Source organism: Erythrobacter sp., from assembly GCF_035194505.1.
Classification (GTDB): domain Bacteria; phylum Pseudomonadota; class Alphaproteobacteria; order Sphingomonadales; family Sphingomonadaceae; genus Erythrobacter.
In genome coordinates this window covers 1,067,704-1,178,930 of sequence record NZ_CP136573.1, presented here as the reverse complement: position 1 = coordinate 1,178,930, position 111,227 = coordinate 1,067,704, and the positions used below count along the sequence as shown (strand labels likewise).

At 65.0% G+C, this 111,227-nt stretch carries 110 protein-coding genes, 2 tRNA genes, 1 other RNA gene and 1 pseudogene (2 of these 114 only partly in view); 68 read left to right on the top strand and 46 right to left on the bottom strand.

The genetic code is table 11. From position 1 onward, the window contains the following. The 6 genes from rseP to rpmE form a co-directional block, all read left to right on the top strand. Positions 1 to 128 carry the 3' portion of an RIP metalloprotease RseP gene (rseP, locus tag RSE14_RS05900; RefSeq protein ID WP_324076839.1) on the top strand. It extends 970 nt beyond the left edge of the window, so only the last 128 of its 1,098 coding nucleotides appear in the window; its start codon lies off the left edge, out of view; the stop codon is at positions 126 to 128. 177 nt (positions 129 to 305) lie between these two features. Then, on the top strand, positions 306 to 3,029 hold the full coding sequence (bamA, locus tag RSE14_RS05895) for an outer membrane protein assembly factor BamA (RefSeq protein WP_324076293.1): 2,724 nt from the start codon (positions 306 to 308) through the stop codon (positions 3,027 to 3,029). Continuing rightward, positions 3,029 to 3,718: an OmpH/Skp family outer membrane protein gene (locus RSE14_RS05890; protein WP_324076292.1), complete on the top strand. Its 690-nt coding sequence runs from the start codon at positions 3,029 to 3,031 to the stop codon at positions 3,716 to 3,718. The genes bamA and RSE14_RS05890 overlap by 1 nt, the downstream gene beginning before the upstream one ends. A 3-nt stretch (positions 3,719 to 3,721) precedes the next feature. Beyond that, positions 3,722 to 4,204 (top strand): 3-hydroxyacyl-ACP dehydratase FabZ, encoded by a 483-nt coding sequence (gene fabZ / locus RSE14_RS05885; protein WP_324076291.1) that lies wholly within the window; start codon positions 3,722 to 3,724, stop codon positions 4,202 to 4,204. Positions 4,205 to 4,218: 14 nt separating this feature from the next. Continuing rightward, positions 4,219 to 4,815 carry a hypothetical protein gene (locus RSE14_RS05880; protein WP_324076290.1) on the top strand — a complete coding sequence of 199 codons (597 nt, stop codon included), beginning with the start codon at positions 4,219 to 4,221 and terminating at the stop codon, positions 4,813 to 4,815. A gap of 105 nt (positions 4,816 to 4,920) precedes the next feature. Next, positions 4,921 to 5,145, top strand: coding sequence for a 50S ribosomal protein L31 (rpmE, locus tag RSE14_RS05875; protein WP_324076289.1), 225 nt, complete (start codon positions 4,921 to 4,923; stop codon positions 5,143 to 5,145). Positions 5,146 to 5,345: 200 nt separating this feature from the next. Here the strand turns inward: rpmE and RSE14_RS05870 are convergent, their stop codons facing one another. Together RSE14_RS05870 and RSE14_RS05865 are read right to left on the bottom strand one after the other, a co-directional pair. Next, a complete protein-coding gene (locus RSE14_RS05870) occupies positions 5,346 to 5,675 on the bottom strand; it encodes a TraR/DksA family transcriptional regulator (protein WP_324076288.1) in 330 nt (109 codons plus the stop codon). Further along, on the bottom strand, positions 5,663 to 6,298 hold the full coding sequence (locus RSE14_RS05865; protein ID WP_324076287.1) for a prolyl hydroxylase family protein: 636 nt from the start codon (positions 6,296 to 6,298) through the stop codon (positions 5,663 to 5,665). The genes RSE14_RS05870 and RSE14_RS05865 overlap by 13 nt, the downstream gene beginning before the upstream one ends. Positions 6,299 to 6,530: 232 nt before the next feature. Here RSE14_RS05865 and RSE14_RS05860 point away from each other — a divergent pair. The 11 genes from RSE14_RS05860 to RSE14_RS05810 all read left to right on the top strand — a co-directional run bounded on the left by RSE14_RS05860 (position 6,531) and on the right by RSE14_RS05810 (position 15,416). Further along, a tRNA-His gene (locus RSE14_RS05860) sits at positions 6,531 to 6,607 on the top strand. A gap of 53 nt (positions 6,608 to 6,660) precedes the next feature. Then, on the top strand, positions 6,661 to 7,728 hold the full coding sequence (locus RSE14_RS05855; RefSeq protein ID WP_324076286.1) for a Glu/Leu/Phe/Val family dehydrogenase: 1,068 nt from the start codon (positions 6,661 to 6,663) through the stop codon (positions 7,726 to 7,728). 126 nt (positions 7,729 to 7,854) lie between these two features. Then, the gene (ccmC, locus tag RSE14_RS05850; RefSeq protein ID WP_324076285.1) at positions 7,855 to 8,613 is read left to right on the top strand and encodes a heme ABC transporter permease CcmC; all 759 of its coding nucleotides are present in this window, start codon (positions 7,855 to 7,857) and stop codon (positions 8,611 to 8,613) included. Then, positions 8,613 to 8,753 (top strand): heme exporter protein CcmD, encoded by a 141-nt coding sequence (ccmD, locus tag RSE14_RS05845; protein WP_324076284.1) that lies wholly within the window; start codon positions 8,613 to 8,615, stop codon positions 8,751 to 8,753. Before ccmC ends, ccmD begins: the two co-directional genes overlap by 1 nt. A gap of 14 nt (positions 8,754 to 8,767) precedes the next feature. After that, on the top strand, positions 8,768 to 9,232 hold the full coding sequence (ccmE, locus tag RSE14_RS05840; RefSeq protein WP_324076283.1) for a cytochrome c maturation protein CcmE: 465 nt from the start codon (positions 8,768 to 8,770) through the stop codon (positions 9,230 to 9,232). Between the two features lie 28 nt (positions 9,233 to 9,260). Beyond that, entirely contained in the window at positions 9,261 to 11,246 is a 1,986-nt protein-coding gene (locus RSE14_RS05835) for a heme lyase CcmF/NrfE family subunit (protein WP_324076282.1), read from the top strand. 5 nt (positions 11,247 to 11,251) lie between these two features. Next, positions 11,252 to 11,782 carry a DsbE family thiol:disulfide interchange protein gene (locus tag RSE14_RS05830; protein ID WP_324076281.1) on the top strand — a complete coding sequence of 177 codons (531 nt, stop codon included), beginning with the start codon at positions 11,252 to 11,254 and terminating at the stop codon, positions 11,780 to 11,782. Next, the gene (locus RSE14_RS05825; protein ID WP_324076280.1) at positions 11,779 to 12,231 is read left to right on the top strand and encodes a cytochrome c-type biogenesis protein; all 453 of its coding nucleotides are present in this window, start codon (positions 11,779 to 11,781) and stop codon (positions 12,229 to 12,231) included. Before RSE14_RS05830 ends, RSE14_RS05825 begins: the two co-directional genes overlap by 4 nt. Beyond that, entirely contained in the window at positions 12,228 to 12,875 is a 648-nt protein-coding gene (locus tag RSE14_RS05820) for a tetratricopeptide repeat protein (RefSeq protein ID WP_324076279.1), read from the top strand. The genes RSE14_RS05825 and RSE14_RS05820 overlap by 4 nt, the downstream gene beginning before the upstream one ends. 127 nt (positions 12,876 to 13,002) lie before the next feature. Further along, positions 13,003 to 14,934: a potassium transporter Kup gene (locus RSE14_RS05815; protein ID WP_324076278.1), complete on the top strand. Its 1,932-nt coding sequence runs from the start codon at positions 13,003 to 13,005 to the stop codon at positions 14,932 to 14,934. After that, positions 14,931 to 15,416 carry a VOC family protein gene (locus RSE14_RS05810; protein ID WP_324076277.1) on the top strand — a complete coding sequence of 162 codons (486 nt, stop codon included), beginning with the start codon at positions 14,931 to 14,933 and terminating at the stop codon, positions 15,414 to 15,416. Before RSE14_RS05815 ends, RSE14_RS05810 begins: the two co-directional genes overlap by 4 nt. Before the next feature lie 7 nt (positions 15,417 to 15,423). Here RSE14_RS05810 and RSE14_RS05805 read toward each other — a convergent pair whose 3' ends face one another. From RSE14_RS05805 to RSE14_RS05785, 5 genes are all read right to left on the bottom strand, one after another. Then, the gene (locus tag RSE14_RS05805) at positions 15,424 to 16,071 is read right to left on the bottom strand and encodes an inner membrane-spanning protein YciB (protein WP_324076276.1); all 648 of its coding nucleotides are present in this window, start codon (positions 16,069 to 16,071) and stop codon (positions 15,424 to 15,426) included. Further along, positions 16,071 to 16,997, bottom strand: coding sequence for a signal recognition particle-docking protein FtsY (ftsY, locus tag RSE14_RS05800; RefSeq protein ID WP_324076275.1), 927 nt, complete (start codon positions 16,995 to 16,997; stop codon positions 16,071 to 16,073). The genes RSE14_RS05805 and ftsY overlap by 1 nt, the downstream gene beginning before the upstream one ends. Then, on the bottom strand, positions 16,994 to 18,169 hold the full coding sequence (locus tag RSE14_RS05795; RefSeq protein WP_324076274.1) for a MiaB/RimO family radical SAM methylthiotransferase: 1,176 nt from the start codon (positions 18,167 to 18,169) through the stop codon (positions 16,994 to 16,996). Before RSE14_RS05795 ends, ftsY begins: the two co-directional genes overlap by 4 nt. Then, positions 18,166 to 18,969, bottom strand: a complete 804-nt coding sequence (dapF, locus tag RSE14_RS05790) for a diaminopimelate epimerase (protein WP_324076838.1) — start codon at positions 18,967 to 18,969, stop codon at positions 18,166 to 18,168. Before dapF ends, RSE14_RS05795 begins: the two co-directional genes overlap by 4 nt. 81 nt (positions 18,970 to 19,050) lie before the next feature. Further along, complete coding sequence (locus tag RSE14_RS05785; RefSeq protein ID WP_324076273.1) at positions 19,051 to 20,706, bottom strand: putative bifunctional diguanylate cyclase/phosphodiesterase; 1,656 nt, start codon at positions 20,704 to 20,706, stop codon at positions 19,051 to 19,053. A 182-nt stretch (positions 20,707 to 20,888) separates the two neighbouring features. Here RSE14_RS05785 and RSE14_RS05780 point away from each other — a divergent pair, with 182 nt between their 5' ends. Further along, complete coding sequence (locus RSE14_RS05780) at positions 20,889 to 21,299, top strand: EVE domain-containing protein (protein WP_324076272.1); 411 nt, start codon at positions 20,889 to 20,891, stop codon at positions 21,297 to 21,299. A 113-nt stretch (positions 21,300 to 21,412) separates the two neighbouring features. Here RSE14_RS05780 and RSE14_RS05775 read toward each other — a convergent pair whose 3' ends face one another. Next, complete coding sequence (locus RSE14_RS05775; RefSeq protein ID WP_324076271.1) at positions 21,413 to 23,086, bottom strand: thiamine pyrophosphate-binding protein; 1,674 nt, start codon at positions 23,084 to 23,086, stop codon at positions 21,413 to 21,415. 187 nt (positions 23,087 to 23,273) lie between these two features. Here RSE14_RS05775 and RSE14_RS05770 point away from each other — a divergent pair, with 187 nt between their 5' ends. After that, positions 23,274 to 23,465, top strand: a complete 192-nt coding sequence (locus RSE14_RS05770) for a hypothetical protein (RefSeq protein ID WP_324076270.1) — start codon at positions 23,274 to 23,276, stop codon at positions 23,463 to 23,465. A gap of 6 nt (positions 23,466 to 23,471) precedes the next feature. On the opposite strand, the gene RSE14_RS05765 is transcribed toward RSE14_RS05770, so the two are convergent. Then, complete coding sequence (locus tag RSE14_RS05765; protein ID WP_324076269.1) at positions 23,472 to 24,779, bottom strand: MFS transporter; 1,308 nt, start codon at positions 24,777 to 24,779, stop codon at positions 23,472 to 23,474. Between the two features lie 151 nt (positions 24,780 to 24,930). On the opposite strand from RSE14_RS05765, the gene pgsA reads away from it, so the two are divergent. After that, a complete protein-coding gene (gene pgsA / locus RSE14_RS05760) occupies positions 24,931 to 25,542 on the top strand; it encodes a CDP-diacylglycerol--glycerol-3-phosphate 3-phosphatidyltransferase (RefSeq protein ID WP_324076268.1) in 612 nt (203 codons plus the stop codon). 40 nt (positions 25,543 to 25,582) lie between these two features. Next, on the top strand, positions 25,583 to 25,930 hold the full coding sequence (locus RSE14_RS05755) for a hypothetical protein (protein WP_324076267.1): 348 nt from the start codon (positions 25,583 to 25,585) through the stop codon (positions 25,928 to 25,930). Between the two features lie 4 nt (positions 25,931 to 25,934). On the opposite strand, the gene RSE14_RS05750 is transcribed toward RSE14_RS05755, so the two are convergent. Then, positions 25,935 to 26,939, bottom strand: a complete 1,005-nt coding sequence (locus RSE14_RS05750; RefSeq protein ID WP_324076266.1) for an SRPBCC family protein — start codon at positions 26,937 to 26,939, stop codon at positions 25,935 to 25,937. A 308-nt stretch (positions 26,940 to 27,247) separates the two neighbouring features. Between RSE14_RS05750 and RSE14_RS05745 the strand changes: the two genes are divergently transcribed. Further along, on the top strand, positions 27,248 to 27,814 hold the full coding sequence (locus RSE14_RS05745; RefSeq protein WP_324076265.1) for a hypothetical protein: 567 nt from the start codon (positions 27,248 to 27,250) through the stop codon (positions 27,812 to 27,814). 161 nt (positions 27,815 to 27,975) lie between these two features. On the opposite strand, the gene RSE14_RS05740 is transcribed toward RSE14_RS05745, so the two are convergent. Together RSE14_RS05740 and rnd are read right to left on the bottom strand one after the other, a co-directional pair. Further along, a complete protein-coding gene (locus RSE14_RS05740; RefSeq protein ID WP_324076264.1) occupies positions 27,976 to 28,872 on the bottom strand; it encodes a hydrogen peroxide-inducible genes activator in 897 nt (298 codons plus the stop codon). Between the two features lie 10 nt (positions 28,873 to 28,882). After that, positions 28,883 to 30,106: a ribonuclease D gene (gene rnd, locus RSE14_RS05735; protein WP_324076263.1), complete on the bottom strand. Its 1,224-nt coding sequence runs from the start codon at positions 30,104 to 30,106 to the stop codon at positions 28,883 to 28,885. A gap of 174 nt (positions 30,107 to 30,280) precedes the next feature. Here rnd and aspS point away from each other — a divergent pair, with 174 nt between their 5' ends. Further along, positions 30,281 to 32,077 (top strand): aspartate--tRNA ligase, encoded by a 1,797-nt coding sequence (aspS, locus tag RSE14_RS05730; protein WP_324076262.1) that lies wholly within the window; start codon positions 30,281 to 30,283, stop codon positions 32,075 to 32,077. Here aspS and RSE14_RS05725 read toward each other — a convergent pair. Continuing rightward, positions 32,074 to 33,090, bottom strand: coding sequence for a histone deacetylase family protein (locus RSE14_RS05725; protein ID WP_324076261.1), 1,017 nt, complete (start codon positions 33,088 to 33,090; stop codon positions 32,074 to 32,076). The two genes, aspS and RSE14_RS05725, sit on opposite strands and share 4 nt — an antisense overlap. A gap of 175 nt (positions 33,091 to 33,265) precedes the next feature. Here RSE14_RS05725 and RSE14_RS05720 point away from each other — a divergent pair, with 175 nt between their 5' ends. From RSE14_RS05720 to RSE14_RS05675, 10 genes are all read left to right on the top strand, one after another. Next, complete coding sequence (locus tag RSE14_RS05720) at positions 33,266 to 33,502, top strand: acyl carrier protein (protein ID WP_017666217.1); 237 nt, start codon at positions 33,266 to 33,268, stop codon at positions 33,500 to 33,502. 158 nt (positions 33,503 to 33,660) lie between these two features. After that, positions 33,661 to 34,920 carry a beta-ketoacyl-ACP synthase II gene (gene fabF / locus RSE14_RS05715; RefSeq protein ID WP_324076260.1) on the top strand — a complete coding sequence of 420 codons (1,260 nt, stop codon included), beginning with the start codon at positions 33,661 to 33,663 and terminating at the stop codon, positions 34,918 to 34,920. 4 nt (positions 34,921 to 34,924) lie between these two features. Continuing rightward, positions 34,925 to 35,902, top strand: a complete 978-nt coding sequence (gene mltG, locus RSE14_RS05710) for an endolytic transglycosylase MltG (RefSeq protein WP_324076259.1) — start codon at positions 34,925 to 34,927, stop codon at positions 35,900 to 35,902. Between the two features lie 65 nt (positions 35,903 to 35,967). Next, positions 35,968 to 36,498 (top strand): 2'-5' RNA ligase family protein, encoded by a 531-nt coding sequence (locus RSE14_RS05705; RefSeq protein WP_324076258.1) that lies wholly within the window; start codon positions 35,968 to 35,970, stop codon positions 36,496 to 36,498. 91 nt (positions 36,499 to 36,589) lie between these two features. Beyond that, positions 36,590 to 36,666 (top strand) — tRNA-Met (locus RSE14_RS05700). Between the two features lie 301 nt (positions 36,667 to 36,967). Next, positions 36,968 to 37,267, top strand: coding sequence for a DUF4156 domain-containing protein (locus tag RSE14_RS05695; protein ID WP_324076257.1), 300 nt, complete (start codon positions 36,968 to 36,970; stop codon positions 37,265 to 37,267). A gap of 374 nt (positions 37,268 to 37,641) precedes the next feature. Beyond that, positions 37,642 to 38,588 (top strand): IS630 family transposase gene (locus RSE14_RS05690; protein ID WP_324072659.1). Its coding sequence is split into 2 segments (ribosomal slippage): positions 37,642 to 37,978 and positions 37,978 to 38,588, totalling 948 coding nucleotides; the frame shifts between segments, so codons are not numbered across the junction. Further along, positions 38,585 to 39,400 carry a heavy metal-binding domain-containing protein gene (locus tag RSE14_RS05685; RefSeq protein ID WP_324076256.1) on the top strand — a complete coding sequence of 272 codons (816 nt, stop codon included), beginning with the start codon at positions 38,585 to 38,587 and terminating at the stop codon, positions 39,398 to 39,400. The genes RSE14_RS05690 and RSE14_RS05685 overlap by 4 nt, the downstream gene beginning before the upstream one ends. A gap of 18 nt (positions 39,401 to 39,418) precedes the next feature. Next, positions 39,419 to 39,697 (top strand): hypothetical protein, encoded by a 279-nt coding sequence (locus tag RSE14_RS05680; protein ID WP_324076255.1) that lies wholly within the window; start codon positions 39,419 to 39,421, stop codon positions 39,695 to 39,697. 794 nt (positions 39,698 to 40,491) lie between these two features. Continuing rightward, positions 40,492 to 41,400: a lysozyme inhibitor LprI family protein gene (locus tag RSE14_RS05675; protein WP_324076254.1), complete on the top strand. Its 909-nt coding sequence runs from the start codon at positions 40,492 to 40,494 to the stop codon at positions 41,398 to 41,400. Between the two features lie 193 nt (positions 41,401 to 41,593). Here RSE14_RS05675 and RSE14_RS05670 read toward each other — a convergent pair whose 3' ends face one another. Then, the gene (locus RSE14_RS05670; protein WP_324074295.1) at positions 41,594 to 42,682 is read right to left on the bottom strand and encodes an IS5 family transposase; all 1,089 of its coding nucleotides are present in this window, start codon (positions 42,680 to 42,682) and stop codon (positions 41,594 to 41,596) included. Between the two features lie 320 nt (positions 42,683 to 43,002). On the opposite strand from RSE14_RS05670, the gene RSE14_RS05665 reads away from it, so the two are divergent. Next, positions 43,003 to 43,551 carry a lipocalin family protein gene (locus tag RSE14_RS05665; protein WP_324076253.1) on the top strand — a complete coding sequence of 183 codons (549 nt, stop codon included), beginning with the start codon at positions 43,003 to 43,005 and terminating at the stop codon, positions 43,549 to 43,551. A 447-nt stretch (positions 43,552 to 43,998) separates the two neighbouring features. On the opposite strand, the gene RSE14_RS05660 is transcribed toward RSE14_RS05665, so the two are convergent. Beyond that, positions 43,999 to 45,365 (bottom strand): IS3 family transposase gene (locus RSE14_RS05660; RefSeq protein ID WP_416379361.1). Its coding sequence is split into 2 segments (ribosomal slippage): positions 43,999 to 45,012 and positions 45,015 to 45,365, totalling 1,365 coding nucleotides; the frame shifts between segments, so codons are not numbered across the junction. 84 nt (positions 45,366 to 45,449) lie between these two features. Here RSE14_RS05660 and RSE14_RS05655 point away from each other — a divergent pair. The 3 genes and pseudogenes from RSE14_RS05655 to RSE14_RS05645 form a co-directional block, all read left to right on the top strand. Continuing rightward, positions 45,450 to 45,557: pseudogene (locus RSE14_RS05655) on the top strand (pyruvate, phosphate dikinase); the annotation flags it as partial. Positions 45,558 to 45,638: 81 nt separating this feature from the next. Next, entirely contained in the window at positions 45,639 to 46,211 is a 573-nt protein-coding gene (locus RSE14_RS05650; protein WP_324076252.1) for a DUF3500 domain-containing protein, read from the top strand. Positions 46,212 to 46,313: 102 nt separating this feature from the next. Further along, positions 46,314 to 47,480: an acyl-CoA dehydrogenase family protein gene (locus tag RSE14_RS05645; protein ID WP_324076251.1), complete on the top strand. Its 1,167-nt coding sequence runs from the start codon at positions 46,314 to 46,316 to the stop codon at positions 47,478 to 47,480. A 7-nt stretch (positions 47,481 to 47,487) separates the two neighbouring features. On the opposite strand, the gene RSE14_RS05640 is transcribed toward RSE14_RS05645, so the two are convergent. Continuing rightward, the gene (locus tag RSE14_RS05640; RefSeq protein ID WP_324076250.1) at positions 47,488 to 49,311 is read right to left on the bottom strand and encodes a DEAD/DEAH box helicase; all 1,824 of its coding nucleotides are present in this window, start codon (positions 49,309 to 49,311) and stop codon (positions 47,488 to 47,490) included. 228 nt (positions 49,312 to 49,539) lie between these two features. Here RSE14_RS05640 and RSE14_RS05635 point away from each other — a divergent pair, with 228 nt between their 5' ends. The 9 genes from RSE14_RS05635 to RSE14_RS05595 all read left to right on the top strand — a co-directional run bounded on the left by RSE14_RS05635 (position 49,540) and on the right by RSE14_RS05595 (position 56,502). After that, positions 49,540 to 50,466: an MBL fold metallo-hydrolase gene (locus tag RSE14_RS05635; RefSeq protein WP_324076837.1), complete on the top strand. Its 927-nt coding sequence runs from the start codon at positions 49,540 to 49,542 to the stop codon at positions 50,464 to 50,466. Positions 50,467 to 50,477: 11 nt separating this feature from the next. Beyond that, entirely contained in the window at positions 50,478 to 50,927 is a 450-nt protein-coding gene (locus RSE14_RS05630; protein WP_324076835.1) for a YeeE/YedE family protein, read from the top strand. Continuing rightward, a complete protein-coding gene (locus RSE14_RS05625) occupies positions 50,924 to 51,337 on the top strand; it encodes a DUF6691 family protein (protein WP_324076249.1) in 414 nt (137 codons plus the stop codon). Before RSE14_RS05630 ends, RSE14_RS05625 begins: the two co-directional genes overlap by 4 nt. 7 nt (positions 51,338 to 51,344) lie before the next feature. Then, complete coding sequence (locus RSE14_RS05620; RefSeq protein WP_324076833.1) at positions 51,345 to 52,124, top strand: sulfite exporter TauE/SafE family protein; 780 nt, start codon at positions 51,345 to 51,347, stop codon at positions 52,122 to 52,124. 85 nt (positions 52,125 to 52,209) lie between these two features. Further along, positions 52,210 to 53,664 carry a cytochrome ubiquinol oxidase subunit I gene (locus RSE14_RS05615; RefSeq protein WP_324076248.1) on the top strand — a complete coding sequence of 485 codons (1,455 nt, stop codon included), beginning with the start codon at positions 52,210 to 52,212 and terminating at the stop codon, positions 53,662 to 53,664. Further along, positions 53,664 to 54,659 (top strand): cytochrome d ubiquinol oxidase subunit II, encoded by a 996-nt coding sequence (cydB, locus tag RSE14_RS05610; RefSeq protein WP_324076247.1) that lies wholly within the window; start codon positions 53,664 to 53,666, stop codon positions 54,657 to 54,659. Before RSE14_RS05615 ends, cydB begins: the two co-directional genes overlap by 1 nt. A 70-nt stretch (positions 54,660 to 54,729) precedes the next feature. Beyond that, on the top strand, positions 54,730 to 54,864 hold the full coding sequence (locus tag RSE14_RS05605) for a DUF2474 domain-containing protein (RefSeq protein WP_324076246.1): 135 nt from the start codon (positions 54,730 to 54,732) through the stop codon (positions 54,862 to 54,864). Further along, entirely contained in the window at positions 54,861 to 55,208 is a 348-nt protein-coding gene (locus RSE14_RS05600; protein ID WP_324076245.1) for a thiol-disulfide oxidoreductase DCC family protein, read from the top strand. The genes RSE14_RS05605 and RSE14_RS05600 overlap by 4 nt, the downstream gene beginning before the upstream one ends. 127 nt (positions 55,209 to 55,335) lie before the next feature. Beyond that, positions 55,336 to 56,502 (top strand): alpha-hydroxy-acid oxidizing protein, encoded by a 1,167-nt coding sequence (locus tag RSE14_RS05595; RefSeq protein WP_324076244.1) that lies wholly within the window; start codon positions 55,336 to 55,338, stop codon positions 56,500 to 56,502. Between the two features lie 264 nt (positions 56,503 to 56,766). Here the strand turns inward: RSE14_RS05595 and RSE14_RS05590 are convergent, their stop codons facing one another. Beyond that, the gene (locus tag RSE14_RS05590; RefSeq protein ID WP_324076243.1) at positions 56,767 to 58,218 is read right to left on the bottom strand and encodes an NAD-dependent succinate-semialdehyde dehydrogenase; all 1,452 of its coding nucleotides are present in this window, start codon (positions 58,216 to 58,218) and stop codon (positions 56,767 to 56,769) included. 95 nt (positions 58,219 to 58,313) lie between these two features. Between RSE14_RS05590 and ald the strand changes: the two genes are divergently transcribed. Beyond that, a complete protein-coding gene (gene ald, locus RSE14_RS05585) occupies positions 58,314 to 59,402 on the top strand; it encodes an alanine dehydrogenase (RefSeq protein ID WP_324076242.1) in 1,089 nt (362 codons plus the stop codon). Positions 59,403 to 59,530: 128 nt separating this feature from the next. Here the strand turns inward: ald and RSE14_RS05580 are convergent, their stop codons facing one another. The 8 genes from RSE14_RS05580 to tsaD all read right to left on the bottom strand — a co-directional run bounded on the left by RSE14_RS05580 (position 59,531) and on the right by tsaD (position 67,757). Further along, on the bottom strand, positions 59,531 to 60,541 hold the full coding sequence (locus tag RSE14_RS05580; protein ID WP_324076241.1) for a fumarylacetoacetate hydrolase family protein: 1,011 nt from the start codon (positions 60,539 to 60,541) through the stop codon (positions 59,531 to 59,533). A 26-nt stretch (positions 60,542 to 60,567) separates the two neighbouring features. After that, positions 60,568 to 61,203, bottom strand: a complete 636-nt coding sequence (maiA, locus tag RSE14_RS05575; RefSeq protein ID WP_324076830.1) for a maleylacetoacetate isomerase — start codon at positions 61,201 to 61,203, stop codon at positions 60,568 to 60,570. 86 nt (positions 61,204 to 61,289) lie between these two features. Continuing rightward, positions 61,290 to 61,646 (bottom strand): response regulator, encoded by a 357-nt coding sequence (locus RSE14_RS05570; protein WP_324076240.1) that lies wholly within the window; start codon positions 61,644 to 61,646, stop codon positions 61,290 to 61,292. Between the two features lie 70 nt (positions 61,647 to 61,716). Beyond that, positions 61,717 to 62,217, bottom strand: coding sequence for a helix-hairpin-helix domain-containing protein (locus RSE14_RS05565; protein WP_324076239.1), 501 nt, complete (start codon positions 62,215 to 62,217; stop codon positions 61,717 to 61,719). A 60-nt stretch (positions 62,218 to 62,277) separates the two neighbouring features. Then, positions 62,278 to 63,966, bottom strand: coding sequence for a vWA domain-containing protein (locus tag RSE14_RS05560; RefSeq protein WP_324076238.1), 1,689 nt, complete (start codon positions 63,964 to 63,966; stop codon positions 62,278 to 62,280). A gap of 199 nt (positions 63,967 to 64,165) precedes the next feature. Then, complete coding sequence (locus RSE14_RS05555) at positions 64,166 to 65,689, bottom strand: lipopolysaccharide biosynthesis protein (protein WP_324076237.1); 1,524 nt, start codon at positions 65,687 to 65,689, stop codon at positions 64,166 to 64,168. Continuing rightward, positions 65,686 to 66,687 (bottom strand): NAD(P)H-dependent glycerol-3-phosphate dehydrogenase, encoded by a 1,002-nt coding sequence (locus RSE14_RS05550; RefSeq protein ID WP_324076236.1) that lies wholly within the window; start codon positions 66,685 to 66,687, stop codon positions 65,686 to 65,688. Before RSE14_RS05550 ends, RSE14_RS05555 begins: the two co-directional genes overlap by 4 nt. After that, positions 66,684 to 67,757, bottom strand: a complete 1,074-nt coding sequence (tsaD, locus tag RSE14_RS05545; protein WP_324076235.1) for a tRNA (adenosine(37)-N6)-threonylcarbamoyltransferase complex transferase subunit TsaD — start codon at positions 67,755 to 67,757, stop codon at positions 66,684 to 66,686. Before tsaD ends, RSE14_RS05550 begins: the two co-directional genes overlap by 4 nt. Before the next feature lie 43 nt (positions 67,758 to 67,800). Here tsaD and hemC point away from each other — a divergent pair, with 43 nt between their 5' ends. The 3 genes from hemC (at position 67,801) to RSE14_RS05530 (ending at position 70,401) form a co-directional block, all read left to right on the top strand. Continuing rightward, complete coding sequence (gene hemC / locus RSE14_RS05540) at positions 67,801 to 68,739, top strand: hydroxymethylbilane synthase (protein ID WP_324076233.1); 939 nt, start codon at positions 67,801 to 67,803, stop codon at positions 68,737 to 68,739. Continuing rightward, positions 68,736 to 69,452, top strand: a complete 717-nt coding sequence (locus tag RSE14_RS05535) for a uroporphyrinogen-III synthase (RefSeq protein WP_324076232.1) — start codon at positions 68,736 to 68,738, stop codon at positions 69,450 to 69,452. Before hemC ends, RSE14_RS05535 begins: the two co-directional genes overlap by 4 nt. Positions 69,453 to 69,549: 97 nt before the next feature. Further along, positions 69,550 to 70,401, top strand: coding sequence for a hypothetical protein (locus RSE14_RS05530; protein ID WP_324076231.1), 852 nt, complete (start codon positions 69,550 to 69,552; stop codon positions 70,399 to 70,401). Between the two features lie 79 nt (positions 70,402 to 70,480). Here RSE14_RS05530 and RSE14_RS05525 read toward each other — a convergent pair whose 3' ends face one another. Beyond that, positions 70,481 to 71,707 carry a UbiH/UbiF/VisC/COQ6 family ubiquinone biosynthesis hydroxylase gene (locus tag RSE14_RS05525; RefSeq protein WP_324076230.1) on the bottom strand — a complete coding sequence of 409 codons (1,227 nt, stop codon included), beginning with the start codon at positions 71,705 to 71,707 and terminating at the stop codon, positions 70,481 to 70,483. Positions 71,708 to 71,757: 50 nt separating this feature from the next. Between RSE14_RS05525 and RSE14_RS05520 the strand changes: the two genes are divergently transcribed. Then, on the top strand, positions 71,758 to 73,866 hold the full coding sequence (locus tag RSE14_RS05520) for a protein-disulfide reductase DsbD family protein (RefSeq protein ID WP_324076229.1): 2,109 nt from the start codon (positions 71,758 to 71,760) through the stop codon (positions 73,864 to 73,866). Here RSE14_RS05520 and RSE14_RS05515 read toward each other — a convergent pair. From RSE14_RS05515 to uvrB, 4 genes are all read right to left on the bottom strand, one after another. After that, positions 73,784 to 74,353 carry a hypothetical protein gene (locus RSE14_RS05515; protein WP_324076228.1) on the bottom strand — a complete coding sequence of 190 codons (570 nt, stop codon included), beginning with the start codon at positions 74,351 to 74,353 and terminating at the stop codon, positions 73,784 to 73,786. The genes RSE14_RS05520 and RSE14_RS05515 overlap by 83 nt on opposite strands. Then, on the bottom strand, positions 74,353 to 75,864 hold the full coding sequence (locus RSE14_RS05510) for a S10 family peptidase (RefSeq protein WP_324076227.1): 1,512 nt from the start codon (positions 75,862 to 75,864) through the stop codon (positions 74,353 to 74,355). The genes RSE14_RS05515 and RSE14_RS05510 overlap by 1 nt, the downstream gene beginning before the upstream one ends. A 260-nt stretch (positions 75,865 to 76,124) precedes the next feature. Next, a complete protein-coding gene (locus RSE14_RS05505; protein ID WP_324076226.1) occupies positions 76,125 to 76,574 on the bottom strand; it encodes a hypothetical protein in 450 nt (149 codons plus the stop codon). Between the two features lie 107 nt (positions 76,575 to 76,681). Then, the gene (uvrB, locus tag RSE14_RS05500; RefSeq protein WP_324076225.1) at positions 76,682 to 78,877 is read right to left on the bottom strand and encodes an excinuclease ABC subunit UvrB; all 2,196 of its coding nucleotides are present in this window, start codon (positions 78,875 to 78,877) and stop codon (positions 76,682 to 76,684) included. Positions 78,878 to 78,978: 101 nt separating this feature from the next. On the opposite strand from uvrB, the gene RSE14_RS05495 reads away from it, so the two are divergent. From RSE14_RS05495 to RSE14_RS05460, 8 genes are all read left to right on the top strand, one after another. Beyond that, complete coding sequence (locus tag RSE14_RS05495; protein WP_324076224.1) at positions 78,979 to 79,656, top strand: hypothetical protein; 678 nt, start codon at positions 78,979 to 78,981, stop codon at positions 79,654 to 79,656. 73 nt (positions 79,657 to 79,729) lie between these two features. Next, a complete protein-coding gene (locus RSE14_RS05490; protein WP_324076223.1) occupies positions 79,730 to 80,260 on the top strand; it encodes a DUF3617 domain-containing protein in 531 nt (176 codons plus the stop codon). An 82-nt stretch (positions 80,261 to 80,342) separates the two neighbouring features. Continuing rightward, the gene (locus tag RSE14_RS05485; protein WP_324076222.1) at positions 80,343 to 81,167 is read left to right on the top strand and encodes an esterase/lipase family protein; all 825 of its coding nucleotides are present in this window, start codon (positions 80,343 to 80,345) and stop codon (positions 81,165 to 81,167) included. 82 nt (positions 81,168 to 81,249) lie between these two features. After that, the gene (locus RSE14_RS05480; protein ID WP_324076221.1) at positions 81,250 to 82,680 is read left to right on the top strand and encodes a circularly permuted type 2 ATP-grasp protein; all 1,431 of its coding nucleotides are present in this window, start codon (positions 81,250 to 81,252) and stop codon (positions 82,678 to 82,680) included. Between the two features lie 2 nt (positions 82,681 to 82,682). After that, positions 82,683 to 83,627 (top strand): alpha-E domain-containing protein, encoded by a 945-nt coding sequence (locus RSE14_RS05475; RefSeq protein ID WP_324076220.1) that lies wholly within the window; start codon positions 82,683 to 82,685, stop codon positions 83,625 to 83,627. Between the two features lie 19 nt (positions 83,628 to 83,646). Continuing rightward, positions 83,647 to 84,492 carry a transglutaminase family protein gene (locus RSE14_RS05470; RefSeq protein WP_324076829.1) on the top strand — a complete coding sequence of 282 codons (846 nt, stop codon included), beginning with the start codon at positions 83,647 to 83,649 and terminating at the stop codon, positions 84,490 to 84,492. A gap of 81 nt (positions 84,493 to 84,573) precedes the next feature. Next, positions 84,574 to 85,320, top strand: a complete 747-nt coding sequence (locus RSE14_RS05465; protein WP_324076219.1) for a proteasome-type protease — start codon at positions 84,574 to 84,576, stop codon at positions 85,318 to 85,320. 142 nt (positions 85,321 to 85,462) lie between these two features. Continuing rightward, a complete protein-coding gene (locus RSE14_RS05460) occupies positions 85,463 to 86,083 on the top strand; it encodes a response regulator transcription factor (protein ID WP_324076218.1) in 621 nt (206 codons plus the stop codon). Between the two features lie 159 nt (positions 86,084 to 86,242). On the opposite strand, the gene RSE14_RS05455 is transcribed toward RSE14_RS05460, so the two are convergent. From RSE14_RS05455 to typA, 4 genes are all read right to left on the bottom strand, one after another. Next, positions 86,243 to 86,977 carry an extensin-like domain-containing protein gene (locus RSE14_RS05455; protein ID WP_324076217.1) on the bottom strand — a complete coding sequence of 245 codons (735 nt, stop codon included), beginning with the start codon at positions 86,975 to 86,977 and terminating at the stop codon, positions 86,243 to 86,245. Positions 86,978 to 87,062: 85 nt separating this feature from the next. After that, positions 87,063 to 87,467: a VOC family protein gene (locus tag RSE14_RS05450; RefSeq protein WP_324076216.1), complete on the bottom strand. Its 405-nt coding sequence runs from the start codon at positions 87,465 to 87,467 to the stop codon at positions 87,063 to 87,065. Between the two features lie 57 nt (positions 87,468 to 87,524). Further along, a complete protein-coding gene (gene putP / locus RSE14_RS05445) occupies positions 87,525 to 88,988 on the bottom strand; it encodes a sodium/proline symporter PutP (RefSeq protein WP_324076215.1) in 1,464 nt (487 codons plus the stop codon). A 70-nt stretch (positions 88,989 to 89,058) separates the two neighbouring features. Continuing rightward, positions 89,059 to 90,891, bottom strand: a complete 1,833-nt coding sequence (gene typA, locus RSE14_RS05440; protein ID WP_324076214.1) for a translational GTPase TypA — start codon at positions 90,889 to 90,891, stop codon at positions 89,059 to 89,061. Positions 90,892 to 91,308: 417 nt separating this feature from the next. On the opposite strand from typA, the gene RSE14_RS05435 reads away from it, so the two are divergent. Both RSE14_RS05435 and RSE14_RS05430 read left to right on the top strand, forming a co-directional pair. Further along, positions 91,309 to 93,933: a TonB-dependent receptor gene (locus RSE14_RS05435; RefSeq protein WP_324076213.1), complete on the top strand. Its 2,625-nt coding sequence runs from the start codon at positions 91,309 to 91,311 to the stop codon at positions 93,931 to 93,933. Positions 93,934 to 94,062: 129 nt separating this feature from the next. Then, positions 94,063 to 94,542, top strand: coding sequence for a DUF805 domain-containing protein (locus RSE14_RS05430; protein WP_324076212.1), 480 nt, complete (start codon positions 94,063 to 94,065; stop codon positions 94,540 to 94,542). Between the two features lie 31 nt (positions 94,543 to 94,573). Here the strand turns inward: RSE14_RS05430 and RSE14_RS05425 are convergent, their stop codons facing one another. Both RSE14_RS05425 and RSE14_RS05420 read right to left on the bottom strand, forming a co-directional pair. After that, positions 94,574 to 97,099, bottom strand: a complete 2,526-nt coding sequence (locus tag RSE14_RS05425; protein ID WP_324076211.1) for an ABC transporter permease — start codon at positions 97,097 to 97,099, stop codon at positions 94,574 to 94,576. Position 97,100: 1 nt separating this feature from the next. Next, positions 97,101 to 97,790 carry an ABC transporter ATP-binding protein gene (locus tag RSE14_RS05420; RefSeq protein ID WP_324076210.1) on the bottom strand — a complete coding sequence of 230 codons (690 nt, stop codon included), beginning with the start codon at positions 97,788 to 97,790 and terminating at the stop codon, positions 97,101 to 97,103. A 59-nt stretch (positions 97,791 to 97,849) separates the two neighbouring features. Here RSE14_RS05420 and RSE14_RS05415 point away from each other — a divergent pair, with 59 nt between their 5' ends. After that, positions 97,850 to 98,566, top strand: coding sequence for an arylesterase (locus tag RSE14_RS05415; RefSeq protein ID WP_324076209.1), 717 nt, complete (start codon positions 97,850 to 97,852; stop codon positions 98,564 to 98,566). Between the two features lie 80 nt (positions 98,567 to 98,646). Here the strand turns inward: RSE14_RS05415 and recF are convergent, their stop codons facing one another. Continuing rightward, positions 98,647 to 99,735: a DNA replication/repair protein RecF gene (gene recF / locus RSE14_RS05410; protein ID WP_324076208.1), complete on the bottom strand. Its 1,089-nt coding sequence runs from the start codon at positions 99,733 to 99,735 to the stop codon at positions 98,647 to 98,649. Positions 99,736 to 99,976: 241 nt separating this feature from the next. Here recF and RSE14_RS05405 point away from each other — a divergent pair, with 241 nt between their 5' ends. From RSE14_RS05405 to RSE14_RS05395, 3 genes are read left to right on the top strand one after another with little or no spacing between them, the layout of a single operon-like run. After that, positions 99,977 to 100,090, top strand: coding sequence for an enoyl-CoA hydratase (locus RSE14_RS05405; protein WP_324076207.1), 114 nt, complete (start codon positions 99,977 to 99,979; stop codon positions 100,088 to 100,090). Between the two features lie 44 nt (positions 100,091 to 100,134). Beyond that, positions 100,135 to 100,248, top strand: coding sequence for an enoyl-CoA hydratase (locus RSE14_RS05400; protein ID WP_324076206.1), 114 nt, complete (start codon positions 100,135 to 100,137; stop codon positions 100,246 to 100,248). Between the two features lie 32 nt (positions 100,249 to 100,280). Beyond that, positions 100,281 to 100,496 (top strand): PspC domain-containing protein, encoded by a 216-nt coding sequence (locus tag RSE14_RS05395; RefSeq protein ID WP_324076205.1) that lies wholly within the window; start codon positions 100,281 to 100,283, stop codon positions 100,494 to 100,496. 48 nt (positions 100,497 to 100,544) lie between these two features. On the opposite strand, the gene RSE14_RS05390 is transcribed toward RSE14_RS05395, so the two are convergent. The 5 genes from RSE14_RS05390 to RSE14_RS05370 form a co-directional block, all read right to left on the bottom strand. Next, complete coding sequence (locus tag RSE14_RS05390; RefSeq protein ID WP_324076204.1) at positions 100,545 to 101,327, bottom strand: SDR family oxidoreductase; 783 nt, start codon at positions 101,325 to 101,327, stop codon at positions 100,545 to 100,547. A 3-nt stretch (positions 101,328 to 101,330) separates the two neighbouring features. After that, positions 101,331 to 101,852: an NUDIX hydrolase gene (locus RSE14_RS05385; protein WP_324076828.1), complete on the bottom strand. Its 522-nt coding sequence runs from the start codon at positions 101,850 to 101,852 to the stop codon at positions 101,331 to 101,333. 157 nt (positions 101,853 to 102,009) lie between these two features. Continuing rightward, positions 102,010 to 102,684: a TPM domain-containing protein gene (locus RSE14_RS05380; RefSeq protein ID WP_324076203.1), complete on the bottom strand. Its 675-nt coding sequence runs from the start codon at positions 102,682 to 102,684 to the stop codon at positions 102,010 to 102,012. A 2-nt stretch (positions 102,685 to 102,686) separates the two neighbouring features. Next, positions 102,687 to 103,583: a TPM domain-containing protein gene (locus RSE14_RS05375; RefSeq protein WP_324076202.1), complete on the bottom strand. Its 897-nt coding sequence runs from the start codon at positions 103,581 to 103,583 to the stop codon at positions 102,687 to 102,689. A 1-nt stretch (position 103,584) separates the two neighbouring features. Continuing rightward, complete coding sequence (locus tag RSE14_RS05370; RefSeq protein ID WP_324076201.1) at positions 103,585 to 104,214, bottom strand: LemA family protein; 630 nt, start codon at positions 104,212 to 104,214, stop codon at positions 103,585 to 103,587. Between the two features lie 174 nt (positions 104,215 to 104,388). Here RSE14_RS05370 and mscL point away from each other — a divergent pair, with 174 nt between their 5' ends. Further along, positions 104,389 to 104,811 carry a large conductance mechanosensitive channel protein MscL gene (mscL, locus tag RSE14_RS05365; RefSeq protein WP_324076200.1) on the top strand — a complete coding sequence of 141 codons (423 nt, stop codon included), beginning with the start codon at positions 104,389 to 104,391 and terminating at the stop codon, positions 104,809 to 104,811. A 147-nt stretch (positions 104,812 to 104,958) separates the two neighbouring features. Beyond that, positions 104,959 to 105,305, top strand: a transfer-messenger RNA (tmRNA) gene (gene ssrA / locus RSE14_RS05360). Positions 105,306 to 105,373: 68 nt separating this feature from the next. On the opposite strand, the gene RSE14_RS05355 is transcribed toward ssrA, so the two are convergent. From RSE14_RS05355 to RSE14_RS05340, 4 genes are all read right to left on the bottom strand, one after another. Beyond that, the gene (locus tag RSE14_RS05355) at positions 105,374 to 105,631 is read right to left on the bottom strand and encodes a hypothetical protein (RefSeq protein WP_324076199.1); all 258 of its coding nucleotides are present in this window, start codon (positions 105,629 to 105,631) and stop codon (positions 105,374 to 105,376) included. A gap of 91 nt (positions 105,632 to 105,722) precedes the next feature. Then, positions 105,723 to 106,973 (bottom strand): N-succinylarginine dihydrolase, encoded by a 1,251-nt coding sequence (locus RSE14_RS05350; protein ID WP_324076198.1) that lies wholly within the window; start codon positions 106,971 to 106,973, stop codon positions 105,723 to 105,725. After that, positions 106,970 to 107,986, bottom strand: a complete 1,017-nt coding sequence (locus tag RSE14_RS05345; protein WP_324076197.1) for an arginine N-succinyltransferase — start codon at positions 107,984 to 107,986, stop codon at positions 106,970 to 106,972. Before RSE14_RS05345 ends, RSE14_RS05350 begins: the two co-directional genes overlap by 4 nt. After that, positions 107,983 to 109,155: a hydrolase gene (locus RSE14_RS05340; protein ID WP_324076196.1), complete on the bottom strand. Its 1,173-nt coding sequence runs from the start codon at positions 109,153 to 109,155 to the stop codon at positions 107,983 to 107,985. The genes RSE14_RS05345 and RSE14_RS05340 overlap by 4 nt, the downstream gene beginning before the upstream one ends. Positions 109,156 to 109,305: 150 nt before the next feature. Here RSE14_RS05340 and RSE14_RS05335 point away from each other — a divergent pair, with 150 nt between their 5' ends. Then, on the top strand, positions 109,306 to 111,227 hold the 5' portion of the coding sequence (locus tag RSE14_RS05335; protein WP_324076195.1) for a malate synthase G. It continues 178 nt past the right edge of the window; the window shows 1,922 of its 2,100 coding nt (coding positions 1-1,922); the start codon lies at positions 109,306 to 109,308; the stop codon falls past the right edge of the window.

The window sequence follows — 111,227 nt, the reverse complement described above, 5'->3', positions numbered from 1 at the left end:
TCCGCCGCAAGCCGGTGGGGCCGCAGGCGACCGAATGGGCCTATCGCACCGGCATTGCGCTGGTGCTGATGCTGATGGTGGTGGTGACGGTGAATGACCTCTTCTCGCTGCCGCTGTTCGGTTCTTGACCGCATATCTGCAAGAAGCTGCGGTTTGCCGTGGAAAGCGGCCCGCACGCCGCACCCCGCTGGCCCTCGCGGCTTGATTGCTAAGGGCACATGGGGCAGAGGCTTTGACCCAGAGCGCCCGGCCGTGCGGGGCCGGATCACACACAGTTTGGACGGGACTTTAGCTGCATGAACCCAATGAGCGAGACGGGCCGCGGTCCGGTCAATGGCCAGACTGGAGACCGCCGCGTCCTTTCCCCGACCGGACAGCTGGCAGTGATGCTGTGCTGCGGTTCGATCCTTGCAGGGATCCCGGGCGTCGCTTTCGCGCAGGCGCAAGGTGCCGCGCAGCCCGCGCCGGCCGCCGCCACGCAGGGCAACATCATCCGCACCATCAGCGTGGTCGGGGCCGAACGGCTCGAGCCGACCACGATCCTCAGCTACATCCGTCTGCGGGTTGGCCAGGAATATACCTCCTCTGCCGCTGACGAGGCGCTGAAGGATCTCGGCGCGACCGAGCTGTTCGCCAGCTTCTCGATCCGCAACGAGAGCGGCAATGTCATCATCACGGTGACCGAAAACCCGGTGATCAACCGCATCGTGCTGGAAGGCAACGAGCGTCTGAAGGAGGACAAGATCCTCCCCGAGATCAAGCTCTCGCCGCGCCAGATCTTCACCCGTTCCAAGGTGCGCGCGGACGTTGCCCGCATCATCGAGCTCTACAAGCGTCAGGGCCGTTTCGCCGCGACGGTCGAGCCGAAGATGGTGCAGCTGCCGCAGAACCGCGTCGATATCGTGTTCGAGATCAACGAGGGCCCCAAGTCCAAGGTTCGCCAGATCAACATTCTGGGCAACGAGAAGTTCTCGGACGGCGATCTGCGCAGCGAGATGGTGACCAAGCAGGCGCGCCTCACCAGCTTCTTCAGCTCCAACACCAGCTATGACCCGGACCGGCTGGCCTTTGACCAGCAGAAGCTGCGCCAGTTCTACCTGACCAACGGTTACGCCGATTTCCGCGTCGTTTCCGCCGTGGCCGAGCTCACGCCGGACCAGCGCGACTTCATCATCACCTACGTGGTCGAGGAAGGCGAGCGCTACAAGTTCGGCGAAGTGAAGGTCGACAGCCAGCTGCGCGACTTCGACAGCGACGTGATGAGCACCCAGCTGCCGATGAAGACCGGCGACTGGTACAACGCCAAGTCGGTCGAGGACACGGTGGAGCAGCTGACCGAGCTGGCCGGCCGCTTCGGCTATGCCTTTGCCGACGTCCAGCCGCGCTTCAAGAGCAACCCCGAAGATCTCACGATGAACATCACCTTCGTTCTGCGTGAGGCGCCGCGCGTCTATGTCGAGCGGGTCGACATCAACGGCAACACGCTCACCCAGGACAAGGTGGTGCGTCGCGAATTCCGTATCGCGGAAGGCGACGCCTTCAACAGCCTCGCGATCCAGCGCACCAATGCGCGCATCAACTCGCTGGCGTTCTTCCAGGAGAACTTCGAGGTCAAGCAGACCGAAGGCAGCGCGCCCGACCGCATCGTGCTCGAAGCCAACGTCGAGGAACGGCCGACCGGCGAATTGCAGTTCTCGGCCGGTTTCTCTTCGATCGAGCAGTTCATTCTCGCCGGTTCGATCCGTCAGCGCAACTTCCGCGGGCGCGGGCAGACGGTCGGGCTCAGCGTCAACTATTCGCAGTTCTCGCGTTCGGCGCAGGTGAGCTTCAGCGATCCCTACATGTTCGATCGCAATATCTCGGCCGGGATCGATATCTACCGCCGCGACTTCAACAGCTTCAACTTCACCAACACCAATCGCAACACCACCTTCAAGCAGGCCACCACCGGCTTCAGCCTGCGTGCGGGCGTGCCGATCACCGAGTATATGTCGCTGATCGGCAGCTACACGCTCAACTACGAACAGGTGACGCTGGACGAAGACCAGTTCTTCTCCGATCTCGACGGCAACGGCACGCGCGAGTGCGATCCGCTGCTGGCCGGCCGCTTCCTGTGCGATGCGCTGGGCAACCGCTTGAGCTCGATCCTCGGGGTCAGCCTCAACTACAACTCCCTGAACTCGCGCATCCGCCCGACCGCTGGTAAGAGCATCTCGCTGAGCGGGGAATTCGCCGGGCTTGGCGGGGATGTGCGCTATGTCCGCTTCCGCGGTCGCGGGCAGCAGTTCTGGAACGTCGGCAATTCGGGCTTCATCTTCTCGATCCTCGCGGAAGGCGGCACGATCATCCCGCTCAAGGAGCGTCCCGGCGCGGGCGTGGACGATGTCCTGCTGACAGACCGCTTCTTCCTTGGCGAACCGCAGTTCCGCGGCTTTGCGATCCGCGGGGTCGGTCCGCGCGTGCTGACCCAGCAGTACCAGCTCGACGCCAACGGCAATCCGGTGCTGATCACCGAGCGCCGCCAGACCCGCGACGACGCGATCGGCGGGCGCAATTACTATCTCGGCCGCGCGGAGCTTGAAATTCCGCTGGGTTCGGGTGCGCGCGAGCTGGGCCTGCGCCCCTCGATCTGGGCCGATATCGGCGCACTGTGGGGCGTGGAAACGCCGATTCTGCAGGATAACCCCACCGGGCTCCAGCAGCGCGATGCGCAGGGTAACCTGATCTATCTGACCCGCCGCCTCGATGCCAATGGCCAGCCGGTGCTGATCGGCGGCCAGCCGGTATTCGACGCGACCACCAATCCGCTCGCGCCCGATGGCACCGCCAACACGCCTTCGATTCGTCCGGGCAGCGCGATCAAGGAAACCTTCCTGGGCAACTCCGCCAGCCCGCGCATCACCGCCGGGATCGGGGTCAACTGGAATTCGCCTTTCGGTCCGTTCCGCATCGATTTCGCGCAGACGATTCGCAAGGTCCCCGGCGACGACGAGCGCCAGTTCACATTCAACGTAGGAACCCAATTCTGATGACTATGACTTCCAAGCTTCTCGCTTCCGCGGGCCTCGCCCTCGGCGCCCTCGCTGCGCTTCCGGCCCAGGCCCAGGTTCAGGGCAACATCGCCACGGTCGATATCTCGCGCGCCGTGCTCGGCACCACCGCGTTCCAGACCGCCTACGAGCAGGTCAACACCACCTATGCCCCGCAGAACGATCTGCGCCGCAACAAGGCGCAGGAGCGCCAGACCCTGCTCGCCAAGTTCGACAAGAACGGCGACAAGCAGGTCGACGATACCGAGCTGGCAGCGATGCAGAAGTCGCCCGATTTCCCGAAGCTCCAGACGCTCGAGCAGGAAATCCAGGCGCTGACCAACCAGATCGATTCCGCGCGCGTCTATGCGGTCGAGCAGGTGATCATGCAGTACGGTCCGGCGCTGCAGGAAGTCGTCACCAAGGGGCAGATCAAGGTCGTGCTCGATCCCGGCAGCCTGCTCTACGCAGTGCCCGAGGCCGATATAACCGCGCAGATCACCACCGCGCTCAACGCCAAGGTGCCCTCGGTCGGCATCATTCCGCCGCAGGGCTGGCAGCCGGCACGTGAAAGCGTGCAGCTGTTCCAGGAAATCCAGCAGCGCCTCGCGATTGCCGCGCAGATGCAGCAGGCGCAGGCCGCTCAGGGCCAGCAGCCGGGCAATCCCCAGGCTCCCGCGGGTCGCTGATCGATGAGCGAGACGGGTAGCGAGCCGGCGGGCGCCGTGCTGGATTACGATATCGTCAAGATCCTCAAGGCCTTGCCGCATCGTTACCCGTTGCTGCTGGTCGACCGCGTGCGGTCGATCGAGCTGGGTGAGCGCATCCACGCGGTCAAGGCCGTGAGCATGAACGAACAGTTCTTCCAGGGCCATTTCCCCGGCGCACCGATCATGCCCGGCGTGCTCCAGATCGAGGCTCTGGCACAGGCCGCCGGCATCCTCGGGATCGAGACGATGGAACTGGCGGGCACCGGCAAGCTGGTGATCTTCATGGGCATCGAGAACGCCAAGTTCCGCGCCCCTGTGACACCCGGCTGCCTGCTCGATCTGCACGTAGAATTCACCCAGAAACGCAGCCGCGTCTACAAGTTCAAGGGTGTGGCCAGCGTCGAGGGCAAGACGACTTGCGAGGTCGAATTCACCGCCATGATGACGGATCCGCCGTCGGCCTGATTGCGGGGGCTCGAATGACGGGGCACATTCTCGCGATGGTCGTCCGGCCGGTACTGGCCGTTCTCGCGTTGGCCCTTGCAGTCCCGGCTGCCGCCGCGCAGGAGCCACCTGCCGACAATGCGGAAATGGCAGCAATGTTCGTCGCCGACCAGGCGCAGCGCAGCGGCGATAGCGAGGATCCCGAGGCCGGCTACAAGGCCGATATCGAGCGCCGGGCGCGCACCCGGGCGCTGTATGATTCGGGCGCGCTGAAGACCGGCACGGACTATTTCGGGGCCGCCTTCGTCTTCCAGCACGGCAGCGAGCCGCGCGACTATCTTTTCGCGCATACGCTGGCGATGCGCGCGATGGCGCTGGGCCGCAAGGATGCCGAATGGATCGCTGCGGCCACGTTTGACCGCTATCTCCAGAGCATCGGTCAGCCCCAGGTCTACGGCACGCAGTTCCGCTTTCCGGAGGAGGGCGGAGTAACGATGGAGCTCTATGATCGCTCGCTGCTGTCCGATGCCCATCGCCGTGCGACCGGTGCGGGTGATCTCGCCGCGCAGAACCGCCGGCTGGAGGAATTCGCCAGGATGGTGGCAGGCACGGCGAGCGAACCGGGCAAGTGAGATTGGATGAATGGTTGCAATGCGTGCCGTTCGCCACTAAGGCGGGCGCTTCCCATTCATAGCTGTGCCGGTCGGAACCGGTGCCAGGCTGCAAAGGAACCCGTCATGAAGACCGAAGGTCACCCCGATTACCACCTGATCACGGTCAAGATGACCGATGGCACCGAATTCCAGACCCGCTCGACCTGGGGCAAGGAAGGCGATGTGCTCGCGCTCGATATCGATCCGCTGAGCCACCCCGCCTGGACCGGCGGTCGTCAGCAGGTGTCCGAAGGTGGCCGCGTGGCCGCGTTCAACAAGCGCTTCGGTGGCCTCAGCCTCAAGAAGTAAGCTTTTCCAAGCTGCGCGGGCTTCTGCCCGCAACGAGGAGGGCGGCCCGACGGGGTCGCCTTTTTCGTTTTCTGGCTTCCTTGATGTTGCAGACCTCCCGCCCCGCCTCCCCGCCCGGCCACCAATAGTACCACTATGTTATGGTGGCCGGGCGGGGAGGCGGGGCGGGAGGTCTGCAGTTCACCGAGTGAACAAGGCAATCACGCCGCGCATTTGATGCAGCGTGTCGCGGCGGGCTCGGCTTCCAGCCGCGCAGGCGCGATGGTCTCGCCGCAGTTCCCGCAGGTGCCATAGGTGCCGTTCTCGATCCGCATGAGCGCTGCGCCAATCTGGCCCGCCTCGGCCTGCAGCACCGCATCGACTTCCTCGAGCGCCTCGTCATCGGCGATCTCGCTTGCCTGTTCGGCATAATCGGCATCGAGCGCGCCGCGCAGATCATCCTCGATCCGCTCCGAACGCCCGGCCAGTTCGGCCAGCCTTGCGCGCAGCCTTTCGGCGAGTGCGGTGTAATCGGTCATCATCCCCTCCATGGGTTTTCGCGATACCACTTGGTGATCACGTATTTGACGCCCTTCCTGACCTTCATCCCGTGGTGGAGCGTTGCCGGATTGACGCCGCCACTGGGCAAGCGGTTGTTCCAGCACAGCAACTTTCCCGCCTCGGGCTGGAAGGTCTTGTCGAGCACCTTGAAACGCGTAGCCCCGCCAGCGGCAACGTCATTGAGATAGATCATGAAGGTCCAGGTGCGGTTGCCCGATTGTGCGCAATAGGTGTCGTAGTCGCGGCCTCCGGGGGTGAAGTAATCGGTGTGCGGCTTGAATTCCTGACCCTCGGCATAGCGCTGGCCCTGCAGGGGCTCGCCGTGGGCTGGATCGATCCCGCACAATTGCGTCAGCAATGCCTCAAAGCGCTGCACCGCAGACAGATCCGCCGCGAGATCGCAGGTTTCGCTGGTGCGGAAATAGAGGTCGCCATTGTCGTCGGCGATGGTCGAAGGGCGGCGGCCCGCATCGATCAGTGCGATCAGGGCCGCGCACAGGTCTGGCGGCACGAAGCCGCGCTGCTGGAACAGCTCGGCCCTGGGGGTGGGCAGGCGCTGCATACCCTCATGCCGGGCAAGGCGGGTGGCGACGGATTCGCTGGTCGGAATCATGCCGGGAAGGATAGGCCGCGCGCGCCGCTTCGCAACGCTTCTCGGCGGCGCGTAACAATCTTGCGTCAGCTCCGCGCAAAAGCAGTTTTCGCTTCCCATCGGCAGGCCTTTGTGCAAGAGGCGCGGGCCCGCCGAAAGCGGACTTGACCGCGCCTGTGCCTTGCGTAAACCGCGCGGCTCTAGCGCGGGCTTGGCGGCAACCGGACCGGTTGTTTTCGGGCAGGGGCGTGTGGCGATCGTAGCTCAGTTGGTTAGAGCGCCGGTTTGTGGTACCGGAGGTCGCGGGTTCGAACCCCGTCGATCGCCCCATCATCCCCCTGTCCTTCGTCGAGGCTTCCCGCGCTGTTAACGGGGACATGCCGATGACCGCCTTCTGGGCCGAGCCCGATTTCGACGCGCACGAATGTGTGCAACTGGTCCACGACCGGGCGAGCGGCCTGACCGCGATCATCGCGATCCATTCCACCCATTGCGGCCCGGCGGCGGGCGGCACCCGGTTCTGGCACTATGCCGATCCGGCAGGCGCCATGCGTGATGCGCTGCGCCTGTCGCGCGGGATGAGCTACAAGAACGCCATGGCCGGCCTGCCGATGGGCGGAGGCAAGGCGGTGATCCTCGCCGACGCCAAGGGCACCAAGACCCCGGCGATGCTCGCCGCTTTCGGTGATGCGGTCGAAGGTCTGGGCGGCCGCTATGTCACGGCCGAAGATGTCGGGATTTCGGAAGCCGATATGGTCGCCGTGGCCCAGCGCACGGCCCATGTCTCGGGCCTGCCGGTGGCAGGCGAGGGTTCTGCGGGCGGCGATCCCGGGCCGTTTACCGCGATGGGCATCTTCCTCGGCATCAAGGCGGCGGTGCGCCACAAGCTCGGCAAGGACAGTCTGGCAGGCGTGCATGTCGCGCTGCAGGGCACCGGCTCGGTCGGCGGCGGGGTGGCCCGGCTGCTGGCCAAGGACGGCGCGAAGCTGACGCTGGCCGATATCGATCATGCCCGCGCCGCAGCACTGGCGGCGGAACTGGGGGCGAGCGCGGTCCAATCGGATGCGATCATGTCGGTCGCCTGCGACGTCTTCAGCCCCAATGCATTGGGTGCGATCCTCGATGACGAGGGCATCGCCCGGCTCGATTGCGCGGTTGTCGCAGGCGGGGCGAACAACCAGCTGGCGCGGGCCGAGCACGGCGCACAGCTGGCGGCACGCGGCATTCTCTATGCCCCCGATTACGTCATCAACGCGGGCGGGATCATCTCGGTGGCGGTGGAATATCTCGCGCGCCGCGCGGGCGAACCTGCCGATATCAACGATGTGCGCAAGCGCATCGCGCAGATCCCCGGGCGGCTCGAATCGATCTGGGCGACAAGCGATGCCACCGGCACCTCCAGCGACGTGGTGGCCGATCGCATGGCCCAGGCCCTGATCGGGCGCGGCTGAACCGGAAGGCGGGCTGCGTGCCCGCCATTGGCGATGGTGCACAAGGGAACAATTGCGCCCTTGCCCGATTTGCTCTCTTGTCCCTGACGGGTGTAAGGCTACAAGCCCCGCCAGACGCAAGAACCTATGCACATTTACGCGAACCCCACCCGTTTTCTCGCTCTGGCGAAGTGGCTGATGCCGCTGTGCTTCTGGAGCGGACTTGTGCTGTCGCTCGGCGCGGTGGGATGGGGGCTGTTCATGGTCCCGCCGGACCGGCTGATGGGCGACACGGTGCGCATCCTCTTCATCCATGTGCCCGCCGCGTGGCTCGGCATGGGCGGCTGGGCCGGGATCGCGATTTCCTCCGCGATGCTGCTGATCTGGAAGCACCCGCTTGCCGCGATTTCCGCACGTGCGATTGCGCTGCCGGGTATGGCCTTTTGCGCGATCTGCCTTGCCACCGGATCGATCTGGGGTCGGCCGACCTGGGGCACCTGGTGGGAATGGGACGGGCGGCTCACTTCGATGCTGGTGCTGCTGTTCCTCTATGCCGGTTACATCGCGCTCACCGAAGCTGCCGCGCGCGAGGGCAGTTCTTCAAAGATCGCAGCGATTTTCGGGATGGTCGGCGCGGTCAATGTGCCGATCATCAACCGCAGCGTCGTGTGGTGGAATTCGCTGCACCAACCGCCCAGCATCACCGCTGGCAAGAGCGCGATCGAGCCGACCTTTCTGGTGCCGCTGCTGATCGCCGTGCTCGGTTTTTCGCTCTTGTTCGGCGGGATCGTGCTGATGCGGATGCGCACGCTGATTGCTGACGCGCAGGTCGAGGCGCGGCTGCGGCGGCAGGCGCTCGATGATGATGCGCCGCCCGTCAGCGCGCCCGTGATGGAGCAGGCCTGATGCGCGAGGAGTTGAACCAGTGGGATTTCGTGTGGCTCGCCTACGGCATCTCGGGCGTGGCGCTCGCGGTGCTGATCATCTGGGCGTGGCGCGCCATGGCCCGCGCCGAAGCGCGCCGTGACGCGACGCGGCGACGCTGACCTGAGGATATGGGATGAAAGCCAAGCATCAACGTCTGATCCTCGTGATCATCGCTCTGCTCGCCATTGTCGGCGCGGGGCTGCTGGCGGCGTGGGGTCTGCGCAATCAGGCCAATTATTTCTACCTGCCCGAGCAGATGGCCAAGGCTCCGCCCGAAGTCGGCCAGGCCGTCCGGCTGGGCGGGATGGTGCAGAAGGGCTCGATCACAACCGAGGCTGACGGCGTCACCGTCAACTTCATGGTCACCGGTAACACCGCCGATGCCATTCCGGTGCGATATAGCGGCATCCTGCCCGATCTGTTTGTCGAGGGTTCGGGCGTGGTGGCCGAGGGCAGTCTTGATGACAATGGCACTTTCGTCGCCACCAATCTGCTCGCCAAGCATGACGAGAATTACGTGCCCAAGGAGCTTGAAGGCATGGGCACGGATGAAGCGGCCAAGATGGCGGCGGATACGACGGTGGGGCTGAGCCAGTAACCATGGATCTGCGGACGGGGACCAGACGATGATTGCCGAAATCGGATTGGCTGCCCTCTGGCTTGCAGCCGCGCTGGCGGTGTTGCAGATGATTTCGGGCGGCTTTGCCCTGCGCGGGGCAGAGGACGCGCCCAATCCGCTGGCGATCTATGTGCGCCCCGCCGCGATCGTGCAGGCCTGCCTTGCGGTGCTGGCCTTCGGCTTGCTGCTCTATGCCTTTGCGATCACCGATCTTTCGATCAAGCTGGTCGCCACCAATTCCCATTCGATGAAGCCGCTGGTCTACAAGCTGACCGGCACCTGGGGGAACCACGAGGGCTCGATGCTGCTGTGGGTGGGGGTGCTGGCGCTTTCGGGCGGGCTGCTTGCCGCCTTTGAAAAGCGCCTGCCCGAACGCACCATGGGCGCGACGCTGGGCGTGCAGGGCTTTGTGGCGCTGGGCTTCTACGCCTTCCTGCTGCTCTCCTCCAATCCCTTCGAGCGGCTGCCGGTGCCGGCGCTGGAGGGCTCGGGCCTCAATCCGCTGCTGCAGGACATCGGCCTCGCGATCCACCCGCCGACGCTTTACGCGGGCTATGTCGGCCTGTCGGTCGCCTTCAGTCTGGCGATGGGCGCGCTGCTGACCCGTCAGGTGAACCCCGACTTTGCCAAGGTGATGCGCCCCTGGGTGCTGGGGGCCTGGGTGCTGCTGACCTTCGGGATCACGGCGGGCTCCTACTGGGCCTATTACGAGCTTGGCTGGGGCGGCTGGTGGTTCTGGGATCCGGTCGAGAACGCGAGCTTCATGCCGTGGCTCGCGGCGACCGCGCTGATGCATTCGGTGAGCGTGCTGGCCGCGCGCGATGCGCTGCGCACATGGACGATCATGCTCGGCGTGCTCGCCTTCTCGATGTCGATGCTCGGCACCTTCCTGGTGCGTTCGGGTGTGCTGACCAGCGTCCATGCCTTCGCGGTCGATCCGGAGCGCGGGGCCTTCATCCTCGGGCTGCTGGGGCTCTATATCGGCGGGGCCTTCACCATCTTTGCCCTGCGCGCAGGCGCAGTGGCCGAGGGCAAGCGCTTTGCCGCGACCAGCCGTGAAGGCGCGCTGGTGTTCAACAATGTGATGCTCTGCGCGATCCTTGCGATTGTGCTGTTGGGCACGCTCTACCCGCTGCTGACCGAGGCCTTCGATGTGCGCGTCAGCGTCGGCCCGCCCTATTTCAATCCGGCCTCTGCGATCTTTGCGGTGCCGATGTTCCTCGTCATGGCGGTCGGCCCGATTCTGCGCTGGAAGGACGACAAGCCGGCGCGCATCCAGTTCGAGGCGATGCTGGTGGCCGCCGTGCTGATCGGGGTGATTGCGCTGGTCAGCTTCTTCGGCAGCTTCCCCTTCCTGCCGCTGCTCGGCCTCGGGCTGGCGGCAGCGCTGGCGGTAGCGGCGCTGCTGCCGCTGCGTGGACGCAAGCTCACCCGCGTGCCGGTGGCGACATGGGGCATGGTGCTCGCGCATTTCGGCGTCGCGGTCTCGCTGTTCGGCATGGCCTGCGAGGGCGCCTTCACCCAGGAACGGCTGGCAGCCGTTGCCGTCGGCGGGACCGAACAGGTCGGCGATTTCGCGGTCACGCTCGGCAGCGTCACGCCGGTGGCCGGCCCCAACTGGACCGCGATCGAGGCGCGCATTTCTGTCAGTCAGGACGGCGGGGAGCCGGTGATCCTTGCCCCGCAAGCGCGCACCTTCTGGTCGCCCCCGCAGGCCACCAGCGAAAGCGCGCTGCTGACCCGCTGGAACGGGCAGCTTTATGCGGTGCTCGGCAATCAGGCCGAGGATGGCCGCTGGCAGATCCGCCTGTGGTGGAAGCCGTTTGTCACCTTCATCTGGTATGGCGGGCTGCTGATTGCGCTGGGCGGCGTGCTGGCGATTGCGGGCCGGGTGCGGGTGGATGTGAAGCGCCGCAAGGCTGCGGCCATGGGCGCGGCGCGGCGGGCCGATATCGAGGCGCTCGGGCAAGCCGCTCCGGTGCCGGCGGAGTAGGGCTGATGCGCAAGGGATTGTGGCTCTGGGTGCCGCTCGCGCTGTTCGCCTTCTTTGCGGGGCTGGCGGGTTACATGCTGACGCAGGAGAAGGACCAGTTCGTCGAGAGCACGATGATCGGCCAACCGCTGCCCGATTTCGCGCTCGATCCGGCCTTCGGCGGCCTGCCGGGCACTGCCCGGGCCAACATGGTGGGCGGTGCGCCGCGCCTGCTCAACATCTGGGCAAGCTGGTGCGTGCCCTGCATCGCCGAGGCCCCGCAGCTCGAAGCCCTGAAGGCACAAGGCGTGGAAATCGTCGGCATCGCCATTCGTGACCGGCCCGAGGATGTTGCCAATTTCCTCGGCCAGTACGGCAATCCCTACAGCCGCATCGGGTCTGACCGCATTTCCGAAGTGCAGCTGGCGATCGGCTCGTCCGGCGTGCCGGAGACCTTCGTGATCGATGCCAAGGGCGTGATCCGTTACCAGCATATCGGCGACATTCGCGCCGATGACGTGCCGGTGCTGCTGGCCGAACTGGAGAAAGCCCGATGATCCGCGCCCTCTTCGCCATCGCGCTGGTGGTGCTCGCGGTGCTGCTGCCCCGGCCGCTGGGCGCGCAGGATACGATGCCGCCCGCGCCCTATGCCTATAACCAGCTCGACGATCCCGCCAAGGAAGCCCAAGCCGCCGCGCTGATGGCGACCTTGCGCTGCCTCAAGTGCCAGTCGCAGTCGATCGCCGACAGCGACGCGCCGATGGCGGGCGACATGCGCCATCAGGTGCGTGCCCGCATCCTTGCCGGCGAGAGCCCCGAGCAGATCCGCGCGTGGCTGATCGCGCGCTACGGCGATTATGTCAGCTACGAACCCGAAGTCAGCGCCACCACCTGGCCGCTGTTTGCGGTGCCGGTGCTGGTGATCCTGATCGTTGCGGGCGTGTTGCTGCGGCGGCTGGGCAAGCGGCGCTCGGATGCCGATACCGATGGGGGAGAGACGGCATGATCGGCGGCTGGCTGGCAGTCCTCGCGCTCGCGCTCGCGGCTTTTGCGCTCGCGGCCTTCCTGCTGCGCTTGCCGCGCGAGGGGCTGTCGCTGTTTGGCGCGGTGCTGGTGTTCGGCCTTGCGGGCTACGCCTGGCAGGGCTCGCCCGGCCTCGCTTCGGCACCCAAGAGCGAAGCGCCTGCCATCGCCAATCAGGGCGAGGCGATGGTCGAGGGGCGCGCCGCGCTGTTCGATCGCACCGCGCCGCCGCCCGATTATCTGCTGACCTCCGATGCCTTTGCCCGGCGCGGCCGCTTTGCCGATGCGGCAGGCCTCCTGCGCAAGGGCCTTGAGGACAATCCGCGCGATCTGGAAAGCTGGCTGGCGCTTGGCATGGCGCTGGTCGGCCATGCGGACGGCTTTGTCACCCCCGCCGCCGTGCAGGCCTTCGGCCGCGCCCGTGCGATCGATCCGGCCCATCCCGGCGCGGACTACTTCCTCGGCTTTGCCTATCTCCAGAGCGGCGAGGTGCGCGCGGCGCGCAATGTCTGGGCCAGCCTGATCGAGCGTTCGCCCCCCGATGCCCCGTGGCGCGACGGGCTGGAGGCGGAAGTCGCGCGGCTTGACGACATGATCGCCCGCGCGCCGATGCTTCAGGGTCAGTGACCCCTGTGAGACGCCCGCGCGTCTTGTGTTGCAGCTGCGAAAAGGCGGTGCTAGGCGCGCCGCCTCATCTGTCGGAGTCGGTCCGGCGGACTGGGCAGTACCGAGGATCACGGGAAATCCACCTGAGATGACCAATAGCGCAGCCACCGCCCAGCCGGGCCATTCCCACGGCCATCGCACCTCGACCGTGACCCTCGCGATCGGCGCGGTGGGCGTTGTCTTCGGCGATATCGGCACCAGCCCGCTTTACGCCTTCCGCGAGACCTTCGCCGCGCACAACGGTGCGGCGCGGATCATGCCCGATGCCGCGCACATCCACGGGGTGCTGAGCCTCGTGTTCTGGTCGATGATGATGGTGGTGACGGTCAAATACGTCCTCACCATCATGCGCGCCGACAACCGCGGCGAGGGCGGGAGCCTGGCGCTGCTGGCGCTGATCCGCCACGCATCGGACAGCGCGAAGTGGACTGCGCCACTGGTGCTGCTCGGCGTGTTCGCCACCGCCCTGTTCTACGGCGACAGCATGATCACGCCGGCGATATCGGTGCTCTCGGCCACCGAAGGCCTGCAATATATCGTGCCGGGTTTCGAGCCGTGGATCGTGCCCACCGCGGTCGCGATCCTTGTGGGCCTGTTCGCCTTCCAGTCACGCGGGACGGAGAAGGTCGGCAAGCTGTTCGGGCCGATCATGCTGACCTATTTCGCGATGCTGGCGACGCTCGGCGTGATGCATCTTTCGGCCAATCCGGCGATCATCCTCGAGACGATCAATCCGCTCAACGCCCTGCATTTCTTCGCCACCGACGGGTTTACCGCCTTTGTCGCGATGGGCAGCGTGGTGCTGGCGGTGACGGGGGCCGAGGCGCTCTATGCCGACATGGGCCATTTCGGGCGCAAGCCGATCGGCCTGTCGTGGGTGACCTTCGTGTTCCCGGCGCTGATGCTGAACTACATGGGGCAGGGCGCGATGGTGCTGTCGCAGACCTCTCCGGAAGCGACGGCGGCGCTGATCAAGGATCCCTTCTTCCTGATGATCCCCGATATGGTGAAGGTGCCGGTGGTGATCATCGCGCTGCTCGCCACGATCATTGCCAGCCAGGCGGTGATCTCGGGCGCCTTCAGCCTTACCCAGCAGGCGATCCAGCTCGGCTTCATCCCGCGCATGGACATCCGCCACACCAGCGCCTCGGCTGCGGGGCAGATCTATATCCCGGCGATCAACTGGGGCCTGATGGTAATGGTGATCCTGCTGGTGCTGTTCTTCCAGTCGTCGAGCAACCTTGCAGCGGCCTATGGCATCGCGGTGACGGGGGCGATGTTCATCGACACACTGCTGCTCGCGGCGGTGCTGTTCAGCCTGTGGCGCTGGCCCTTGTGGAAAGCGGGGCCGCTGGTGCTGGCCTTCCTGATCGTCGACGTTGCCTATTTCGGCGCGAACCTCATCAAGGTGCCGCAGGGGGGCTGGGTGCCGCTCGCCATCGGCTTCGTGATCTTCACCTTCCTCACCACCTGGGCGCGCGGGCGCAAGCTGATGCGCGAACACATGAGCGAGAGCGCGCTGCCGCTCGAGATCTTCGCCAAATCGGCCAAGGGCTCGGCCCTGCGCGTGCCGGGCACCGCGGTGTTCATGGCCTCGACCACGGCTGGTGTGCCCTCGGCGCTGCTCCACAATATCAAGCACAACAAGGTGCTGCACGAGCGTGTGGTGATCCTCACGATCAGCATCGCCGACGTGCCCTATGTCGATCCCGAAGCGCGCTGCGAGATGACCGATCTGGGCGACGGGTTCTACCGCGCGGTGCTGAACTACGGCTTCATGGAAGAGACTGACGTACCGCAGGGCCTCAAGACGATGCAGCGTTGCGGCGGCGAATTCGACATGATGCACACCAGCTTCTTCCTCTCGCGCCAGACTCTGATCCCGAGCGATCACCCCGGCATGCCGATCTGGCGCGAGAAGGTGTTCGCATGGATGCTGCGCAATGCGGCGAGCGCGATGGACTTCTTCAAACTGCCGACCAACCGCGTGGTCGAACTGGGTAGCCAGATCGAGATATGAGCGCGCGCCGGGCGCTGCTGCTTGCCGCCTTGCTGCCGATGCTGGCAGTGGCCGCCTGCAACAGCCCTGCGGCCCCCGATCCGGCTCCGGACAGCACAGGCGAGGCGGCGATGATCAATCCGGTGGTCCATTTCGAAATCCCCGTGACCGACATGGACCGCGCGGCCGCCTTCTACGAGGCCGTGCTCGGCCACCCGCTCACCCGCGAGAATGTCGACGGCTATGAGATGGCCTTCTTCCCCCGCGCCGATGGCCGCTTCGGCGCTTCGGGCGCGCTCGCCAAGGGGGATGTCTATCGCCCCTCGCATGACGGGCCGGTGATCTATTTCGACGTACCTGACATCGACGCCGTGCTTGCGCGGGCGACGGCGCGCGGGGCCAAGGTGCTCTATCCCAGGAAGGATATCGGCGCGGCCGGTTTCGTCGCCGAGTTCGAGGATAGCGAGGGCAACCGCATCGCGCTGAGCCAGCCCAAGGACTGAGCCCGCCTCACCCCGTCGGGGGTTCGTCCTTCAGGACCTCGTCCTTTTCCTCGAAGCTGAGGCCGTGCTTCAACAGCATCGGCAGCTGGCTGAAGGTGAAGAGGAAGGTCAGCGGCAGGAACACCCAGATCTTGGCCCACAGCCAGCCTTCGAAGTCCATCTGCGCGCGCAGGACTTCGTTGAGGATCGCAAGGCCGAGGAAGAACACCCCCCAGTTGCGCGACAGCTTGAGCCAGCCTTCGTCCGAAAGGCCCTCGAAGGCGGCTTCGAGCAGCACCTTGAGCATCGCCTTGCCGAGCGCAAAGCCCGCGAGCAGCACCACCCCGAAGCTCGCATAGATGATGGTCGGCTTCAGCTGCACGAAGGTCGGATCGCCGAAGAAGATCGTGAGGCTGCCGAAGCCGACGATCAGCGCGGTCGAGAACCACAGCATCGGCGAGACCTTGCCCAGCCGCCATTTCGAGATGGCGAGCGCGGCGACCGCGGCAATCATGAAAGCGCCCGTGCCATAGATGATCGCGCCGATCTCGCCCGCGGGGCTGGGATCAGCCGGAGCGTTCATCCGGTAGACGCCGAGGAACACCAGCAGCGGGCCGTAATCGACCGCAACATTGAGCCAGCTGGAGGCGGCTTTCTTCCCTTCGCTCTGGCTCATCACGCAATCCCGGCAATCACCCGTGCCACCAGATCGGGGTCGAACGGACGCAGGTCTTCCATCTTCTCGCCCACGCCGATCGCGTGGATCGGCAGGCCATATTGCTCCGCCGCCGCCACCAGCACACCGCCACGCGCGGTGCCATCAAGCTTGGTCATGATCAGGCCGGTGACGCCCGCGACTTCCTTGAACACGTCGATCTGCGCGAGCGCGTTCTGGCCGTTGGTGGCATCGAGCACCAGCACCACGTCATGCGGGGCTTCGGGATTGAGCCGGCCGAGGACGCGGCGGATCTTGGCCAGCTCCTCCATCAGCTCCTTCTTGTTCTGCAGTCGGCCTGCGGTGTCGACGATCAGGGCGTCGATCCCGGTGTCGGTTGCCTGTTTGACCGCATCGAACACGATCGCCGCCGGATCGCCGCCTTCCGGCCCGCGTACGATATCGACCCCGATGCGTCCCGCCCAGGTGGCGAGCTGGCCGATGGCGGCAGCGCGGAAGGTGTCGCCCGCCGCCAGCAGCACGCCGTAATCATCCTCCATGAAGAGGTGCGCGAGCTTGGCGATGGTGGTGGTCTTGCCGCTGCCGTTGACGCCGATCACGAGGATCACCTGCGGGCGCGGGAAGGCGGTGATCTCCAGCGGCTTGGCCACAGGACGCAGGATCGCGGCGATTTCCTCCGCCACGGCCTCCTTCAACTCGCGCGCGGAAATTTCGAGCCCGAAGCGCTTCTCGGCAAGCTTGGCGCGGATACGTGCCGCGGCCGAGGGGCCGAGGTCCGACATGATCAGCGCATCCTCGACTTCGTCGAGCGTTGCATCGTCAAGCTTTGCCGTGCCGCTGCTCACGCCCGAAAGGTTCGCGGTGAGGCGCTCGGACGTCTTGGCGAAGCCGCCGAACAGGCGCTGCGTCCAGCTGGTTTCACTCATACGAGCAGGCCCTCCCTGACCTCGCGCACGGTCACATTGACGATGCTGCCCGCCGCCGTCCCATCGGGCAAGGCGACGCGGGCGTAATTGGGCGCATAGCCCGTGCCGTCGCGTTCCGCGAGGACGGGGAGCGTTTCGCCCACAAGCGATTGAAGCCACGCGGCGCGGGTATCGGCGGCGCGGGTGCGCAGGTCGGCAGCGCGGGCCTTGATCACCTCGCGCGCCAATTGCGGCATGCGCGCGGCCGGCGTGCCCGGGCGGGGCGAGAAGGGGAAGACATGGGCATGGACGATGCCGAGTTCGTCGATGATCGAAAGGTTCTGCGCGTGGTGCGCCGCGTCCTCGGTCGGGAAGCCGGCGATAATGTCTGCCCCCACGGCGATGCCGGGCCGCAGCGCCTTGAGGCGGCTCACCAGCTCAACCGCATCGGCGCGGGCATGGCGGCGCTTCATGCGCTTGAGGATCAGGTCTGCCCCGTGCTGGAGCGAGAGGTGGAGGTGCGGCATCACCCGCGTCTCGTGCGCCAGCAGATCGAACAGGGCCGGATCGATCTCCACCCCGTCAACCGAGGAGAGGCGCAGGCGCGGGAAGGAAGGGAAGGCGGCAAGGATTGCTTCGACCAGCACGCCCAGTCCGGGGGTGCCGGGCAAATCATGGCCCCAACTGGTCAGATCCACGCCGGTGAGAACGATCTCCTGCGCACCCACCGCCAGATGGGTCTCGATTTCGCGCAGCACGGCGGTGACGGGGAGCGAGCGGCTCTGCCCCCTGCCTTGCGGGATGACGCAGAAGGTGCAGGCGTGATCGCAGCCGTTTTGCACCGCCACGAAAGCACGGGTGCGCGCCGGAGCGAGCGGCGCGGCTTCGCCCGCCACGTTCCAGCTGCGCGGATCGAGCTTGGCGGCATTGGCGATGAGGCCGTCGACCTCTTCCATCGCGCCGATCGTGTCGCGATCGATCTCGGCCGCACAGCCGGTCACCATCAGGCGGGCGGTGGGATGATCGCGGCGTGCGCGGCGGATCGCCTGGCGCGTCTGGCGCAGCGCTTCGCCGGTGACAGCGCAGGAATTGACGACGACGAGGTTGTGCTCGCCCGCCAGCATGGCGCGCATCCGTTCACTCTCGGCGATGTTCATGCGGCAGCCGAGCGAAATGATCTGCGGAGCGTTCAAGCCCCGGCTCCCCCGGCGTAATCGTCCCAATCGAAGGTGCCGGTAAAGCTGGTGGTGGCAGGCCCGGTCATCACGATCGTGCCGCCCGGCTCCCACGCGATGGTGAGATCGCCGCCGGGCAGAGTGACGCGCACCGGGCTCTTAACGAGGCCGCGCCGGATCGCTGCAACTGCTGTGGCGCAGGCGCCCGTGCCGCAGGCCCGCGTCAGGCCTGCGCCGCGCTCCCAGACGCGCAGCTTGAGATGGTCGGGGCCGGCGATGTGCGCGACATTGACGTTGACCCGCTCGGGGAACAGCGGATCATGCTCGATGATCGGGCCCAGCCGGTCGAGTTCCACCGCGTCGGCATCCTCGACGAAGAAGATCGCGTGCGGATTGCCGACATTGACCGCCATCGGCCCTTCCAGCGTCTCCCAACCCACCGGCATGATATGCGTGTCCATCGGATAGGCGAGCGGGATCGCATCCCAGTCGAAGCGTGGGGCGCCCATGTCGACCCTTGCGCCGCCTGCCGTGGGTTCGAGCGCAATCGGCCCGCCGCCCGTATCCACCACCGCAGGCGCGCCATGGAGCAGCGCCACCGCGCGGCTGCCATTGCCGCATGCGCCGACCTCGCTGCCATCGGAGTTGAAGAACCGCACCCTGAAATCGTGGACCTCGCTCGGCTCCAGCAGGATCAGCTGATCGAACCCGATCCCCGTGCGCCTGTCACCCAGCGCGCGCGCGATATCCGCCGTCATCATCGGCAGCGGGCAGGCGCGGGCATCGAGCACGACGAAGTCGTTGCCCAGCCCGTGCATCTTGGTGAAGGCGATGGTCTTTGTCACGGCCCGTGCATCTATGCACGCGGGGGCCTCGCGTCCAGTCCTGCCGCGGCAGGATCAGGAGTTGGCGGCGTGGGGCAAGCTGGTGCTGCCGGTCTGGCCGCAGCCAAGCGTGCGCACACCTTGCGCCTTGCCGAGCTTGCCCGCGCGGGCCAGCCGCTCGCGCACCTGATCGGCGGTTTCGGGCTTGCCATAGACATAGCCCTGCGCCTTCAGTTTGCCCATCGAGCGCAGTGCGTCGAGGATTTCCTCGTCCTCCACGCCCTCTGCCGTGAGCGGCAGATCAAGCCCGCGGCCCAGCGCGATGATCGCATCGACCAGCCGCGAACGGCTCGCCGGCTGGCGCAGTTCGCTGATGAAGCTGCGATCGATCTTGATCCGGTCAAACGGCAGGTTGCGCAGCTGTTCGAGGCTCGAATAGCCGGTGCCGAAATCATCAAGGCTGATGTGCACACCCTGGTTGCGCAGGGACGTGATCATCGAGCGCACCAGCGTGATGTTCTCGTGCAGGCAGCTTTCGGTGATCTCGATCTCCAGCCGCTGGGGCGGGAAATTGGCAGCGACGAGGCGCTTCAAAAGCCGCTGCGCAAACCACGGATCGCGCAGCTGCACCGGCGAGATGTTGATCGACAGCGTCAGGCTGTCGTCCCATTCGCGCGCATCGGCAAAGGCGCGGTCCATCAGCTGTTCGGAGAGCTGGGTGATGAGGCCCATTTCCTCGGCGATGGGGATGAAGATTTCCGGGCTGACGACGCCCAGCTGTTCCGAATGCCAGCGCGCCAGCATCTCGAACCCGACCAGCTCGCCGCTGTCGATATCCACCTGCTGTTCGTAATAGGGCACGAATTCGTTCTGACCGATCCCGCGGCGGATGCCGGTTTCGAGCTGGTTGCGGAAGCGCAGCTCGTTTTCCATGCTGGTCTCGAACCAGAAATGGCGGTTCCGGCCCTGCTTCTTGGCGTGATAGAGCGCCATGTCCGCGCGGTGCATCAGGGTTTCGGCATCGACCACGGGGCCGGGCGAACCATCGGCTTCGTGATCGGTCGAAAGGCCGATCGAGACGCTGAGTTCAACCGTGACCTGGCGCACTTCGAGCGGTTCGGCGATGCTCGCGAACAGGCGGATCACCAGATCGTCGATACGCTCCATGTGGCCCACCGGATAGGCCATGACAAAGCCAAATTCATCGCCGCCCAGACGCGCCAGACGGGCCTCGCGCGGGAGCAGTTGGCGGATCCGTTCGGCCAGCTTGACCAGCGCCGCGTCGCCGCAGGAATGGCCATACATGTCGTTGATCTGCTTGAAATTATCGAGATCGATCATGCAATAGACCACGGCCTCGCCGCGCATTGCGGCACGCTCGCGCAGTTCTTCAGTGGCCTCGATCATCGCGCGCCGGTTGAGGCAGTGGGTCAGCGGGTCGGTGGCTGCCAGCAGGCGGGCCTGATCCTCGGCGCGGCGCCGCTCGGCGATCTCGCGGGTCAATTCCTGATAACGCCGCCAGCCGAAGATGATCAGCGCGATATTGAGCAGCAGCGCGCTCACCAGCAGGCGGTTGGGCTCCTGGCCGCTGCCGAGCAGCGAGAACACCGCATCGGGCACGACCGCGCCGCCGGTTGCCACCAGCAGCAGGATCGCGGCCGCAGCAATGCCCAGCGCCACGACATCGCGTTCGGCGCTCTTCAGCGGGTTGGGTGATTCGTGTTCCGTCAAAACCGTCAGTCCTGCGCAATTGCCAAAGGCGGACCGGTTGTCCCGGAATACGCCCTTGTCCTCGCAGGATATCGCAGGGCTCGCTAAATATCGGGTTAATCGGCTGCGGGACTTGGCGAGGGGCGGCCGGGCGCGCTAACGGCGCGGGGATACACCGTGCCATTCCGAGGAGCCGCCTTGCCATGCCCAATTACTGGCTGATGAAGTCCGAGCCGTTCAAATATAGCTGGGATGATCTGGTGGCCGAGGGCGAGGGCACATGGGACGGGGTGCGCAACTATCTCGCCCGCAACAACCTGATGGCGATGCAGGTGGGTGACGAGGCCTTCTTCTACCACTCGCGCGAGGGGCTTGAGATCGTCGGAATTGCCGAAATCACCGTTACCGGAATCGGCGATCCCACCGATGAGACTGGCAAGTGGGCTGCGGTGAAGCTTCGCGCGAAGGAGAAATTCGCGCACCCTGTCACGCTGGCGGCGATCAAGGCCGAGCCGCGGCTGGCCGAGATGCAGCTCGTGCGCCTGTCGCGCCTGTCGGTCTGCGGGGTGACCCCGGCGGAATGGCAGGTGATCTGCGAGATGGCAAAAGGCTGATTCAAGGGCTCAATGTTTCACGTGAAACATCGCCCCTGGCACCCTTCACCGCTGCCAACTGCGTGCCAACTGCCTGCTAACTCCCACCCAAACAGGGGTTGGATTCGCAGGGTTCAGCCTTTTGCGCGTGCCCGCAGGCCGGAAATCGTCGCGCCGCTTGCGGCAATCCGTTCGAGATCGGTGAGGGCGTGGATCAGGCGGATGCCGGTCCGGCCCCTCGCTTCTTCCAGCGCGGCGATGAATTCCTCGGTCGTCGTCACCTTCGCGCTCAACGCGCCATAGGCCGCGCCCAGCATCGCGAAATCGGGATTGGCGAGCACGGTGGCTGACACGCGCCCGGGATATTCGCGCTCCTGGTGCATGCGGATCGTGCCGTAGGCGCCGTTATCGACCACCACCACGATGAGGTTCGCGCCGTGTTGCGCGGCGGTGGCGAGTTCCTGACCGTTCATCAGGAAGTCGCCGTCCCCCGCCACGGCGACCACGGTGCGCTCCGGATAGCGCAGCGCAGCGGCGACCGCTGCGGGCACGCCGTAACCCATCGCTCCGCAGGTGGGCGCGAGCTGGCCGGGATAGGCCCGGTAGTGCCAGTGGCGGTGCCACCATCCGGCAAAGTTGCCCGCGCCGTTGCAGATCATCGTGTCGTCCGGCAGCACTTCGCGCATCGCCGCAACGCACAGCCCCAGATCCATCGTTGCGCCCGACGCTTGCGGTGTGCTCCATGCGAGCCATTCGGCATGGGCCTCAGCCCCCGCATCGAAGGGGATCACCGCGCTGTCTTCCCACAGGGCGGCGCATTCGGCGAATTCGTCCACCCCACAGCACAGCGCCAGATCGGTGCGATAGACCCGGCCCAGCTCCTCGGGATCGGGGTGGATGTGGACCAGCGTCTGCCCGGGGTGTTCGAGCGTGGGGATGGTGTATCCGTCGGTCGTCGCTTCGCCCAGCCGCGCGCCCACGGCGATGATGAGGTCGGCGTTCCTGATGCGCTCGACCAGCCCGGGGTTCGGGCCATAGCCCAAATTGCCAGCATAGACCGGGCTATCGGGCGCAATCGCGTCCTGACGGCGGAAAGCAGTGGCGACGGGCAATCCGATGCGCTCGGCAAAGGTCTGGAAGTTTTCGCGCGCCTTCGCGTTCCAGCCCGCCCCGCCGATGATCGCGACCGGGCTCGCCGCATCGGCAATCAGATCGAACAGCGCGGCCATGGCATCGGGGCACACAGCCTGCGCGGTGCGGGTGACGAAGGGGCGCGGCGCAAGGCTGGCGGGTACCTCGTCGACCAGCATATCCTCGGGCAGGGCCAGCACCACCGGGCCGGGCCGCCCGTTCATCGCCACGGCATAGGCACGCGCGACATATTCTGGGATGCGCGCCGGATCATCGATCTTGGCTGCCCATTTGCAGACGGGTGCGAAGAAGGCCGGAAAATCGACCTCCTGAAAGCCTTCGCGCCCCTGCATGCCGCGCGCCACATCGCCCACGAAGAGGATCATCGGCTGCGAATCCTGATGCGCCACATGGACGCCGATCGAGGCATTGGTCGCGCCCGGACCGCGGGTGACGAAGGCCACGCCCGGCCGCCCCGATCCTGCGGCGTTCATCGCTCCGTCGGCGCAGGCCATGAAAGCCACTCCACCTTCCTGACGGCAGGTGACCACCTCGATTTCGGGATGATCGGGCAGGGCATCGAGCACGCTGAGGAAGCTTTCGCCTGGCACAGTGAAGATCCGGTCGCACCCTTGGGTTGCAAGGCAATCGACCAGCAGCGCGGCGGCGCTACGCATGGCTTGAGGCACGTGAACTCTCCCGTCGTCTGCGCCAGCCTCTACAGCCGCGCGCGCGCCCGCGCAAACCGCGTGCAGATGGTTAACACCGGTCTAACCTGTGCCACGCTGCGACACCGCCGCCTTCGTCCTGTCCTACGGTTAAAAAAGTTTTAACGTGGGCCCATTGACGAGGGAGACGAGTCCGATGCGCCGCAGCCTGGTTCTCACTGACGAGAGTGCCCGCCACTGGTTCCGCCGGAGCCTGCCGCCGCACGTGAAGCGCGATCTCATTCCGATTCCGGCCGAGGATCTGTGGCGCCTGACGATGGCCGATATGCGCGGCTTTGCCTCGGTCTATCTGGCGGCGACGGCGGCGATCCTCGCCTTCATCATCTGACAGCGATTAACCCGCGGCCGGTTCTTCCAGCGCATGAAGCTTGGTCGCCAGCCGCGCTGACAGCACGCACAGGACGAGGCTGATCAGCACCTGTTCTTCGAGCGGGATGCCGAAGAAGCCCAGCGTTCCGGCCACACCCGCGCCCACCACCATATAGATCGACGAGATGAAGTTGTTCGCCGCGACCGAGCGCGAGGCTTCGGACTTGTCGACCTTGGTGGTGAGGAAGGCATAGAGCGGCACCACGAACATGCCCCCTGCCACCGCGATCAGCAGCAGGTTGAAGGTCAGCAGCAGCGCCAGCGGCTGGGCAAGGAACTCGCTCACTGTGAACAGTTCGCCCGCAGGCTTCAGGTCCCACATCCGGCACAGGGCGTAAAAGCCCACCAGCAGCACGCCCAGCACCAGCACCGAACGGGCCGAATAGCGCGCCGAGATATCGCCCTTGAGCAGCGCGTTGATCGAGACCGATCCGATCGCGATGCCCGCCGAAAACGCCACCAGCAGGACGGCAGCGACCTGCTTGTCGGCCAGCAGCACATTCTTGGCGAGCGGGATGAACTGCACCGAGAGAATGGCGGCGATGGCCCAGAAATAGCTGATCGCCAGCACCGAATACCTGAGCTCGAGATTGCCCATCGAGAAGGCGATCAGGTCCCTCGAGGCGCGGATCGGGTTCCAGTCGACCTTGGTCTCCTCGGTCTGCGCAGGCGCTGGCGGCACCCAGCGGCACACCATGTAGCCGATCAGCGAAATCGCGACGACCGCCGTGATGCTCCACATGATCGGCATCGCCCCGCCCAGCATCATGCCCACGAGGATCGCGACGTAGGTGCCGGCCTCGACCAGACCCGTGCCGGCCAGCACTTCGTCGGGTTCCAGATGCTGGGGCAGGATCGCGTATTTGATCGGGCCGAAGAAGGTCGAATGGACGCCCATCGCGAACAGCGCGACGAACATCAGCGGGATCGCCAGTGTTTCCACCGAGATACCGCGCGCCGCGAGCACCAGTCCCGTCGCGCCGACGGACATGATGATGATCTCGGCAAACTTGATCCAGCGGATGATCTTGGTCTTGTCGCGCATGTCGGCGAGCTGGCCCGAGGTGGCCGAGAACAGCACGAAGGGCAGCACGAAAACGGCGGTGGCGACGCCGCTGATGAGCGTCTCCATCTCGGGCGAATCGTAGACCGAATAGACCACGAACAGCACCATCGCGTTCTTGTAGAGATTGTCGTTGAGCGCGTTCAGCAGCTGCGTCAGGAACAGCGGCAGAAACCGCCGCTGGCGCATGAGATTGGTCGATGTGGTCATGCAGGTGGTGTTCGCTGCCTTGCTGGGGGTTTGCGGGACATAGCGCGCAGGCAGGCTTTCACAAGTCCCGCATCTGCGGGCAAGCATCGTGGACGGGCGGAGCGGCAAGGCTTTCACGCCTGCGCATGGCGCGCTACAGCGGGTGTCAGAGATGCTGAACCTGCCCAACATCCTCACCATGTCGCGCATCTTCGCGGTGCCGCTCCTGGCCTTCTTCCTGTGGTGGCCGGAATGGCGGCTGGGCTATCTGATCGGCTTTGTGCTCTATTGCATCATCGCCATCACCGATTTCTTCGACGGCTATCTGGCGCGCGCGCAGGGGACAGTCTCGAAGCTCGGCATCTTCCTTGATCCGATTGCCGACAAGATCATGGTGGCCGCGGTCATTCTGGTGCTGACGGCGCAGGGCTATCTGCGCGGACCCTATGCGGGCGATGTCCATGTGATTGCCGGCCTCGTCATCCTGATCCGCGAGATCGCGGTCTCGGGCCTGCGCGAATTTCTGGGCGGGATTCAGGTTTCGGTGCCGGTGTCCAAGCTCGCCAAGTGGAAGACGACCTTCCAGCTGGTGTCGCTGGGGGCGCTGATTCTGGGCGGGGCGGTTCACGGCCAGCCGTGTCAGGCCCTGGCAGGCGAGGGCTGCGGCACCATCGCGCAGAACTGGGTGCATCTGGTCGGGCTCGTCAGCCTGTGGACGGCGGCGGTGCTGACCTGCGTGACCGGCTGGGATTATCTGCGCGTCGGCCTCAAACATATGGATTAAGGCTGGCCCAAGGCCTTCAAGATACGCTATAACTTAGATTATGGGACCGGATGCAGCGCCCCCGGCGGGGCTCTATGTCAGACAATTGATGGAACACGCGGGCCAGTTGCGACGCGATGCGCGCGCGGCCTTTGACTTGGGTGATTACGAGCGCGCGGCGATGTTGCTCGACCGGGCGGAGATGCTTGCGGATGATGTTGGCGCGCTGGTCGATGCGATCGAGGAGCGCCAGACCACCGACGTCATGCGCAAGGTGGCCGAACACCACGCCGCCGCCAGCGCCGGTGCCTCGCGCCTGTGGCGCCGCGCCTTCCCCAACCGCGCCCGCAAGATCGGCGCGATGCTGGGGGCAGGGCTGGCCATGAGCCTTGCGCTGACGGAGTGCTGAGGGGCTAGCGCTCGGCCCGCGCCTTAATGATAGCAAGCACATTGGCCTCCACATCGCCCAGCATCCGCTCGCCCCACGCCGCTAGATACCAGTCGAGACGGCTGCGCATCCGGTAGGTGGTGGAGAGCGTCACGCGCACCCTCCCGTCACCCAGCGGCTGGAGCGTGTAACCGCCGCGCGCGATTTTCAGCAGCGGGCCATCGGGCGAGATGTGGCGATCGGTATAGGTCTGCACGGAATTGTCGGGGAAGGCGAAGTCCCACGCGATGCGGTGGCCGGGTTCGAGCGCGGTGACGCGCTCTTCAAAGCGGATGGCATCGCCCCACCGCCCGACGCGCACCAATTGCTCGCCGCGCTGCACCAGCCGCGCTTCGGCAGGGCGGGGGATCCCGGCAATGTCATGGGTGAATGTGACGATCCCTTCGTCCGAGGAGACGGCAGGGATCGAGAGCAGCAGCGGCCACACATCGCGCGCATCGGCGGCGATATCGACATGGCGCACGACCGCGTGCTCTTCCCAAGCGGGCGGGCTGGCTTCCTCGGCATAGAGCAGCGCGAAGGGCAGGGCGGCAAGGCCCAGGGCCTGAAACCGGGTCACGCCCTCTTCGCGCTCAAGGCGGCGTTGGCGACGGTGGATCACATAGGTCGCCAGCGCCCCGCCGATCCCGGCCGCCAGCCAGAAGGGCAGTACCATGATGATGCAGATCAGCCCCTCGGCAAGGCCATAATGGACCAGCGGGAACATGATCGCGAACAGCAGCACCGGGGCGATGATGCAGCCGTAATGCGAATAGACCTGCAAGCCCGCCCCCGTCACCAGCGCGCCGATGACGAAGGGCAGCAGGCCCATGAAGGCGATGCCCGAATAGGAGGCTTCGAGCACGCCGGTGTTGAGCAGCAGGATGGTCAGCAGCAGCAGGCCGAGCATCGTCAGCAGAAAACCGCTCCCCGCGCGCTGCCCGCGCATATTCGTGTGATAGGGCAGGGGTTCCTGATCGGGTTCGGTCACGCAAGGATCTTAGCCTGTGCCTGCGGCAAAACCAACAAGGCCCGCCGATTGCGTTCGGTTTTGGCGAGTCGCGCAAGGCACGTGGCGGCAAACGGGGCCAGCGGCCGACCCGAAACCGGACACGAGTCTGCTGCCGCGACGGCGATCTGTTGATGAATCAGGGCAGTACTGGTTTTGATCTTTCAAATAGAGCGCAAGCTCGTCTTGCCTTAATTTTGACATCTTTATGAACATATAATCGTGCCGCAGAAAGCTCCGCAGGCTTGCTGTTTGGATCGACCTTAATCTCCTCGCCACAATCGGGTCGCATGAATACTGCGGAGGTCTTTTTGGCCGATCATCCAGACGATAATCGAAAGGATGATGGCATGCTTACCACAAACGAATTCACGACAATTATTGCCGGGGCCGTCGGCGCTTGCATGATTTGTCTGCTGCCCGTGACGGCAGCGGCCGCGAAACAGGGCGATGATATCGTCGTCAGTTCATCCAACGCCATGCGGCAATGGCAGAAGCAGACGACAGCCGAGCTCGATCGCGCGCTGATGATCGAGCCGATGGGGGCGACCACGGAAAACGCGATCGTCCAGATAAGCTTCACGCTGGACGAAGACGGCAAGGCGGAGAATCTGCAATTCTACAACCAGGATGGCACGAACCTCGAACGCGGCGTGGCCAAGCGCGCGATCGAAAGACTCACTCATCTCGGGGATGTGCCGGTGGATCATCCGCGTGATGCCCGTTTCCTTGCCAGCATCATCTTTGCCAATGATGCGCTCAGCTACAGCAAGTTGCGGGGCCGGCTCGGCAAGATGGAAGAAGCGCGGCTGGCTTCGGCTGATGGCCGGCGCCAATACCTTGCGCTCGGCTATTGAGGATCATTCCTCTGGCCTGATCCGGCCGCCGGGCCAACCCGTTCCGCCAGCCTGAGGCTGCGGAAAGCTCCAGTGCCGTATCCTTCGCGCTGCGGAGGCGGATGTGATGCGACACTGGAGTCTTGGGGGCATTTGCGGGGCTTGGGTCGCGGGCGAAAGCGTCACCCCGCCCGCAGCTCCTCCGCGAGCAGCTGGAAGTCCGCCTCTCTCGGTGAGTTCTTGCGCCATGCGAGCACGATCTCGCGCTTGGCGGTGGGGCTGTCGACGGGCCGCGCGACCACATTCGTGCCATTGAGGATGCCCGCTTCCAGCGCCATTTCGGGCAGCATGGTGAGGCCGAGGTCGTTGTTGACCAGCTGCACCAGCGTGTGGAGCGAGGTGCCGATCATCGCCGCGCTGGCGCGAAGCTCGCTGCGCGAACAGGCGGCAAGCGCATGATCGCGCAGGCAGTGCCCGTCCTCCAGCAACAACAGCCGGCCCTGATCGATCATCTCGGGCTTCACGCTCGCGGGCGGATCGCGCGGATCGTCCTTGGGGAAGGCGATGAACAGCCGGTCGTCCGCGATATGGGCAAGCGCCGCGTCACCCGTGTCGAAGGGCAGGGCGAGCAGCACGCAATCGACCCGCCCGTGGCTGAGCGATTCCAGCGCGTCATGGCTCGTCTCTTCGCGCAGCAGCAGCTTCAATTCCGGCCGCTCGCGCTTCAGGCGGGGCAGGATGCGCGGCAGCAGGAAGGGGGCGATGGTGGGGATCACGCTCATCCGCAATTCGCCGACCAGCGGCTTGCCCGAGGCCTGCACCAGATCCGCCAGTTCCTCGGCCTCGCGCAGGAGCCGGTTGGCCTTGGCCACCACCTGCTCGCCGAGCGCTGTGAACCGCACCACCCGGCGCGAGCGTTCGACCAGTGTCACGCCCAGCAGCGATTCAAGCTCGCGGATGCCGGCGGACAAGGTCGATTGCGACACGAAGCTCGCATCCGCCGCCCGGCCGAAATGGCCATGCTGGTGAAGCGCCACGAGATATTGCAGCTGCTTGATGGTGGGCAGGTAGGTGGACACCGGGCCGCTGCTACTCCGCCGCCAGCGCGTCGGACGCTTCCGGCGCTTCCGGCGCTTCAGGCACCACCACATCGTCGATATGGGTCATCTTCAAACGCCCCTTCTCGACCGCGAAGGCAAGCTTGCCCTCGACCAGATCGAGCGCGTCCTTGCCGAACACCTCGAAGCGCCAGCCCTTGAGCACCGGCAGATCGCGTACACCGGCGGCGAGCGCTTCCATCTCCTCGGCGCGGGTGAGGAGGCGCGCAGCGACATCGATCTCGCGGGCGCGGATCTTGAGCAGCAGCTTCAGCAGGTCGGCGACCAGCGCGCCTTCCTTGCCCAGCGGCGCACCGGGGCCGGACTTTTCGGGCATCTCGTCCTTGGGCAGCGGCTCGGCATCGGCCAGCACCTTCATCAGCCGCTTGCCGATGTCATTGTCCTTCCAGGCAGCGGAAAGCCCGCGCACCTTGGCGAGATCGGCCTGCACCTTCGGCGGGTGACTGGCGATATCGGCAAGGGTTTCATCGCGCATGATGCGGCCGCGCGGGATGTTCTTGTGCTGGGCTTCGGCCTCGCGCCAGCCGGCCAGCGCCTTCATCCGGCCCAGAACCTGCGGATTGCGCCCCGGCTGGCGGATGCGCTTCCACGCCATGCCGGGATCGGTGATGTAGTTCGACGGATCGGCGAGCTTTTCCATCTCCGCATCCAACCAGATGCCGCGTCCGGTCTTGATCAGCTTCTTGAGGATGCGCGGGAAGATCGTGGCGAGGTGGGTGACATCGCCAATCGCATATTCGATCTGGCGGTCGGTCAGCGGGCGGCGGCTCCAGTCGGTAAAGCGCGCGCCCTTGTCGATGGTGAGGCCCATCCACGTTTCGACGAGGTTGGCATAACCGATCTGTTCGGACTGGCTGATCGCCATCATCGCGATCTGCGTGTCGAAGATCGGGTGCGGGGTCTTGCCCGTCATGTTGACAATGATTTCAACGTCCTGCCCGCCGGCATGGAAGACCTTGAGCACGTCTTCGTTGTTGCACATCAGGTCAAGCAGCGGGGAAAGGTCGATGCCGTCGGCCATCGGATCGATCGCGGCGGCTTCCTCGGTATTGGCGATCTGCACCAGGCAGAGTTCGGGCCAATAGGTGTTCTCGCGCATGAATTCGGTGTCGACCGCGACGAATTCGGATTTGGCCAGACGTTCGCAGAGCTCGGAGAGGGCCTCGCTCGTGGTAATCAAGGGATGGATTTTCATGTCATCTTTTCTTGTTTCGCAGGCGGAGTGCCGCCCTCGGGATTGAACCCAGAATGCGCCCGGACCGCTTGACAAAACGGCGGGCTTGCCCTGTTAGCGCGCCAACATCGGAGCAAAGCTCCATCTGCGCCCGCGCGCCCTAGCGTCATAGCCGCGAACAGGACAAGAGTTTAGATGCACCCCTACCGCACGCATACTTGCGCACAGCTTTCTTCCGCCAATGTCGGCGAGACCGTCCGCCTGTCGGGCTGGATCCATCGCAAGCGCGATCACGGCGGCGTGCTGTTCATCGACCTGCGCGATCACTACGGCATCACCCAGATCGTGGCCGACAGCGACAGCGCGACCCTGCCGGTGCTCGAAGGCCTGCGCGTCGAAAGCGTCATCACCATCGAAGGCGAAGTGAAAGCGCGCGTGGCCGAGACGGTCAATGCCAACCTTGCCACTGGCAGCATCGAGGTGTTTGCGCGCAGCGTCACCGTGCAGAGCGCGGCCGAAGAGCTGCCCATGCCGGTCGCCGACGAGCAGCCCTATCCGGAGGATATCCGCCTCAAGTACCGCTTCCTCGATCTGCGGCGCGAGACGCTGCACAAGAACATCATGACCCGCGTGGCGGTGATTGCCGACATGCGCACGCGCATGGCAGCGGTGGGCTTCAACGAGTTCTCGACCCCGATCCTCACCGCCTCTTCGCCCGAGGGCGCGCGCGACTTCCTCGTGCCGAGCCGCATCCACGCCGGCAAGTTCTACGCGCTGCCGCAGGCGCCGCAGCAGTACAAGCAGCTGCTGATGGTTGCGGGCTTCGATCGCTATTTCCAGATCGCCCCGTGCTTCCGCGATGAAGACCCGCGCGCAGACCGCCTGCCGGGCGAGTTTTACCAGCTCGACCTCGAAATGAGCTTCGTCACCCAGGAAGAGGTGTGGGAGACGATGGAGCCGGTGATCCAGGGCACCTTCGCCGCCTTCGCGGGCGAAAAGAGCGTGACCCCGGCAGGCGAATTCCCGCGCATTCCCTACGATGAGGCGATCCTCAAGTATGGCAGCGACAAGCCCGATCTGCGCAACCCGCTGCTCATCAGCGATGTCTCGCACCACTTCACCCAGTCGGGTTTCGGCCTGTTCGAGAAGATCGTCGGTTCGGGCGGCGTGGTCCGCGCGATCCCCGCGCCTGCGACCCACGAGAAGAGCCGCAAGTTCTTCGACGACATGAACGACTGGGCGCGCAAGGAAGGCTATGCGGGCCTTGGCTATGTTACCCGCAAGGGCGGGGAATTCGGCGGGCCGATTGCCAAGAACCACGGCACCGAAGGCATGGCCGCGCTCTATGCCGAGCTTGGCCTTGGCGAGAATGACGGCCTGTTCTTTGCGGCTGGCAAGGCGGCGGACGCGGCCAAGCTGGCGGGCGCTGCCCGTATCCGCGTGGGCGAAGAGCTGGGCCTCATCGACGAGAGCACCTTTGCCCTGTGCTGGATCGTCGACTTCCCGTTCTACGAGTGGAGCGAAGAGGAAAAGAAGGTCGACTTCAGCCACAACCCCTTCTCGATGCCGCAGGGCGGGATCGACGCGCTGAACGGGCAGGATCCGCTGACGATCAAGGCCTACCAGTACGATCTGGTCTGCAACGGCTATGAAATCGCCAGCGGCTCGATCCGCAACCACAAGCCCGAAACCATGGTCAAGGCGTTCGAGATCACCGGCCTCACGCAGGCTGATGTGGAGGAGCGTTTCGGCGGCATGTACCGCGCGTTCCAGTACGGCGCGCCGCCGCACGGGGGCATGGCTGCGGGCGTGGACCGGATCGTGATGCTGCTGTGCGGGGCCAAGAACCTGCGCGAAATCACGCTGTTCCCGATGAACCAGCGCGCCGAGGATCTGCTGATGGGCGCCCCCAGCCTGCCCGAACCGCGCCAGATGCGCGAACTCAGCTTGCGCGTGGTGGAACCGCCGGTGAAGCCGGTTGGCGGGGCCTAAGCCCTTTCAAGGCCAGCGATGAAGGCAGCAACGTTGCGGCCCAGCTCCGCGACGTTGTAGCCGCCCTCCATCACCGTCAGCGTCGGCAGGCCGAGGCTCGCGATGCTCGTGCCCATGGCATGCATGTCGTCCGTCGTCAGGGCGAATTGCGATATGGGGTCTTCGGCAAAGGTGTCCGCGCCGTAGCTGACGATCAGCGTCTTCGCGCCGAAAGCGGCGATGGCATCGACCGCCCTGCCAAGCGCGCCTTCGTAAGTCCCCCAGCCAGTGCCCCTCGGCAAGGGCTGGTTGAAGGTCGTGCCTTCGCCTGCGCCTTCACCACACTCCTCGGCATGGCCCCAGAAATAGGGGAAATCGGTGCGCGGATCGGCATGGATCGAGGCGAAGAAGACACTCCCGTCGGCGTAGAAGATGTCCTGCGTGCCATTGCCGTGGTGGTAATCGACATCGAGCACCGCGACCGGCCCGAGGCCTTGCGCCGCCGCTGCGCGCGCAGCGATGGCGGCGTTGTTGAGGTAGCAATAGCCGCCGAAATAGTCGGCTCCGGCATGATGCCCCGGCGGGCGGCAAAGGGCGAAGGCATGGCGTGCCTCTCCGCTAGCCATCGCCGCCAGCGCGCTCAAGGCCGATTGCGCCGCGCCATAGGCTGCCTCCCACGTGCCTGCCGCAATCGGGGTGACGGTGTCGAAGCCGAACAGGCCGAGCTTCCCGTCAATCCGCGTCAGATCGAGCGGTCGCCGTCCACGCACCGGAAAGGCATAGGGTATCGCATCGCCCGCGCGCCCGGCCGCCAGCCACTCGCCATGCGCGGCTTGCAGGAAGGCGATGTATTCGGGGCTGTGGACAGCCTGGATCGCCGCAAGCCCGTGGTCATCGGGCGCGCGCACCGTTCCCATCGCTCCCAGCATATTCCCAAGCCGCGCCGGGGTTTCGGCGTGGTCCTCGGCCTTGCCGTTGACGAGTTCGAGGGCCGGCGCATGGGCGGCTTGTGAAGGCGAACAGAAGGTCAGCATGATGGCTGAGGCCGTGGCACGCCGGCCTATCCGCTGGCAAGAGCGCATGGAGGCAGCGCTTGCGCATGATTGCGGAGAGCTTCGGCACGGATTGTCATGCCCACTTGCGCTTGCCCGCAGCGTTCATTAGGGCGGGCACGAGATTTACCTAACCCCATTTCAACGAGGGAATATCATGAGCGATACTGCCGATCGGGTGGCGAAGATTGTCGTCGAGCATCTCGGCGTCGAGGCCGACAAGGTCACCCAGGATGCCAGCTTCATCGACGATCTGGGCGCTGACAGCCTCGACATCGTCGAACTGGTGATGGCTTTCGAAGAGGAATTCGGCGTCGAAATCCCCGACGATGCGGCCGAGAAGATCACCACCGTTGGTGACGCGACCAAGTACATCGAAGAGCACAAGGGCTGATAGCCCGACCCACCCGTTGGCTGCGGATCGCGGGGATGGTGGGAGGATTGCAGGTTCTGCTGTCCTCCTCCTCAGCCCTTCCGGTGAAGCGCCATACGGGGTCTTGGCAGGCTCAGCCCGAACGGGGTTGAGCCTGTCTTGCGTTTTGGAGAACCTGAATGCGCCGTGTGGTTGTAACCGGCCTCGGTCTTGTCACCCCGCTCGGGGGCGATGTCGAGACGACGTGGGCAAACCTGATCGCGGGCGAGAGCGGAGCGGGGCAGATCACCCGCTTCGATACCTCGGACCAGAAGTGCACCATCGCCTGCGAAGTGAAGGGCAAGGATCACCCCTGGGGCTTCGACGCCGACAAGCGCGTCGATCACAAGGTCCAGCGGCAGGTCGATCCCTTCATCGTCTATGGCATTGATGCCGCAGGCCAGGCGCTCGAAGATGCCGGCCTCACCGACATGACCGATGCCGAAAAGGAGCGCACCGGCTGCTCGATCGGTTCGGGCATCGGCGGCCTTCCTGGGATCGAGCTCGAGAGCGTCAATCTCCACGAGCGCGGCCCTTCGCGTGTCTCGCCGCACTTCGTCCACGGGCGCTTGATCAACCTCATCACCGGTCAGGTGCAGATCAAGTACGGCTTCATGGGGCCGAACCACGCCGTCGTCACCGCCTGCTCCACCGGCGCGCACTCGATCGGCGATGCCGCGCGGATGATCGCGATGGACGATGCCGACATCATGCTGGCGGGCGGGGCGGAAAGCACCATCAACCCGCTCGGTATTGCCGGTTTCGCTCAGGCGCGCGCGCTCAACATGAGCATGAATGACCGCCCGACCGAGGCCAGCCGCCCCTATGACCGCAATCGTGACGGCTTCGTCATGGGCGAAGGCGCGGGCGTGGTGGTGCTCGAGGAATATGAGCGGGCCAAGGCGCGCGGCGCGAAGATCTATGCCGAAGTCACCGGCTATGGCCTGTCGGGCGATGCCTATCACGTCACCGCCCCGCATCCCGAGGGCCGCGGCGCGGAACTCGCCATGCGCATGGCGCTGAAGAAGGCCGGCCTCGGCCCGGGCGATATCGACTACATCAACGCCCACGGCACCTCGACCATGGCCGACACCATCGAACTCGCCGCGATCAAGCGCGTGCTGGGTGACGATCTGGGCGGCGCGTCGATGTCCTCGACCAAGTCTGCTATCGGCCACCTGCTGGGCGGCGCGGGCGCGGTGGAAGCGATCTTCTGCATCCTCGCGATGCGCGACGGGATCGTGCCGCCGACGCTGAACCTGCATGATCCGGACGAGGGCACCGAAGGCATCGACCTTGTGCCGCTGGTGGCGAAGAAGCGCGAAGTGCGCGCGGTGCTGAACAATTCCTTCGGCTTCGGCGGCACCAACGCCTCGATCATCATGCAGAAGGTCGACTGATCCGGTGAGCCGAACGCGGCTGATTGGGAAAGGACTGTGGCTGGGGCTGGTGGCGCTGGCGCTCGCCGGCCTTGCTTTCGCATGGGTGCTGACGGGCTCGTCGACCATCGCCAAGGAGACGAGCTTCACCATCCCCGCGGGCGCCTCGGTCTCTTCCGTGGCGGACAAGCTGGAGGCCGAGGGGCTGATTTCCTCGGCCGCGGGCTTCGTGCTGCAGGCGCGCATCTTCGGCTCGGACGCGCCGATCCAGGCGGGCGAGTTCCTGCTCACCCCCGGCATGAGCCAGGGCGAGATCCTCGCCGCCTTCCAGTCGGGCGATGTGATCCGCCGCTTCGTCACCATCCCCGAAGGCATGCCCTCGATCCTCGTGTGGGAACGCCTGATGGCCGAGCCGCTGCTGACCGGCGATGTGCCGGTGCCGCCCGAAGGCTCGATCCTGCCCGATACCTACGCCTTCGAGCGCGGGCAGTCGCGCGCGTCGCTGGTCCAGCAGATGCAGAGCGCGATGGACAATGCCCTGGCCGAGGAATGGGCCAAGCGCAGCCCCCGCATCGCGGTGGATACGATGCGCGATGCGCTGATCCTCGCAGCGATTGTCGAGAAGGAAACCGGCAAGCCCGAGGAGCGCCGCATGGTCGCCGGGCTCTATTCCAACCGCGTGCGCACGGGAATGAAACTGCAGGCCGATCCGACGATCATCTACCCCGTCACCAAGGGCAAGCCTTTGGGCCGCCGCATCCGCCAGTCCGAGATTGCCGCGGTCAACGGCTACAACACCTACACCCGCGTCGGCCTGCCCGAAGGCCCGATCACCAATCCCGGGCGCGACAGCATCGCGGCGGTGATGAACCCCGAGAACACGGGTGCGCTGTTCATGGTGGCGGACGGAACCGGCGGGCATTGGTTTGCCAGCACCCTTGAAGAGCACAACGCCAACGTCGCCAAGTGGTATGCAATCCGCCGCGAGCGGGGGGAAATGTAGGAGGCGGAGCGCGGCCAGCAAAAGTGGGAACCGGTTTTGCGGTTCGGCCGCGCGACCACAAGCAAATGCCTCAGCCCTTCATCCTCACCGCCGCCCTGCCGCCCGATCTGGCGGGCTTTGCCGAAGGGCTGCGGCGCGCGCATTATCCGCCCGAGCGCAATTACCTCCACGCCCATGTCACGCTGTTCCACGCCTTCGCGCCTTCACTGCTGGAAGAATTGAAGGACTTCATCCCGCGCATTGCCGCCGAATTCGCCGCGCCAGAGGGAGCCGTTTCTGGCGTGATGGACCTAGGGCGGGGCACCGCGATTGCGCTTGAAGCGCCCGGTCTGCTCGCCCTTCGCGCCCTGATCGCCGAGCATTTCCACGGGAGCCTCACCGCGCAGGACCTGCACGAGCCGCGCCCCCACATCACTATCCAGAACAAGGTGACCAAGGACGACGCGCGCAGCCTTCAGGCGCGGCTGGTGCCGCTGCTGGCACCATGGGCGGCGAAGGGCCGCTTTCCCTTTCCTGCGCTCGAGCTGTGGCACTATCGCGGCGGGCCGTGGGAGCGGGTCAAGACTTGCGCATTCCGCGGGCGCGAGAGGGCTTGACCCGGCCCCGCCTGCGCCCTAGATGCGCGCCTCGCTTGGGGCGACACCCGCAAGCGAATCCGGCCGCAAATCGCCGCCGGATGCCCCATGGGGCGGAGTAGCTCAGCCGGTTAGAGCAGCGGAATCATAATCCGCGTGTCGGGGGTTCGAGTCCCTCCTCCGCTACCATATTTCCCAATTCTATCTTTGAGTTAACCCCTGCGGTGCTGTGTACAACCATGTGTACGGTTTATCGCACGGTTTTGAATTGTGCGGAGACGGCGCAGATGCGGTGTTCTCGCTGGTCACGAAATGGTCGTGTGGCACGACTGTTTGCCCTGTGCTGCAGGCTTGCTCGAAATTTGCGCTACTGCCCCTTCTACAGCGTAAAGGCACTCGATTGAGCTATCCTTGAAGCTGATAAGCGTTCTGCTAGTTGAACAAAGCTTACCTCAAGCCTAGGGCCTTAATTGAACTGGGAGATTTTTAAATGTTCAGAATTTTTGTTGCTTTTGCGTTTTGCATCGCAGCTCCGGCAAATGCGGAATTTTATCCAGCTCCATCATCAGTAAAAATGGTCAGTGAGCAAAAAGTCTCATCGTGTGAATTTCTTGGGTTAGCTTATGAAGCTGACAGTTTTGTTTCGAAGAGCATGGATAAAGCTGCGCGAAAGGCGTTAGATGAAGCTTTGACTAAGGCCTCGCAAGGAGGTGCAAACACTGTTATTTTTAAAGGTATTTCCTCCGCTAATAAAGAGCTGATTGTTACCCTGATGGCTTACCGCTGCTAGTGCAACACGACCGTTCTGAATGGGGCGCAAATCTGCGTTTTGGCAGTGGTTGCAATGTGAAGGCGCTAGGCTGAACTGCCCTTGAAGCTGGCCAGCGTTCTGGGCGCTATGTGGGCTCGATTTCCGCGCGGCGCGGTTTGGGTTTGTGGCGAAGGGTCGTGTGACGAGAATGATTGCGCCCATTGAATAGTTTTATACCCTGATGCAATTTCGTTCTCCGACACGCAGCTCAATGTGGCGTAGGTGGTTCGTGAATTGTGGAGAAATGCCAAATGCAGGTTAGAGCGGTTTCCACACGATCTGATTCGTCAGGGATTCCCTTCGCGGCGCCGTTGTGATTCAGACTTCCTGCTGGTGGCAGGAGGCCAGCACGGATGGCACGAACGCTTTCACAGGATCTTCGGGACAGGGTCGTTGCAGCGATTGATGGCGGCCTGAGCTGCCACGCGGCGGCGGCGCGCTTTGGGGTCAGCGTGTCGAGCGCGATCCGCTGGCGGCGAAGAGCGCTTGAGCATGGCCGGGCCGTTGCCAAGCCGCGCGGCGGTGACCGGCATTCAGGCAAGATCGAAGCGCACGGCGGCTTCATTCGGGAGCTGATCGCCGAGCAAGGCGACATGACCCTGGTCGAGGTTCAGGCGCGGCTGATCGAGCGTGGGGCCCTGGTCGGTATCGGCACGGTGCATCGCTTCTTCGTGCGTCACGGGATCACGCGCAAAAAAAGACCGGCCACGCGATCGAGCAGGACCGTCCCGACGTCCTGAGGCAACGGCAGCATTGGTTCGACGGCCAGATCGATCTCGAACCCGAACGCCTCGTCTTCATCGACGAGACGTGGACCGCCACCAACATGACCCGCAGCCATGGCCGCTGCCCGAAGGGCGAGCGGCTGCGGATGGGCTTCCCGCACGGCCACCGCAAGACCACCACGCTGGTCGCGGGACTGCGAATGACCGGCATGGTCGCGCCGATGGTGCTGGACGGGCCGATCAACGGCGACTGGTTCGAAGCCTATGTGGCGCAGGTTCTGGTGCCCGAGTTGCAACCCGGTGACGTGGTCATCATGGACAACCTCTCGAGCCACAAACGGGCGGCAGTGAAGGAAAGGATCGAAGCGGCCGGTGCAACGCTGCGCTTCCTCCCGCCATACAGCCCGGACTTCAACCCTATCGAGAAGGCATTCTCCCGGCTCAAAGCCATGCTCCGCAAGGCGGGTGAGCGAACCGTCAGCGGGTTGTGGGACTTGATCGGCCGGCTCGTCGACATCTTCCAGCCTGCCGAATGCGCCAATTACTTCAAATCTTGCGGATATGAGCCGGAATGAATGGAAACCGCTCTAATGCAGAGCAGACCTACAAACATGCCTATGACCTTCATTACAAAAAGAAGGACTTTGAAGGTGCGCTGTCTGCTTACCTCGATGTGATCGAACATAGTCCCGAAACACAAGAGTGCGGATACGCTAAGACGCAGATCGATAACATAATCGGATCGGGAGCTGATTTTTCAGCGATGACCGGTGTCGTTAACCGCTACAACCAGCTGATTGGAAATTTTTCCGAACGCTTGGAAAGCACATTGAACGCGAAAGCGGCGGAAGTGCAGCGGTTCCGAGCCATAGGCGAGGAAGCCGACCAAACGGCCAAGTTTAAGGCCGAGCAGGAAAACTGCATGGGCTACATCAAGGCGAACATCGTCGATTTTCCGATGATGACGATCAGCCAAGTGCCACCCGGTGCGCAGTGCCGTATCAAGGCCATGGTAACCGCCAATGCCACAGTCGGTACCGGCTTGTTTAGCGAGTTGAGCCAAGGGTTCTCCGACATGTTCGGGATGACGAACACTACCTCGGGCATGGCGCTTAAGGTGAACAGCGGCGAGGCCACTGTCAGGGCAATCATTGCGAACAAGGCCGTTGCGATGGGTGCAAACTGCGTGATCGGCGTCGATATCGACTATGGCGTGACCAACAACAATGCTGCGACGGTCAACATGCAGGGAACAGCTGTTTTGATCTCAAATCTCAATGAGATTCTGGACGATGCGGAGTTCGCCAAGGCTCAAAAAATTGAGGCGGCATACGCTAGGATCAAGGAGTTGGACCGCTGGCTCCGCGGCGAATTTTCTGCTGATTGAGCATCAAGGGGTCAGAGAATGATCGTCGCCGATACTATCCCCGCATTCATCGTGACTGCGCCGCTGGAGTTCACCAATTTTTCCAAACTGAATGGTATGCAGCTTACCGTTGGATCGATCTACGTCCGGCAGGACAATGGCGCTTACTGCGGACAAGCATCGATTAATCGCGGATTTTCAATGCAGGTCTGCTTCAACGTGTCATTTTCCGACGACGGTAGCCAATCTTATACTATCAACGGAAAGGATCACTCGGTGGTCATTCCGGGGAATAAAATCCGTCCATTCTCAATGTAGGTCATTGCCCGTTCGCTCGGTTTGGTCGGTAGCGGAATGGTCGTGTGACGCGACTGACGAGGGGCGTTGAGTTAGTTTATCGTATCTTGTAGGCTTCCCGCAAAATTATAGAGCCGATGCCATCTATTACAATATAAAATATAAGCAAAAATTCAAATAAAAATCTGAAAAATTCGAGGTCATAAAATTAATCGCGTAATTTTATTAAGCATAATAGCTTTTAACTGCGTAGCTTGCTCTCCATTAGGTACAAAAGGGGAGGCCGCTGAAAAATAATTTGATAGCATCGCGATAGGATCTGATGATTATTTAAATAAAAAATGCGAACTTTCTCGTCGCACTATTGAAGCTTATGAATCTGAGTACAATTTTATAAACAAATTTATGACTTCGTATAATGAGAAATTAGAATATTTGCGCTCTGCAAGCGCATATTTGTGCGTTCAGGCTGGGGCTGACAATGCTGCAGTGGAAAGGGCTACCTCAAAAGTGCGAGAGGGCTTCAACATCCTCGGAGGAAGCCGGTAGGCATTTCCGATCGACAGCCCCCAGACATGAAAGCACCTGATCGTGCCGACAGACTGTGTGACGATACCAGTCACGATAAGTGGCCTTTTATGTAGCCTTGCCGGTCGCTGCGGTCTCGACCGGTTGCAGAATGGTCGTGTGACACGACTGATTATGATGGCCGAGAAGCTGCGTTTGGCTGTTGACAGCGGTAAGCCTCGTGTCTCTATGTTTCTTGGGTCTTTGCCTTGTTGAGCAGAGACAAATTTTTGACAGGGGCGTGGAAGATGGCTGGGGTGCGAATTAAATCTTTGATTACTCTAGCGTTTGGGGTGATTGCATTGGCGTCGTGCTCAGCTTTTTCTGAGACCAGCTGTTCAGATGAAGCCTCCAAAGGCGCTCTTGAAAATGCTATACGTGAAGGGCTTGAGAAAGTGGCTCTTGAGCGGGCGCAGGACGCCGAAGGCAACTATCTTATCAGTTCTTCTTCTGTTCGGGCGTCAATTGCTAAAGTTAAGTTGATCCTCGAGGATATCCGCACCACCAAAGAAGACCCTGACAGTACCAAGCGTTTCTGCACGGGCACGCTCAAGATCGTGTTTTCGCCCGAAACCTTCAAGGCTGCGGACGCCTCTCGCGAATTGCTTGGGCTGCCCAAGATCGCAAATGCGATTGACGGCGCAGAGTTGGAAAAAGGGGCTGACTACTTGAAGGGATCGCTCGACTATAGCGTTCAGCCCACCGATGATGGCGCAAAGGTGTTCGCCGAGTTCGAGGGTTCGGATGGCAAGCTCGAGATATTCGGCGAGGTGGTTGCCGCTTCTCTCCTGCGTGACCGGATCGAGAACAAAGTAAGGGTTGAAAAGCAAGAAGCTGAATTCGCCCGCAAGCAGGAAGAAGAGGCTGTTCAGGCCATGCTCAATGCTGGACTTGAGGCGGCTGTGGCGCAGCGTAAGGCCTCGCAAGAAGCGATCGGAGTTGTGTGGAACTCGATCGATGCCGATGTGCGAAAGCAGCTTTTGGCGCAACAGAGGGCATGGATTAAGCAGAAAGACGCGGCGTGCCGTGTCGAAGGTTTGCAGTATTCGACCGAACCGACCGAACAGAAGGCTGCAGAGGCGAATTGCCAGGCTCGAGAGAATAACAATCGGGCTAACCAGCTGAGTGGCTATATAGCGTATGAGGAGGGTTACTAATTACGACCGCCTCAAATCGCTCTGCCTCAGTGGAGTAAGCTTAGTAAACTGGACACCTCGAAGAACGTCTATTTTCGGCCTGACGGCGGCGCGAGGGGTCTGATCGCGGTCTTTGGTGCGTGAGGGCTGTGCCTTTCGGCCTCGTTTCCTTGTTTTTCTGAGCTGGAGCGCCGCTTGGCACCTCGTTTTCGCGCTATGCGGGCGCACTTCGCCCCTCGAGCCAGGCGAGGCGCTGGAAGTTGTAGGCCAGGTTCGCCATGCCGATCTTGATCTTTGCGCGGGCGATGCCGATGGTGCGGATAAACAGCCCCATGCGGTGCTTCTGTCCGGCGAACACGTGCTCAACTGCCGAGCGCACAGCGGAGCGCTTCGCATTGGCTCGGGCGATGTGCTCTGGCATCGGCCGACGCGGCATGCGTCGCTGGTGGATGTTGCTCTTGAACATTCCCCGCTCGAGGAACGCCTCGTTCTTCTTTGAGCGATAAGCCGTGTCGGCCCATACGCCCGAGCCGGTGTTTTGCTTGCTGATGAGCTCCGGCAGCCGTGCCCCGTCATGGGCGTTGGCCGCACTGGCATCCCAAGTGCGGATCAGCCCGTGAGCCCGGTCGATGCCGATGTGGTTTTTGTAGCCGAACATCGGGATGGCAAGATCGACCGGCTTGAAGCCCTTGGGGTCGCCGCCCTCCTTCACCTTGGCCTTCGAGTACTTGACCGTCCAGCGCGCATCGCGGTCCTTCTGACGGACCTTGGCAGGCCTCTCCTTCCAGCGCTCCGGGATCTTGCCCTGCTTGATCGCGGCCTTCTCGTCCTCGGTGTTCCGCTGCTTGGGCGCCGGCACCACGGTCGCATCGATGATCTGCCCGCCCATCGCGAGGTAGCCCCGATCGGTCAACGCCGCATCGAAGCGCGCGAAGAGCTTGTCGATCGCCTTGGCCTGTACGAGCCGCTCGCGGAACAGCCACACCGTGGTCGCATCGGGCACCCGGCCATCGAGCCCCAGTCCGAGGAACCGCTGGAACGACAGCCGGTCCTTGATCTGGAACTCGGTCGCCTCGTCTGACAGAGAGTAGAGCGCCTGAAGCACCAGGATTTTGAACATCATCACCGGATCGAACGGCGGCCGGCCGCCTTTGCCCAGATCGCTCCGCCTGAGCGCCACGATCAATGGCCCGCGGAACACCTCGAAATCGACCACCGCCGTCAACCGCTCCAGCGGATCACCCGCCGCACTCAGCGCCGCATACCGGTCCGACAGATCAAAGAAACCAGGCTGGCCAACCATCTTCGCCTCCGCTCATCCGCAAAGGCAGTGAATCAGATCAACGCCTCAAAGGCGAGGGTTTTTCGAGGCGTCCAACTGCGTGGAAGTGCTTCCTCAAAGAAAAACAATAGCTTGCGAGATTGCATTTCCCAGTAAGCTCGTTTTCCGCCCTGAGCCAATGTGAGTAGCGGTGTGAAAAAGGTGTTCGCAACTTGGTAGCGGAGACAGGGGCCTCACGGAGAGGTGAGCGGTGGATGCGGTGTTTCGCCGGTTGCGGAATGGTCGTGTGGCACGACTGATCGTGATAGGGTGTCAAAAGCAACGGAACGGATACGAAGCTGATGATCCCCAGGGCGGTGAAGGTAGCCATTACAACGTGCGCGATTGTTGCTTTGTCGGGATGCGCGATCCTATCCAAGCCTCCCGTTGGCAACCCCAATGTGCCGCAGCCCAGCAAATCGGTTGAGATCGACCGCTATCTGGGGCGTTGGTACGAGCTTTACCGGTATGACGCTTCCTTCCAGAAGGATTGCGAGGCTGTGTCAGCCGATTATTCACGCAACGCCGATGGCACAATACGAGTGCTCAACGCCTGCCGCAAAGGTGCTGTGGATGGGGATGTGAAAACGGCCACGGGCAAGGCGAAGATCGTTGACACCGTAACCGGCGCCAAACTCAAGGTGTCGTTCTTCGGCCCATTCTATGGCGACTACTGGGTGCTGGATCACGCTGACGATTATCAATGGTCCATCGTGGGCGAACCATCCGGGCGCTACCTCTGGATTCTTTCTCGCGATCCAAGGCCTGATGGCCGCCTGAAAACGATGCTGCGCCGCCGCGTCGAAGAAATGGGTTATGATTGGTCGTTGATGCGGGAAACCATGCAATAGCCGATCCTTTACCACGCCGCTTCGGCAGAATTCCGCGGGGACGATGGGGATGCGGTGTTTCGCCGGTTGCGGAATGGTCGTGTGGCACGACTTTTCGCCGGGGGCTGTATGTTGGCTTCAGATTTGGGTTTAGGCGGTGGTTACAGCGTGAAGACGTTGGCTTGAGCTATCCTTGAAGCTTGCTAGCGGAGTGGACGCTGTAGGGGCTAAGTTTCCGCTTGGTTCGGTTTGGGGTAGCCATACGACGGATTGGGTCAGCCTTTGCGTTCTCCCGTTGTCCCCTCTAGGCTGGGTCTGAAATAGAGGGGCATCATGAATATCGTTCGTATGTTTATCATATCTGCTTCACTTGCTGCCTGCGTAATCAGTCAATTGTCCGTCGTCAGAACATTCGGCACAACACGGGGCGTAAATTAGCGGAGTGCGGGCCTCGTCCGGGGGTTGATGTTACGCGGCGAGGTTGCGGTGTTGCAAGCGCCGATGTTCGATGGTCTGTCGCTTGATCCTTTCACGCTGTTTGATGATGGCTGGGGCCCTGCCGAAGTAGGCGTCGGCGGGTGTCACGTTGGACAGCGCTTCGTGATAACGCTGGTGGTTATAGTGCTCGACGAAGGCCTCGATCTGGGCCTCGAGGTCGCCGGGCAGGAAGTAGTTCTCCAGCAGGATGCGGTTTTTCAGGGTCTGGTGCCAGCGCTCGATCTTGCCCTGGGTTTGCGGGTGCATCGGGGCGCCGCGCACGTGGCTCATCTTGTTGGCCTCGATGTATTCCGCCAGTTCTCCCGCGATGTAACTGGGACCATTATCGCTGAGCAGCCTTGGCTTGTGCAGCACCGTGGCGCTGTCGCAGCCGGAAGCTGCCAGGGCGAGGTCCAGCGTGTCGGTCACATCCTCGGCCCGCATGTTGGTGCACAGCTTCCAGGCGATGATATAGCGCGAGAAGTCGTCGAGCACGGTGGAGAGATACATCCAGCCCCACCCGATGATCTTGAAGTAGGTAAAATCGGTCTGCCACATCTCGTTTGGCCGGGTGGTCTTGGTATGGAACGCATCAGCCGCTTTCACCACGACATAGGCCGGGCTGGTGATTAGGTCGTGTGCTTTCAGCAGGCGGTAAACCGTGGCTTCGGACACAAAGTATTGGCGTTCATCGGTAAATCGCACGGCCAGTTCGCGTGGGGACAACTCGCTGTAATCCAGCGCGAGTCCGACGATCTGATCCTGCACCTCAGGCGCGATGCGGTTCCACACCCGGCTCGGCGCGGAGGGTCGATCTTCCAGCGCCTCCGGCCCGCCCTCGAGATAGCGGTCATACCAGCGGTAGAAGGTCCGACGGGCGATGCCCAGCTTGTCGAGCGTCCGCTTGGCGGGCAGGTGGGACTGCTCGACGACCCTGATGATCTCAAGCTTCTCGGATGCGGGATACCTCATTCTTCGCCCTCCCCATCCGCGATCATGCTTTTTTTCAGCAGACGGTTTTCGAGCGTCAGGTCCGCAACGCATTCTTTGAGGGCACGGGCCTCGCGGCGCAGATCCTGCACTTCGCCGGTGGTTGCGGCACGAGCAGTATCACCGGCAAGTCGGCGCTTGCCCGCTTCCATGAACTCCTTCGACCAGGTGTAATACAAGCTCTGGGCGATGCCTTCCTTGCGGCAGAGCTCGGCGATGCTGTCTTCACCGCGTAGCCCATCGAGCACGATCCGGATCTTGTCTTCAGCCGAGAAATGACGACAGGTCTGCCGCCGGATGTCCTTCACAACCCGCTCAGCGGGGGGCTTTTTGGGTGCCGATTTTTTCAAGGAGGATTGGGTCTTCATCTTCGTTCCTTCGTCACTACGACGAAGCCCCAACCCTCCTTAAATCACAACCTCAAATCTGTGCCATTGGTGCTGACGGGGGACACCGACGCCTACTTCGGCAGGGCCCCAGCCATCATCAAACAGCGTGAAAGGATCAAGCGACAGACCATCGAACATCGGCGCTTGCAACACCGCAACCTCGCCGCGTAACATCAACCCCCGGACGAGGCCCGCACTCCGCTAATTTACGCCCCGTGTTGTGCCGAATGTTCTGACGACGGACACTTCACTGTGGCCGATGGCAAGATCGCTTTCACCCCGCTGTTCCTCGGCGCCAATCCGCAGACCGTGCCCGAGGGGCGCTATGCCGGGTGGCGCATCCTCCAGCACGAGGCGGACCGCGCCTTTTCGCTGATGGGCGCGCTCAGCCCGGCGCAGATGAAGGAGGCGGTGATCGCCGATGCGGTCGACAATGCGGTGTTCGCGGGCAAGGGCCGGCAGGACCGCGCGGGCAAGCCCCGGGGCATTGCCGCTTCCGCACTCGATCCGGTGCAGCGCCAGCTGCTGATCGCGGTGATCGACGAATATCTCGGCGATGCGTCTGATGAAGCCGCAGCCCGCCAGCGCGCGGCGATTGCCAAGGACGGGCCGGACACACTCCACTTCGCCTGGTGGGGGCCGACCGGCGATCCTAGGGCGCGCTACATGTTCCGTGTCGAGGGGCCGTCGATCATCATCGACTATGTGCGCGAAGGCTCGCCCGATGGCGGCTTCAATCACGTCCACTCGATCGCGCGCGATCCTGCCAATGATTACGGCGCGGGCTGGCTGGCCCAGCATTACACCGAAGCCCATCAGGACTAGCGAAAAAACCCTGCCCCCCATCAAACCTGCGGGTGACTTGGGCCGTATTGTGTGGTGTCAGGGGCACCACGCAACGGCCCCGCCAGCAAGGATACAGAACCCATGAATTTCGAACTCTCTCACGAACACGCCATGCTGAAAGAGCTGGTCGGCAAATTCGTGAAAGACCAGCTGATGCCCTACGAAGCCGCGGTCATGGCGCGCGAGAATATCGGGAAGGGCACCTATCTGACGCCCGAGGAGACCGCCAAGGTCGATGCGGTCAGCCGCGAGCTGGGGCTGTGGGGCCTTGATGCGCCGGAGGAAGTGGGCGGCATGAACCTGCCGATGGTGGCGATGGTGGGCGTCTCCGAGGAACTGGGCAAGACCGTGGTGCCCTACTACCTGCCGCCTGACAGCCCCAACCTGCGCATGCTGATGGTCGCCGCCGACGAGCGCCAGCGCGTCGCCTATCTCGAACCTTATGTGCGCGGCGAGACGATCAGCGCGATCGGCATTTCCGAACCCGGCGCGGGTGCGGATCCGCAGGGGATGAAGACCACCGCGGTGCAGGACGGTGATGACTGGATCATCAACGGCCGCAAGATCTGGATCACCAAGGGCGCCGAGGCCGATTTCACCATCCTCATGGCGGTGACCGACAAGAACCCCAATGGCAGGAACGGCATGTCTGCCTTCCTCGTCGATCGCGATACGCCGGGCTTCAACGTCACCCGCAAGATCCCGATGATCGACGGCACCGCGACCTATGAAATCGCGCTCGACGATTGCCGGGTGCCGGGCTGGAAGCTGCTGGGAACACGCGGTCAGGGCTTTGCGCCGATGCAGGTGCGGCTGGGTACGCGGCGGATCGAGATGGCCTCGTGGTCGATCGGCATGGCGCAGCGCGCGCTGGAGATGATGATCGACTATGCGCCGCAGCGCACGACTTTCGGCAAGCCCCTGTCAGCGCGCCAGAGCGTGCAGAACTGGATTTCGGACGCCGCGACCAAGATCCATGCCATGCGCCTGATGACCTATGACTGCGCCTGGAAGATCGACGAGGGCCGCGACACCCGCAGGGAGATCTCGATGATCAAGAGCTTCTGCACCGAAAGTGCCTACGAGATCGTCGATCACGCGATGCAGCTGTTCGGCGGCATGGGGATGACGCGCGAACTGCCGCTCTATCTCATGTCGAATAAGCTGCGCACGATGCGCATCTATGACGGGCCGAGCGAGATCCACAACTGGGTGGTCGCGCGCAACCTGCTCGGCACTTACGAATAGGCGAAACCTAGGGCTGGCGCTGCTTGTGCTTGTGGGGGCGACCCCCACCACCGGCGCCGCCGCCCTTCTTGCCGCCCCACGGCTTGGCCGCCCCGCCGCCGGGCGCAGCCGCGCCTGACGGGCCGTTCGGCTTCCGTGCAAAGCTCTTGGCCTTGACGAAGGGCTTGGCATCATTGCTGCGCGAGGGGCGTAGGTGGCGGTTGCTGCGCGCCGCTTCGCGCGGGCCGGTGTCCGACTTTTCGATCACCGGCGAATCCTCCTCGCCCTCGCTCATGCCGGTGCGCGCAGCGGCATCGGCGAACTTCGCTGCGATGGTGCGGGGGATCTGGAAATAGGTCTCGTTCTGGCCGATGCGGATCGCGCCGATTTCCGAACGGGTGACATGGCCGCGGCGGCAGATCAGCGGCAGAATCCAGCGCGGATCGGCATTGTGGCGGCGGCCGATATCCATGCGGAACCACACCGTGTCCTCGAAACCGGGGCGGTGACGTTCGGCCTGGTTTTCGGCGCGGGCCTGCGGGCTGTTTGCGACCAGCTCTTCCGGCTCGGGCAGGCTCGCGCGGTGGGCGTGGACCAGCATTGCAGCGATATCTTCCGCGCTGCGTTCGGCCAGCAGGCGGGCGGCGAGATCGCGGTCAGCCTCGTCGATGACAGCAGGTGCGAGCAGCTTTTCGAGCAGACGCTCGCGGTCGCGCTCGAGGATTGCCTCGCGCTCGGGCACATCGCACCATTCGGCATTGATCTGCGCCTGACGCAGCATGCCTTCAACGCGGCGGCGGCGCGAGAAGGGCACCATCAGCACCGCAATCCCCTTGCGCCCGGCGCGACCCGTGCGGCCCGAACGGTGCTGCAAGGTTTCGGCATCGCGCGGCAGCTCGACATGGACGACGAGGCTGAGCGACGGCAGGTCGATCCCGCGCGCGGCGACATCGGTCGCGACGCAAACGCGCGCGCGGCGATCGCGCAGGGCTTGCAGCGCGTGGTTGCGTTCTGACTGCGAATGCTCGCCCGACAGCGCGACCACGGCAAAGCCGCGCTCCTGCAGGATCGCATGGAGATGGCGCACCTTTTCGCGGGTGGCGCAGAACAGGATCGCGGTTTCCGCCTCGTGGAAGCGCAACAGGTTGACCACCGCGTTCTCGATTTCGGTCGGGGAGACGGTGACCGCCTGATAGGCGATGTCGCCATGCCCGCGCCCTTCGGCGATGGTGGCGATGCGCAGCGCCTCGTGCTGGTAGCGGCGGGCGAGCGCTTCGATCGGGCGCGGCATGGTGGCCGAGAACAGCAGCGTGCGGCGGGTTTCGGGCGTGGCATCGAGGATCGCCTCGAGCTCCTCGCGAAAGCCCATGTCGAGCATTTCGTCGGCCTCGTCGAGCACCACCGCGGCCAGACCCGACAGGTCGAGCGCGCCGCGCTCGAGGTGGTCACGCAGACGGCCCGGGGTGCCCACCACGATGGTCGGGCCAAAGGACAGCGCCTTGCGCTCGGCCGAGGGGTTCATCCCGCCAACACAGGTCGCGATGCGCGCACCGGCTGTGCCATAGAGCCATTCAAGCTCGCGGCTCACTTGCAGCGCCAACTCGCGCGTCGGCGTGATCACCAGCGCGCGCGGGGTGCGCGAGGGGATCACGCGCTCGCCGCCTTCGAGCAGTTCGGCGGCCATCGCGAGACCGAAGGCGACGGTCTTGCCCGAACCGGTCTGGGCCGAGACCAGGAGATCGCGTCCGGCGGCCTCGGGGCGCAGCACCTCGGCCTGAACAGGCGTGGCGGCGGCATAACCGCGCGCGGCAAGGGCAGCTTCGAGCGGGGCGGGAAGAGCGGGGAAAGTCATGGGAGTTTGAACTCGATCAATGCAGCACGCGGTGTGCGGCGCGACGAACGCGGCTGTAGGGGCAGGGCATCCGGCAAAAGGGCGCGGAGCCGCAGGGGCTGCGCGTTAACGAGCCGGGCCCTTACGCGAAAACGCCGCAATGCGCTTGCGAAAAATGCAGCGGCACCATTTGCGCGCGGGCCGGAAGGTGCCAGAACGACGGCCGAGAGAGGGAGATACGCCATGAGTGTGACGGATGCGGTGCTGGCCGCAGCCAAATTACAGGTCGAAGCGGCTGTGGCTGATGCAGGCTTGCGACCTGAAATCGCGGGTTTCTTCGATCCGGCGACCTTCACCGTCACCTATGTTGTGCATGATCCTGCGAGCGGGCAAGCGGCGATCATCGATTCGGTGCTCGATTTCGATCCGAGCTCCGGCCGCACGAAAACCGCCTCGGCCGATGCGGTGATCGCTTACGTCAGGGCGCATGATCTGAAGGTGGCATGGCTGCTCGAAACCCATGCCCACGCCGATCACTTCTCGGCCGCACCCTATCTGCAAGAGAAGCTCGGCGGAAAGATCGCGATTGGCGAGCATATCACCAATGTCCAGCAGGTGTTCGGCAAGCTGTTCAACGCCGGCAGCAGCTTTGCGACCGATGGTTCGCAGTTCGATCAGCTGTTCAGCGATGGCGACACCTTCACCATCGGCACCCTGCCGGTCACCGTGATGCACGTCCCCGGCCATACGCCCGCCTGCATCGCCTATGTCGTGGGCGAGGCGGTGTTCGTGGGCGATACGATGTTCATGCCGGATTACGGATCGGCACGCGCCGACTTCCCCGGCGGGGACGCGCGCACGCTGTTCCGCTCGCTGCGCCGCATCCTTGCGCTGCCGCCGGCCACACGCCTGTTCATGTGCCACGACTATCTGCCTGCGGGCCGCAGCGAATATGTGTGGGAGACCACCGTCGCTGCCGAGCGGGCGGGCAATATCCATGCCCATGACGGCATCACCGAGGACGAATTCGTCGCCATGCGCGAGGCGCGCGATGCGACGCTCGACATGCCGCGCCTGATCCTGCCGTCGGTGCAGGTCAACATGCGCGCAGGCCACCTGCCACCGCCCGACGACAATGGCATCGTCTACCTCAAGCTGCCGGTGAACGCGGTATGAGCCTGCTCGCAATGTCACTCCCGGGCTTTCCCGAGGCCGCGCCGATGGCGGGGCTGGGCGGCGGGCTGTTGATCGGTTTTGCAGCGGCGCTGATGCTGATCGGGGCCGGGCGCATTGCCGGGGTTTCGGGGATTGCCGGACGCGCCTTCGGGCTTGCGGTGAGCGCCATGCCGGTGAGCGGGGCCTGGGCGTTCCTGATCGGCCTGCCCCTGGGTGCGCTGATCGTGACGCGGGCAACCGACATGCCTGCGCCCGTCTTTGCCGGACCGGTGACCTTGGTGGTGGCTGGGCTGATCGTCGGCATCGGCACGCGGCTCGGCAGCGGCTGCACCAGCGGCCACGGGGTGTGCGGGATGAGCCGCCTCTCCCCGCGCTCGCTGGTCGCCACGGCGACCTTCATGGTGACGGGCTTTGCCACTGTTGCGGCGATGAACGCGCTGGGGCTGGAGGTGCTGCCATGATCCGCAAGGTGCTGGTCCCGCTTGCCTCGGGCACGATCTTCGGCGGCGGTCTGGCGCTGGGCGGGATGACCGATCCGGCGCGGGTGCGCGGGTTCCTCGATCTGCTGGGCGCATGGGACCCGACGCTCGCCTTCGTGATGGGCGGAGCGGTGCTGGTGATGGCGCTCGCCTGGGCGCTGCAACGGCGGATGCTGCGTCCGGTCTTTGCCGAGGATTTCGCGCTGCCCGCCACCCGCGACATCACCGCAAGGCTGATCGGTGGATCGGCGCTGTTCGGGATCGGCTGGGGGATTGCCGGCCTGTGCCCGGGGCCGGGGTTCGCCGCCCTCGCAATCGCGCCGGGCTCTGCGGCGATCTTCGTGAGCGCGATGCTGGCGGGAATGCTGCTAGTGCGGCTGACCGAGGGATGAGCCGGTGATCGACACGCTCCACCTTGCGTTGGGCGGATTGTCGGGCGTGCTGGTCGGCTTCACGCTCGGCCTTGTCGGTGGAGGCGGGTCGATCCTTGCGGTGCCGCTGATGGTCTATCTGGTTGGCGTGCAGAACCCCCATGTCGCGATCGGCACCAGCGCACTGGCGGTGGCGGCCAATGCCGCGACCGGCCTGTTCCAACATGCCCGTGCAGGCGATGTGCGGTGGCGCTGCGGGCTGATGTATGCAACCTTCGGCGTGGTCGGCGCGCTTGGCGGTTCGACCCTCGGCAAGAGCTTTGACGGACAGCAATTGCTGTTCCTGTTTGCGCTGCTGATGCTGGTGGTGGGCGGGTTGATGCTGCGTAGCCGCAAGGCGGAAGGCGACCCCGATGTGCGGCTCAACCGCGAGAATGCCCCGCGCCTCATGGTCTTTGGTTTCGGCACCGGCGCATTCAGCGGCTTCTTCGGAATTGGCGGCGGGTTCCTGATCGTCCCGGGACTGATCGCCTCGACCGACATGATGATGATCAATGCAGTGGGCACCAGTCTGGTGGCGGTCACGGCCTTCGGGCTTGCCACGGCGGGCAATTATGCGGTGTCGGGACTGGTCGACTGGCTGCTGGCCGGTGTTTTCATCGCGGGCGGGGTGGCTGGCGGGCTGGCCGGTACGCGGCTATCGCACCGCCTTTCGGCCGGCGGGCAGCTCAAGACCATCTTCGCGCTGCTGATCTTCGTGGTGGCCTTCTACATGCTCTACAAGAGCGGGCAGGCGCTCTGGGGCTGAGGGATGCAACCCTTTCGGCTTCAAACCGTATATCCCATGCAGCCTTTGCATTTGATCGCTGCGGCCACGGGATTACGCCGGAATCATGTTTGACAACCTCGACGCCCTGCTGCTCGCGCGGATCCAGTTTGCTTTCACGGTGAGCTTCCATTTCTTCTTCCCGGCCTTCTCGATCGGGCTGGCGAGCTACCTGATGGTGCTCGAGGGGCTGTGGCTGAAGACGGGGAAGAGCGTTTACCTCGACCTGTTCAAATACTGGCTGAAGATCTTCGCCATCGCCTTTGCGATGGGCGTCGTCTCGGGGATCGTGATGTCCTACCAGTTCGGCACCAACTGGTCGGTGTTCTCGGACAAGGCAGGCCCCGTGATCGGCCCGCTGATGGCCTATGAGGTGCTGACCGCCTTCTTCCTTGAGGCGGGTTTCCTTGGCGTGATGCTGTTCGGGATGGAGAAGGTTGGCAGGAAGCTGCACTTCGCCGCGACGCTGATGGTGGCGCTGGGCACTTTTGTTTCGGCCTTCTGGATCCTCAGCGTCAACAGCTGGATGCAGACGCCGACCGGCTATTTCGTCGGCGCGAACGGCCAGTTTATGCCGGGAGAGAGCTGGGTGGAGATCATCTTCAACCCGAGCTTCCCCTATCGCCTCGTCCACACGGTGATGGCGGCCTACCTTACCACCGCCTTCGTGGTGGGAGCCGTGGGCGCGTGGCACCTCTTGAAGGACCGCGCCAATCCCCATGCGCGAACAATGTTCTCGATGGCGATGTGGATGGCCGCGATCGTCACGCCTGCGCAGATCTTTGCGGGCGACATGCATGGCCTCAACACGCTGGAGCACCAGCCCGCCAAGGTGATGGCGATGGAAGGGCATTACCAGAGCCACCCCGAGGGCGCGCCGCTGATCCTGTTCGGGATCCCTGACAGCGAGGCCAAGACGGTGCGCTATGCGATCGAGATTCCCAAGGCGTCCTCCTTCATTCTGAAGCACGACTGGAACGCGCCGCTCGCCGGGCTCGACACCATTCCCGACGACGAGGAGCCGCCGGTCGGCACCGTGTTCTGGAGCTTCCGCATCATGGTTGGCATCGGCTTTGCGATGCTGGGTATCGGGCTGTGGAGCCTGTGGGGCAGGGTGCGCGGGCGGCTTTACGAGATGCCTTGGCTCCACCGCGCTGCCGTGCTGATGGGGCCTTCGGGGTTCGCCGCCGTGCTCGCCGGATGGATCACCACCGAAGTCGGCCGCCAGCCTTACGTGATCTACGGCGTGCTGCGGACAGCCGATGCCGCCAGCCCGCTCGACGCGCCTGCCGTAGCGGCCTCGCTGCTCGCCTTCATCCTCGTCTACTTCACCGTCTTCGGGATCGGCGTGTGGTATATCCTGAAGCTCATGGGCAAGGCGCCGCACGCGGGCGAATATGGGGTGAAGCGCGGAGACACCGGGCCGATCCGCACTGCCGGGATCACCCCGGGGCCGACCCAGAACCCGGGCGGCGAGGAGACGCTTCCGACCCACGCTCCCGATGAGAAGGAGCCGGTGTGATGGATCTCACCGTCATCTGGGCCTTCATCATTGCCTTTGCCGTCTTCGCCTATGTGGTGATGGACGGGTTCGATCTCGGCATCGGCATCCTCTTCCCTACGTTCGCTGCCGGGCGCGAGCGCGATCGCGCGATGAACTCGATCGCGCCGGTGTGGGACGGCAACGAGACCTGGCTGGTGCTGGGCGGAGGCGGGCTGTTTGCCGCATTTCCGCTCGCCTACGCGGTGATCCTGCCGGCGACCTATCCGCTGATCATCGCGATGCTGCTGGGCCTCGTGTTTCGGGGGGTGGCCTTTGAATATCGCTGGCGCGATCCGGGGCACCAGAAGTTCTGGGACCTCGCCTTCACCGGCGGCTCTTTCGTCGCCGCATTGGCGCAGGGGATGACCTTGGGCGCGCTGCTGCAGGGGATCGACGTCGTGGGCCGCGCCTATGCCGGCAGCTGGTGGGACTGGCTCACACCCTACACCCTCCTCACCGGGCTCGGCACGGTTGCGGGCTATGCGCTGCTGGGCAGCACGTGGCTGATCTGGAAGCTCGACGGGGCCGAGCAGGACCATGCAAGGAAGCTCGCGATCCGCTGGGGCGCGGCGACCATTGTGCTGATGGGCGCTGTGAGCGTCTATAACATCCTGCTCAACGCCGATTACGCCGAACGCTGGCTGTCCGCGCCCGAGATCTACTGGGTCGCACCGGTACCGATCCTCACCGCGATTGTCGCACTATCGATGCTGCGCGCGATCCTGACGGCGCGCAACTCCAAGCCCTTCTGGCTCGGCATTGCGCTGTTCTTCCTCGGCATGAGCGGGCTGGGGGTGACGATCTGGCCCTATGCCGTGCCCGAGGCGCTGACGATCTGGGACGCCGCCGCCCCGCCGCGCAGCCAGGCCTTCATGCTGGTGGGCGTGGCGCTCACCCTGCCGCTGATCATCGCCTACACCGCTTGGGCCTATTGGGTGTTCCGCGGCAAGGTGGCGGACGAGGGGTATCACTGATGCCCTCAAGTAGCGCAGCGATAGGGCAACAAAAGACTCGCTCAAGTAGCGCAGCGGTAGGACGCAAATAATGCTCGCGCCGCCCGAACAGCCGCCTGAAGGCCCCTTGTGGCAGCGCCTCGCATGGATGGCGGGCATCTGGGCGGCGAGTGTCGCGGTGCTGGGCGCGGTGGCCTGGATCATCCGCCTGTGGATCGCGCCATGAGCGGTGTGAAGGTCTGGTATGACGGCGCCTGTCCGCTGTGCCTGCGCGAGATTGCGCTGATGCGGCGGCTCGACAAGCGCGGGAGCATCACCTTCATCGATGTCGCGGCTGGCGCAGACCCGTCCTGCCCCATTGACCGCGCGACGTTGCTGGCGCGCTTCCATGCCGAGGAGGACGGGGTGGTGCATGATGGGGCGGCGGCCTTTGCCGCGATGTGGCGCGCGATCCCGGTGCTGCGGCCGCTGGGCCTTGCAGCGCGCTCGCCGGCGGTGCTGCGGGTGCTGGAGGCAGCCTATCTGCGCTTCCTGCGCCTTCGCCCGCGTCTGCAACGCCTGTTCACCTGAAAAACCGCTTGCCCCGGCCAAGCTGATGGCCCCAATCTCCCGGCCAATAAGTATCGCGCCGAAAAGTGGGAACCGGTTTTCGGCTTCAAGCGATGCGACCAAAAAAAACCGGGAGAGACCACAGGCCATGAGCAATTTCGGCGGCATGCAGAACGAGATCTACAATGCGGGGCTGCGCGGCATCCTGCCGACCTTCCCGGTCGATTTCGCCACCCTCGAAAAGCGCGCACATGAGGCCCTTGGGCCGAGCCTCACCAATTATGTCGCGGGCGGTTGCGGGGACGAGCATACCCAGGACCAGAACGCCGCCGCCTTCCACCACTGGGGCATGGTGCCGCGCATGATGGTGGATTGCGCGACCCGCGACCTGTCGATCGAGCTGTTCGGCCACCGCTATCCCACGCCGCTGTTCATGGCCCCCATCGGCCTCAATGGCGAAGCCTCGCAGGACCGCCACGGCGACATGGCCGCCGCGCGCGCTTCTGCGCTCACCGGCGTTCCCTTCTGCGCCTCGACGCTGGCCAATGATCCGCTGGAGGATGTGAAGGAGGCCTGCGGGGAAACGCCTGCGTGGTTCCAGCTCTACACGCCCAAGAACAAGGAACTCGCCACGAGCCTGATCCGCCGTGCCGAGGAAGCCGGCTACAAGGCTCTGGTGGTGACGCTCGATACCTGGGTGACCGGCTGGCGGCCGCGCGATCTCAACGCGTCGAACTTCCCGCAGCTGCGGGGCAAGGTGCTCCAGAACTACTTCACCGATCCCGTGTTCCGCTCGCTGCTGGCCAAGCCCCCTGAGGAGGATCCGGCCGCCGCGATCTTCACCTGGGCGGCGACTTTCGGTCAGGTGCTGACGTGGGAGGACATGGCGTGGTTCAAGTCCGTCACCAAGCTGCCCATCGTATTGAAGGGCATCTGCCACCCCGATGATGCGCGCCGCGCGGTCGATAGCGGGGCGGACGCGGTCTATTGTTCGAACCACGGCGGGCGGCAGGCCAATGGCGGGATCGCGACCATCGATCTGCTCGAAGATGTGGTGGCGGCGAGCGGCGATACTCCGGTGCTGTTCGACAGCGGGGTGCGTTCGGGCACGGATGCAGTGAAGGCGCTCGCGATGGGCGCGCGCGCGGTCGGCGTGGGGCGGCCCTATACCTACGGGCTGGCGCTGGGCGGGGCCGAGGGAGCCGCGTGGGTGCTGCGCTCGATCCTTGCCGAGGCGGATCTTTTGATGGCCGTTAACGGCTATCCCACGCTCGCCGATGTGCGGGCCGCGGGGGTGCGGCGGACGGATCGCTAGGTTTCCCGATCCGCAAGGGCGTTAACCAAAATCAATATGGGTTTTCCACAGGATTGCTGTTAGCGTGCAAGGCACAACAAAACAGCGATTCGGGGACGTATTCCATGGCAAGACCGACTATCTGGTCCAGCGGGCCAGATCCCATGCGCCGTACTGTCTGCATACAGGACGAGCATTCCCGCCGCGCGCGCTATGGTCGGATCCAGCCGATGGAAAGCCGCTCCTCGCTGCTCGGTCGGATTGTCCGCCTCAAGCCCTGAGCGGCTAGCCCCCGGCCTTCGCCAGCATCACCAGCTTGGTATCGGTGAAGGCGAGATAGCCTTCCTCGCCGCCTTCTGATCCGAAGCCGCTGTCGCCCACCCCGCCGAAGGGGGTTTCGGGCGATGACACGATCAGCTGGTTGATCCCCACCATCCCGGCCCGCAGCGCTTGCCCAAGGTAATGCGCCTCGTCGAGATCGCCGCTGAAGGCATAGGCAGCAAGGCCGTAGCGCAGGCTGTTGGCGATCCGCACCGCATCGGTGATGTCATCGAAGGGGACGATCCCGGCGATGGGGCCGAAGGGCTCCTCGGTCATGAAGCGGCTGTCGGGCGCGGGATTGGCGATGACAGTCGGCTCGAAGAAGAACCCGCTGCCGGCGATGGCCTTGCCGCCGGTGACCACTTCGCCGCGGTTCCCCCCGGCATCGGCCACCACCTGTTCCATCGCCGTAACGCGCCGGGCATGGGCGAGCGGGCCCATGTCGACGCTCTCGTCCGCGCCCGGATCGCCGACCTTGAGGCTCGCCGTGCGGGCAGCGAATTCGGCGACGAACCTGTCGTAGATTTCCCGCGCCACCAGAAAGCGCGTGGGCGAGACGCAGACCTGCCCTGCATTGCGGAACTTGGTGCCCGCGCACATCGCCACAGCGCGATCGAAATCGGCGTGCTTGCTGACGATCACCGGCGCATGACCGCCCAGCTCCGGAGCAAAGCGCTTCATGTGGGAGGCGGCGAGCGCACCCAACTGCTTGCCGATCGCGGTCGATCCGGTGAAGCTGACCTTGCGGGTGACAGGCGAGGCGATGAGATGCTCGGACACCATCCCCGGATCGCCGGTCACAAGATTGAGCACGCCCGCCGGCAGCCCTGCATCGACAAAGCATTCCACCAGCATCTGCGCCGAGGCCGGAGTGTTCTCGGCCGGTTTGAAGATCGCGGTGCAGCCTGCGGCGAGCGCGCCCGCGATCTTCTTGGCGGGGAGGTTCACCGGGAAGTTCCACGGGGTGAGCAGCACCGCAGGGCCGATCGGCTCATGCGTCACCATTTGCGCGATCAACTGGTTGCCGCGAGTCGGGATCAAGCGGCCGCCGCGCCGCTTGGCCTCTTCGCCGAGGAAGTGGATCACATCGACCGAGCCGGTGATCTCGCCCAGCGCCTGTGCGCGCGGCTTGCCCATTTCGGCGGTGATGACGCTGGCGATGGCGGGCGCGCGCTCGCGCAGCAGCGCGGCGGCGCGCACGAGGATCGCGTGACGCTCTGCCCCCGGCGTGCAGCTCCATGCGGGGAAGGCATCGCCCGCCGCCTTGAGCGCGGCGTCGAGCTGTGTGGCCGAGGCCTTGGGACATTGCCCGATCACCGCGCCGGTCGCCGGGTTCACCACGTCCATGGTTCCCGCCTCTCCGGCCTCGATCCATGCACCGTTGATGAGCATTTTGAGAGCGGGATAGGCGGTCATCGGACATTTCCTTGCGTTTGTTCGACCTTGCGCGAACTTGAAATTTTATTGCGCTTCCTTTAGCGATGTTTGTGCAGCATCGCGAGGAGAGAATCATGCTGGTCGGCGTTCCCAAGGAAATCAAGCCGAGCGAGTTTCGCGTCGGCCTCACCCCCGAAGCGGTGCGCGAATATGTCGCCGCCGGTCACCGCGTGATCGTGGAAAGTGGCGCAGGGCTGGGCATCGACAAGTCCGATGATACCTATCGTAAGGCCGGCGCCGAGGTGGTCGATACCGCCGCCGAAGTCTTCGCCCGGGCGGAGATGGTGGTGAAGGTCAAGGAACCGCAGCCCAGCGAATGGGTGCAACTGCGCGAGGGCCAGATCCTCTTCACCTATCTCCACCTCGCCCCCGATCCCGATCAGGCGCGCGGGCTGATGGCCTCGGGCGTCTCGGCGATTGCCTATGAAACCGTGACCGCGCCGGGCGGCGCGCTGCCGCTGCTGGCACCGATGAGCGAAGTGGCAGGACGGCTCGCGATCGAGGCCGGAGCGATTGCCCTGCGCGCCAGCAATGGCGGGCGCGGCACGCTGATGGGCGGCGTGCCCGGCGTGCTGCCGGCCCGCGTGGTGGTGCTTGGCGGCGGCGTGGTCGGCACGCAGGCGGCGCGCATGGCGGTGGGCCTTGGCGCGAGTGTCGAGATCTTCGACCGCTCGCTCCCGCGCCTGCGCCAGCTCGACGAGATGTTCCAGGGCCGCGCGATCACGCGCTTTTCCACCGCCGGCACGATCGAACAGGCGGTCGCCCAGGCCGACGTGGTGATCGGCGCGGTGTTGATCCCCGGCGCGAGCGCTCCGCATCTGGTGACCCGCGCCATGCTGCCCGACATGAAGCGGCGTGCGGTGCTGGTCGATGTCGCGATCGATCAGGGCGGGTGCTTTGAAACTTCGCACCCCACCACGCACGAAAACCCGACCTACGAGGTCGACGGGATCATCCACTATTGCGTCGCCAACATGCCCGGCGCGGTGCCGCTGACGAGCTCCTATGCGCTCAATAACGCGACCCTGCCGTTCGGCCTTGCGCTGGCGAACAAGGGTCTGAAGGCCTGCGAGGAAGACCCGCATCTGGCCCCCGGCCTCAACGTCCACGAAGGCCGGATCGTCAATGCTGCCGTCGCAGAATCACTGGGCTTTTCGGCCTGATGTTTCACGTGAAACATCGAAGATAAGGGCCCAAGTGGCACCTAACTGCCACCCAAGTGCCACCTGACTTGCACCCAAAGGGGGTCAAAAAGAGCCGGTTTTGGCCCGGATGACCCCCTGAAGCCCCCTCAGACGGCGACCACGGTCTGCTCGATCGCGCCGAAAATCGAGTGGTTGTGCGTATCGCGCATTTCGATCCGCACCGTGTCACCCGCTGCCATGAAGGGGGTGACCGGCGCGCCGCCCGCGATGGTTTCGATCATGCGGATTTCGGCGATGCAGGAATAGCCCGCGCCGCCCTCGGCCACCGGCTTGCCCGGGCCGCCATCGGCGCCCTTGTTCGAAATCGTGCCGGTGCCGATCACCGTGCCTGCGCTCAGATTGCGCGTCTTGGCCGCATGCGCCACCAGCTGCGCGAGGTTGAAGGTCGCATCCGCCCCCGCATTGGCGCGCCCGAAGGGCTTGCCGTTCAAGTCCACCATCAGCGGCAGGTGAATGAGGCAGTCCGCCCATGCCTCGCCCAGCTCGTCCGGCGTAACGGCGACGGGCGAGAAGGCGCTCGCGGGCTTGGACTGGAAGAAGCCGAAGCCCTTTTCCAGCTCTGCCGGAATGAGCCCGCGAAGGCTCACATCATTGACCAGCATCAGCAGCTTGATGTGGCCCGCCGCTTCCTCCGGCGAAACGCCCATCGGCACATCATCGGTGATGCAGGCGATCTCGCCCTCCATGTCGCAGCCCCATGCGGGATCGCCCAGCGGGATGTCCCCGCGCGGCGGCAGGAACGCATCCGAGCCGCCCTGATACATGAGCGGATCGTGATAGAAGCTGTCGGGCACCTTGGCCCCGCGGGCCTGCCGCACCAGCTCGACATGGTTGATATAGGCGCTGCCGTCGGCCCATTGGTAGGCGCGCGGCAGGGGCGAATGCGCCTGCCTTTCGTGGAACCGCTCGCACGGCACGGTCTCGTGCTCGACATCGCGGGCAAGCACCTCCAGTTCGGGGGCAATTCGGTTCCAGTCATCGAGCGCGGCCTGCAAGGTGGGCGCAATATAGCCCGCCGCGCAGCAGCGCGTGAGGTCCTTGCTGACCACCACCAGCTTGCCGTCGCGCGTGCCGTTGTTGAGGGTTGCGAGCTTCATGTGCGGTGTCCTCCCAAGACGTTGTTCTATTTTGCGTCGATCTGTTTGTCGGGGTGCGCCGCCGCAAAGGCGGGGAGCGCGAGGCAGGCGGCCTCGATGCGGGTCATGTGCGGGCTGGCGCTGAGATCATAGGCAAAGCGCCGCGCATTCGCGAGCTGCGGGATCAGCACGATCTCGAACAGGCCGGGCGCATCGCCGTGAAGGAAATCAGCCGTGCCGAGTTGCGCGAGCCGCGCCTCGATGGGATCGAGCGTGCGCTTCAGCCAGGTGCGATACCAGATGTCGATCTCGTCCTGCGTGTGGCCGAGCACGTCCTTGAGATACTTCAGCACGGGCAGATTGTTGACCGCGTGGATCTCGGTCGCGATGCCGTAGGCAAGTTCGCGCACCGTGTAGCGCGCCTCGATATCGGCGGGCAGGAAGGCGGGCGTGGGGTAGGCCTCGTCGAGCCATTCGAGCAGCGCCATCGACTGCGCGCGATCACGCCCGTCTGCCTCCAGCATCGGCAGCGAGCCGAAGGGATTGCGCGCCGTGAAGCTCGCGTCCTTGTTCTCGGCGGTGACCAGATTGACGGGGATGTTCTCGAAAGCGAGGCCCTTCAGATTGAGGGCGATGCGCAGGCGATAGGACGTGGACGAGCGGAAGTAGCCGTAGAGTTTCATCGAGCTCATGGCCTAGCCATCGCAGGGTTCATGCGGGCGGGCAAGGGGCAGGGGGAAGGGATGGCCTTCATCTCCTGCCCCCATTCTCACGCGTCGGCCAGCACCTTGCTTACCGCGCACAACAGATCGGCGGGCGGGCAGGGCTTGGCCAGCGCTATGGCCTGCGGAAAGCGTTCGGCGAGCGCATCGCGGTCCGCCCGTTCGGAGTGCAGGATCACCGGCACATGATCATCGATCAGCTTCTGTGCGAGTTCGAAGGTGGTCCCGTCGCACAGCTCGGTATCGAGGATCACGAGATCGGGTTTCGCCTTCTGGCAGGCCAGCATCGCCGAGGAAATCCCGGCGTGCGGACCTTCCACTTCGTAGCCTGCTTCTTCGAATGTGTCGCACAAATCGAAAGCCGTGACGAATTCGTCCTCGGCCACCAAGATTCGCAATGCCATCGGTATTCTCCCGCGTTAACGAATCCCAGATGAAGGTGTAACACGGGTTGGACGTAAACCTTGCCCGATATTATCCGTTTCGGCCGAATTTCTCGGTGAAGCCGGCTTCGTCACCAGCGCTCAGCAATTTGGCCTGTTCAACCCATTGATCGCGGGTGATCCGCCCGGCGAAACGGCCGAGCTGCGCGTCGATGTGGGTCACGTCCTCGTCGCTCCACGCGGCGATCTGGGCAAAGGTGGTGACGCCGAGTTCGCCGAGCAGCACCGCCAGCTTGGGGCCGAGGCCCTTGATGCGCGACAGATCGTCTGCGGCGGCGGGGGCAGGCGCAGGAGCGGGCGCGGGGGCCGGTTCGGGCTTCTCCGCAGCCGGAGCCGCATCGATCAGCGCCTGATTGCGGCGCGCGCGTTCGGCCCCTTCGTCCAGCACATCCTTGGCGCGCAGCTCATCGCCGATCACCGTCGTCTTGCGATTGGCCCGCGCAAACAGCCACCCGGCCAGCGCCAGCACCACAAGGCCGGCAAGGATGAAGGGCAGCAGCGAATTGAGATCGGTGGTGATCACTTGGGGCATCTCCGGAGCCAATGAGTCGCGCGTCCCTTAGCAGGCCCGCGCGCCCCAGCGCAAAGCCCCTCAGCCGCCCTTCATGCTGCCTGCCAGCGCATTCAGGCGCAGGAATTCCTGCCGCCAGAAGTTTTCCTGCGTGCCGGCGAGTGTGCCGATATCGTCAAAGCCGAAGCCCATCATCATCTCGTCCCCGCGCAGCACCTGCCCGAAGGCGGCGACGGCTGCGGCGAAGGCGAAATCGCCCTGCGGCAGGGTGGCGGATTTGAGCGCGGCAGACGGCACGGCCTGCTCGATCAGCTTCGAGGTATCACCGTCCGGCAGCTTGTAGCGCAGCTTGACGTTGGCGGCCTCGGCCAGCCTCGCGGCGGCGGCTGCATCGGGCTTGTCCTCGTAGCGGCCCTCATATCTTCTGGGCGCGATCCAGCCCTTGCCGCCGACGGGCACGACTTCGTAGATCGCGGTCACCTGATGGCCTGCGCCGATATCGCCCGCATCGACCCGGTCATTGTCGAAATCCTCCTCGCGCAGCGCGCGGTTCTCGTAGCCCACGAGGCGGTATTGCGCGATCACGGCGGGGTTGAATTCGACCTGGATCTTCACATCCTTGGCGATGGTGAAGAGGGTCGACTGCATTTCCTCGCCCAGCACCTTCTTCGCCTCCAGCGCGCTATCGATATAGGCGTAGTTGCCGTTCCCCTTGTTGGCGACCTGCTCCATCAGGGCCTCGTTGTAATTGCCCTGGCCAAAGCCAAGCGTGGTCAGCGTGATGCCAGAATCGCGCTTCTTCTCGATCAGTTCGATCAGCGCCTTGGTGTCGGAAATGCCGACATTGAAATCGCCGTCGGTGGCAAGGATCACGCGGTTGACCCCGCCCTTGATGAAATTGTCCTCGGCGATGCGATAGGCGAGTTCGATGCCTGCCCCGCCTGCGGTGGAGCCGCCGGCTTCGAGGCTCTCCAATGCGCGGCGGATTTTCGCGGTGTCATTGGTGGGTTGGAGCACCATGCCCGCCGCGCCCGCATAGACCACGATCGAGACCTTGTCGTTGGGGCTGAGTTCGCCCGCTAGGCCTGCCAGCGCGGTCTTGACCAGCGGAAGCTTGTCGGCAGCGTTCATCGAGCCCGAGACATCGAGCAGGAAAACGAGGTTGGCAGGCGGGCGCTCGGCGGTCTCGATGTCATAGCCGCGCAGGCCGATGCGCATCAGATAGGTGCCCGCGTTCCAAGGCGATTTGGCGACATCGGTGGTCACGGTGAATGGCTGGCTGCGGTCCTTGGGCCGCGCGTAATCATAGCGAAAATAGTTGATCATCTCCTCGGTCCGCACCGCGTCCTGCGGGGGCACCATGCCTTGCGTCAGGAAGCGGCGGGTGTTGGCATAGGCGCCGGTATCGACATCGACCGCGAAGGTGGAGACCGGTTCGGCGCTGGTCAGCTTGACGGGCGAGACCTCCTTGCCGTCATATTTCTCGCGGCCGAGATCGGTGGCGACCATGACGGGCGGGGCGTAGTAGCGGGCGGCGCTGGCCTCGGCGGCGACAGCGCCGGTGCGCACCCGCGATCCGGTGACGACGACGGATTGCGGGGCCGGCATCCGCAACGCCGGCGGGGGTGGAGGCGGCGCAGGCGGGGGAGGGGGAGGCGGAGCGAGCGGCGGAGGGGGCGGAGGGGCCTCGGCCACCTTGGGCGCTTCCTTGGCACATCCCGCGATCACGGCACACAGCGCTGCCGCAGCGATCAGACGAGTTCCACGCATCACAATTCTCCCCGCACCATTGGTGAGCGCGAAAAATCGATTCGGGGCCGTGAATAGCGACTGAACGTGTCAGGTGTCCTGTTTGCGGGGCCGCCTCCGCGGCCCCTTCCTCGGCGCTGTTTCAATCCCTGCGGGATTGAGCGCCTGCGGCTCGCGCGCGTGCGCTCGCGGCCCGTCCGGTGGCGGGCCGAGGATCGTTTCAGGTATCGGGCGAAGCGTCCTCGGCAGCGGGGGCGACATTCTTGCGGAACAGCACCTTGTCCTCCTCGCCAAAGCCGCGCCGCCAGATCACCGCTGCATAGGTGCCGAGCACGGCGGGGATGCCGAAGACGAGCTCGATCCATTCGGGCAGGTAGGTGAAGGCATGGCCCACCACCACCGCCGCCGCTGCCGCATAGACCAGCGCCCAGCGCCAGGTGGTGACGGGCGCGCCCAGCAAGCGCCCGAGCAGCAGCGCCTTCACCAGGCTCGATGCAGCAAGCGCCAGCATCAGCGCGCCCGCTGCCCCTGCCGCCTCGTAGCCCGCGCCGAGGCCAGCATTGCGCGCGGCAAGGATCAGCCCCACCGTCAGCCCGGCCTGCAGCGCAATGATCCCGACCGAGATCGCGAGATTGCGCTTCCTCGCGATGTAGACCAGCACCCCTTCCGAGACGACCGCCAGCGAAGCGACCACTTCGGCCGCCAGCAGGAAGGCGAGCGCGGCGGTGCCTGCAACATAGTCCGGTCCCCACAGGCCCATCACCGCCTCGCCCGGCAAGCCCAGCACCAGCGCGATCCCCAATTGCACCGCGATGATCCAGAAGCCCACCTGCCGTACCTGCGCCGCGATGGCTTCCATATTGCCGATCCGCAGGTTCTTGGTGATCACCGGGGAGAGGATCGGCTCGAAGCTCGTCTTCAGTTTCTGCGGTAGCGAGGCGATCTGTTGCGCGGCGTAATAGATGCCCACCGCTTGCGGCGGCGCGAAGATGCCGAGGATGAAGATATCGAGCAGCCGCGTCCCGCGCTCGATCGCGTCGGCGCCCACGATCGGGAAAGCCCGCGAGGACATCGCCAGCATCGCGCGCGCCGAGGGTACCCAGTCCTTGGGCAGGCCATAGGTGCGCAGGAACGGCCACAAGACTGTCAGCAGTCCGGCATAGATCGAGACAATGAAGGCCAGCGCCAGCCCCGCATCGCGCAGGCCCGGCACATAGAAGAACACGCCTGCCGCAATCGAGATCGTCCACGGCTCGACCACCGCGCGTGTGCGGACAGTGGTGGCGATATCGAAGCGATAGGCTTGCGCGGCGAGCAGGATCTCGGTGACGGCAAAGGCCGGGATGGTGGCGACCAGCCAGATATCCCACGAGGAGTTCATCCCGTTGGGGAACATCGGCTCGGGGAAAACCAGCAGCGCGCCCGCAGCTATGGCAGAATAGATCAGCGCCAGCAGCATCCCGTCATAGACGAGGTTGGTCTCGGCCGAACGATCATCGCCCGCACCCTCCGAAAGCCGCTGCGCCAGCCCGCGCTTTTCGCCCAGCGAGCAGATCAGTGCGACAATCTCGATCAGCACCAGCGCCGAGGCGAACCGCCCCAGCGCCTCGGCCCCGTAGAGGCGGGTGGCGAAGACAAGGAAGGGGATGCGCGCGATCAGGCGCACCACGAAGCCGATCGTGTTGGTGCGCCCGCCCTTGGCCAGCGTGGCGAGATCGTCGTTGGTCTCGCTCTCTGTGCTCACCGCGAACCGTCCTGTTCGGCCTTCAGGGGACGGGCCAGCAGCGCCTGCACCACCTCGCGGGCGGGCGTTCCGGCAAGCAGATCGGCCACCGCCATGGTGATTGGCATGTCGATGCCTTTCTCGCGTGCAAGGCCCGCCAGCACCGGCGCGGTATGCGCGCCTTCGGCCACGGTGCGTTTGTCGGCCAGCGCTTGGCTCGCGCTCATCCCTTCGCCCAGCGCCTTGCCGAGGGCGAAGTTGCGGCTGGAGGTGGAGGAGCAGGTCAGCACCAGATCGCCCAGCCCGCACAGGCCTGCGATCGTATCGAAGGATGCGCCATAGGCCGCGCCGAAGCGCGCCATTTCGGCAAAGCCGCGGGTGATCAGCGCCGCGCGCGCATTCTGGCCAAGCCCGAGCCCGTCCACCACCCCGCAGGCAATCGCGAGGACGTTCTTCACCGCCCCGCCGATTTCCGCGCCGATCACATCGTCCGAATAATAGGGCCGGAAGGCGGGTCGGGCGAGGGCGGGGGCGAGCCGCTCCCACTGTGCTGCGCCGCCATGGCAGGCGAGGGTCACGGCGGTCGGCAGGCCGGCGGCGACTTCATGCGCAAACGTAGGCCCGGAGAGGACCGCGATTTCGCTGCCCGGCGCGGCATCGGCGGCGACATCGAACATCATGCGCCCGGTGCCGGCCTCGATCCCCTTGGAGCACAGCACCAGATCGCGCGGCGGCACGGTGAGGCCCGCCAGCACCTTGCCCAGCACCTGGGCAGGCGTGACCACCAGCACGATGCCCAGTCCCGCCAGATCGGCAAGGTCTGTGGTGGCGCGGATCGTCGGGGCGAGGGTGGCCGAGGGGAGATAGAGCGGATTGCGGTGATCGGCATTGATCGCGGCGGCCACGTCGGCCTCGTAAGCCCACAGCACCACATCGCGCCCGTCACTCGCCAGCATCTGCGCGAGCGCCGTGCCCCATGCGCCTGCGCCAATGACGCCGATGGTTGGGAGCTGGGTCATGCCTTATATCCTGCCCCGCGCACGGCCTCGGCCTCAGGATCGAGCGGCCAGCGCGGGCGGGCCATGAAGTCGAGCGGATCGCCGGTGAAATCCGCGCCTTCCGCCGCCAGCCGCTCGCACCCCGCCCAGGCGATCATTGCGGCATTATCGGTGCACAGGGCGAGCGGCGGGGCGGTGAAGCGCATCGCGTGTTTTGCGGCGAGAGTTTCAAGCGCGGCGCGCACGGTCTTGTTGGCGGCAACCCCACCAGCCACGACCAGCGCGGGGAAGGGGCCAGCGGTGTCGAGCGCGCGTTCGAGCCGGTCGATCAGGCACTCCACGGCGGCCTGCTGGAAGCTCGCGGCGATATCTTGCGGCGTGTGCGCACCGCTTTCCACCGCGCGCAGCACCGCGCTTTTGAGGCCCGCGAAGGAGAAATGCGGTTCCGCCGAACCCTTGAGCGGACGGGGCAGGGGCACGGCCCTGGGATTACCCTCCAGCGCGAGGCGCTCCACCGCAGGCCCGCCGGGGTAGCCGAGGCCGAGCAGCTTGGCGGTCTTGTCGAAAGCCTCGCCCAGCGCATCGTCGATGGTGGTGGCAAGGCGGCGATATTGCCCCACGCCCTCGACCGCGAGGATCTGGCAATGCCCGCCCGAAACGAGCAGCAGGAGGTAGGGGAAGGCGAGTTCCTGATCGGCAAGGCGCGGCGAGAGGGCATGGCCTTCGAGGTGGTTGACCGCCAGCAGCGGCTTATCCGCCGCCATCGCCAGCGCCTTGGCGCTGACGAGGCCGACCATCACGCCCCCGATCAGCCCGGGGCCGGCGGTGGCGGCAATCGCGTCGACATCATCAAGGCCCATTCCCGCATCGCCCATCACCTTTTCGAGCATCGGGGCGAGCCTTTCGGCATGGGCGCGGGCGGCGATTTCGGGCACCACGCCGCCATAGGGCGCGTGTTCGGCCTCCTGGCTGGCGATGGCCTGCGCCACGATCGTCCCGTCGCCGCGCACCAGCGCGACCGCGGTTTCATCGCAGCTTGATTCGATACCGAGAACCAGCGGCGCGTCAGATGTGTGCGTTGGCCATCCCATCGCGCTTCCATCTAGTCGCTATGGGCGGTAGAGCAAGCACAGCATGACTGAAGCAACGACAACGCCGCCGCGCCTGCGCCTCGGCACCCGCAATTCCCCGCTGGCCATGGCGCAGGCGGTTGAAACCCGCGCAAGACTGTGTGCGGCGCATGGTTGGGCCGAGGACGAGGTCGAACTCGTCCCCGTCCTCGCCAGCGGCGACAAGGTGCTCGATCGCCCCTTGTCCGAAATCGGCGGCAAGGCGCTGTGGACCAAGGAGCTCGACCAGTGGCTGGGCGAGGGGCGGATCGACATCGCGGTCCATTCGGCCAAGGATGTCGAGACCATCCGTCCGCGCGAATTCCATTTCCCGGCCTTCCTGCCGCGCGCGGACCGGCGCGATAGTCTGGTGGGCGCGGCGAGCATTGCGGCGATCCCTCAAGGCGCGGTTGTCGGCACCAGCGCCCCCCGGCGGGCAGCGCAGCTTCTGAACCTGCGGCCCGATTGCAAGGTCGTCACTTTCCGCGGCAATGTCGCCACGCGGCTGAAGAAGCTGGCCGAGGGCGAGGCGGATGTGACCTTCCTTGCCGCGGCGGGCCTTGAGCGGCTGGGGCAGGCCGAAGTGGCAAGCCCGCTGGGTTCGGACGAATGGATTCCGGCCGCTGCGCAAGGCGTGATCGCGATCGAATGCCGCGCCGATGATGCGCAGACGAGCGCGCTCCTTTCTGCGATCGATCACGCGCCGACCCGCGCCGAGCTGGAGTCCGAACGCGCGCTGCTTGCGGCGCTGGGCGGCACCTGCCATTCGCCGGTCGCGGTGCTGTGCGAGCTTGGCGGCGGCACGCTCGCCATGCGCGCGGCGCTGTTCAGCCCCGATGGCGCCGAGCGGATCGAGGGCACGGCCAGCTTTGCCCCGGGCGATCACGCGGCGGTGAAGGCGCTGGCAGCCGATCTGCTGGAGCGCGCCACCCCCGCCATCGCGCAGCATTTCAACGGGGCATGAGCCTGCACCTCCTCGCGCTGAGGCCCGAACCGGGGCTTGCCGCGACGCTGGAGAAGGCCCGCGCTGCCGGGCTTGCGATCACGCCATGCGCTCTCTCGGAGATCCGCGCGGTGGCGTGGGCCTCGCCCGATCCTGCGGCCTATGACGGCCTATTGATCGGCAGCGCCAATGCGATCCTGCACGGCGGCGCACACCTCGCGCGGCTCAGGGACAAGCCCGTCTATGCGGTGGGCGAGGCGACCGCGGCGGCGGCGCGCGCGGCGGGCTTTGCGGTGGCGATGACGGGAAGCGGGGGCCTGCAAGGCGTGCTCGATGCGATTGCCGCGCCGTGCCACCTCTTGCGCATCGCGGGCGAGGAGCACGTGCCGCTGACCCCGCCCGCCGGCGTCAGTTTCGACCAGGTCATCGCCTATCGCAGTGTCACCCTGCCGCTCGATCCGGCGGCGGCGCTGCTGGCCTCGGGCGAGGCGCTGGTGCTGCTCCATTCGGCGGCCACCGCTGCCCATTTCGCTGCCGAATGCGACCGGCTCGGGCTGGAGCGCGCTGCCATCAGCCTTGCCGCACTCGGTCCGCGCATCGCCGCTGCCGCTGGCGAAGGCTGGCGCGCTGTCCACACCGCCCCGCGCCCCGATGAGGCTGCCCTGTTGGCAATGGCGCAGGATGTGTGCCACAACCTTCCTTCCATTTCCCCGCATCCGGCGGACAGGCCATAAGCGCCGCGCTGCCGGGACGAACATAACTAGGGTCGCATAACGGATCGCGATGGAATCGAACGAGGCAGCCCCGCGCCAATCATCCTCCAAAAGAGGCTTGCTGCTGGCCCTCATCGCCGCCTTTGTGGCGGGCGGGGGGCTGGTGGGCTGGGGCGTTTGGTATAGCCTGAAGTCCGGTGGCGAGCCCGCCAGCCTTGCCGTCGATACCGCTCCGCAAGTGCCGCCGCCCGGCGCCGCGATTTCGCCCTCGCCGAGCCAGTCCGCCGATAATGCCGCGCAGGCGGTCAAGGCGGTCAGCCGCGTGGCCGAGCAGCAGGGCGGGCTTGACCAGCGCCTTGCCGCGGCCGAACAGCGCCTTGCACGGCTCGATCTCCAGGCCCAGGCCGCCGCCGGCAATGCCGCGCGCGCGGAGAGCCTGCTGATCGCCTTCGCCACCCGCCGCGCGGTCGAACGCGGGGCCGAACTCGGCTTCCTCGCCGATCAGCTGCGCCTGCGCTTTGGCGACGGCTGGCCCAATGCGGTGGGAACGATCATCGAATTTGCGCGCAGTCCGGTGCGGATCGATAGTCTGGTGGCGCGGCTTGAAGGGCTGGGGCCGACCTTGCAGACGACCGACGAGGGGCCCTCATGGGCCGCGTTCAAGCGCGAGATGTCGGAGCTGTTCGTGTTCCGCCGCGAAGACACTCCCTCGCCGCAACCCGAACGGCGGCTGGAGCGCGCACGCTGGGCGCTGGAGCAGGGGCGCTACCAGAACGCCATCGACGAAGTGAAGGGCATGCCCGGCGCGGCCAAGGCGGACGCGTGGATCAAGGATGCCGAGCGCTACCGGAAGGTGATGGAAGCCCTCGAAGTGATCGAAACCGCCGCCGTGCTCGATCAGCGCGGCGTGCGCGACGGGGCTGGCAACTCGGTGCGGCAGTTGAACAGCCCGCTGATTATCGGGAACTAGGGACGTTTTTGTCGCCTACCGCTTCGCTGCTTGAGGCGTTTTTGTCGCCTATCGCTTCGCTGCTTGAGGCGGGCTGGGCCTACCCCCGCAGCAGCTCCGGAAGATCGCCAGATACGCCGCGCGCTTCGTCCATGAAGAACTGCTTCAATAGCGGCGTCCGCTGCACCGCCGCCATGCCCATGCGGCGCACTGCGCTGGCGGTCTTGCCCGGCACGCCGAACAGCCGCGTCAGCCCGTCAGTTGCCAGTGCGACCATAAAGCTGTCGAGCCCGCGCCACGTCTCGTAGCGCTTCAGCAGTTCCGGATCGCCCGGATCAAGGCCCAGCCGCGCGCCTTCCGCCAGCACTTCGACCAGCGCGCCCACGTCCCTCAGGCCAAGGTTCAACCCCTGCCCCGCAATCGGGTGAATGCCATGCGCGCTATCGCCGATCAGCGCGAGGCGTTCGGCGGTGATCTTGGCGGTGTGGTGGAAGCCCAGCGGATAGCTTGAGCGGTGGCCCACCGAGGTCACCTTGCCCAGCACCCCGCCCATGCGCTTTTCGATCTCGGCGAGGAAGGCGCGGTCGCCCAGCTTGGTGACGCCCGCCGCATCGCTCTCCGACACGGTCCACACCAGCGAGGAGCGGTGGGTGCCGTCGGCATCGTCGTTCAGCGGTAGCAGCGCGAAGGGGCCTGCCGGGTAGAAGATTTCCCACGCGACATTCCCGTGCGGCTTTTCGTGGGTCAGCCCGGCGATGATCGCGCGGTGCTTGTAATCCCACTTGGCGATGGTGATGCCGGCAGAATCGCGCGTGGGCGACTGGCGGCCCTCGGCGGCGATCATCAGCGATCCGGAGAACTTGCGTCCGTCGCTGAGCACGGCGGCAACGCCATATTCGCTGCGTTGGCGCTCCACCACCGTCGCGAGGCTGGTCCATTCGATCAGCGGCTCTTTCGCCGCCGCCTCGAACAGCGCGAGGCGCAAGCGGCGGTTGGGGAACATCCGCCCGAGCGTGCCGCCCCCTTCGCCGGGGACGAAATCGAGCCGACCGGGCTTTTGCTGATCGGTGACAGCAATCGCGGCGATATCGCAGGCGAACTGCTCCAGCCCCTCGGCAATCCCGATATTCTCGAACAGGTGCCAGCTTGCGGTCGAGATCGCGGTGGCGCGGTCGTCGAAGCCTTCGGCGGTAAGCTCGGCCGGATCGGCGCGGTCGATCACGTGGCTCGAAAGCCCCTTCTTCGCCGCCGCGAGCGCGAGGGTCATGCCCACCAGCCCTCCGCCGAGGATCACCAGATCGCGGGTTTCGTTGGAAGGCTTTGTCACCGTGTCGGCTCCGATTGCGAAGATTGTGCGGCGAGCCTAGAGGGTAGCGCGTGTCCCGCGCAAGAAACTTCCCGCACCCGATCCGTCAATTGCTTGCATGGGGCCTTGCGCTCCTCGCAAGTCTCGTGGTGGCAGGCGCGGCCCATGCGCAGTATGCCGAGCGCAAGGCGGTCTATGGCGACGCAAACATCGCGGTCGAACTGCTGATTGATCCAGCGGCTCCCGAGGGCACGCAGATGCTGGCGCTGCGCTTCACGCCCAAGGCGCGCGAATGGCACGGCTACTGGTCGAACCCCGGCGATGCGGGGCAGGGGATGCGCCTGACGCTCGATCTGCCTGCGGGCTGGGAGGCGGGCAATCCGCTCTATCCAGTGCCCAAGCGGCTGGTGATCAGCGGGCTGATGAACCACATCTACGAAGGCCCCTACACCGTGCTGGTGCCGGTAAAGCTGGGGCCGGAGGCTGCACTTGCCGATGCCGGGCCGATCACCGGCATGGTTGAATATCTCGCCTGCACCGACAAGATCTGCGTGCCGCAGGATGCGGTGCTGACTTCGCGTGCCGGAGGCGATTTCGCGCGTTGGCGGGCCGAGGTCGCGCCGCTGCTCGATGCGCGCGCGCGCTTCGCGATTGCGGGCGAGACCCTGCGCGTGGCGATCCCCTTGCCTGCGAGTGTCGGCCTTGCCGATCCGCACGTGTTCATCGCCGAGACGCGGCAGGTCCAATATGCCGCGCCCCAGACCTTCCGGCGCGTGGGCGATGTGCTGGTGGCCGAGATTGCACTGGCGGATCGACGCGACGGCGATGCGGCTGCGCTTTCGGGCATCCTGTCTTTCGGGGACGGCGCAGGCATCCGCTTCGAGGCTGCTCCCGGCGAGGTTCCCACCGGCGGCGAGGTGATCGCCGGGAAAGCCGACGCGCCGCTTCCGCCGCTGTGGACGCTGATCCTCGGCGCGCTGGCGGGAGGCCTGCTGCTCAACATCATGCCCTGCGTCTTCCCGATCCTGAGCCTCAAGGCGCTCACGCTGGCTCGCGCGGGCGAGAGCGAGGCCAAGGCGCGGGCTGAAGGCCTCGCCTATACCGCCGGCGTGGTTCTCGCCTGCGTGGCGCTGGGCGCGGTGATGCTCGCCCTGCGCGCAGCGGGCGAGCAGGTCGGCTGGGCGTTCCAACTGCAGGAGCCGGGCGTGGTTGTCGCTCTGCTGGTGCTGGCCGCTGCGATCACCGCCAACTTTGCGGGAATGTTCGAGCTGCCCGCCGTCTCGGTGAATATGGGTGGCGAGCGCACCGGAGCCTTTGCCACGGGGCTTCTGGCCGCCTTCGTGGCGACGCCCTGCACCGGGCCGTTCATGGCGGCGGCATTGGGCGCGGCGCTGCTGCTGCCGACGATTGAGGCACTGGCGCTGTTCGGCCTGCTCGGGCTGGGACTTGCGCTGCCCTTCCTCCTGCTCGGCTTCGTGCCGCCCTTGCGTCGGATGCTGCCCAAGCCCGGCGCGTGGATGGAGCGGTTCCGGCGGATCATGGCGATCCCGATGGGGCTGACCGCGCTGGCGCTCGTCTGGCTCACGGCGCAGCTGGGCGGGCGCGGCTTCGGCCTTGTCGCGCTGGTGCTGGTGGTCGGCGTGCTGATCGCGCTGTTCGTGGTCGGCCGCTTGCAGCGCGCTGGAAAGATGGCGTGGCCCGCCTTCGCGCTGGTGGCCGCGCCGTTCCTTGCCTTTGCCCTGATTGCTCTGCCTTCGGTCTACGAGGTGAAGGCGAGCGGCGAGAAGGACAGCATCCACAATCCCCAAAGCTTCACCCGCGAGGCGCTGGCCAAGGCGCGCGCGTCAGGCAAGCCGGTGTTCGTGTGGTTCACCGCCGACTGGTGCGTCACCTGCAAGGTCAACGAAGCCGCCGCGATCGAGCGCGAGAGCGTGCGCGATGCCTTCGATGCGGCGGGCGTCGTCACCATTGTCGGCGACTGGACCGTGCGCGACGCGGCGATCACCGAGTTCCTGACCGAGCAGGGCGCAGCGGGCGTGCCGCTTTATCTGTGGTATGCGCCGGGTGCGGCCGCGCCGCAGCAATTGCCGCAGGTGCTTACGCCGGAGCTGTTGGAGCAGCAGGCGCTTCAACCTTCCGGCACGCCTCAACCAGCTGACCCGGTAGCGAGCTCGGATTAAGGCGCACGAGGCCGGCGCCCGGCACGGTCACGGTCACTTCGAGCGGGCCGACGAGCGCGTTCCACCCTTGCGCGATCGCAGGGGCCTCGCCCTGCCACAGCTGCTGCCCGCCGACCTTGGTGGCATCCACCGGAAAACGCCCGATATAGCGGTTGCCGATCACCGCCAGCAGCGCCTGTGCGTCGCGGTCCGCCGGGGCATGGCGGGTGATCCTGAGCTGCGCGGCCGGTGTGCCGGGGGCAAGGCATTGCAGCGAGACCAGCACCGGCTGGCCGGGAATGCCGTAGACCAGCCGTCCGGCGGTCTTGCTCTGCGCCCAGATCGCGCCTTCCACCGGCGGCGAAGCCATCGGCTCTGACGGCCCGAGGCTGGCGGGCACATTGGCAGCCCGTGCCATGGCCGCATCGGTGGGCGGCGGCTTGCAGGCGGGCAGAGCCAGCGCCGCTGCCGCCATCACACCCGAACAGGCAAGGCGTCCCACCCGCATCAGCGCGCCTTGATGAAGGCGCGGATATCGGCGGAGAGCTTGGTCCGGTCCTCGTCGCGCACATACATCATGTGGCCCGCGTCATAATATTTGAAGGTGATGCGGTCCTGCGGGATGCCGCTGCGCTTCAGCGAATATTCCGCGCCGAAGAAGGGCGTGGCGAAATCGTAATAGCCTTGCGCGTTGAACAGCCGCAGCTGGCGGTTCTGGCGCATCGCCTGCCCGATCAGCGGGGCGATGTTGAGATAGGCTCCGCGGCCCCCGCCGCCCAGCGACCAGTCCCAGTAGCGCCCCGGCTCGCGTCCGATCGACTGGTATTCGCGGTCCGTGGTGTAGCCGAGGCTCTCGCGCGCCCAGGCATTGATCGCGGCGGTATAGCCCGCATCGATCCCGTAGAAGCTGGGATCATCATCCGGCGTCTCGCCCGCATTGTCGTAATCGGTGCCGGTGTAGCGCGCATCCAGACGCCCGATGGTCTGACCCCGGTCACGAAGCAGCTCCTTGTAGAAGCGCTGATCGGTGACGCGCAGATCGGCCTGTTCGAGATAGGTTTCCGACAGGCCGGTGAGGCGCGACAATTCGCGGCGAACACTCGCGCGCTCGTCTGCCGGAAGCTCCGCGCCCTTCAGAAGTGCGGTGGCGAAGGGGCCGATGGCGAACTTGCGGGCTTCCTCGACGATGGCTTCCACCGAAGGCGCCTGCACCTTCCCATGATAATATGCCGCCGCCGCCATGTTGGGCAGGGTGACGATATAGGCGAGTTCATTGCCCGGCGTCGGCTCGCGGCCCGCAAAGTCGAGGATGGTGGAGATCAGGATCAGCCCGTTGAGCCCGACGTCGTTGTAGGTGGAGCCCTCCAGCTCGTCGACCACCATCGCGGTGCGGCTGGTGCCGTAGCTTTCCCCGCCGAGATATTTGGGGCTGTTCCAGCGGCCATTATCGTTGATCCAGCGGCGAATGACCTGCGCCACCGCACGGCCATCCTGCCTGAGGCCGTAATACTTCTTGGGATCGGTGCCCTGCGTCAGGTGGCTGAAGCCTGTCCCCGGCGGATCGATGAAGACGAGATCGGCGACATCGAGCAGGCTGTCGGGATTGTCGAGCAGCGGGTAGGGCGGCGCGCCGTCATCCTTCGCATCCGAGGGGATCGCCACGCGCTTCGGCCCGAAGGCACCCATCTGGAGCCACACCGAGCCCGAGCCCGGCCCGCCGTTGTAGATGAAGAACACGGGCCGCGAAGGGTCTGCCGGGGTCTTCACATAGGAAGTGGTGACGATCACCGCCTCGGGCTTGCCGTCATCGCTGGTGAGGATCGTGTCGGCAATCGTGGCGCGATAGGCGATGCGCTGCCCGCCGAAAGTGCCTGCCAGATCGCGGGTTTTGACCTGCGCGGTGGGCGCGGCAGCGGCGGGCTTGGCGGCCTCGGGTTTCGGCGCGTCCTGCGCGGTGGAAGGGGCGGTGAGGGCGAGCGTGCTGACAGCGGCCAGCGCGGCAATGAGTCGCGTGTTCATGGGGCGAGGGGTTGGCAGGCCACTTTGCGGCAATCAAGCCCCACACCCCTATTCGTCACCCTGAACTTGTTTCAGGGTCCATTTCGCCGTTCGAATTGCCGTTCGGAGCCGCAGAATGGATGCTGAAACAAGTTCAGCATGACGAAGGAATGGAGGTTAGCCCTTTTTGGCAATCCACATGCCGATCTGGATGCCGGCCAATCCCGAACTCCCTGCGACACCAAGGATAAGGATCGTAAGCGATGTAATTTCAAAGGGGGTCATGGCTCCACCACATATGCTTGCACCATTCTTGCAATCCTGCGGGCTTCGGTGGCGCTAAGATCATCCGGAAGATTTTGAATTACAACAATTTTGTTTGGACGAATGGTGATGGACACCGAGTTAGGTGATTCCTGCGTTGCATATCGCGCGTTTTCCGCACTTTCGGTTGATTTATGGCCAGTTTCAAGCCAAATCGGATCAGCGTCCAAGATTTTAGCAAGCGTAACAACCTTGTCTCGACGAGCTTGAGCCTCGCCCTCATGCCACTTTCGGCAAGTTTCAGGCGAAATTGTTTCACCACGTTTTTCTTTGAATCTTTCTATGATCCACGAGTATCGGCCTTGATGCTTGGCAGGGCAGTGCGGGCTGTCATCGCAAGCCGCACGAAATCGTTCGCCGAACGCTTTGGCTCGGAGGGGTTTGTTGTTTGGTATAGGGTCTTTCATGGCTCGGCTGACTCCGTTTCTAGGGTTAGAAATACAGAAACCCTCGCAAGAAGCAATGAAAAAGAGAATAATCAACCTTAAGTGGAATAAGTGCTAGGATTAAGGCCTCAAGGCCTCCCGCCCATCTTCTTGTAGCGCGTCTTGCCGAAGCGGGTCTTGCGCGTCCCCGGCTTGCCTTCGTTGCTGCGGCCCACCATCGGAGCCTTGCGCTCGCCTTCCGGCAGGCCGAGCTCGTCCGCTTCCAGCCGCCGGATCTCGTCGCGCAGCCGTCCCGCCTCCTCGAATTCGAGGTTCGCCGCCGCGTCGCGCATGCGCTTTTCGAGGTCTTCGATGTAGGAACGCAGATTGTGTCCGACGAGGTTGTTGCGCTCCTCGTCGCCGGTATCGACCAGCACCGAATCCTGCGCCGCCGTATGCGCGACGATATCGTGGATGTTGCGCTTGATGGTCTGCGGCGTGATGCCGTGCGCCTCGTTATATTCCTGCTGCTTGGCCCGGCGGCGATCGGTCTCCGCGAGCGCGCGTTCCATGCTTCCCGTGATGCGATCGGCATAGAGGATCACGCGGCCATCCACGTTGCGCGCGGCGCGGCCGATGGTCTGGATCAGCGAGGTTTCCGAGCGCAGGAACCCTTCCTTGTCGGCATCGAGGATCGTCACCAGCCCGCATTCGGGAATGTCGAGCCCCTCGCGCAGCAGGTTGATCCCCACCAGCACGTCATAGACGCCCAGACGCAGGTCGCGGATCAGCTCGATGCGCTCCAGCGTTTCGACATCCGAGTGCATGTAGCGCACCCGCACGCCCGCCTCGTGCATGAATTCGGTGAGGTCTTCGGCCATGCGCTTGGTGAGCGTGGTGACGAGGGTGCGGTAGCCCTTGGCGGCGGTCGCCTTGCACTCGGTGATGCAGTCCTGCACCTGATCCTCGACGGGTCTGATTTCCACCGGCGGGTCGATCAGGCCGGTGGGGCGGATCACCTGTTCGGCAAAGACGCCGCCGGTCTGCTCCATTTCCCAGCCGCCGGGGGTTGCCGAGACGGCGAAGGTCTGCGGACGCATCGCGTCCCATTCGTTGAAGCGTAAAGGTCGGTTGTCGATGCAGCTCGGCAGGCGGAAGCCGTATTCGGCGAGCGTCAGCTTGCGGCGGTGGTCCCCGCGCGCCATCGCGCCGATCTGCGGCACGGTCTGGTGGCTTTCATCGACGAAGAGCAGCGCGTTTTCGGGCAGGTATTCGAACAAAGTCGGCGGCGGCTCGCCCGGCAGGCGGCCGGTGAGGAAGCGGCTGTAGTTCTCGATCCCCGCGCAGGAGCCGGTGGCCGCGATCATTTCCAGATCGAAATTGGTGCGCTGTTCCAATCGCTGGCGTTCGAGCAGCTTGCCTTCCGCCTCCAGTTCCTTGAGCCGTTCCTCCAGCTCGAATTTGATCGCGGCAGCGGCCTGTTTCATCGTCGGCCCGGGCGTCACATAGTGCGAATTGGCATAGACCCGCACCTTTTCCAGCTTGGCGCCCTTGGTGCCGGTGAGGGGATCGAATTCGGCAATCTCCTCGATCTCGTCCCCGAAGAAGCTCACCCGCCAGGCCATGTCCTCGTAGTGCGAGGGGAAGATTTCGAGGCTGTCCCCGCGCACCCGGAAACACCCGCGGGTGAAGGCCGCGTCATTCCGCTTGTACTGAAGCGCCACCAGCTTGCGGATGAGTTCGCGCTGATCGACGCTTGTCCCCAGCTTGATGTCGAAGATCATCGCTGAGTACGTTTCGACCGAGCCGATCCCATAGAGGCACGAGACCGAGGCCACGATAATCACGTCGTCACGCTCCAGCAGCGCGCGGGTGGCGGAGTGACGCATCCGGTCGATCGCCTCGTTCACCGAGCTTTCCTTCTCGATATAGGTGTCCGAGCGCGGCACGTAGGCTTCGGGCTGGTAGTAGTCGTAATAGGAGACGAAATACTCGACCGCGTTTTCGGGGAAGAAGCTCTTGAACTCCCCATAAAGCTGGGCGGCGAGGATCTTGTTGGGGGCAAGGATCAGGGCCGGGCGCTGCAAGGTCTCGATCACCTTGGCCATGGTGAAGGTCTTGCCCGAGCCGGTGACGCCGAGCAGCACCTGCGTCTTCTCGCCCGCCAGCGCGCTCTGCGTCAGTTCGGCAATCGCGGTCGGCTGGTCGCCTGCCGGCTCGTAGTCCGAGACCAGCTTGAACGGGATTCCGCCCATCGACTTTTCGGGACGCTGGGGGCGGTGCGGGGTGAAATCGGCGCCCGTTTCGGGCTCGTCCAGTCCGCGGCGGATCACGAGTTCGGCCATGGCGTCTCTATGGGGAACAAAGCGGGGACGTGCAAGGCGGCTTGCGGCGTTTCGCCGTGCCGATATGGTAGCGGGCGGGATCGCCTATGGGAGGATTGCCGATGTATCGCAGGTTTGCTTGCCTTGCCGCCGGTCTGCTGGCGCTGGCCCCGGTTTCTGCATGGGCACAGACAGCGCCGCTGGCCTTCACCGGCCCGGTCGCCAGCGCACTGGCGCAAAGCACCGCCACGCCGGGCATCGATGCGGACGAGGCCGCCGTCCTCTTGAAGGCGCTGCTGGCAAACCGCGGCGAATATGGCGCGCCGGTGATGCCGCCGGAGGGCAGGGCCTTGCTGGAGCAGCTGTCGCGCGCATCGGCGCCGGTTCCGGTGCTGCTCGACGGCAAGCGGCGCGAGATCGGGCCGATGCTGCCCGATGGCGTGCGGTTCATGCAGCTGGCAATCGGCGGCACGCCCGATAACCTCAACCTGTGGCAGTCCCCAAATCCGGAAATCCGGCTGCATCTGGTGCGGATCTATGGGCTTGAGGTGCCGGCCCTGACGAACGCGGTCGAGGCGATGGTCTATGCCGATCTGCTGCAGGCTTGGCGCAACAGCACGGTCGGCAACGCCTATGAACCGCTCAGAAATAGTATCGGGGATGTGGTGCGGTTGCTCGACACCACCACGCCGAACAACCGCAAGACAGGCCGCGCGCTGATCGTCAAGGCCATGAAGCGCGTTGATTCTGTCAGCAGCGATGCCGTGCCCGATTATCTCTACAGCTGGGTCGCGGAGTAGACCGGTGCGGCATTTTCGTGCCCGAATTGCGGCGCAATCGTTTAAGCTGGGGCGAGGAGCAGGAGAGACAGTCATGAAACGGATCATCATCGCAATTGCAGCTACCGGCCTGCTTGCCGGGTGCTCGGGCGGGAAGACCGATGCCGATGGTGACGGCGAGGTCAGCATGAAGGAGGCTGCCACCAAGGCCGAGGCTGCCGGGCTGAAGCCCGAGCCGGGCCAGTACAAGGCCACCATCACCATGACCGGGATCGACATCCCCGGCCTGCCGCCCGAGATGAAGGGGCATGGCGCGGGGCTGACCACCACCACCGAATATTGTCTGACCCAGGAAGAGGTCGACAAGGGCTTCGAGGACATGATGAAGCGCGGCCAGAACGGCGAGTGTGCCTACGAGAGCTTCACCCTTGATGGCGGCAAGATGGACGCTGTGATGGTATGCAAGTCCGGGCAGGGCGATGCGCGCATGACGATGAGCGGCAATGTCACGCCGACCTCGTCCGATTTCACCGCGACCATGGCGCTCGACACGCCGGATGCCAAGGGCGGCTCGATGAGCTTTGCCGCCAAGCACGAACGGGTGGGGGATTGTCCCGCGAAGTGATGGGCAGGCGCGATTATGTCGGATTTGTTACGCGCGTGACACTTCATTGAATGTTCAGGCGGACTGTGGCTTGAGGTGAGCCATGATCCAGCCCCGCCTCATCCCTGAAAAGCCCCGACTGCCTGCCCCGCTGATCGCAGCCGGTACGCAGGCGCGTCAGGCCTATCAGTCGAGCGCCTTTGCCCGCCGCGTGGCCTTGGCGCGCGAGGATTGCCCGGAGGAATACCAGGCCGGAAAGCCAGCGCTGGCGCGGATGCTGGGCGAAGCGCAGGTGCTGCTCGAACCCTGGCGCCGTCCGCGCCGCAAGCTCGATATTCCCCAGACTGCCAATCCGCAGATGGTGATGATCCTCCCCGGCTTTGCCACCCATCCGGTGCGCATGCGCTATCTGGCACAGGCGCTAGAGGCGGCGGGGCATCGCACCAAGCGCTGGGGGCTGGGCTTCAACTGGGGTCCGGACGAGGAGCGTTTCGAGATGCTCGAAGCGCGGCTCGCGAGCCTCCATGCGCGCCATGGCGGTCCGGTGGTGCTGCTCGGCTGGAGCCTTGGTGGGCTGTTCGCGCGCGAACTTGCCAAGCGCAATCCGGACGCGGTCGCCAAGGTCATCACCATGGGCTCGCCTTTCAGTGGCTCTCCGCGGGCGAACAATGTCTGGCGCGCCTATCAGTTCATCACCGGCCATTCGGTCGACGCCCCGCCGGTGGTGGCCGATCTCGCCGCCAAGCCCCCCGCCGAGACCGTGGCGCTGTGGAGCCCCAATGACGGCGCCATCGCCCCGCGCTGCGCTGCCGGCCGCCCGGGCGAACGCGACCGCGCCATCGCGCTGCGCTGCACCCATATCGGCTTCACCTATGATCCCGGCGTGATCAGCACCGTGCTCGAAGAGCTTGAAACCACGCAACCCTGATTGCTCCCGCGCCAAGACCGCTTTCCTTTTGCAAAAGCGGCGTTAGTTTGTGCACTGCACCTAAGGGCACAAGCGGGGGTCGATGAGCGCGGGCGGCAGCAATTTTGACGAGATGTTCGATGCTGGCGGCCAGACCCGGCCGGCCTACGCCGAGTATGGTCGCTGGTTCAATGAACAGCCCGCCGAATTCCTGAAGCGCAAGGATCGCGAGGCGGATGATACCTTCCGCCGCACCGGCATCACCTTCAATGTCTATGGCGAGAACGAGGCCGAAGAACGCCTCATCCCCTTCGACATGGTCCCGCGCATCATCACCGCGTCGGAATGGCGCAAGCTCTCCAAGGGCATCGAGCAGCGCGTGCGCGCGCTCAATTCCTTCCTCTATGACCTCTACCACCGGCAGGAGATCGTGCGCGCGGGCCGCCTGCCTGAGCGCCTGCTGCGCGGCAACGAGGCGTGGCTCGCCAACATGGTGGGCTTTACCCCTCCGGGCGGCATCTACACCCATATCGTCGGCATCGATCTGGTGCGCACCGGGCCGGACGAATTCTTCGTGCTGGAAGATAATGCGCGCACGCCCTCGGGGGTCTCCTACATGCTGGAGAACCGCGAGACGATGATGGCGATGTTCCCCGATCTGTTCAGCCGGATCGGGGTGGAGAGCGTTTCCAACTATCCGCGCCGCCTCGCGCGCAGCCTTGCCGCCTGCGTCCCGCCCGCCTTTACCGGCGGCAAGCCGACGGTCGCGGTGCTGACGCCGGGGATCTACAACTCGGCCTATTTCGAACACGCCTTCCTCGCCGACCAGATGGGGGCAGAGCTGGTCGAGGGGAGCGATCTGCGCGTGGTGGGTGGCCGCGTGCAGATGCGCACCACCCGCGGCTACAAGCCGATCGACGTGCTCTATCGCCGCGTCGATGACGAATTCCTCGATCCGCTCACCTTCAATCCCAGCTCTGTGCTGGGCGTGCCGGGGATCATGGACGTCTACCGCGCGGGCGGAATCACCATCGCCAATGCGCCCGGCACCGGGGTGGCGGACGACAAGGCGATCTATTCCTTCATGCCCGAGATCGTCGAGTTCTACACCGGCGAGAAACCGCTCCTTCCCAATGTCCAGACATGGCGCTGCGCCGACAAGGACAGCCTTGCCTATGTGCTCGACAATCTGGCCGAACTGGTGGTGAAGGAAGTCCACGGATCGGGCGGCTACGGGATGCTGATCGGGCCGACGTCGTCGAAGCGCGAGATCGCCGCCTTCCGCGAGAAGCTGGTCGCCAAGCCTGACAATTACATCGCCCAGCCCACGCTCTCGCTCTCGACCTGCCCGATCTACACCGCCAAGGGTCTTGCCCCGCGCCATGTCGATCTGCGGCCCTTCGTGCTGGTCAGCCCCGAAGGCATCGACATCACGCCCGGCGGGCTCACTCGCGTTGCGCTCAAGAAGGGATCGCTGGTGGTCAACTCCAGTCAGGGAGGCGGCACCAAGGATACCTGGGTGCTGAAGGACTGAGCATGCTGGGTAGAACCGCAAATGGCCTGTTCTGGATGTTCCGCTATCTCGAGCGGGCGGAGAACACGGCGCGCCTGCTCGAAGCGGCGCTGCGCATGGCGCTGACCCGCGATGTGGTGACCGCCGAGGCCGAATGGCGCTCGGTCATCGGGACGCTCGGCCTCAGCCACGCCTACGAGGCAGCGCATGACAGCTATGACGGCGTGTCGGTGTGGAACTTCGTGCTGCGCGGGCCTTCGAACCCGGGCAATGTCCGCGCGATGATGGGGGCGGTGCGCTCCAATGCGCGCGAAGCCCGCATCAACATCTCCTCGGATGTGTGGGAAGCGGTCAACGCCAACTGGATGAAGCTCGACAAGCTGCTCGCCCGCCCGGTCGGCCCGACCATGGTGGGCGAGGTGCTGGCCGCGATCCGGCAGGCGGGAACGCAGGTGCACGGCGCCTTCGACGGATCGATGCTGCGCGACGAGGGCTATCACTTCAGCCGCGCCGGCACCTTCATCGAACGCGCCGACAGCACCGCGCGCATCCTCGACATGAAGTATTTCCTGCTGCTGCCCTCGCTCTCCTATGTCGGGTCGAGCCTCGATACCGGGCAGTGGGAACAGGTGCTGCGCTCGGTCGCGGGGGCGCGGGTCTATTCCTGGCTCAACGCCGGGCAGATCGAGGCGCGCGGGATCGTCGAGTTTCTGGTGCTGGATGATCGCTTCCCCAGAAGCCTTGCCTTCTGCCGCAAGGCCCTGCGTGAAAACATCGCCGCGCTCGCCCGGATGCACGGGGCAGAGGGGCGCTGCAACGCCCTCATGCACGAGGCCGACAGCGGCATGGCGCAGCTGACGGTGGACCAGATCTTCGATGCGGGGCTGCACGAATTCCTCGTCGATTTCCTCGCCCGCAACGGCGCGCTCGCCCAGGCGATCGCCGATGATTACCGGTTCCACGCATGAGGCCGCCGCGATGAGCACGATGCGACTTTCGATCCGGCACACCACCCATTACGCCTTCGCCGGGCCGGTGATGCACGCGCTCCAGCGGCTGCGGCTGACGCCCAAGGAAACGCAGGGCCAGCGCATCATCGAATGGCAGATGCGCTTCGAGAATGCCCATCTCGAACTGGAATATGACGATCAGCACTTCAACCATGTCACGCTGGTGGGGGTGAACCCCGGCGCGCGCGAGGTGACGGTGACCTGCGAGGGCGTGGTCGAGACCGAGGACAATGCCGGGGTGATCGGCCGCCATTCGGGCCACCTGCCCTTGTGGAGCTTCCTGCGCCAGACCCCGTTGACGCGTCCCGGCGCTCGCTTGCGCGCCCTGCTGCGCGAGGTTCCGGGCGGGGCGGCGGGTGAGGCGCGGCTCGATTTTCTTCACGCGCTGTCCGGCCTGATCCGCGAACGTATCGCCTATGAAACGGGTCGCACCCATGCTGCCACCACGGCCGAGGAAGCGGTTCAGCACGGCTACGGCGTGTGTCAGGACCACGCGCATATCTTCATCGGCGCCGCGCGGGCGAGCGGCATCCCCGCGCGCTATGTCAGCGGCTACCTGATGATGGATGACCGGATCGAGCAGGAAGCCACCCACGCCTGGGCCGAAGCCCATGTCGAAGGGCTGGGCTGGGTCGGCTTCGATGTTTCCAACGGCATCAGTCCTGATCCGCGCTATGTCCGTGTCGCCACAGGGTGCGATTATCGCGACGCTGCACCTGTCACCGGCATCAGCTTTGGCGGGATGGAGGAAGTGCTGCGGGTCGATGTCGCGGTCGCGCCCCACGCGCTGAGCGAGCAGCAGCAGAGCCAGACCGGACAATAGCGCGCGCGCACGCTTTGCCTTGGTCCGGCTTTGGGCTAGGGCAGGCGCCTTTGCGGCATCGGGCGGGGAAGAGGAACTGGCATGACCTATTGCGTTGGCATGGTGCTCGACAAGGGGCTGGTGCTGATGAGCGACACCCGCACCAATTCGGGCGTCGACAACATCTCCACCTTCCGCAAGCTGTTCCACTGGAGCGTGCCGGGCGAGCGCATGATCGCGGTGATGACCGCGGGCAATCTTGCCACCACGCAGGCGGTCATCAGCCAGCTCGAAGAGCGCACCAAGGCCCCCTCCGAGCGCGAGAACACCCTGCTCAAGGGCCCGACCATGTTCCAGGTGGCCACCGAGATCGGCCGGCTGCTGCGCACCACCATCGAAACCGCGCAGACCGAGAACGGCGACAACGGCAAGGGCCGCTTCACCGCCACCATGATCCTCGCCGGGCAGATCGCGGGGATGCAGCCGCGCCTGTTCATGATCTATCCCGAAGGCAATTTCATCGAAGCCAGCTGGGACACGCCCTTCTTCCAGATCGGCGAGACCAAGTATGGCCGCCCGATCCTGATCCGCGGCTATGACCGGGCCATGAGCTTCGAGGATGCGGTGAAGCTGATGATGGTGAGCTTCGATTCAACGCTCAAGGCCAATCTATCGGTCGGCCTGCCGCTCGATCTGCTGGTGATCGGCAAGGATGCCTTCGCGCCCAGCCACGAACATCGGGTGACAGCGGACGATCCCTATTTCACCACGATCTCGTCAGGTTGGGGGGACGCGCTGCGATCGGCCTTCCACTCGCTGCCGGCTTACAGTTTCGGCTCCAAAGACTAACGCGCTAACCAAATCAAGGTTCGATTTGGAGCGTTTTTTGTCAATCTAATCATTGGCTTGATCGACACCGGTTACGGTAAATCCTCCGGATCGGCGGCGACCCTGCGTGAAATGCCTAAGTAGCTGGCGCAGTCATCATCGCATGACACGCAAAGCATCCCTCCACTTCATCGATTCCTGCAGCCGCCAGCGGGCCGAACTGGCGCGTGTGGGTTTTGCCCTGGGCCATCATTGCGAGGTCTATGGCGATCTGTCGGAGCTGTCGGTCCACCCGCCGCGCGAAGGCATCATCATCGCGCGCGACACGGCCGAGGAAGGCGGCGTCGGCATGATCCTCGATCGGCTCAGCCGGCTGGGCATCTGGCTGCCGCTGATCGCGGTCGATGTGCAGCCACGCCCGGGCCGCATTGTCGAAGCGATCAAGTCCGGTGCGCTCGATTATCTCGCTCTGCCGCTCGATCCGGAGCGTTTCACCCGCTGTCTCACCCGCATCGGCAAGGAAGCCGAACAATTCGGTGCCGCCCGCCGCCGCATGATCGAAGCGCGGGACAGGATTTCCACCCTCTCGGCGCGCGAGCGCGAGGTGCTCGACTGGCTGGCCGAGGGCAGCAGCAACAAGGCGATCGCGCGCGAACTCGATATCAGTCCGCGCACGGTCGAAATCCACCGCGCCAACATGATGAACAAGCTGGGCGCACGCCACGCGGCGGAAGCCGTGCGGCTGCGACTGGAAGCGAAGCTGGAACCGAAATTACGGGCCTAGCGCGAAAGCAGGAACGGCAGCTGTCCCACGCCCTGCCGTTCTTCGCGCCTGGCCAACCAGCGCCTGCCGGCATTGGCTCGCCCCCTTTGCCATGCCGGCAGGCCACTGGACTCACGGAAGGGCAGATGGAAGGCGTCGCCGCCTAGCCGATGCACGACCTCAGCGGCAGAAGGTGGTGCCGCCGCTGCCTTCGAGATGGAAGTGATCCTCGTGCGCGGCGTTGTATTCCGGGCCGAGCACCGTGCCGAAGCGCTTGCATGCGCTCTTGTGCACCACCCGCAGGAATTCGCGCGTGTCTGCATCGCCGCCCTGCCAATCGCGCTTCAGGATGATGCGGCGGCCATCGGCGAGCACGAAAGCCGAGACGTCGATGGCCTCGGCCCGCGCATGGGCAGAACGCCGCTCACTGCCTGCGACATTGCGGCAGGAATAGGAGCCCATGGTCTCGATCTTGGCGATCGGGCTGCCGAGGATCTGGCGCGCGGCACGATCAACGCCGAAGCGGGCCCAGTCGCCGAACGCCTTGGCGACGCTGCATTGCACCGGGCCAAGGTTGCTGACCCCGAATTGCGAACGATCCCCTGCCAGCGCGGAAAGCTGCACCGTGCCGAGCTTGTTGCACCCCGGGGCGGCATAGGTATCGGGCAAAGGCTCGAATCGCGCGCCGCTCGCGCCCAGATCTGCAAGGCAGCTGCGGTCCTGTGCGTTCACGGCATAGCTTTGCGGGGCCGAGGTGACGCGGGTTGCAGGCCGCGCTGCGGTGCCGCCGTTCGAAGCGCTGGCCGTCCCCGGGCCTGCGCCGCTGCTGCCCCCCGGCACCAGCGAGCCGCAAGCCCCCAGCACCAGCGCGCCGGCGAGAATGGTCAATCCGCGAAGATGGTCCCTTGCTCTCATGGCTAAGGATTATCGCGCAGAAATGGTTAACGAGACGGAAACATCTGTGCCCAAGCGCGACTTGCTCGCGGCCTGAGGGATTGCCCTAGGGCTGGGCGTCCTCGATCTGCTCCCACAGCTCGATCTTCACTCCGTCGGGATCGAGCAGCCAGGCAAACTTTCCATAGCCCTCGTCCGCCTCGCCCAGAATGGCGATCCCGCGCGCTTTCAATCCGGCGACGAAGCCGTCCAGATCATCGACGCGCAGGTTGATCATGAAGCCGCCGCTGCCGGGCCGGATATAGCTATCATCTGCAAAGTGGCTGATCAGCGAATAGGGATGCTGGCGCGGCTCTGCGGCCCAATCGAGCTGCGGGCCATATTCGCCGTCCACCCCCAGCACATCGCGATACCACGCGCGCGTCGCCGCCGGGTCCTTCACCACATAGAACACCCCGCCCAATCCTGTAACTCTGGGTCCGGTGACGCGCGGTTGCCTGTCTGAAGCCATGCCCAAGCCCTCCCTCGGGCGTGGATTATGCGCCTTTGCGCGAGGCAGGGGAAGGGTTCAGCCCTCGCGCGGGCGGGTCAGTTTGCTCACCACCACGATGGCGGCAAAGGCGGCGACGAAGCCGGGGACGATCTCGTAGAGCCCCGGGCCGCCCAGAAAGGCCTTGTTCCAGCCCATCGCGATCCAGCCCGCTACCACGCCCGCGCCGGTCACCAGACCGGCCACTGCGCCTGCGCCGGTCATCCCGCGCCACAGCAGCGCCAGCAGGATCAGCGGGCCGAAGGCCGCGCCGAAGCCTGCCCATGCGTTGGCGACCAGACCGAGCACCTCGCTTTCCGGATCGGCAGCGATCACCAGCGCGGCCGCGGCGACCAGCGCAACGCACAGCCGCCCGATATTCACCGCCTCGCGTTCGCTCGCGCTGCGGCGCAGGAACAGGCGGTAGAAATCCTCCGTCAGCGAGGAGGAGGACACCAGCAGCTGCGCGGAAATCGTGCTCATGATCGCAGCCAGCAGCGCGGCATAGAGGAAGCCGGTGATGGCCGGATGGAACAGCAGGTTGGCGAGAACGATGAACACCGTCTCGGCATCCTCGATCACGATGCCGTTGGCCTCGGCATAGGCACGCCCCGCCAGCCCCACGGCGACCGCACCGGTGAGCGAGATCACCATCCAGCTCATCCCGATGATCCCGGCGCGCGGGATGTTTTCGACGCGGTCGATCGCCATGAAGCGCACGATGATATGCGGCTGGCCGAAATAGCCGAGGCCCCAGGTCACGGCGCTGATCACGCCCACCAGCGTCGCGCCTTGCGTGAGGCTGAGGAAGCCTTCCTGCGGCACGGAGGACAGGTTGAGCGGGGCGGTGCTGTCATGGCCCGAAAGGATCACCAGCGGCATCACCACCAGCGCCACCATCATGATCATACCCTGTACGAAGTCGGTGAGGCTCACCGCGAGGAACCCGCCGATCGTGGTGTAGATCAGCACGATCCCGGCGGTGATGAGAATGCCGAACATGTAGTCGGACAGCCCGCCCGTCGGCAGTACGCCGGCAAAGGCGGTCGCGAACAGCTTGCCTCCGCCGACCATGCCGGAGGCGGTGTAGACCGTGAAGAAGCCGACGATGATCACCGCCGAGGTGACCCGCAGCATCGTGCCCTGTGCGGGGAAGCGGTTGGCAAGGAATTGCGGGATGGTCAGCGCATTGCCGAGCCGCTCGGTCTGTTCGCGCAGGCGCGGAGCGACGATCCACCAGTTGAGGCCCGCGCCGACGGTCAGCCCGATGGCGATCCACGCCTCCACCAGCCCGCTCGCAAACAGCGCGCCCGGCAGGCCCAGCAGCAGCCAGCCGGACATGTCGGACGCCCCCGCGCTCAAGGCTGTCACCGAAGGCGAAAGGTCGCGCCCGGCGAGCAGATAGCCTTCGGAGGTGTTGCGGGTCTTCGCCCAGGCGTAGATCCCGATCCCGATCATCAGGACGAAATAGACGGCGAGGCTGGCGAGGGTGTAGGTGTTCATGGGGCGGGTGGGTAACAAGCGCAAAGGCGCTTGGCCACCATGTGCCGCCCGTTATCCCTCGTCAGCTCCCTCAATCGTCCTTCTTGCGCCGCGCCTTCTTGCGTTCGTGCGGGCACAGGATCGCCTTGCGCAGGCGGATCGACTGCGGGGTCACCTCGACCATTTCATCATCGTCGATATAGGCGATCGCCTGTTCGAGGCTCATGCGGCGCGGCGGGGTGAGGCGGATCGCATCATCCTTGCCCGACGAACGCACGTTGCTGAGCTGCTTGGCGCGCAGCGGATTGACTTCGAGATCATCGGTCTTGGCGTTCTCGCCGATGACCATGCCCTCATAGACCTTCATCTGCGGCGAGATGAACAATTCGCCGCGTTCTTCCAGCATGTTGAGCGCATAGGCGACCGCATCGCCATCCGAGTTCGAGATCAGCACGCCGTTGATGCGGCCTTCGATCGGGCCCTTGTAGGGGCCGTACTTCTCGAACAGGCGGTTCATGATCCCGGTGCCGCGCGTGTCCGACAGGAATTCGCCGTGATAGCCGATCAGCCCGCGCGAGGGGGCCGAGAAGGTGATGCGGGTCTTGCCCTGGCCAGAGGGGCGCATTTCGGCAAGGTCTGCCTTGCGGCGCTGCATCTTCTCGACAACCGTGCCCGAGTGTTCGTCATCCACGTCGATCACGACGGTCTCGTAGGGCTCCATGCGCTTGCCGTCTTCTTCGCGGAACAGCACGCGGGGGCGCGAAATGCCGAGTTCGAAGCCTTCGCGGCGCATCGTTTCGATCAGCACGCCAAGCTGCAGTTCGCCGCGGCCGGCGACTTCGTAGGCGTCCTTGTCTTCGGACTCCGTGACGCGGATCGCGACGTTGGTTTCAGCCTCGCGCAGCAGGCGGTCGCGAATGATGCGGCTGGTCACCTTGCTGCCCTCGCGGCCCGCGAGCGGCGAATCGTTGACCGAGAAACGCATGGCGAGCGTCGGCGGGTCGATCGGCTGGGCGGCGATCGGATCGGTGACGCTGGGATCGCAGATGGTGTTGGCGACGGTCGCCTTTTCGAGGCCGGCGAGCGCGATGATATCGCCCGCACGCGCGATTTCCACCGGAACGCGCTCGAGCCCGTCGAAGCTCATCAGCTTGGTGGCGCGGCCGGTTTCGATCACCTTGCCGTCCATGTCGATCGCGTGGATCGGATCATTGACCTTGATCGTGCCCGACTGGACGCGGCCGGTGAGCACGCGGCCCATGAAGTTGTCGCGATCAAGCAGGGTGGCAAGGAATGCGAACTTGGCGTCCGGATCGAGGCCGGGCGAGGGGACGTGCTCGATCACCTTGTTGAACAGCGGGGCAAGGGTGCCTTCGCGCGCATCCATGTCCTCGCTCGCATAGCCTTCGCGGCCCGAGGCGTAGAGCACCGGGAAATCGAGCTGTTCGTCATTGGCATCGAGGCTGACGAACAGGTCGAACACTTCGTCCAGCACTTCCTGCGGACGCCCGTCCGGGCGGTCGATCTTGTTGACGACGACGATCGGCTTGAGGCCCAGCGCCAGCGCCTTGCCGGTCACGAACTTGGTCTGCGGCATCGCGCCTTCCGCGCTGTCGACCAGCAGGATCACCCCGTCGACCATCGAGAGGATGCGTTCCACCTCGGCGCCGAAGTCGGCGTGCCCGGGGGTGTCGACGATGTTGATGCGGGTGGTGGCGCCGTCATGTTCCCACTCGACGCTGGTGCACTTGGCGAGAATGGTGATCCCGCGTTCCTTTTCGAGATCGCCCGAATCCATCGCGCGCTCTTCCACGCGCTGGTTTTCGCGGAAGGTGCCTGACTGGCGGAACAACTGGTCAACCAGCGTGGTCTTGCCGTGGTCAACGTGGGCGATGATCGCGATATTTCTCAGCGAGGAGGACATTTTTTCGTGGTTCCAGTCTGGTCCCGGGCGCAGCCGATCCGGGCAGGTCATAAGCATGGCGCACGGCCGGGCGCGCAGGGGTAGGCCGGGTTTGTGGCGGGTTGGCGACAGGCCGCGACGCTACGGCAAGGTGCCGAGGGCGTGCTGCTTGTTGCAATGCAACATCGCGGCGGCGCCTAGCGCACAACCACGAATGGGGCAAGCGTCCCCGCGAGTCTGCCGGTTTGCAACCGCTTACCGAGTGTTGCTCCTGTGCAACACAGTGCCGATTTGCCCCGGAAAAACCCGCGCATTGCGCTTGTCGCGAGTCCAGCACTGGCTTATCACCGGCGCTCAAGTTCGCGGGAGAGAGCGTAGCGGAAGCTGCGTGCCGGGTGTCCGGCGCCGCGATCTGGGGATTTGAGGAGAGGAGCACCCATGCGTTCGACCCACACCGGCACTGCCGGCTCGTACCGATTCACCCTTATGGCAGGCGCCGCGGCCTTCGCTCTGGCGATGCCGGCCGTAGCCCAGGCACAGGACGAAGAGCCTGAAATAGCCCAGGGCAGCAACGTCATCATCGTCACCGCGTCCAAGCGCGAACAGACGCTGCAGGAAACCCCGATCGCGGTTTCGGTGACCAGCGGCGAGACGATCGAGCGTGCGCAGATCCGCGACGTGCTCGACCTTCAGACGGTCGTCCCCTCGCTGCGCGTCAGCCAGCTGCAGACCTCGTCGGCCACCACCTTCATCATCCGCGGCTTCGGCAACGGCGACAACAACTTCGGGATCGAGCCTTCGGTCGGCGTGTTCATCGACGGCGTGTTCCGTTCGCGCTCGGCTTCGGCCCTGTCCGACCTCAACATGGTCCAGCGCGTTGAAGTGCTCAACGGGCCGCAATCGACGCTGTTCGGCAAGAACGCCTCGGCCGGTGTGATCTCGGTCGTCACCAAGGAGCCGCAGTACGAATTCGGCGGTCAGGTCGAAGCAGTCTACGGCAACTTCAACCAGATGTTCCTGCGCGGTGAAGTGACCGGCCCGATTACCGAGAACATCGCTTTCTCGCTCGACGGCACCTACCAGAAGCGCGACGGTTTCGGCCGCATCGTGAACCTCAACAATGCCGAGATCAATGACCGCAACCGCTGGTCGGTGCGCGGCAACCTGCTCATCGAGCCCTCGGCCGACGTCAAAATCCGCCTGATCGCCGATTATGGCAAGATCGACGAGGTCTGCTGCCAGACCAGCAACGTGGTGGTTGGCGGCACGACCGCGGTTGTCATCGGCGGGGTCGGCGGGCAGTTCCCGACCGATTTCTTCAGCAACGATAACTTCCTCAATATCGTGCCGGTCAACACCAACAAGAACTACGGGGTTTCGGGCCAGCTCGACTGGAACTTCGGCAGCCTGACCCTGACCTCCATCACCGCCTATCGCGAACTGCGCAACGCCTTCACCCAGGACGTCGACTTCACCAGCGCCGACCTGACGGTGGAAAGCCGCGCGCAGGGGGTGGATACCTTCACTCAGGAACTGCGCCTGACCTCGGACTTCGACGGCCCGCTCAACTTCCTGATCGGCGGCTATTACTTCGACGAGAAGATCACCCAGGACAGCTCGCTGACCGTGGGCCGCGACTTCCGCAACTTCGCCGCGTTCCAGGCCGCTCCGGCTTCGCTGCTGCCGCCCAACCCGACCGCTGCCCAGCGCATCGCCGTCGGCAACGCGGTTCTGCGTAACGTTGAAGGCGGCCTTGGCTTGCCGCTTGGCTCGATCCTCGGCGGCACGAACACCGGTCTGACCCGCGAGCGCTTCGGCCTCGACAACACCTCGTGGTCGATCTTCGGCACGGTGGATTTCGAGCCGCTTGACGGCCTCGTCTTCACCGCCGGCTTCAACTACACCGACGACAAGAAGGACTTCGAGATCGAGACGCTGGCGCTTGATCCGCTGGCCAACATCAACCTCGTCGATGCCTTCATTACCGGGGCGACCAGCGGGGCGGTGCGCAACCGCGCCCAGTTCCAGGCGCTGCCGGCGGCCAACCAGCAAGCGCTGCTTGCCGCCGCGACCAACCCTGCGGTCAACACGCTGCTGGGCCTCTCGTCGCTGCAGTTCCAGACCCCGTCGCCGTCCGTGCCCAACTCGGTCGAGCCGGGCCGGACCGCCGACAACAAGTTCACCTATCTGCTGCGTGCCGCGTATCAGGTCTCGAACGAGGTGAACATCTATGCGAGCTTCGCCACCGGCTTCAAGGCGAGCTCGATCAACCTCTCGCGTGACAGCCGTCCGCTGCTCAGCGATTACACCCCGGGTCCGCGCGGTTCGACCTTCGCGGCGCCGGCCTCGCCGATCATCAATGCGGGTCTGGCGACGCCGAACCTCACCACCGGCACCCGCTTTGCTGGTCCGGAAAATGCCGAAGTCATCGAACTGGGGATGAAGGCACAGTGGGAAGGCTTTGGCTTCAACCTCGCGGTGTTCGACCAGAAGATCAAGGGCTTCCAGAGCTTTGCCTTCACCGGCCTTGGCTTCGCCCTGCAGAACGCCGGTCAGCAGTCGGTCAGGGGCTTCGAGTTCGACAGCACCATCTCGCCGGTCCCCAACCTGGTGTTCACCTTCGCGGCGACCTACCTTGATCCGGTGTTCGACAGCTTCCCGGGTTCGGTGCTCGGCAACCTCACCGGCCAGCGCGTCGGCGGGATCCCGCAGTGGAACCTGCGCACCTCGGCAACCCACACCTGGGAACTGGGCGATGGCGGCACCAAGCTGATCACCCGCGTCGACTACAGCCACGAAAGCAACGTCAACATCAACAACGGCCTGCCGACCTTCAACCGGGCTCTCGGCAACACCCGGTTGTTCGAGCGTGAAGTGAACCTGGTCAACGCCTCGACCACGCTGGCGCTCGACAACGGGCTGGAAGTCGGCTTGTTCGCGCGCAACCTGCTCAACGATCAATACATCCTGACGGTGTTTGACGGCGTGGCGCAGGCCGGTACGGTGTCGGGCTACCCGAGCCCGCCCCGCACCTGGGGTGGCCTGGTGCGCTTCCGCTTCTGATCGCACCCGTAAGGGTAATGTGAAAGGGCCCCGCGCTGATGAAGCGCGGGGCCTTTTTCATTGCGCGAGACCGACGAATATGTTGATTTGTCAGGACTTGCCCGGAGCAAGACCAAAGGGGATCACGCAATGGAATGGATGATTTTGCCGTTCAAACGGTATGCCGATTTCGAAGGCCGTTCGCGGCGCATGGAATTCTGGATGTTCCAGCTGCTCAACGCGCTGGTCGCGGCGGTGCTGGCCGGGCCGTTCTTCGTCGCCCTGATCGGCGCAAGCCTTGCCAATGTCGATGATCCTGCCGCGACCGAGGCTGCGGTGGCCGAGCTGTTCGCGGGAGGGATGGGCCTTTCTGCGATCGGTGTGGGGCTCTACGGGCTCTACGTGCTCGCTGCGCTGATCCCCTCGATTGCGGTGACCGTGCGCCGGCTGCATGACCGCGACATGTCGGGCTGGTGGTATCTCGGCCTGACGCTGGCGAGCCTCATCCCGCTGATCGGCTTTGTCTGCAGCATCGCGCTGTTCGTGCTGATGGTGCTGCCGGGCACCAGCGGCTCCAACCGCTTCGGCGCGGACCCGAAGGATCCTTACGCCGAGGACGTCTTCGCCTGATATCGCCCAGCGCGGGCGCTTGCGCGGACTGTTATAGCTCGCGCAGCGCCCGTGCCGGCTTGGCCCGCAGCAGCGGCAGCGATCCGCCCAGCGCGAAGGCCAGCACCAGCCCGACGCCAAGGCCGAGCACGGCCAGCACCTGGCTCCAGTCAGGCAGCCAGTCGAATTCGAACAGCTGGGTGATCACCACCCACGCCAGCCCGCCGCCAAGCGCGAGCGCCACCAGCGCCAGCACGCCCGCCAGCAGGCCGTATTCGGCCAGTTGCAGCAGCAGGATCTGCCGCCGGCTCGCGCCCAGCACCCGCAGCATGACCGTGTCATAGGTGCGCGCCGCCCGCGCCGCAGCAATCGCGCCGAGCAGCACGGCAAGCCCTGCCAGCACCGTCACCGCCGCCGCCGCAAGGGTCGCAAGGCTGACCTGCTGGAGCAGGTTCCTCGCCTCGATCAGAATACCGCCCACCTCGATCACCGAGCTTGAAGGGAGTTCCTTCACCAGTCCCCGCAGCAAGCGCCCGCGCGCGGCGCTGTCCACCTGCTCTGGCAAGTCGATCGTGGCGGAGAGATTGTGCGGCGCATCGCTGATCGCATTGCGGCTGAAGACGAGGATGAAGTTGAACCCCATGCTCTCCCAGTCGATTTCGCGTAAGTTTGCGATGCGCGCGGTGCGCTCGACCCCGAGGATGCCGACGGTGATGTAGTCGCCGACCTTGAGCCCCGCCGCCTCGGCCAGCCGCGCATCGACCGAGACCAGCGGTTCGCCGCGATGGAACGGGCTCCACCATTCGCCCGCCACCAGCCGGTTGCCCTGCGGGATGGTGTCGGCATAGGTCAGCCCGCGCTCGCCGCGCAGGCCCCATGCGCCCTCGGGCAGCTCTTTCAGATCGGCGACGCGGATCATTGTGTCCTTCGGCCCATAGGCGAGCACCGCGCCGCGCATGGTCGGCACGGTGCGGATGGCCGCCTTGGGGAAGTCGGCCTGCACCAGTTCGAAGAAGCGCGGCTCCTTGTCGCGCGGCACGTCGAGCACGAAGTAGTCGGGCGCCTCTTGGGGCACGCGCTGCTGGATATTGCCGTCAATCGCGCTCTGGACGGCGGCGAGCAGCACGAAGGCGGCAAGCCCGAAGCCCAATGCCGTCACCAGCGAGGCGGTCGGCGCGCCGGGGCGGTGGATATTGGCAATTGCGCTCCTGAGCAGCGGATTGGCGGGGCGCGGCAGGCGGCGCGCGGTGGTCTGGATTGCCCAGCCAAGCCCGGCGAGCAGCACCAGCGCGCCGCCCGCGCCGAGCAGGAATCCGCCCGAGAGCATCGGCTGCGCTGTCGTCAGCAGGGCCAGCGCGGCAATCGCGCCAAGGCCCAGGCCCGTGGCGATCAGCGCCCGCTTGTCGCGCGAGAGCGGCACGATGCCCGACCGCATCAGCGCCATCGCCGGAAAGGTCCGCGCGCGCAGCAGGGGCGCTGCGGCAAAGGTGAAGGCCACCAGCAGGCCATAGGCTCCCGCCAGCAGCAGGGCTGGCGCTGAGATAATGAACCCGCTCTCGACCGGCAGCAGGCCTTGCAAGGCGCTCGCCAGCAGCGGCGTTACCAGAATGCCCGCTGCAAGCCCCGCGACACTGCCTGCCAGCGCGGCGACACCAATCTGCATGGCATAGATGCGCACGATGTCGCCCGAGGTCGCGCCCAGAACCTTGAGGGTCGCGATGCTGGAGCGGCGCTGATCGAGATAGGAGGACACGCCGCCGGCAATCCCGATCCCCGCAATCACCAGCGAGGCAAGGCCCACCAGCGTCAGGAAATCGCTCATCTGCCGCACGAAGCGGTCTGCGCCGGGCGAGGCGCGGTCACGCGTGCGGATGTCGAAGCCGGCATCGGGGAAGGCCTTGGTGAGCGTCTCTTCCACGCTTTCCGGATCGTTTGCGGCATCGGTAAAGGCGACCCGGTGCTTGGACTGGTAGAGCGCGCCCGGTTGTAGCAGACCGGCAGCGGCGGGCACGTCTTCGGCCACGATCACCGTCGGGCCGAGCTGGAAGCCTTCGGACAGGCGATCCGGCTCGTCCTTGATCACGCCTGCTGCGCGCAAGGTGATGGTGCCGACCTTGAAGCTGTCGCCAAGCTTGAGCCCGAGCCGTTCGAGTGCCGTTTCGGCAATCCACGCATCCGTGCCGCTCGGTGCACCCGTTTCGCGGCCATCGGCCAGCGTCAGGGTGCCGAACATCGGCCACTTGGCATCCACCGCCTTCAATTCAATCGGCGCAGCCGCCTCGGGCGTGCTCGCCATTGCTTGCAGACGGAACCCGCCCGAAACCTCACCATACTTCTCCAGCGCGGCCATTTCGTCGGGCTTGAGGTCGCGCTGCCACACCTCGACTTCGAGATCGCCGCCGAGCAGCTCCTGACCCGACGATGCCAGCTCGCTCTCGATCGCGGCGGTCAGGGTGCCGATCGCCGCCAGAGCCGCCGTGCCGAGGAAGATGCACACCAAGAGCAGGCGCAGGCCGCGGAACCGGGCGTTGAGATCGCGCCGGGCAATCCCCCAGGCGGCGGAGAGCGGGAGGCTCATGTCAGTTCGCCGTGTCCGAGACGATCACCCCGTCGGCCATGGTCAGCACCCGCTCGCAGCGCGCCGCGAGCGATGCATCATGCGTGATGATCAGCAGCGTTGCTCCGGTCTCGGCGCGGCGGGCGAACAGGAGGTTGATGATCTCCTCGCCGGTTGCGGCATCGAGATTGCCGGTCGGCTCATCGGCGAAGATCAGTTCCGGGCGCGGCGCGGTGGCGCGCGCAATGGCGACGCGCTGCTGCTCGCCGCCCGAAAGCTGGGTGGGATAGTGCCCGGTGCGATGGCCAAGGCCGACCGCTTCGAGTTCGGCAATCGCGCGCGGGGCGGCATTGTCCATGCCCGCCAGCTCCATCGGAGTGGCGACATTCTCGGCCGCGGTCATCGTCGGCAGCAGGTGGAAGGCCTGCAAGACGATCCCGATCCGCCCCCGGCGCGCGGCGGCAAGGCCGTCTTCATCGAGGCCGGTGAAATCCGCCCCCGCCACTGTCAGGCTTCCCCCGCTGGCGCGTTCGAGGCCGGATAGCACCGCCATCAGCGAGCTCTTGCCCGAGCCCGAGGGGCCGAGCAGCGCAACCACCGCGCCGTGGGGTATGTCGAGGTCGATACCGCGCAGGATCGTGACCGGCGCGGCACTGCTGCCGAGTGTCAGGGTGAGATTGCGGGCGGAGATTGCGAGAGAGGGACTTGTCACGGGGTTCCGATGGCATAGGTGAGGGGCTGCAACAAGCTACAGCTAAGGAAGGCTCGCGGATGCACAAGCGCGGTTGGTCGAATATCGGGATGGTTTGCACGATTGCGCTGATGTTGGCAGCGTGCAGCGGCGAGGCAGAGGATGCCGCGCCCGCGCCCGCAGCAGAGGCGGCGGCCGAGGCTGCCTTGCCCGCGATTCCCGTGATGGGTCCCGAACGCCGCATCCTCGCCTTCGGTGACAGCCTGTTTGCAGGCTATGGCCTCAAGGACGGGGAAAGCTACCCGGCGCGGCTGGAAGCGGCCCTGCGCGCCAAGGGGGTGAATGCGAAAATCACCAATGCCGGCGTATCGGGCGATACCAGCGCGGCAGGCGCGCAGCGGCTCGCCTTCACGCTCGATGCCCAGAAGGAAAAGCCCGATCTGTTCATTCTCGAATTGGGCGGCAATGATCTGCTGCGCGGCATTTCGCCCGATCAGACCAAGGCCAATATCGGCCAGATGCTCGCCGAGCTGAAAAAGCGGGGCATTCCGGTGCTGGTGATGGGCATGCGCTCGCCCCCCAATTACGGGCCGGAATATCAGGCCCAGTTCGATGCGCTCTACCGCGATTTGGCGAAGGACTATGGCGCGCGCCTGATCCCCTTCTGGCTCGAGGACATCTACCGCGAGCCGGACCTGTTCCAGAACGACAATATCCACCCCACCGCAGCTGGCATCGAACGGCTCGTGGCCGCGACCATGGGGGATGTGGAAGGGGCGCTGCCCAAGGCGGAGTGAAACCACCTCCGTTCGCCTCGAGCGTGTCGAGAGGCATTGCACGCGTGTCTCGACTGCGCTCGACACGAACGGGGATGGTCCTAAACCCGCTCGACGCTCCCGCCGCTGACCCGCCAGATCGCCGCTTCGGCGCGGATTGCATCGAAGGGGGCAAGCTCGGTCCCCGTCATCCACACCTGCGCGCGCCCCTGACGCAGGCGGCGGAACAGCTCGGTGCGGCGGACCGGATCGAGGTGGGCGGCAACTTCATCGAGCAGCAGCACGCTCGGGCGGCCCGCCGAGGCAAGGATGCCGTGGGCGAGGGTAATCGCGATCAGCATCGCCTTCTGTTCGCCGGTCGAGCAGGAGGCGGCCGGCTGGCGGGTGCTCGCCATCACCACCTCTAGTTCGTCGCGCTGCGGGCCGGTGAGCGCACGTCCGGCAGCGCGATCACGCGGGCGACCCCGGGCCAGTTCGGCGCGCAAAGAGCCTTCGTCGGACGGACCGCCAGGGCGATAGGTGAGAGCGGGCCGCGCGAAGGGTTCGGGGGGCAGGGCGGAGAGCTCGTCGGCCAGCCGTGCCACCAGCTCGGCGCGAGTGGTGCTGACGGCGGCGCCGTGCTCAGCTGCCTGTGCTTCCACCGCATCCAGCCAGCGCGCATCGCCGCCATTGTCGAGCAGCCGCCCGCGTTCGCGCAGGGCCGTCTCCAGCGCATTGACGCGCCGCGCATGATCGGGCGCGATGGCGAGCGCCATGCGATCCATGAAGCGCCGCCGCGCGCCCGCGCTGTCGGTGAAGAGCCCGTCCATCGCCGGAGTGAGCCACGAAAGCGCGAGCCATTCGGCAAGGCTCGCTGCGGTGGCGGCCGCGCTGTTGACGCGGACCAGCCGCCGTCCGGGTGCGCCTGCCTCGGTATAGGTGCCGAGCCGCGCCGAGACCGTGCCTTGCTCGATCAAGCTGGCACCGATGGCGAAGGGCAGGGGATCGGCGCCCGGAGCTGCCTTTCGCGCCAGATCGGCGAGATTGGCCCGCCTGAGGCCGCGTCCGGGGCCGAGCAGCGAGATGGCTTCGAGCAGGTTGGTTTTTCCTGCGCCGTTCTCGCCCACCAGCAGATTGAAATGCGCGGTCTCGCCCAGCGTCGTGGCCGCGTGGTTGCGGAAGTTTTCGAGGCTGATTTTGCTGAGGCCCATGGCGTTCTCGCGGGTAGCGAGGGGGCGGGGATTTGGCCAGTGGTTAGCGGCCGGAATCGCCAATGCCAAACATTGGGAAATTTCCCCAAGCTTTCGGATGGGTGAACGGGTTGTCGCCCGGTTGAAAGCAGGAAAACCGCAGAATTCCGCCATTTTTCGAGTTTGGCACGGCTCCTGCAATGTTGTTTGCATCCCCGGGATGGTCCCGCGGGACAGCAAAAAACACCAAGGAGACCTTCTCATGTACGCCATCGAAACCGGCAACCGCCTCTTCGCCGCCGCCTTCTCGATCCTCGTTTCGGCTGCCTTCTTCGCTTACGCCATCGTGCCCGCCACCCCTGGCCTGGTTGCCTGAGCCCAGCGCTTTCCGCACCAAGGCTTCTTCAAAGGACCAACCCCATGTTCGGCTCTGACAACTCCGCCCGCTTCGCCTCTGCCGCCTTCGCCGTTATCCTGACGGTTGCCAGCTTCGCCTATGCGAGCCTGCCCGCCAGCCCCGGCATGATCGCCTGATCCGCAATCACCCAGACTGGAGACCAAGTGCCATGAACAACGTCACCCGCAATTCCGATGGCAAGCCGCCCCGCGCTGGCTTCCGCCTCGACAAGACCAACGGCAAGGTCTTCGGCGTCTGCGCCGGGATTGGCGACTATTTCGGCATCGATGCCATGCTGGTGCGCGTCGGCTTTGTTGCCGCGACACTGCTCGGCTTCGGCAGCCCGATCCTGATCTACCTCGCGGTCGCCCTGATCGCGGACTAATCTTGCTGGCAGGCGGGCACCCTTATCGCGGTGCCCGCTGCCCGGCCATTACATGGCGCTGATGCCGCCATCCAGTTTCAGCTCCGCCCCCGTCATGAAGCGGCTTTCGTCGCTGGCGAGATAGAGCACCGCATTGGCGATGTCGTTGGGCTCGCCCACGAATTTCAGCGGGATCTGGCGCGCGAGCTTTTCCAGCAGCACATCCTTTTCGAGCGATGCCGCCCGCGCGGTGCCATCAAGGATCGGCGTATCGACGAAGGTCGGATGCACCGAATTGCAGCGGATGTTCATCTGCTTCTTCGCGCAGTGCAGCGCGATCGACTTCGACAGCATCCACACCGCCGCCTTGCTGGCGTTATAGGCGGGCATGGTGTCGCTCGCGATCAGGCCCGCGATCGAGGAGATGTTGATGATCGATCCCGGCGCGTGTTCGCGCATCAGCGGCAGGGCCTTCTGGCAGCCGTGGAAGATCGAATTGACGTTGATGTCGAAGCAGCGCTGCCAATCGCTGAAGGTGCAGGCCTCGATATTGCCCGGCACGCCGATCCCGGCATTGTTCACCAGCACATTGAGCCCGCCGAGGTGCTCGCGCGCGGCGTCCACGGCGGCTTCCCACTGGGCCGGATCGGTTACGTCATGCGCCATGCCAAAGGCTGTGCCGGCGCCCATTTCGGCATTGATGATCGCCGCAGTTTCTTCGGCTCCTGCGCCATTGATGTCGGTCGCCAGCACCCGCGCGCCTTCCTGCGCCAAGCGGATGCAATGCGCGCGGCCGAGGCCTTGTGCGCCGCCCGTCACCAGGGCCATCTTGCCCGCTACCCGTCCTGCCATAGTTCAATCCTCTCCCAAATATCCCGGTGTAAGCAACATCGCGATGCGCACGTCGACCGCGTGGCCTGCGCGCCGCCACTCGGCCACGAAGCGCGAAAGATCACGCAGCGCAACCCGGTGGACGGTGATATTCTCGCCTTCGGTGCCGCCGCCCTCGCTGACGCGTTCGAGCGCGGTGGCCTTGAACAGGGTAAAGCATTCCGAGACCATGCCCGGCGAGGAATAGAATTCGCCCAGCACTTCGAGCTTGCCCGCGCGGTAGCCGGTTTCCTCCTCCAGTTCGCGCGCGGCAGCGACGCCGGCACCCTCGCCTTCGTGGCCCGCATCATCGCCGATCAGGCCGGCGGGAACTTCGAGGCTGAAGCGCGACAGCGGCACGCGGTACTGGCTGACGAGGATGACATGGCGGGTGCCGTCGGCGTCGTCATCCAATGCGATGATCGCAGCGGCGCGGATCCCGCGTGCACGCCCGACATATTCCCAGCGCCCCCGCTGCTTGGCGGTGATGAAGCGGCCTTCCCACATCACCTGCTCGGGCAGGTCGGCATCGCGGTCTTTGAGCAAAACAATATTCTCCGTTTGTCCTGAGCCTGTCGAAGGACTGCACTTCTCTTTTGCCGGCGCACAGAAGAAGGACGGCCCTTCGACAGGCTCAGGGCGAACGGGTCAAGGTGCTAATTCGTCAAACCTCGATCAGCCGATCGGGCAGCTCGTTCTCGTCCTCGCTGCCGCGCGGGAAGTGTTCGGCCAGCACGAAGCCGACATCGCGGATGCCTGCTGCCAGCCCCTCCGCCACGGCACCTTTCCGGATATGGGCGAGCATATCGCCCATCGCCTCGCCCCAGACTTCGGCGGGGACCTTGGCCGCGATGCTCTCGTCCGCGACGATCTCCGCGCGGTGTTCGCGCATCGAGAGGTAGATCAGCACGCCCGTGCGCCCGGTGGTGCGCGCCTGCGCGCCGACCTTGAACTGGCGCACCGCCTGATTGTGGACGCGGATCGTCTTGGTGGGTGCGGGGATCAGCGCGAATTTGAGCGGCTGCCACTGCTGCACCAGCATCACGCCCAGAAACTTCACGAGGCCGAGTGCGATCACCATGCTGGCAAGCTCGCCCGCGCTCCACACATGGCCCCAGCTTCCCGTCAGCGCGTCCCACGTATCGAGGAAGGGCTGGGGGAGCGCAGCGAAGACACTCATCGCGGTAAAGGCTGCGCCCGCCGCCCATAGCAGGGCGACGTCGGTATAGCCGTCGGAACTCTCGGCCAGCACCGTGACAATCTCGCCCGAGGTGTTCGCCTCGGCCGCGCTCACGGCCTCGCTCACCAGCGCGCGTCCGGCATCATCGAGCCACGCCATGGCTACCATCCCCCCGATGCGCCGCCGCCGCCGGAGCTGCCGCCGCCAAAGCCGCCGAAACCCCCGCCGCCGAAGCCGCCACCACCGCCGCCCCAGTCACTGCCGCCGCCGCGCCCGCCGCCTTTGATCAGGCCCCGCGCGATGGCGCTGCCGACTTCCCACAGGATGATGTCGCGCGCCGTATCGCCGAGATCGCGTCCGCGGTCGCCCCAGGGGCCCTTGCCGCTGGCGCGATATTTTCGCCTCCGTCGCCGACCGGCGAGCATCGGCAGGATGAAGAAGAAGAACAGGAAGGCGAGCCAGATCAGCACGCCGAAGGGAAAGCCTCCGTCGCTGCGGCTGCGCTGTTGTTCGGCGGCCTGCGCGGCTTCCTCGATCGCGATGGCATCTTCCGGGCTCTTGGCGAGGTGGGCGAGGATCGCCGCCACGCCATCGGTCACGCCTGCGTCGAAATTGCCTTCCTTGAAGCGCGGGGTGATCACATCGTTGATCACGCGCCCTGCCATTATCCCGCCGAAATAGCCGTGCAGGCCGTAGCCGACCTCGATCCGCAGTTTGCGATCATCGCGCGCGATCAGCAGCAGCAGGCCCATGTCGCGCTTGGCCCCGCCGATGCCCCAGTCCGAGAACAGCCCGGTGGCATAGGTCTCGATCGAAGCCCCGCCGAGATTGGGAACCGTGGCGACAATGATCGCGCGGCCCGTCTGCGCATTATAGGCGCGCAATTCCGCGTCGAGCTTGGCCACTGTTTCGGGCGCAAGGATGCCCGCCCCGTCATAGACCGGGCCATCGGGGCGGGGCGGGTAGTCCTGTGCGTGGGCTGCTGTGCCCAGCGCGAGCCAGACGAGGCCCGCCAGCAGCAGCAGCGCCCGGCGCAGCGGGGCGAGGGCGGTTGTCACCTCAGTTGGAAGCCGCCGGAGGTATGCCGCCGGTGATGCCGGTCATGTCGATCTCGGGGTTGACCGTGGCGGCTTCGTCGGCCTTGAAATATTCGAGCGCCTTCGCGCCGTGGATCACATTCGCCCCGATGCTGGAGGGGAAGGTGCGGATCTCGGTGTTATAGTCCTTGGCCAGCTCGTTATAGCGCACGCGCTCGGTGTTGATCTGGTTGTTCGCCTCGTCGATCGCGATCATCAGATCCTGAAAGCGCGGCTGGCTGGTGAGCACCGGATAGTTTTCCACCACGGTGCGCAGCTGGCCCATGGCCTGGGTCAGCTGGTTCTGCGCGTCGTTGAACTTCTTGAACTCTTCCGGGTTCGACAGGTCATCGGTGGTGATGTTGATCGACGTCGCACGGGCGCGGGCATCGATCACGCCCTGAAGGATGTCCTTCTCCGAAATGGCAGCAGCCTGCACCACGGTGACGAGATTGGGGATCTTGTCCGAACGGTTCTGCAACGCGCTCTCGACATTGCCCCACTGCGCCTTGGCGGCCTCTTCCTTGGTGGGCACCGAGTTGATCCCGCAGGCCGCAAGGCTGAGCGCGATCATGGCGGCAACAGCACCGCGCAGCATGGTGGTGAGATTCATCGCGAAGGTCCCTCTTCAAGGCACGGGCGCCGGCCCGGCCGTGGCTTTCTGTATTGTGGATATAGCACACCTCGACTCCCTTTCAAGCGGTGGACGAGCGCATCGCGGCGGCTTGGCAGGCGCGAGGGGCGGTGCCAGAACGAGGTTAATCGCTTAGCGAAAAAGGGGATTATCATGCTGTCGGAATTCAGGGCTTTCATCGCCAAGGGCAATGTCATCGATCTGGCCGTGGGTGTGATCATCGGCGCGGCTTTCGGTGCGATCGTCAAGTCGCTCACCGACGAGATCATCATGCCGATCGTCGGCGCGATCTTCGGCAATATCGACTTCTCGGACCGCTACATCGTCCTCTCGGGCGAAGTTGCGCCGGGCACGCCGCTTGCCGCCGCGCGCGAGGCGGGGGCCAACGTGATCGGGCTGGGGGCCTTTGCCTCGGTGGTGATCAACTTCGTGATCCTCGCCTTCATCATCTTCCTGATGGTGCGCTACGTGAACAAGGTCACCGCCAAGCTTGCGAAGCCGGAGGAACCGGCCGCACCCGCCGGGCCGACCGAAATCGAACTGCTCGCCGAAATCCGCGATGCGCTGAAAAAGTGAGGTGAGGGTGCAAGTGGCGCTAAGCGGCCGCTTTCCAGCCGGCATTTGATGCCGCGATGAGAGCCACTTGATCCCCGGTTGACCCCCTGATGGGGGGCCGATTTTCGATGTTTCACGTGAAACATTCGGGCCGTTTGCGGGGCTCGTGCACTTCACATTCAGGTTTGGCGCGCTATATCCATCCTCGCCGGTTTCGGCCGGCTATGGCGATAAACTGCTGCGTGCAATAGACGCAACGGACCCGGGGGCAGTACCCGGCGGCTCCACCAGAAGCGGCGTTTCGGCGCAACTCCTGACGGGGCCGAACTAGGATCGACGTGTGTTGAAAAGCGTAGTTTTTGCCCGGGCTGAGTAACCCGCATAAGGCTCAAAAACCATAAGTGCCAACGACAACGAAGCACTTGCTCTCGCTGCGTAATGTGACGGCCTAACGGCCTGAATTTACAAAGCCTAGAGCACGGTTCGGACCGAACCGGGTAACAGAATCGGAAACCGGGGGCCCGGGGGAGCCTAGCAACAGAATCCCCCACCTTCCTTCACCTGCGAACTTCTTGCAAAGGCGCTATTCGCCCGAGCGTGCCGCTGCTGCCTCGCGCAAATCGGCCACTTCTTTCTCCAGCCGGATGCAGTCGAGCATCTTCGCGCCGGCCAGAAACACCGCGCCAGTGGTGGCGAGGAACAGCAGTTGCCCGCCAAAGCCCGGGAACTGCTGGAGGTAGGCGGTGCCCCGCGCACACGAGCCGAGCGCGAGGGCATAGATGATCAGAAACGCCTCGAAGCGCGTCTTGATCACGAACAGCCGACCGATCTTGCGCAGCATGGGCATTCTCCGGGCAGACAAGGGGTCGGCAAGGCGAACCCTTTAACAATGTCGTAACCCTACGCCCGCTGCGGGCGAGTCGGCAAATGCGTTAACCAAGTGTCGCGAGGTCGAGCGCCTCCAGCAAGGCCAGCCGTGCCGCAATTACGCTCGCTGCCAGACTCTCTGTGCCAAGATCGGACGGATCGATCTGCGAAGGCCAATGGCTTGCGATCACCTGTTCGATAAGGTCGGCCTTGGCCTCGGTGAGGAGGAAGCGCGGATCCACTGTCGCCGGATCGCACACCACGCGCAGCCGCAGGCAGGCCGGCCCGCCGCCATTGGCCATGGATTGCTTCACATCGACCGGGATCACCTGCCGGATCGGGCCATTCGAGGCGAGCATGCTCTCGACCCAGCCCCATACGGCAGGGCTCTCGCGGCATTCCTCGGGCACGATCAGCGCCATTTCGCCCGAGGGCAGGGTGAGGAGCTGTGCGTTGAACAGATAGGTGCGGATTGCTTCCTGAAGCGAAACCGCGGTGGACGGCACCTCGACCACCTCCAGCGCCGGAAAGGCGGCGCGGATCGCATCGTAAGCACCCTGCTGGTCGGCAAAGGCCATGTCGTGGGTGAACAATACGCGGCCATTCGCCACCGCCACCACATCATTGTGGAAGGCGCCTGTCGCGATCGCCTCGGGTTTCTGCTCAATGAAGAGCGTGCGCGCCGGATCAAGCCCGTGGGCGCGCGCGATCAGACGGCTCGCCTGTTCGTGCTGGCGCGCAGGGAAGCGGCCGCCGGTCTTGCCATAGACGAACACCTCGACGCCCGGGGCATCATGGCTTTCGCACAGCCGCATATGATTGGCCGCGCCTTCATCGCCGAAGGTCGGTGGCACCGCATCATGGACCGCGAAGTGGCGCGTGTCGCCGAAAGCCACTTCCAGCTGGCGCTTGGTGTCGGGCCATTCCTGCGCACGGTGGAGCATGGTGACGAGGTTCGCTGCCGTCAGATGGCAGCGCCCGTCCGCCGTATCGGGCGCGGGGCTGACGGTCGCGGCATTGGCGGTCCACATCGAAGAGGCCGACCACGGCGCAGCGCGCAGCTGCGGCAGCTCGGTGCCGTCGAGCGCCAGCGCCTGGGCAAGCGCATGATTGGGGCGGGGCAGCGGCAGGAGAAAGCCCTGCACGCCGAGCCGCGCGAGGTTGCCGCGCATCTTGGCCACGCCCTGCAAGGCCGCCGCGCGCGGGTAGGACGGATCGCCCGCATGGCTTGCGCTGGCGATATTCCCGAGGCTCAGCCCCGCATAATTGTGCGAGGGCCCGACGATCCCGTCAAAATTGATTTCGGTCATGCTCATCGCGCCACGCTCCACACCATGTCGCCCTCGGACACGTCGAGCAGGTCCGCGCTGGCGCTATCGATCGCAATGCCGCCATCCCCGTCCAGCACCCGCGCACCGAAACAGGCGCGGAAGGTGCCGAGATGGCCGGTGGCGAGGATCGCCTTCTCGCCTTCGCCCACCATGAGGTTCGTGACGGCCGCCGTGCAGCTGCCCTTCACGCTGGTGACATTGTCGGTGTGCGCCACCATCGTTGGCCCGCCGTCGAAGATGTCGACATAACCCTCGGCGCGGAAGCCCTCGTCCTCCAGCATCCGCATCGCGGCGCGGCCGGTGGGGTGGGGCACGCCGATGACCGAGCGCGCATCTTCGCTCAGCATCGCGATGTAGACTGGGTGCTTGGGCATCAGATCGGCGATGAACTGGTTGCCGTTGATCGCGTTGAAATAGTCCGCGTCCTGGAAGCTCATTCCGAAGAAACGGCCGGCGACCCCGTCCCAGAAGGGCGATCCGCCGCGCTCGTCGATGATGCCGCGCAGTTCGGCCAGGATCCGGTCGGCAAAGCGCGCGCGGTGCATCGCCACGAACAGATAGCGCGATCGGGCGAGCAGCAGGCCGAGGCCTCCGGCGCGCTCGTTGGGGTGGAGGAACAGTCCGCCGACCTCGCTCGACCCTTCGAGATCGGTGACGAGGCTGAGCAGTTCGGCGCGCACCGTGCGGTCGAGTTCCTGCGAATACTGGGTGAGGGTGTTCAACCGGTACGAATAGAACGGCCAGCGCTGCCCGACCTTGGTCATCAGCTGGCAGGTGCCGCGCACCGCACCGGTACGCGCGTTTTCGAGCACCAGCACGAATTGTTCGTCGGTGAGCGTGTCGCCCTCGCGCGCAAAGGCCGTCTCGGCCCGCTCCAGCTTGCCACGGAGCGCGGCGCGATCAGGCGGCAGGTTGGTGAAACCCCCGCCGGTCAGCTTGGCCATCTCGTAGAGCGCCTCGAGATCGGAAACACGCGCAGCGCGCAGGCGAAAGGTCACGATATTGCTCCCTGAGCGAGACGCTCGATGACGCGGGCGGACAGCGCCGCGCGCTCGGCCAGACTGGGCACGATCAGATATTCGTCCGGCGAGTGGATCGCGCCGCCGCGCACGCCCATGGTGTCGACCACGGGGACACCGCAGGCGGCGATGTTGTTGCCGTCGCACACCCCGCCGGTCGATTTCCAGCGGATGTCCTGCCCCAGCTCCGCGCCGCATTCGCGCACGAGGTCGAACAGCGCCTGCGCGCGGGCATCGACCTTTTTGGGCGGGCGGGTGACGCCGCCGTGGCGATGTGTGGCGACTTGATGGGTTGCCTCAATATCAATCAGCAAGTGACTGAAGGAATGATCGAATAAAGTCCCGGCCTCGACAGTTCTGGGCCGGATATTGAAGCGCAGCACGGCGTGGTCAGGGACGACATTATTGGCCGAACCGCCTTCGAGCTTGGCGGGGTTGATGGTGATCTCGGCGTTCTCGAGCGCCTTCAGCCGCAGGATCAGATCGGCCGCCGCGACAATCGCGTTGCGACCCTCTTCCGGGTTGCGGCCTGCATGGGCGGACTTGCCGGTGATAGTGACCGAATAGTTCCCCGTGCCCCCGCGTTCATGCGCCAGCGTGCCATCGGGTAGGGCGGCGGGCTCATAGGTGAGCGCGGCCAGCTTGCCCGCAGCCAGTTCCGCGATCAGCGCGGCGCTGGCGAGCGAGCCGGTCTCCTCGTCGGAATTGATCAGCACATCATAGCCGAGACCTGATGCCGCGCCGCTCGCCTCAAAGGCCAGCAGCGCGTGAAGCATGACCGCGATCCCGCCCTTCATGTCGGCCACGCCCGGGCCGTTCAGCGTCTCGCCGTCGAGCCAGTTCTGGCGCTGGAAGGCGTGATCGGCGGGGAATACCGTGTCCATATGCCCGGTCAGCAGGATACGGCGGTTGGCCTGCGGTCGCACGCGCACCACCAGATGCTGGCCATGCGGCTTGGCAAAGGCGCTGCCATCGGCGGCAATCGCGGTGACGGGCGCGGGATCGACCAGTTCGACTGCGCCGGGCAGGGCCGAAAACGCCTCGGCCAGCGCTGCCGCCAGCTGCGCCAGTCCGGCGAGATTCGCGGTGCCGGTGTTGATCGCGCTCCACGCCTGCACCTGCGCCAGCATCGCGCCGGAGTCGATCATCTGTGTCCCGTCCATGGCTCCCCTCTAGCCGTGTGCGCGCAGCAGTCCAACCCGTTGCAATCGGCCGTCCCCTGCGCCATAGCGCGGGCCGGAATCGCATTCCATGTCCTCCTCCCCAGGACCCGACTTTCGGAGCCCATGAGGACACGCATGACTGAAATGACCACCCGCGCCGGCCTTGCCATCGATCCCCGTCTGGCGAGCTTCCTTGAGCGCGACGTGCTGGCCACGCTGAGCCGCGATTGTGAAGCTTTCTGGCAGGGATTTGCGGCGCTGCTGGCCGAGTTTGCGCCGAGGAACCGCGCGCTGCTGGAAAAGCGCGAGAGCCTTCAGGCGCAGATCGACGCGTGGCACATGGAGCGCGCGGGCCAGCCGCATGACGCGGCGGCCTACAAGGCGTTCCTTGAAGAGATCGGCTATCTCGTCCCCGAGCCGGGCGACTTCACCATCGGCACCCAGAACGTCGACCCCGAGATCGCGACCATGGCAGGGCCGCAGCTGGTGGTGCCGATCCTCAACGCGCGCTTCCTGCTGAACGCCGCAAATGCGCGCTGGGGGAGCCTCTACGATGCCTTCTACGGCACCGATGCACTCGATGCGGCTCCGGCGCGGCCGGGCGGTTATGACGAGCAACGCGGGGCAGCGGTGATCGCACGCGGGCGGCAGTTTCTGGACAGCGCCTTCCCGCTCGCAGGCGGCGCGAGCTGGGTAGACCTTACGGGGCGTGAGGCGATCATGCTAGCAGACCCCACCCAGCATGTCGGCACCATCGATAAGGGTGTAATTTTCAAAAACAATGGCTTGCACGCCGAAGTTGTGTTCGATTCGAGTACACCTGTCGGCGCTACCGATGCAGCGGGCATTGCGGATATCATGGTCGAGGCCGCGCTCACCACCATCGCCGATTGCGAGGACTCGGTCGCGGCGGTGGATGCCGAGGACAAGCTGCTGGCCTATACCAACTGGCTCGGCATCATCCGCGGCGATCTGTCGGAAAGCTTTGAAAAGGGCGGCAAGACCCTCACCCGAACGCTCGCGGGCGACAAGACCTTCACCGCGGCCGACGGCACCACGCAGACCCTCAAGGGTCGCAGCCTGATGTTCGTGCGCAATGTCGGTCACCTCATGACGAACCCTGCGATCCGCCTGCCCGATGGCTCGGAAATCCCCGAAGGCATTATGGACGCGGTTTTCACCAGCGCGATCAGCACGCTCGACTTCGAAGGCCATGGGCGTTTTGGCAATTCGCGCGAGGGCAGCATCTATATCGTGAAGCCCAAGATGCATGGGCCGGAAGAATGTCAATTTACCAATGACCTGTTTAACACGGTTGAGGATTTACTCAAACTCCCGCGCCACACCATCAAGGTCGGGGTGATGGACGAGGAGCGCCGCACTTCGGCGAACCTCGCCGCCTGTATCCACGCGGTGAAGGACCGCATCGTCTTCATCAACACCGGCTTCCTCGACCGCACCGGCGACGAGATTCACACCTCGATGCGCGCCGGGCCGATGCTCCGCAAGGGTGCGATGAAGGGCAGCGACTGGCTCAAGTCCTACGAGGCGCGCAACGTCGCCATCGGCCTTGCCCACGGCCTTTCGGGCAAGGCGCAGATTGGCAAGGGCATGTGGGCCGCGCCCGATCTGATGGGGCAGATGATGGTCGAGAAGATCGGCCATCTGAAGGCGGGCGCGAACACCGCATGGGTGCCGTCGCCCACCGCCGCGACGCTCCACGCGCTGCATTATCACCATATCGACGTGTTCGACGTGCAGAAGCACCTGCCCGAGCCGATGGGCCTCGACGCGCTGCTGGCGATCCCGCTCGCGCAAGGGGCGAACTGGTCAGCCGAGGACATCCGCGAGGAACTCGACAACAATTGCCAGGGCCTGCTGGGCTATGTCGTGCGCTGGGTGGATCAGGGCGTCGGCTGCTCCAAGGTGCCCGACATCAATGATGTGGGCCTGATGGAAGACCGCGCGACCTTGCGCATCTCATCGCAGCACATCGCCAACTGGCTGCTGCACGGCGTGATCACCGAGGCGCAGGTGATGGATTCGCTCGCTCGCAT

Bases quoted from the DNA above. Each gene is read 5' to 3' on its own strand.
- RSE14_RS05630 (WP_324076835.1), top strand. From the start codon at position 50,478: ATGTCACTCCCGGGCTTTCCCGAGGCCGCGCCGATGGCGGGGCTGGGC.
- pgsA (WP_324076268.1), top strand. From the start codon at position 24,931: ATGCTGAACCTGCCCAACATCCTCACCATGTCGCGCATCTTCGCGGTG.
- RSE14_RS05685 (WP_324076256.1), top strand. From the start codon at position 38,585: ATGAATGGAAACCGCTCTAATGCAGAGCAGACCTACAAACATGCCTAT.
- RSE14_RS05625 (WP_324076249.1), top strand. From the start codon at position 50,924: ATGATCCGCAAGGTGCTGGTCCCGCTTGCCTCGGGCACGATCTTCGGC.
- RSE14_RS05400 (WP_324076206.1), top strand. From the start codon at position 100,135: ATGTTCGGCTCTGACAACTCCGCCCGCTTCGCCTCTGCCGCCTTCGCC.
- RSE14_RS05355 (WP_324076199.1), bottom strand. From the start codon at position 105,631: ATGCTGCGCAAGATCGGTCGGCTGTTCGTGATCAAGACGCGCTTCGAG.
- RSE14_RS05550 (WP_324076236.1), bottom strand. From the start codon at position 66,687: ATGACCCAGCTCCCAACCATCGGCGTCATTGGCGCAGGCGCATGGGGC.
- RSE14_RS05435 (WP_324076213.1), top strand. From the start codon at position 91,309: ATGCGTTCGACCCACACCGGCACTGCCGGCTCGTACCGATTCACCCTT.
- RSE14_RS05665 (WP_324076253.1), top strand. From the start codon at position 43,003: ATGATCCCCAGGGCGGTGAAGGTAGCCATTACAACGTGCGCGATTGTT.
- recF (WP_324076208.1), bottom strand. From the start codon at position 99,735: ATGGGCCTCAGCAAAATCAGCCTCGAAAACTTCCGCAACCACGCGGCC.
- fabZ (WP_324076291.1), top strand. From the start codon at position 3,722: ATGAGCGAGACGGGTAGCGAGCCGGCGGGCGCCGTGCTGGATTACGAT.
- RSE14_RS05820 (WP_324076279.1), top strand. From the start codon at position 12,228: ATGATCGGCGGCTGGCTGGCAGTCCTCGCGCTCGCGCTCGCGGCTTTT.
- RSE14_RS05415 (WP_324076209.1), top strand. From the start codon at position 97,850: ATGCACAAGCGCGGTTGGTCGAATATCGGGATGGTTTGCACGATTGCG.
- ald (WP_324076242.1), top strand. From the start codon at position 58,314: ATGCTGGTCGGCGTTCCCAAGGAAATCAAGCCGAGCGAGTTTCGCGTC.
- RSE14_RS05510 (WP_324076227.1), bottom strand. From the start codon at position 75,864: ATGAACACGCGACTCATTGCCGCGCTGGCCGCTGTCAGCACGCTCGCC.
- RSE14_RS05350 (WP_324076198.1), bottom strand. From the start codon at position 106,973: ATGAGCATGACCGAAATCAATTTTGACGGGATCGTCGGGCCCTCGCAC.
- ccmD (WP_324076284.1), top strand. From the start codon at position 8,613: ATGCGCGAGGAGTTGAACCAGTGGGATTTCGTGTGGCTCGCCTACGGC.
- RSE14_RS05720 (WP_017666217.1), top strand. From the start codon at position 33,266: ATGAGCGATACTGCCGATCGGGTGGCGAAGATTGTCGTCGAGCATCTC.
- rpmE (WP_324076289.1), top strand. From the start codon at position 4,921: ATGAAGACCGAAGGTCACCCCGATTACCACCTGATCACGGTCAAGATG.
- RSE14_RS05725 (WP_324076261.1), bottom strand. From the start codon at position 33,090: ATGCTGACCTTCTGTTCGCCTTCACAAGCCGCCCATGCGCCGGCCCTC.
- RSE14_RS05865 (WP_324076287.1), bottom strand. From the start codon at position 6,298: ATGATTCCGACCAGCGAATCCGTCGCCACCCGCCTTGCCCGGCATGAG.
- RSE14_RS05450 (WP_324076216.1), bottom strand. From the start codon at position 87,467: ATGGCTTCAGACAGGCAACCGCGCGTCACCGGACCCAGAGTTACAGGA.
- RSE14_RS05495 (WP_324076224.1), top strand. From the start codon at position 78,979: ATGTATCGCAGGTTTGCTTGCCTTGCCGCCGGTCTGCTGGCGCTGGCC.
- RSE14_RS05485 (WP_324076222.1), top strand. From the start codon at position 80,343: ATGATCCAGCCCCGCCTCATCCCTGAAAAGCCCCGACTGCCTGCCCCG.
- RSE14_RS05455 (WP_324076217.1), bottom strand. From the start codon at position 86,977: ATGAGAGCAAGGGACCATCTTCGCGGATTGACCATTCTCGCCGGCGCG.
- RSE14_RS05615 (WP_324076248.1), top strand. From the start codon at position 52,210: ATGTTTGACAACCTCGACGCCCTGCTGCTCGCGCGGATCCAGTTTGCT.
- RSE14_RS05810 (WP_324076277.1), top strand. From the start codon at position 14,931: ATGAGCGCGCGCCGGGCGCTGCTGCTTGCCGCCTTGCTGCCGATGCTG.
- RSE14_RS05695 (WP_324076257.1), top strand. From the start codon at position 36,968: ATGTTCAGAATTTTTGTTGCTTTTGCGTTTTGCATCGCAGCTCCGGCA.
- RSE14_RS05880 (WP_324076290.1), top strand. From the start codon at position 4,219: ATGACGGGGCACATTCTCGCGATGGTCGTCCGGCCGGTACTGGCCGTT.
- RSE14_RS05595 (WP_324076244.1), top strand. From the start codon at position 55,336: ATGAGCAATTTCGGCGGCATGCAGAACGAGATCTACAATGCGGGGCTG.
- maiA (WP_324076830.1), bottom strand. From the start codon at position 61,203: ATGAAACTCTACGGCTACTTCCGCTCGTCCACGTCCTATCGCCTGCGC.
- typA (WP_324076214.1), bottom strand. From the start codon at position 90,891: ATGTCCTCCTCGCTGAGAAATATCGCGATCATCGCCCACGTTGACCAC.
- uvrB (WP_324076225.1), bottom strand. From the start codon at position 78,877: ATGGCCGAACTCGTGATCCGCCGCGGACTGGACGAGCCCGAAACGGGC.
- cydB (WP_324076247.1), top strand. From the start codon at position 53,664: ATGGATCTCACCGTCATCTGGGCCTTCATCATTGCCTTTGCCGTCTTC.
- RSE14_RS05490 (WP_324076223.1), top strand. From the start codon at position 79,730: ATGAAACGGATCATCATCGCAATTGCAGCTACCGGCCTGCTTGCCGGG.
- RSE14_RS05775 (WP_324076271.1), bottom strand. From the start codon at position 23,086: ATGCGTAGCGCCGCCGCGCTGCTGGTCGATTGCCTTGCAACCCAAGGG.
- dapF (WP_324076838.1), bottom strand. From the start codon at position 18,969: ATGCACGGGCTGGGCAACGACTTCGTCGTGCTCGATGCCCGCGCCTGC.
- RSE14_RS05835 (WP_324076282.1), top strand. From the start codon at position 9,261: ATGATTGCCGAAATCGGATTGGCTGCCCTCTGGCTTGCAGCCGCGCTG.
- RSE14_RS05580 (WP_324076241.1), bottom strand. From the start codon at position 60,541: ATGAAGCTCGCAACCCTCAACAACGGCACGCGCGACGGCAAGCTGGTG.
- RSE14_RS05755 (WP_324076267.1), top strand. From the start codon at position 25,583: ATGGGACCGGATGCAGCGCCCCCGGCGGGGCTCTATGTCAGACAATTG.
- RSE14_RS05395 (WP_324076205.1), top strand. From the start codon at position 100,281: ATGAACAACGTCACCCGCAATTCCGATGGCAAGCCGCCCCGCGCTGGC.
- RSE14_RS05535 (WP_324076232.1), top strand. From the start codon at position 68,736: ATGAGCCTGCACCTCCTCGCGCTGAGGCCCGAACCGGGGCTTGCCGCG.
- RSE14_RS05590 (WP_324076243.1), bottom strand. From the start codon at position 58,218: ATGACCGCCTATCCCGCTCTCAAAATGCTCATCAACGGTGCATGGATC.
- RSE14_RS05605 (WP_324076246.1), top strand. From the start codon at position 54,730: ATGCTCGCGCCGCCCGAACAGCCGCCTGAAGGCCCCTTGTGGCAGCGC.
- RSE14_RS05680 (WP_324076255.1), top strand. From the start codon at position 39,419: ATGATCGTCGCCGATACTATCCCCGCATTCATCGTGACTGCGCCGCTG.
- RSE14_RS05675 (WP_324076254.1), top strand. From the start codon at position 40,492: ATGGCTGGGGTGCGAATTAAATCTTTGATTACTCTAGCGTTTGGGGTG.
- RSE14_RS05705 (WP_324076258.1), top strand. From the start codon at position 35,968: ATGCCTCAGCCCTTCATCCTCACCGCCGCCCTGCCGCCCGATCTGGCG.
- RSE14_RS05890 (WP_324076292.1), top strand. From the start codon at position 3,029: ATGACTATGACTTCCAAGCTTCTCGCTTCCGCGGGCCTCGCCCTCGGC.
- hemC (WP_324076233.1), top strand. From the start codon at position 67,801: ATGACTGAAGCAACGACAACGCCGCCGCGCCTGCGCCTCGGCACCCGC.
- RSE14_RS05830 (WP_324076281.1), top strand. From the start codon at position 11,252: ATGCGCAAGGGATTGTGGCTCTGGGTGCCGCTCGCGCTGTTCGCCTTC.
- RSE14_RS05745 (WP_324076265.1), top strand. From the start codon at position 27,248: ATGAATACTGCGGAGGTCTTTTTGGCCGATCATCCAGACGATAATCGA.
- RSE14_RS05515 (WP_324076228.1), bottom strand. From the start codon at position 74,353: ATGCGGGTGGGACGCCTTGCCTGTTCGGGTGTGATGGCGGCAGCGGCG.
- RSE14_RS05670 (WP_324074295.1), bottom strand. From the start codon at position 42,682: ATGGTTGGCCAGCCTGGTTTCTTTGATCTGTCGGACCGGTATGCGGCG.
- RSE14_RS05460 (WP_324076218.1), top strand. From the start codon at position 85,463: ATGACACGCAAAGCATCCCTCCACTTCATCGATTCCTGCAGCCGCCAG.
- ccmE (WP_324076283.1), top strand. From the start codon at position 8,768: ATGAAAGCCAAGCATCAACGTCTGATCCTCGTGATCATCGCTCTGCTC.
- RSE14_RS05570 (WP_324076240.1), bottom strand. From the start codon at position 61,646: ATGGCATTGCGAATCTTGGTGGCCGAGGACGAATTCGTCACGGCTTTC.
- RSE14_RS05560 (WP_324076238.1), bottom strand. From the start codon at position 63,966: ATGCGTGGAACTCGTCTGATCGCTGCGGCAGCGCTGTGTGCCGTGATC.
- aspS (WP_324076262.1), top strand. From the start codon at position 30,281: ATGCACCCCTACCGCACGCATACTTGCGCACAGCTTTCTTCCGCCAAT.
- rnd (WP_324076263.1), bottom strand. From the start codon at position 30,106: ATGAAAATCCATCCCTTGATTACCACGAGCGAGGCCCTCTCCGAGCTC.
- fabF (WP_324076260.1), top strand. From the start codon at position 33,661: ATGCGCCGTGTGGTTGTAACCGGCCTCGGTCTTGTCACCCCGCTCGGG.
- RSE14_RS05805 (WP_324076276.1), bottom strand. From the start codon at position 16,071: ATGAGCCAGAGCGAAGGGAAGAAAGCCGCCTCCAGCTGGCTCAATGTT.
- mscL (WP_324076200.1), top strand. From the start codon at position 104,389: ATGCTGTCGGAATTCAGGGCTTTCATCGCCAAGGGCAATGTCATCGAT.
- RSE14_RS05565 (WP_324076239.1), bottom strand. From the start codon at position 62,217: ATGCCCCAAGTGATCACCACCGATCTCAATTCGCTGCTGCCCTTCATC.
- RSE14_RS05815 (WP_324076278.1), top strand. From the start codon at position 13,003: ATGACCAATAGCGCAGCCACCGCCCAGCCGGGCCATTCCCACGGCCAT.
- putP (WP_324076215.1), bottom strand. From the start codon at position 88,988: ATGAACACCTACACCCTCGCCAGCCTCGCCGTCTATTTCGTCCTGATG.
- RSE14_RS05645 (WP_324076251.1), top strand. From the start codon at position 46,314: ATGAATTTCGAACTCTCTCACGAACACGCCATGCTGAAAGAGCTGGTC.
- ftsY (WP_324076275.1), bottom strand. From the start codon at position 16,997: ATGAGTGAAACCAGCTGGACGCAGCGCCTGTTCGGCGGCTTCGCCAAG.
- RSE14_RS05770 (WP_324076270.1), top strand. From the start codon at position 23,274: ATGCGCCGCAGCCTGGTTCTCACTGACGAGAGTGCCCGCCACTGGTTC.
- RSE14_RS05430 (WP_324076212.1), top strand. From the start codon at position 94,063: ATGGAATGGATGATTTTGCCGTTCAAACGGTATGCCGATTTCGAAGGC.
- RSE14_RS05470 (WP_324076829.1), top strand. From the start codon at position 83,647: ATGCGACTTTCGATCCGGCACACCACCCATTACGCCTTCGCCGGGCCG.
- RSE14_RS05380 (WP_324076203.1), bottom strand. From the start codon at position 102,684: ATGGCGTGGCTCGATGATGCCGGACGCGCGCTGGTGAGCGAGGCCGTG.
- RSE14_RS05340 (WP_324076196.1), bottom strand. From the start codon at position 109,155: ATGATCGACTCCGGCGCGATGCTGGCGCAGGTGCAGGCGTGGAGCGCG.
- ccmC (WP_324076285.1), top strand. From the start codon at position 7,855: ATGCACATTTACGCGAACCCCACCCGTTTTCTCGCTCTGGCGAAGTGG.
- RSE14_RS05870 (WP_324076288.1), bottom strand. From the start codon at position 5,675: ATGGAGGGGATGATGACCGATTACACCGCACTCGCCGAAAGGCTGCGC.
- tsaD (WP_324076235.1), bottom strand. From the start codon at position 67,757: ATGGGATGGCCAACGCACACATCTGACGCGCCGCTGGTTCTCGGTATC.
- bamA (WP_324076293.1), top strand. From the start codon at position 306: ATGAGCGAGACGGGCCGCGGTCCGGTCAATGGCCAGACTGGAGACCGC.
- RSE14_RS05370 (WP_324076201.1), bottom strand. From the start codon at position 104,214: ATGAATCTCACCACCATGCTGCGCGGTGCTGTTGCCGCCATGATCGCG.
- RSE14_RS05505 (WP_324076226.1), bottom strand. From the start codon at position 76,574: ATGAAAGACCCTATACCAAACAACAAACCCCTCCGAGCCAAAGCGTTC.
- RSE14_RS05780 (WP_324076272.1), top strand. From the start codon at position 20,889: ATGCCCAATTACTGGCTGATGAAGTCCGAGCCGTTCAAATATAGCTGG.
- RSE14_RS05480 (WP_324076221.1), top strand. From the start codon at position 81,250: ATGAGCGCGGGCGGCAGCAATTTTGACGAGATGTTCGATGCTGGCGGC.
- RSE14_RS05640 (WP_324076250.1), bottom strand. From the start codon at position 49,311: ATGACTTTCCCCGCTCTTCCCGCCCCGCTCGAAGCTGCCCTTGCCGCG.
- RSE14_RS05825 (WP_324076280.1), top strand. From the start codon at position 11,779: ATGATCCGCGCCCTCTTCGCCATCGCGCTGGTGGTGCTCGCGGTGCTG.
- RSE14_RS05600 (WP_324076245.1), top strand. From the start codon at position 54,861: ATGAGCGGTGTGAAGGTCTGGTATGACGGCGCCTGTCCGCTGTGCCTG.
- RSE14_RS05465 (WP_324076219.1), top strand. From the start codon at position 84,574: ATGACCTATTGCGTTGGCATGGTGCTCGACAAGGGGCTGGTGCTGATG.
- RSE14_RS05855 (WP_324076286.1), top strand. From the start codon at position 6,661: ATGACCGCCTTCTGGGCCGAGCCCGATTTCGACGCGCACGAATGTGTG.
- RSE14_RS05390 (WP_324076204.1), bottom strand. From the start codon at position 101,327: ATGGCAGGACGGGTAGCGGGCAAGATGGCCCTGGTGACGGGCGGCGCA.
- RSE14_RS05405 (WP_324076207.1), top strand. From the start codon at position 99,977: ATGTACGCCATCGAAACCGGCAACCGCCTCTTCGCCGCCGCCTTCTCG.
- RSE14_RS05765 (WP_324076269.1), bottom strand. From the start codon at position 24,779: ATGACCACATCGACCAATCTCATGCGCCAGCGGCGGTTTCTGCCGCTG.
- RSE14_RS05475 (WP_324076220.1), top strand. From the start codon at position 82,683: ATGCTGGGTAGAACCGCAAATGGCCTGTTCTGGATGTTCCGCTATCTC.
- RSE14_RS05385 (WP_324076828.1), bottom strand. From the start codon at position 101,852: ATGTGGGAAGGCCGCTTCATCACCGCCAAGCAGCGGGGGCGCTGGGAA.
- RSE14_RS05425 (WP_324076211.1), bottom strand. From the start codon at position 97,099: ATGAGCCTCCCGCTCTCCGCCGCCTGGGGGATTGCCCGGCGCGATCTC.